Below are 112,062 nucleotides of genomic sequence, written 5' to 3'. Positions count from 1 at the left end.
TTTCGCTATCGCGTTGGTTTGCCTTGCCGTACTTCTGTACTGCCTGCGGCTTACCGCCTGGTATCGAAAGTCAATTTGGCCTGCTATAACAAAGGCTACCTGAAAAATGAAAATCCGGTTTCAGGTAGCCTTTATCATGCAGGCTTATTCGGGCTTGGCTTTCACCGCCATCAACGTGTGCAGGCGGCGGTTGTCGGCACGGGCCACGGTGAATTGCAAGGGGCCGATAACGGCTTTTTCGCCGCGCACGGGCAAATGGCCGAGCTCTTTAATCACCAGCCCGCCGATGGTGTCCACTTCTTCGTCGCTGTAGTCCGTGCCGAAAAATTCGTTCACGTCTTCGATTTCGGTAACGGCGTTGATGCGCCAGCGGTCGGGGGAAACAGCGAAGATATTGTCTGCGCTGTCGTCTTCGTCGAATTCGTCTTCGATGTCGCCCAAAATCTGCTCGATTACGTCTTCCAGCGTTACCAGACCGCTGATGCTGCCGTATTCGTCCACCACCACGGCCAAGTGGTTGTGCATATCGCGAAACTCTTTAAGCAACACGTTCAACGGCTTGCCCTCGGGCACGAACACGGCCGGGCGCAGCACGTTTTCGAGCTTGAACTGTTCGGGATTGAGGGTGTATTTGAGCAGGTCTTTGGCGTGCAGGATGCCGAGCACGTTATCTTTGTCGTCGGCAATCACGGGGAAGCGGGAGTGGGTGGTGCCCACCACATAGGCGATGATGCGGCTGATGCTGTCGCCGGCCTTCACCACGTCCATTTGGGCGCGGCTGATCATGGCATCGCGCACTTCCAGCCCGCGGAAATCAATGATTTTTTCCAGCCATTGCTGGGTGTCTTCATCGAAGATTTTCTGTTCGCGCGCTTGGCGCAGCAGGGCGAGTATGTCTTCGGGGGAATCAGGGCTGTCGCCGGCGAGGCGGCCGAACAGCCGTTCAAAAAATCCGGGCTTGGCCGGGTGGTCGTCCATTTCAGTCTGCATCCTGTGCGTAGGGGTTGGGGTATCCTAACTGATTCATCAGGCGGATTTCAAGTGTTTCCATGGCTTCGGCTTCATCGGGCTCGATGTGGTCGTACCCCATCAGGTGCAGCACGCCGTGCAGGGTGAGGTGGGCGAAGAGTGCTTCTAAGGTTTTGCCTTGTTCGGCAGCCTCGCGCGCCACCACCTGCGGGCAGATAACCAGGTCGCCGCGCAAAACGGGCAGGCTACCTGAAAGCCCGGCCAAAGCGGCCTGCTCGCCTTCATCCAGCGCAAAGCTGAGCACGTTGGTGGCGTAGTCTTTTTGGCGGTAGTCGCGGTTGTAGGCGCGGGCGGTTTTTTCATCGAGCAGCAGCAGGCCGATTTCGGCACGGCGGTACTGCGATTTCACGGCCTGCCACGCCCAGCGGCGGAATTGCACCTCGCTCGGGCAGCCGGGCAGCCGGGCTTGGTCGGCAAAATACAGTTGCAGGCGTTGGCGCAACAGAGCGGGAAAGGGATAACGTTTGGCGGTTTTCATGGTTTGATTTGAATCGGAAAACGGGCGCTATTATAGCGGGAAAGGCTACCTGAAAACCCGGGAATGCGTTTTTCAGGTAGCCTCTATTTTATGCCAAACCGCACACTAGCATTCTTCCTTTGCCGCTGCCGCCGCCCGCTTTAATTCGGCAGCCAGCTTGCTTTTCTCTTCCTTGTTCAAGCCTGCTACCGCCAGCAGCTTTCTATCCAGCGCCACCGGCACGCCGCCGCCATTGGGCACGAAAGCCAGCAGGTAGTGCTGCCCGCCGGGGGTTTGAAACGTCCAGGCACGGTTTTCCTGTTTGCCGAAGCTGAGGCCGATTTTGTGGGTTTTGCCATCGATTTCAGCTTGATATACCGCGTCTTTACCCGCATTGCCGGTACTCAGGCAGGGCACGGCGGCCAGCTGCCAAGGCTGGGCTTCGGGTCGGTTGATGGCAGCCAAAATCCAGCGGTAGCGCGGCACACGCACCAGCGCAACATAAAACGCGGCGCCAATCATCAACAGCCCCAGCCCGCCAAGCAGCAGCACACCCAGGCTGCGGTTACCCACTTTCTCCACCGCCACATCCAGCGTCAGGCGCGAGGGATCGTTGGCGTCGGCCACTGCGCGGGCATAAATATCGCCGCCAGTACCGAAAAAGCTAAAGGATTTTTTCACCGTATGACCGCGGTATGTGATGGTAGTTTTGCAGCTGGTGAAGATGGATTTGCGAGTGCTGCATTCACCATCGATCCGCGCATTTACCGGCACAGCGTGTTGGCCGATTTGGTAGTCTTGATAGATTTCGGCGGCAACATGACTCTGCCACGCAACAAATATCGCGCCCACCGGCAGCATCAACAACAGCGCCACCAAAGCCATCATAATCGGCCGATGCGGCCCGATGCCGCGCATTTTGAAGGGCTTAACCGGCATGGAAAAAGGCAGAATGTGCATAAATGGTTCTCCTCGAAAAATAAATGGCACTATAGCTGAAGCAGATTTCTCCATACAAGGTGGTTAAAGCTGTATGACAGAAATATTTAAGCTATACTGAAATACTTATTTCTTCCTACTGCGTTGGCTCGCCTTGCCGTACTAGCTGTACTGTCTGCGGTTCGCTGCCTGGTATGAAGAAATAATTATTTCAGCTATATATTAATTTTTAGGTAGCCTTTAAACAGGAAGCGTGATGCGCAAAGGCTACCTGAAAATCACAAAACACGCAGATAGCCTATCGACATAGCAACGCCCATCGAGCACGCAAAAAAGCTGCCGGGATACCGGCAGCTTATGCATTGCAATCAGGCAAAGTAATTAATACATGCCTTCGCGCTCTTCGCGGGTGGAAATGTAGATGTTTTTCACCTGGGTGTAGGCTTCGAGCATCATTTTGTGGGTTTCGCGGCCGATGCCGGAAGTTTTGTAGCCGCCGAAGGGGGCGCCAGCGGGCAGGCGGTTGTAGCAGTTCACCCACACGCGGCCGGTTTCCAGGGCGCGGGATACGCGCAGGGCGCGGTTGATGTCGCGCGTCCACACGCCGCCGCCGAGGCCGTATTCGCTGTCGTTGGCCAGCTGGATAACTTCTTCTTCGGTTTTGAATTTAATCACGGTAGCCACCGGGCCGAAGATTTCTTCTTGGGCGATGCGGCTGTTGTTGCTGTCGGCAGCAATCAGGGTGGGCTCAACAAATTCGCCTTTGCCCAATTCGCCTTCTACTTTTTTACCGCCGGTAATGATGCGGCAGCCTTCTTGTTCGCCGATTTGCACATACTTCAGGATCGTGTTGAGCTGACCGGCGTTCACTTGTGCGCCCATCTGGGTGTCGTCTTCCCAAGGCAGGCCGACTTTCACTTTCTTGAACTCTTCGGCCAGTGCGGCTACGAATTTGTCGTAAATGCCTTCCTGCACGAAAATGCGCGAACCGGCACAGCACACTTGGCCTTGGTTGAACAAAATGCCTTTTTGCGCGCCTTCCAAGGCTTTGTCGAAAGGCATGTCGTCGAAGAAGATGTTGGCAGATTTGCCGCCCAATTCCAGAGTGGAAGGAATCAGCAGCTCGGCAGCGGCGATGCCCACGCGGCGGCCCACTTCGGTAGAGCCGGTGAAGGCGAGCTTGTTGAAGCCTTTGTGGTGCAGCATGTATTCGCCGGATTTGCTGCCTTTACCGGTAATCACGTTGAGTACGCCTTTGGGCAGCAGGTGGTTTACTTTTTGGGCAAAGGAGAGCAGGCTCAGTGAGGTGCTGGAAGAGGGGTGGATAACGATGGTGCAGCCAGCGGCCAGCGCGGGAGCAATTTTCCAGGCAGCCATGAGGAAGGGGAAGTTCCACGGAATGATTTGGCCAACCACGCCGATGGGCTCGCGCAATACGATGGAGAGATCTTCTTCATCCAGTTGGTTGGCGCTGCCTTCTTCGCCGCGGATCACGCTGGCGAAATAGCGGAAGTGGTCGGAGGCCAATGGAATGTCGGCGGCGCGGGTTTCGCGGATGGGTTTGCCGTTATCGAGCGTTTCCTGCAGGGCGAAGAGTTCGGCATTCTCATCAATCACATCGGCGATTCGGTTCAGAATAGCAGCGCGCTCGGCGGCGGTGGTTTTGCGCCAGGTTTTAAACGCAGCCTGTGCAGCGGCCACTGCGGCATCCACATCGGCGTCGGTGGCGTCGGTGAATTTAGCCAAAAGCTCGCCGTTGGCTGGGTTGTGCGATTCCAGCAGGTTGCCGGGCTTTGTCCACTCGCTGTTGATGAGCAGACCGTATTCGCGGTCGAAAACGTTCAGATTTTTAGCCATTTCGTTGGTTCTCCTAAACAATAGTATGAGGCTGGCCGCCCCATTTCCGATAACATAGACAGCATCCTGTGATGCTGTGCGTGCAGCATATTCTTTTTTTTTAAGCCTTTCAAGGATACATCTTGCCAAAGTAGGTTTGTTTACAGATTAAAGGCTACCTGAAAGTGCAGCTTCAACGAGGTTAAAACCGTCACTTGCTACCACTTTCAACGCAGGGTTTGCATCGGTTGCCGTCTGGGATGAAAATCGCGGTATAATAAAGATATAACAAGCCTGCCGCCAAGGCAGTGAGTAGGCGAACATATCAGGTTGGAACCAGTTTTTTGTTGCCGCAGAAGCGGAGGAGGATAAACAATGCAAACGATTAAAAAAATTGATGCTGCAGCCCTACGTGCGTTCACCGAGGCCGCCTTTAAGGCTTACGGCTTCGTGCCGGAAGAAGCGGCGCAGATTACCGATGTGCTGATAGCCGCCGACCTCTGCGGTGTGGACACGCACGGTTCGCAGCGGCTGGAAATGTACCGTCAGCACATCAATGGTGGCTTCGTACACATTGGCGCCAAACCGGAAACTGTGTTTGAAACGCCCGTATCGGCAGTAGTGGACGGCCACGCTGCAATGGGGCAGCTTGTGTCGCGCTATGCCATGCTGCTGGCCATCGATAAAGCCAAACAAAGCGGCATCGGCATGGTGTCGGTGCGCAATTCCAACCACTACGGCATCGCCGCCTACTACAGCAGCATGGCTGCCAGCCAAGGCCTGGTGGGCATTTCCATGACCAATTCCTTCCCCATTGTAGTGCCCACCTACGGACGCACCCCGATGATGGGCACCAACCCCATCGCCGTGGCCATTCCCGCCAGCCCGACCGATTTCAGCCTCGATGCCGCCACCTCCGTGGTTGCCTTCGGCAAGCCTGAGGTATACCTCAAAAAAGGCCTGACCGCCCCACTGGGCTGGGCGATTAACAGCCAGGGCGTGGACGAAACCGACCCGCAGATTATCGTGGAATGCGTACGCCAAGGCTTGGGCGGCGGCATGTATCCCTTGGGCGGCAGCAGCGAGCTGTTCGGCAGCCACAAAGGCTACGGCTACGCCGTGCTGGTGGAATTTTTCTCCGCCTGCCTCTCGCAAGGCACCACGTCCAACCACACCATGAAAAACGGCCATGCCGGCATCTGCCACTATTTCGCTGCCTTCAACCCGGAAATCTTCGGCGATGCCCAAGCCATCCGCAGCCATTTCAGCGCCTACCTGCAAGAGCTGCGCGAATCGGCGAAAGCCGCCGGCCAAGAGCGGATTTACATCCACGGCGAAAAAGAAGCCGAATGCTGCCGCGAACGCAAACAAAGCGGCATCCCCATCCTGCCCAAAACGCTGGACGAAATGCGCCGCTTGGCCGAAGAACTTGGACTGCCGTTTGAGTGGTAGGGCTTCGATACGGCAGTAATAAAGGCTACCTGAAAACTTTCAGGTAGCCTTTTAGCGTTTGCCTGCTGGACTGGTTGGCCAAATCTTTTTCAATCTTATCCAGCAGCGTGGTGCAGCAGGCGGTGAGGATGCGGCAGGTTTCGTTGAAGTTGCCGGTGTACCACGGGTCGGGAACGTGGCTGTAGCCGCTATCGGGCAGAAGGTCGGTAATCTTGAAGATTTTGCCGGGGTGGCAGCCGAAGCGTTGTTCCAGTTCGGCTAGGTTGTCGTCGTCCATGGCCAGCAGGTAGTCGAAACCGGCCAAATCCTGCGTGCGCACGCGGCGACTCACAAAGCCGCTGCTATCGATACCCTCGTCGGAGAGGATTTCTAGGCTGCCGCAATGCATGCCTTCGCCGTCGTGCCAGCCGGATGTGCCCGCACTGGCGGTGTGCACCGGCAGGCCGCGGGCGGCCGCCATGCTGCGGCAGAGATATTCGGCCATCGGCGAGCGGCAAATGTTGCCCAAGCAAACGAACAAAACCTTAACGGGGCGTTCCATAAGGCTACCTGAAAATCAAATGGCGGCAATAAACAAAGCCACGATGCACAGCAGGTTCACACCGAACATGGCCGAGCGCAGCGTGGCTTTATCGTTGATGTAGCAATAGATAAAGGCGATGCGGCTGGCCACGAAGAGCAGCGCCCAGAAATTGATGGTGAACTGGGCGGCGTTGCCGGTGGCGTGGGCGATGATCACGGCGGCGGCAAACGGAGGGAAGATTTCGTAGCTGTTTTGCTGTGCCGCATCGGCGCGCGCGGCCTTGCCTTGGGCGCGGGCTAGGAAGGCGCGCGGGTTGTGGTTGTCGGCCGGGGAAAATCCGGCGCGGTATTTGGCATAGGCGGCGCAGAAAATGGGCAGGAAAATGGCGAAGAAGATGCACCAGTAGGCTAAGGTCATGATGTGTTTGCTCTTAAATATAGCTAAAGCGCTTATTTCCCCTGCCTGTACTGCCTGCGGCTCGTTGCTCGGTATGAGAAAATCATTGCTTCAGCCGTAATTGGTTGGAAAGATTGGTTTTGTGATAGGCAGGATTATACACTGGAGAAGGATAGACAGGCTGTTTCAGGCAGTATGCCACAGAATCGGTTGCTGCAATGATTGCAGGCTACCTGAAACTTAAGCTGCGCAGAAACTGCGCGGTGTTTTGACTGCGGTGAAGTTTCGCTTTCAGGCAGCCTCTTTCACATCGGGAAACACCAGCCGCGCTTCCACGCCGTTTTCGCGGTGGGTGAGCATCAGGCGGCCGTGGTGCAGGCGCATGATTTCGGTGGTGAAGCTCAAGCCCAGCCCGCTGCTACAGCTGCCGTCGGCGCGGGGGAGCGAGTAGAAGCGTTGGGGGATTTTGGCCAGCGCGTAATCGGGAACGGGGCTGCCTTGGTTGTAAACAGCCAGTTCGGTGCGGTTTCGGCAAAGTCGATGGCATTGTAAAGCAGGTTGTCGATGGTTTGGCGCAGCAGCAGCGGGTCGCCTTGGACGGTGTGGTGCGGGCAGTTGAGGGCGATGTGCAGCTGTTTGGCTTGTAGGGCGGCACGGCTTTCTTGGGCGGCCAGGTTGGCCAAATCGACGGTTTGGGTATCGTTCAGGCTGTCGCGGTTTTCCAGGCGGGCTAGTTCGAGCAGGCGGGTGATGAGTTGCTTTTGTTTTTGGGTGTTGCGGCGGATGCGGTCGAGCAGCAGCTGCTGCTGGTTGGGGCTGAGGGGGCTGTCTTGCAGCAGCTCGAGGGCGGCTTGTTGGGCTGTGAGCGGGGTTTTGAGTTCGTGGGTGAGGCCTAATACATAATTTTCAATGTGCTGGCGGTGGTCGAGTTCGTCACGCAGGTGGGCGACGGCATTGACGAGGCGGTAGAGGTAGCTGTCGCCGAATTGGGGTTGTGCGGCGGGGCGGTTGGCGGCCATGGCTTCGGCATAACGGCGGATGCTGCGGGCAAGCCACCAGGCAAGCGCGCCGAGCACAAGCAGGCTGGCGGTGAGCAGGAGCAGGATGCCGAGCAGGACGAAGAAAAGACGGATGCTGAGGTGTTTGAAATATTTAAGCATGGGATTGGCTGAATGGATATGGTTGCGCGGCCTGATATTGAGCCGGGCGGTGTTTCAATTTCTTTGCGGTTTCGCTTTCAGGTAGCCTGAAAAGTGTGCGTGATTAAGTCGGGCTGGTTTTCGCGCTTGGAGGCCGTCTGAAAAGGAGGTTAGCGATAACTGATGACTATCCTTGAGCTTGCCGGATTTTCAGGTAGCCTCTTTATCATACATTTCCTGCAACACCTCCGTCAGCCAGTCGAACACCTTTAACACGCGCCCGGAAGTTACTGTACGTTGCGGGCGGTAGATGTAGAGTTGCCATGGGCGGCGCGGGATTTCGGGAAAGAGTTCTAGCAGTTCGCCGTTTTGCAGGTGGATTCGGCACAGATGTTCCGGGATATAGGCGGCAACGCTGCCTGTCAGCGCAGCGGCGAGTTCGTTGGCAGGGTCGTCTGTGATGAAACGGATGTTTTTTGGGAAAACGTGCATTTCTGCGTTGAGCGGCCAGCCCCACGGGCGGTTGGTGTTGGCGTTAATGAGTGACGATGCAGGAAAACGGCCGGTTAATTCGTCTAGGCTTTGCGGCATGCCGTGGCGGGCGAGATAGGCGGGAGAGGCGACGATTTTGTCGGTGATGTCGCAGATTTTGCGGACAATCATCAAATCTTCCGCCTGTGTCCCGATGCGGATGCCGATGTCGAGTTGGTTTTCCACCGCGTTAAGTTTGGCGTCGTTGCTGCGCCAATCGATATAAAGTTCGGGGTAGTCGGCGCATTTTTCCAGCAGGCGGGCGAGTATGCGGCAGTTATCGCTCCACTGCGGTACGGTAATGCGGACGATGCCGCGTATCTCGTCTTTTTCTTTGGCGGCAGAAAACAGGTTTTCGCTGTCGGCAAGGAGCTGCTGGGCGCGCGGCAGGAAGGCTGCGCCAAACTCGGTCAGGTGGATATTGCGTGTGTTGCGGGTAAAAAGCTGTTCGCCGAGGTGTTGTTCCAATTCGGCAATCACGCGCGGTACCACTTGCGGCGAAACGGGCAGGCGCAGCGCGGTTTCGCGGAATTGCAGGGTCTCGGCGGCGGAGCAGAAGTATTTTAGGGCGTTGAGTTTGTCCATTTTGATTTTCAAGGGATTGGTTCGGGTCGTCTGAAAACCTTTTCAGGCAGCCTGCACTTTAATTGTTCCATATTTTAGAATTAACAATTCAGATTTTATTCATTGTTTGCCAAGCAGTCCATCCCTATAATGCACTCATTCGATAAGCAAATAACGGAGCAACCACATGAAAAATCAAGATAAAAAATCATTCCTGAGAACTGCTGCCGCAGCCGCCGTTGCATTGACTTTGTCCGCCCCTGCGCTGGCAGACGTATCCATTACCCCGATGAAAGGAGTTCAAACCATGCAGCTTACCCAAGAATGGGACAAAATCTTCCCTCAGTCCAATAAAGTGGAACACCACAAAGTAACATTCAAAAACCGCTATGGCATCACATTGGTTGGCGATTTGTATGTGCCGAAAAATATCCGTTCAGGCCAGAAATTGCCCGCAATTGCGGTAGCCGGCGCGTTCGGTGCGGTGAAGGAGCAATCCAGCGGCCTATATGCCCAAGAGATGGCAGAACGCGGTTTTGTAACCTTGGCATTTGACCCGTCCTACCTCGGTGAATCCGGCGGCGAACCGCGTAATATGGCGTCGCCCGACATCAACACTGAAGACTTTTCCGCCGCCGTTGATTTTCTTGGCCTGCAAAACTTCGTGAACCGCGAACAAATAGGCATCTTGGGCATTTGCGGTTGGGGCGGCATGGCGTTGAACGCCGCTGTGGGCGATACCCGCATCAAAGCCGTCGCCACCAGCACCATGTACGACATGACCCGTGTGATGGCCAACGGCTACGAAATCAACATGAAGCAGAACGCACAAGGCGGCTACGACCGCGCCCAGCCGCAAATGAATGCCGAAGCGCGCTACCAATTGAAAGTACAACTGAACAATGGCCGCTGGGAAGCCGCGCAAAACGGTTACGCCACTCTTGCGCCCGCCGGCAACCTTGACCCCAAAGACATTACCGCCGACACGCCGAAATTTATGGCCGAATACGCCAATTTCTACCGTGCCAAACGCGGCTTCCATCCCCGCGCGGTAAACTCCGATCCGAAAGGTTCTTGGGCGACCACCGTGCCGCTGGCGTTCATCAATATGCCCATCCTGCAACGTGCCGGCGAATTGCGCACCCCCGCTTTAATCGTACACGGTGAAAAAGCACACTCACGCTATTTCAGCGAAGACGCGTTCAAATCTCTGGGCAGCAAAAACAAAGAGCTGTACATCGTGCCGGGTGCGAACCACACGGATTTGTATGACAACACCCGAGGCAAGATTCCGTTTGATAAGTTTGAGCAGTTCTTTAAGGCAAATCTGCATTAAGGTCGTCTGAAAGGCTACCTGAAAATGTAGGGAATCCTGTAAATTGACAGCCTGCACTTTTTTGTAACGAGTGCAGGCTGCTTTTTATTTTTCAGGTAGCCTTTTCACGTTTGAGGCTACCTGAAAACGTTACATCAGCTTTCCGCAAAACTATACCCCAGCCCGTGATGGGTGCGGATGGGTTCGTCGGCGATGCCGGCTGCGCGCAGTTTGTGGCGCAGGGCGCGGATGTGGGTGTTGATGGTGTGCGGGTCGGAAGGGCGGTTGCCGCCGAACATGGCGGTGAGCAGTTCTTCGCGGCCGAACACGCGGCCTGGGCGGTGCAGCAGGGTGCGCAGCAGGCGGTATTCGCCATGCGTGAGCGGCAGTTCGCGCCCTTGGTGGCGGATGCAGCAGGCGGGCGCGTAGTCATGCCACATGGGGGCGGCATAAAGGCTACCTGGAAACCGCATCAACAGTTTTCAGGTAGCCTTTATGCCGCAGCCGACTTAGCGGGCGATGTTGCCGCGCATCACCACGCGGGCGTGGAAAGTGCCCACTTCACAGTCATACTGCCCGCCGTGCAGCACTTGGCGGTTGTAGTAGCTGTGGAAGTTGCTCACGCGGCTGCCACCACGGGCTTGGGCGGTTTGCTGGAATTTATGGGCGGCGTTGATAAAGGCACGTTCGCAGGCGGCTTCGTCTGATTTGTTGGAAGCATTGGCTGCCTGACGGGTGGATAAATTAGCCTGAATCACGCGGCCGCCGCCGCCGAAGCTCACCGGCACATTGGGATTGAGCAGACTTTTGGCTTCTTCGGAAGCCAGCACGGCGCGGCCGGAGCAGCGGTACACTACTTTGCGGCCGCTGCGGTTGGGGTCGTCGTCTTGTAGCAGGCGGCACACGCGGCCGGTGGTTTGGCTGGTGGCATGGGCCCCGTTGCGGCCGCCTTGGCCACTTGTGTTGTCCGGCGTACGGTTGTTTTGGCAGCCGGCCAGGCCGAAAGCGGCTACAATCGCAGCCGCCAGCATGATTTGGCGAGATTTCATATTTGCTCCCTTTTAAGCTGGGTTGGAAAACTGGAAATTCACGGCCAATCAACCGCGATTTCACAAAGTTTAAAGTATATTAAAAAACCTTGCCTATGCCTACCCGCCTGCCGCCGCAACACACCATCCGCCTCTATCTGGCCGCGCCCGACTGCGCCGCGCGCTACCCCGCCGGGCTGCTGGATGAGGCCGACTGCGCCCATCTCTCTCGCCACCTTGCCCGTGTGGCGCAAACCGGCTGGCAGGTGAGCCGCTTTCTCAAGCAGCAGGCGGCGGCAGACGGTTTTTCAGGTAGCCTCAGCCACAGCGGCGGCCATGCCGTGCTGGCGGTGCCGTCTGCCGATTTTCCCGTTGGCGTGGATTTGGAACGGCTGCGCCCGCGCCGTTTCGATGCCTGGCCGGACTGGGTGCTGCATGCAGACGAAGCACGCTGGCTGCAACAGCATGCCGAATTGGCCGATTATTATGCGTTGTGGACGCTGAAAGAGGCCTTGCTCAAGGCCACGGGGCAGGGGCTGGCGGATATGCCGCAAACCGGATTGCGGCCAAACGGGGACGGCTGGCGGCTCTGCGCAGGCGGCCGGTTTTGGCAGGGCGCGGTATTTCTACTGGATGGAGCTTGGTTGTGCAGTGTGGTGTGGCCGCAGGAAGTAGCAGCGGAATGGGCTTGGCACGGCTTCGGCGAATGGCAGGCGGTGGAAAAACAGCTGCTTTATCGTTTTGTTTAGGCGCTTTGGTTCTTTCAGGTAGCCTCAAATTCACGGGCAGCCAATGTGGAAACCTCAGAAATCAAGGCTACCTGAAACTTTTCTTTTCGCAGAAACGCTGTTCACATTTTTCAGCCCGCTCGTAAGATGCCCGAGTGCCGCATTCTTGTTATAATGCACCATCTTAACTGTCCTTAACAGGCTGCCTATTTTGAAAAAGGCTACCTGAAAGCGAAGCTTCAACGAAGTTAAAACATGACCGCCGATTTCCGTCTCAGCTTTTCCATCCAAAGCTGGCACGCCGCCTCCACCCGCCTGCACACGGGCGAAGACTGGGCGGCGTGGGTATCCGGCCGCTTAAACGCCGCCGATTTGCCCGACACGCCGCCGAAGGTGGATTTCCTGCCCGCCATGCAGCGGCGGCGGCTCGGCCTCTCGGCACGGCTGCTGTTTGCGGCCGCGCATCCGCTCTTGGCGGAAAGTGAGCCCTGCCCGCTGGTGCTCGCCTCGCACGACGGCGAAATCAACCGCAGCTTCGGCTTGTGGGTTACGCTGTTGCGCGACAACGAAGTCTCCCCCACTTCCTTCGGCCTGTCCGTGCACAACGCCCTAGCCGGGCAGTGGTCGATGCTGCGCGGCGACATGAGCGAATACACCGCGCTTTCCGTGCGGCAGAGCGGTTTGGAAACCGCCGTGCTCGAAGCCGCCGGCCTGCTGGCCGATGGCGCGGAGCGCGTGTTGGCGGTGGTGGTGGACGAACCCTTGCAGGCGCAATACCCCGCCGCACCGGTCGAACGCGCACCCTTCGCCCACGCGCTGGCGCTGCTGCTCACCGCCGGTGAAGAATGGGAACTTTCCCCCGCCGCACCCGATGACGGCAGCACGGCAAACTGCGGCTATTGGGGCGCGATCGAATGGCTGCGGCAACAGCATTCTGGCAGCCGCCGTTGGATAAACCATTACGCAGACAAGGCTTGGCAATGGCAGCGGCTTACCCCCTAAGCGCCCGCTTAAACCGCCTGTGGCGATTGCTGGCCACCGGGCTGGGCTTTGTGTTTTTCGGCGTGTTCGGCGTGCTGCTGCAAATCGTGCTGCTGCCCTGGCTGCTGCACCGCTCGCCCGATTTGGCGCAGCAAAAGCAGGCGCGGCGCGTGGTTACGCGCACCTGGCTGTGGTTTAGCTATTATTTGATGCGCTCCGGCATTTTGAGCGCGGAATTTGAAGGCTTCGAGCGGCTCGGCCGCCCCGGCCAACTGATTTTGGCCAACCATCCCTCGCTGCTGGATGTGGTGTTCCTACTCGGCCGCGTGCCCGAAGCCAACTGCATCGTAAAAGCCGATTTGCAGCGCAATCCCACCATGGCCGGGCAAATCCGCGCCTGTGGCTACCTGCCCAATCAGGAAGATTTGGATTTTGTGGAAGCCGTACACCAAGTTTTGCAGCAGCAATGCCTGTTGGTATTCCCCGAAGGCACGCGCACCGGCTGGGACGGTGTGGTGAAATTTCATCGCGGCGCAGTGTCCATCGGCCTCAGAAGCGCGCAGGTCATCACCCCCGTGGTGATTAAAATGCAGCCGCCGAACTTCAAAAAAGGCCAGCCGTGGTACAAAATCCCGCTGCAAAAACCGGCCTACCGCTTTATCGTCGGCGACGACATCAACCCGCAGGACTGGTTAAACAAGCACCCCCTGCCCATCGCCGCCCGCCGCCTCAACGACCACCTGCAACAATACTTCAACGAAAGAATCCAAGAAAATGACTGATTTGAAACAAGAAATCAAACAACTGATTATCGACAGCCTCGGTTTGGAAGACCTTACTCCCGCCGACATCGGCGACGAAGAAACCCTGTTCGGCGACAGCGGCCTCGGCCTTGATTCCGTAGACGCACTCGAACTCGGCCTGGCCGTGCAAAAACACTTCGGCTTCCAGCTCGACGGCGAAAGCCAGGAACTGCGCGACAGCTTCGCCAATGTGTCCACGCTGGCCGCCTTCGTGCAGAAACAACGCGGCTAGCCGAAGCAGTTTGATCAAAGCTACCTGAAACATAGGTCGGGCATGCCTGCTCGGCCGCCACCCATCATTTAAGGAACACCCATGACCGAAACCGAAATCCGCGCCTTCCTGTTCGACATACTGGAAAACATGTTTGAAATCGACACCAGCAACGTAACCGGCAGCACCAACCTCTACGAAGACCTTGAAATCGACAGTATCGACGCCATCGACCTGCTCGACCAAATCAAACGCCAAACCGGCTACAAACTTCAAGCCGATGATTTCCGCAACGTCCGCACCATCGACGACGTAGTTGCCGCTGTGTCCAAGCTCTACCAAGAAGCCAAGCCCGAAGCGTGAAAGCCGCCGCCAAAATCCTGCTCGGTATCTTGAGCGTACTCTACCCCCTGCTCTGGTATTACGGCCGCGAGCAGGGCTGGTTTTATCCGCTAGCCGGTTTCATGCTCCTGCTCTGGCTCGCCCGCGCCGCCATGCAACGCGATCCCGACCAGCGGCGCGTTTCCCTCCTCGTGGCCGCCTTCTTCGCCGCCATTCTCCTTTTGAAGCGGCCCGGCAGCATGTATTGGTATCCCGTGTGGGTAAACGGCCTGCTGCTGCTGCTGTTCGGCCTCAGCCTCACGCAAAAACAAAGCCTGATCGAACGCCTCGCCCGCCTGCAACACCCCGACCTCCCGCCCGAAGGCGTGGCCTACACCCGCCGCGTTACCCAAATCTGGTGCGGCTTTTTCGCCCTCAACGGCAGCCTCGCCGCCCTGCTCGTGCTGCTCGAACAATACCGCTGGTGGGCGCTCTACACCGGTATCATCGCCTACATCCTGATGGGCATCCTGATGGGCGGCGAATTTGCCTACCGCAAGTGGGTGTTGAAGTTGTGAATTGAACAAAGGCTACCTGAAACTTTCAGGTAGCCTTTTGGTTTGCTCACGCCTGGTTCAATCAGGCGGCTGGTGCTTAACGCCTTCTGCCGTTGCTGCGGCGGGCGGCGGGTTTGCCGGCCTGCGGCATGCCGACCACGGTGGTGTGCAGGCCGGTTACGCGGCGCTGCCAGGCGGCTTTCACCTCTTCGGCGCTCAGACGGGAAACGGCTGCTGGGTAGCGGCTGAGGTAGTCGTCGGGCAGGTTGTAGAGGCCGATGAGTTTCAGGTAGCCCAACAGTTCGGCATTGGTGTCGAAGCGCAGGGGGAAACTGCCCACAAGATTAGCTTTGGCCTGTGCCAGTTCGGCTTCGGTAGGGCCGTTGGCGGCGAACTCCTGCAACACTTTCTGCGTGTCGGCTAGGGCGGCGGCGGCACGGGATTTTTCGGTGGCGAAGGAGATGGTGAGCGGGCCTTGGGCGCGCAGGGGGGTGAGGCGGGAGGAGGCGCCGTAGGTGTAGCCGTGTTGGTCGCGCAATACTTTCATCAGCCGGCTGTCGAAACTGCCGCCGCCGAGGATGTAGTTGCCCACGGCCAGGGCGTAGTAGTCGGGGTCGTTCGGGGTAAGGAGGGGCATGCCCAACACGATGTGCGCCTGGGTGCCGCTGTGCGGCAGGGTTTGGGTTTTAGCCGCGCCATGGGTGGCTTCGGGCAGGGGCGGCAGGGCTTGACCGGCGGGCAGGTCGCCGGTGAGTTTGCTCACGATTGCTTCGGCCTGGCTGCGGCTGACATCGCCCACAATCGCCACCACGGCGTTGCGGCGGGTGAAATATTGCTGATGGAAGCGGTGCAGGTCGGCAGGGGTGATGCGGCGGATGGTTTGCTCGCTGGTGCGGGCGGAATAGCCGTAGGGATGGGTGGGGTACACCTGCCGGGTGTTGGCCACGGAAGCGAGGAAATCGGGCTGGGTGTGGTTTTGCTTGAGGGTTTCCACCGCGCGGTCTTGCTCGCGTTTGAGCACGGCGGGGTCGAAACGGGGCTCAACCAATACGTCGCGCATCAGGCCGAGGGCAGGATTGAGGATATCCGGCTTGGAGAGGCTGCGCAGGCGCACGCCGGAGGTGTCGGCGGTGTTGTAGCTGGAGAGGCTCACGGCCAAATCGGCCACGCGCTGGAGCAGGGCTTCTTCGCCTAGGCTTTTGGTGCCGGTGTCGGTTAAGCCGGCGGCGAAATCGGCCACGCCGATTTTGTTGGCGCTGTCGCGGCTGCTGCCGGCATCGAAGGCCACGTCGATATCGACAATCGGGTTTTCATGCCGCTCCACCAGCAGCACTTTGGTGCCCTCGGCGGTTTGCCAGCGCTGAATCGGGATATTCTCGGCCAACGCGGCGGCGGGCAGCAGGCAGGCCAGCAGCAGGGTGCGGAACAGGGGTTTCATGGGGATTCACTCCTAAAATTGGATACGGTTTGGGCTGCGCTGAAGCGGGCGCTTTCAGGTAACCTGTTTAATTTAGAACCGGAAGGCTACCTGAAAAATATTCCTACGTTTTCAGGTAGCCTTTGCCGCTTACTTGGATTCGGGATACAGCACCACAGTGGTGTGTTTCTGCGCCAAGAGCCAGCGGGCAGCCTCGCGCACTTCTTCGGCGCTCACGGCCAAGCGGCGGCGGCGGATTTCGTCTTCATCCGTGTAGGAGAAGCCGGCCGATTCCAGCGAGCCGATGTTGGTGGCCTGGGTTTCCATCGAATCTTTGCCAAACTCGCGCGCGGCCAGGCTGCGGTTGCGCACGCGTGCCAATTCTTCTTCGCTCACGCCGTGTTCGGCAATCTGGCGAACTTCGTTCAAAAACGCTGCCGTGAGCTGCTCGGGCTTCACATTCGGCGCGGGCGTGCCGCTAAACAGCAGCACATCCGGCGAGCGGGTGAGCATATCGTAGCCCAGCGAGGCTTCCACGGCGACTTTGCGGCCGCGCACCAGATTGCGCTCGATGCGGGCAGACATGCTGCCGTCGAGCACGTCGGCCAACATATTCAGCGCATAGGGCAGCTTGTCGTCTACCTTGCGCAGGGCAGGCACTTGGATGGCCAAACCCACTACCGGCGAGCTTACCGGCGCGGTAGAACGAGCAGAGCGGTTGGCCGTTTGCGGCGGCTCGGTTAAATCGTTGCGCGCGGGTAGCGGGTGGTCGGGCAGGCGGCCGAACAATTTTTCCACGTTATTCAGCACTTTGCCCGCCTTCACGTCGCCCACAATCACCAGCGTGGCGTTGTGCGGCGCATACCAGGCGCGGTACCACTGGCGCAAATCTTCCGGCTTGAGCGTGTGCAAATCCGCCTCATAGCCGATAACCGGCGCGCGGTTTTCCGGCTTGGCATAGGCATTCAGATTAATCTGCTCCCACATTTTGCCGTCGGGGTCGTTATCCGTGGTGAGGCGGCGCTCTTCGCGGATTACCTTCATTTCGTTTTCAAAATCGGCATCGCTGAAATTCAGGTTCACCATGCGGTCGGCCTCCAGCTCCAGCACTTGCGGCAGGCTGCCCACGGCAAACTCTTGGTGATACACGGTTTCGTTGCGCGAAGTGAAGGCATTGTCGCTGCCGCCCAGCGCGGAAATGCGGCGGCTGAATTCGCCGGCGGGCACGGTGGGCGTGCCTTTAAACATCATGTGCTCCAAGGCGTGGCTCAGGCCGGTTTTGCCTGCGTGCTCGTCGGCACTGCCCACCTTAAACCACAGCTGCGTAACCGCCACCGGCGCACGGTGGTCTTCGCGCACAATCACTTTCATACCATTGGCCAGCACACGCGACTGCGTTTCTGCCGCCGCCGGCACCACAGAAGCCGCCAACACGGCAGCCACAAGCAATGAACGGAACATAAGTTTTCCTAAAAACGGGAAGAGGCTGCATGATACCGAAATTTTCGGCATACGGCACTTGGAGTGGTCTGAATAAAGATAAAGGCTACCTGAAACTTTCAGGTAGCCTCTGCCGTTATCGCGTCAGATTACTGTGCAGCCGGAGCCGTGCTCGGCAACTGGCCGATAAAGTTGATGAAGCGCAGCGGCCGGCGGCCGGTGTTTTTCAGCGCATGCGACTGACCGGGGCGGGCGATGGTGATGTCACCGGCAGACACGGGCACTTCCTTACCGTCTGTACCCATAAACGTGCCGCGGCCTTCCACAATCAGGTACACGTCTTCATTGTTGGTGTGCTTGTGCAGGCCGATAGACGCACCCGGCGGCAGCGTGAGCCAGCCGATTTCGCGGATAGCATCTTGCTCGCCAGTTTGGTGGCGGGTGTAGGCAAAACGTCCCAGCAGCCTGCCTTCGCCGCCGCCGGCTTTTTCGCGGTCCCACTGCTGCAAGTTGGACATTCTGTACACCTGCACGCTGCGGTCTACCGGCGTTTTGCTCGGTTCGTTCGTGCCCTGCACACCATGCGCCCAAGTGCCGGCGCTGGCAAACAGAGCGGAAGCGACAACGGACAACATCACTTTTTTCATCGGGTATCTCCTGTGGTTGGAATGAAGAGGAAACAAAGGATTTGGTGCAGAATAGGTGGTGGAACGGGAGTGGTCAAGATAGCTCATAAATGGAAACCAGTTTATTTGCTGTTTGTTTGATGTATGCTAAAAATTATGTTTACCAATGCTGCTTGAAAACTTGCCGAAGTGCTTTTCAGGTAGCCTTTCGCCTTCACACTTGGTGCAGCAACACCTGCAACACAAACTTGCTGCCCACAGAAATGCTCAGCAGCACAAAACCCGCCAGCATGCTTTGAAACATCAGCTTTTCCAGGCCCAACAGCGGTGGCAAAACGACATTAGCGGCGAAATGCGGTGACTGCGCAGGCGGCGGTTCAGCAGCAAAACCAACGGCGCAAGCAACGCGGCAATATCGAACAGGCCGTACGATAACACCGATGTGCCCATAGAGAAAGGGCATATTGCCCACCGCATAATCCGCGCCCAGCGCCGGCCACTGCGCGGCAGCTGGCATGGAAAGCGCGGCAAAAGGGTAGAGCAGTTGCAAACCCCTCAGCGAATAAAAGAAACTGCCGCGCCAACACAACAGCAGCATCAACTAGGTAACCAGACACAGGGCATAGCCGATGCCGTTGGGGAAGCGGCTGAGTAGCAGCGGCTGACACACTACCGCCGCGTGCACGGGCAGCTGCGCCACCAGCAACAGCAGCTCACCTTTGAGCGGGCATGGCTGCCGGTCATCCTGCCTCCCGAACCACTAGGCAAACACGCCCATGCCGCCGTAGAGCAACGCAAGCAAAATAAACAATTCCGGCCATGCTTCTTTATAGTGTAAAATACTACGATTTTAGCAAACTTTGCGGCCTGTCAGGGGCTGTCTGAAAGCGATGTTTTGGTGAAGCTGAAGTTGGATTTCTCAAAACCGAAAAGCTTGGAAAGGCTACCTGAAAAACCCAGCTTCAACAAAGTTTAAAAAAGCTGTTATCCCTATCCCTATCCTGAATAAACCATCCATTTGTCGGTCGGGTGAAACCACCCTAAAACAAGACAAGCCAACGCAGCATCTTGGCAGCTTCACCTGGCATAAGGAACAATATGTTAGATAATCTATCCGGCCGCCTCAGCCAGTGGGCCAAAAAAATGCGCGGCCAAGCGCGCCTCTCCGAAGACAACATCAAAGAAGCCCTGCGCGAAGTGCGCATGGCGCTGTTGGAAGCCGACGTGGCGTTGCCGGTGGTGAAAGACTTTATGGCCAATGTGAAAGAACGCGCCGTTGGCCACGAAGTGATCGGCAGCCTCACGCCCGGCCAGGCCTTTATCGGCGTGGTAAACCAGGCGCTTACCGAGCTGATGGGCACGCAAAACAGCAGCCTCAATCTGGCCGCCGTGCCGCCTGCCGTGGTGCTGATGGCCGGCCTGCAGGGGGCGGGTAAAACCACCACCGCCGGCAAGCTCGCCCGCCTGCTCAAAGAAGAGCAGCGCAAGAAAGTGCTGCTGGTGTCGGCCGACATATACCGCCCCGCCGCCATCGAGCAGCTGCGCCTATTGGCCAAACAAGTGGGCGCGGATTTCTTCCCCTCCGACGTTTCCCAACAGCCCGTGGCCATCGCCCAAGCCGCGCTGGATTACGCCAAAAAGCATTTCTACGATGTGCTGATGGTCGATACCGCCGGCCGATTGGCGGTGGACGAAGTCATGATGGCCGAAATCAAGGCGCTGCATGAAGCCGTAAATCCGGTGGAAACCCTGTTTGTGGTGGATGCCATGCTCGGCCAAGATGCCGTGAACACCGCCCAGGCCTTCAACGAAGTCCTGCCGCTCACCGGCGTTATCCTTACCAAAATGGACGGCGATGCACGCGGCGGCGCGGCACTTTCCGTGCGCCACGTTACTGGCAAGCCGATTAAATTCATCGGCACCGGCGAAAAAATCGGCGGCCTCGAGCCTTTCTACCCCGACCGCATCGCCGGCCGCATTCTCGGTATGGGCGACGTGCTCAGCCTGATTGAAGACGTGCAAAAAGGCATCGATCAGGAAGTGGCCGAGCGCATGGCCAAAAAGCTGCATAAAGGCAAAGGCTTCGACCTGAACGATTTCAAAGCCCAAATCCAGCAGATGCGCAATATGGGCGGCATCGAATCGCTGATGTCCAAACTGCCCGGCGAGATGGGGCAGCTTTCCGCACAAATCCCGGAAGGTACGGCGGAAAAAGCCATGAGCAAAGTGGAAGCCATCATCAATTCCATGACCCCGAAAGAGCGCGCCAATCCGGCCCTGCTCAAAGCCAGCCGCAAACGCCGCATCGCCGCCGGCGCCGGCACCACCGTGCAGGAAGTGAACAAAATGCTCAAGCAGTTCGAGCAGTCGCAAAAAATGATGAAAATGTTCGGCGGCAAAGGCATGGGCAAACTCATGCGCATGGCGCAAGGCATGAAAGGCATGTTCCCCGGGCATTAAAATCAGCCTAGCACAAAATAAAATACCGAAAGGCTACCTGAAACTGATGTTTCAGCTTAGCTAAACGAACGTAGGGAATTTTTACAAAGCTAAAATTCCCGTCAAACCATATAACCGCCGCCCCTCCAATGCAAAACTTAAGGCTATAATGCCGCCGCAAAGCTGCTGCGCGCGGCATGCCATCCCTTTTCACCAAAGGAATTTCAAATGACCAGTCTCACCCTCCGCCTCGGTACTGCCGCCGTCCTGTGCGCCGCCGCGCTGGCCTCGCCCGCCGCCGCTGCCGAAACCACCTTCCCTAAAAGCGCCGAGCTGCACTATATCGGCCCCTACGGCGTGCCCGCCGTGATGACCTTCAACCAAAACGGCGGCCGCTACAACGTAAACGCCGACATCAACGTGCCGCTCTACAAAATGCGCTTTTCTTCCAGCGGCAGCATCAGCGGCAACCGCCTGCAGCCCGCCCGCTACAGCGACACCCGCAAAGGCCGCGCCTATGCCGGCGCCACCTTCGATTACGGCAGCAAAACCATCACCTACGGCAAAGCCGGTCACACCGAAAGCCAGCCGCTTGCCGGCCCCACTTTCGACCTCTTCACCCTGGCCTGGCAGCTTGCGCTCAACAACGGCCAACTGCCTGCCAACCTGCACATTACCAACGGCAAACGTGTTTATCCCGTGCGCGGCATGACCCGCCTGCCTTCCGCCCGCTACAACATCAACGGCGCCAGCATTGCGGTAAACCGCTTCCGTGTACAGCGCGGCGGCGACACCATCGAATATTCCTTCGCCCCCGATTTTGCCAACATCCCCGCCCTCATCAAATACACCGACGACGGCAAAACCTACGAGCTCAAACTGCGCAGCGGCAAAATCGACGGTACACCCCTGCAGCCGCCCAAGTAAGCAGCAACACAGGCTACCTGAACTACCAAACCTAACAGACAAGCCGCACCGCAGCCTGTCTGTTTCTTATCTGCCCATTTTCAGGTAGCCTTCCCCCTTCCCAGGCTACCTGAAACCACCACTCCGAAATGACCCCCGCCCAACTCCTCCACACTTCCACCCTGCTCGGCCAAGTGCTCGGCTTCGAGCAGCCCGCTGACGCCCTCGTTTCCACCTATTTCCGCAGCCATAAAAAACTCGGCCGCCAAGACCGGCACGAAATTGCCGAAACCGTGTTCGCCGCCCTGCGCCATTTGCAGAAAATCCAAAGCGTGCTGCCCGAGCCCGTGCGCCAATCCCGCCGTGCCGCGCTGGCTGCCCTGGTATTGGGGCGCGGCATCAGCATTTCCGCCTTGGCTGATTGTGCCAATGCAGAAGAGACTGAGTTTCTAGGCTACCTGAAAACCAAAAAACCCGAGTTTGCCGCGCAGCTGAACACCGCCGCCGAACTGCCTGAATGGCTCATCGCCCAACTGCGCGCCCAAGGTTGGAGCGACGAACACATCCTCGCCTTCGGCCGCAGCACCGCCACTCCTGCCCCGCTCGATTTGCGCGTGAACACCCTCCAAGCCAAACGAGACAAAGTGCTTGCTCAACTGCAAGATGAAGGCATCCGCTGCGAAGCCACGCCTTATTCGCCGTGGGGCATCCGCCTGTACGACAAATCCGCCCTCATGCGCCACCCGCTGTTTTTGGAAGGCGCCATCGAAGTACAAGACGAAGGCAGCCAGTTGCTTGCCCGCCTCACTGGCGCACGGCGCGGCGAAATTATCGTCGATTTCTGCGCCGGCGCAGGCGGCAAAACCCTCGCCTTGGGCGCCGCCATGAACAACAGTGGCCGCCTCTACGCCTTCGATGTGGCTGAAAAACGGCTGGCCAAACTCAAGCCGCGCATGGTGCGCGCCGGCCTCACCAACATCAGTCCGCAGCGCATCGGCAGCGAAACCGACCCGCGCCTCGAACGCCTCATCGGCAAAGCCGACCGCGTGCTGGTGGATGCGCCCTGCTCCGGGATGGGCACCCTGCGCCGCAACCCCGATTTGAAATACCGCCAATCGCCCGAACGCATTGCCGAATTGGAAAAGCAACAGGCCGCCATCCTCGAAGCTGCCGCCCGCCTGGTGCGCCCCGGCGGCCGTTTGGTGTATGCCACCTGCAGCGTGCTCGCCGCTGAAAACGAACACCAAGCTGAACGCTTCAGTGCCGCTCATCCCGATTGGCAGCTGGCAAACGCCACCGGACTCCTGCCCGATTGCCCCGAACTGTTTTCAGGTAGCCCCTATCTGCAACTCGCTACGGCCACCCATCACACCGATGGTTTCTTTGCCGCCGTATGGATACGCCCCGGATAGTCGTCAGATCGGTTATAGTGCATCAACTTCGCTTCCGCTTCTTGTATCGAAAGCAGATTTAATCCGCTATAATGACTGCCGTTTCGCATCCGCATTTTTATCCATATTTGATCCATAAGAAGAAACACTATGAGCATCCAAGAAGAAATCAGACAATTCATAAACAGCAACCGCATAGTGCTGTTTATGAAAGGCACCAAACAATTCCCGCAATGCGGCTTCTCCTCCCGCGCCGTGCAAATCCTGCAAGCCGCAGGCTGCAATGATTTCGTTACGGTAAACGTATTGGAAAACCCCGAAATCCGCCAAGGCATCAAAGAATACGCCAACTGGCCCACCATCCCGCAGCTGTATGTAAACGGCGAATTCGTGGGTGGCTCCGACATTTTGATGGAAATGTATGAAGCCGGCGAATTACAGGATTTGCTGAAAGCCGAAGCCTGATTTACCATAACGAAACTGAGCCGGTTTGGCGCGTATCTGTGCCAAACCGGCAATTTATTTCTGGCATAAGGAACCGAAATACCCTTATAATCAACCCCGAAATAAATTTTAACAACCTTCACAAAGGAAACATCATGGCAGCACGTGAGACTCTAGACCAACTCTTGGAACAGAAGAAAACCTTGGAAGACCGAATCCAACGCCGTTTGGTTTCCGAGCGTAAAAAGAAAGTTAATCAAATTCTGGCCATTATGCGAGACTTTGAAATCAGCATTGCCGATATCGAAGCAGGCCTGAAAGAAAAACAAAGCCGCCCGCAATACCGCAATCCGAAAACCGGCGCAGTGTGGGGCGGCGTGGGTAAACGGCCGAAATGGATTGTAGAAGCCCAAGAAAAAGGCATCGACATCAAGAAATTCTTGGTATAACCGTTGCCTACAATAAAAAAGGCTACCTGAAAACTCAAAATCTGTGTTTTCAGGTAGCCTTTTCCATGTTGGGCGGCAGGGAAATGTGCCAATTGGAAAAGCATTTTGAGATTACCATTATGAATTGATATAAGCCGATTTCGGCAGATGCAAAATATCCATTTTATTAACGATAACGGAAGCTTTGTTTTTTGTTCCTGCCACAGGATCAATCTACACGCCACCCTATTATTTTAACTTCATTGACGCTCATGTTTTTAAGTAGCCTCTACCAATTACATTCCTCCATAAGGATAGCCCATATGGAACAGTTAAACACTCTGTTTCTGATTATGGTCTTGTTTCTGTTTGTCAGTGTGGTGACCACCCGTATATCGGAGCGACTCGGTATGCCTCTGCTGTTGGTTTTCCTCGTTGTGGGCATGCTGGCGGGCGAATAATCCGCGCCGCTGAGAAACTGTTGGGTGCAGCTGCTTTCCGGTTTGGTGAAGAGTTTAGCGGATGTACTTTCTTCGATGATGTTTCCTTGACCCATAAAGATAATCCGGTCGGCCACCTTAGTGGCGAATTCCATTTCGTGGGTAACGATGAGTATGCTCATGCCTTCGCGCGCCAGCTCCAGCACCACATCCAACACCTCGCGCACCATTTCCAGGTCGAGCGCGGCGGTGATTTCATCCAGCAGGATCACTTCCGGGTTCATGCACAGCGCGCGCACGATGGCGATACGCTGCTTCTGCCCGCCGGAAAACTCACGCGGGAAGGCGGTTTTGCGGTTAAGCAAGCCCACGCGGGCCAGCAGCTTGTCGGCCTGTGCCTCCACTTCTTCGCGGTGGCGCCCTTGTGCCTTCAGCGGGCCGAGCAGGATGTTATCGATCACGTTCATGTGGGCAAACAATTCATAGCTTTGAAACACCATGCCCACTTTCTGGCGGGCGGTTTCCCACGGCACGTCTTTGCCGAATTCGCCCACGCCTTCCATTTCGATGCTGCCACCCTGGTGCGGCTCCAAGCCGTTGATGCAGCGCAGCAGGGAACTTTTGCCGCTGCCCGACGGGCCCAAAATCACCACCACCTCGCCCTTCTCCAGGCTCAAATCCAAATCCTGCAGCACCACGGTATCGCCGTAGCCCTTGCGCAGGTGGCGCACGTTTAGCAAAGCCATATCAGCTCTCCCAATTTCTTTCCCAAATAGCCCGCCAGCAACGAAAGCGGCCGGCAGCACAAGAAATACAGTATGAAAATCAGGCCATGCACCCAAAACGAAGCGTTCGGCATGGTAAGTAGGGAATTCTCGATAATCTGTTGCCCCCCCTCCACCACTTCCACTACGCCGGTCAAGGTGGCCAGCGAGCTGGTTTTCACCATACGCGTGAATAAGTTAATTGCCCCCGGCAGCGCCCGCTGCACGCTCTGCGGCAGCTCGATATACCAAAACACCTGCCGCTGGTTCAGCCCCAGCGCCTTGGCCGATTCCACCTGATGCTTTTCAATCGATTCCAGCGCGCCGCGCACCAAATCACCCATCTCGCCGGTGCCCCAAACCACAAACACCCAAATGCACACCCACACGCCGCTCAGATGGATATCCGTCCAGGCCGATAGCCCGAAATACAGTACAAACAACTACATCAGAATCGGCACGATCCGTACCACTTCCAAATACAGTGCACCCACAAACCACGCCAGCGGATGATGCACCCGCATCAGCAGCCCGAACAGCGTGTCCAACACACAGGGAAGCGTTATCGAAATCAACGAAATCTTTACCGTGAGCCACAAGCCTTGCGCCAAGCGCGCCGCATTATGGCCGGCAAACAGCCACTCAAGCACCATATTTCTCCTCCTGCAGCCTTTTTTCTACATCGCTAAAAGGAGGTACTAATGTAGATTAAGAAGCACAAGTGGGGAGACTACCTAACAATATTAAGAAGAGCAGGTAGAATAAAATGTTGGCGTAGTAGCGCTGCTGTTTTACTATTGCATTGTGGTTTACGCTTTCAGTGAGGCACAAATATCGGGCATAAATGCTCAAGTTACGGCAGCATACAATATTTAAGAGGCTACCTGAAATTTTCAGGTAGCCTCTCCCTACACCTTGTCTGCCGCGCCGCCTGTTTTATCTTCCAGCGCCTCCGGCTCTTCGCTGCCGGCTTGTTCCACCAGTTGCGCGTCGAGCCGTTTGCCGGCTTTCACGCCCATTTGGCGCAGTTTTTCCACGCGGCCGACTAAGTTGCCGCGGCCGCTGTGGAGCTGTTTGTGGGCGGCTTGGTAGCTTTCTTGCGCCTGCTGGAGGTTTTTGCCCACTTTTTCCAGCGTTTCCACGAAGCCGACGAATTTGTCGTAGAGTTTGCCGCCTTCATCGGCAATCTGCAGGGCGTGGCGGTTTTGGTATTCGTGCCGCCAGATGTTGGCCACAGTGCGCAGGGTGGCCAGCAGCGTGCTGGGGCCGACCAGGATGATGCGTTGGTCGAAACAGGTTTGGAAGAGCTCGGGGTCTTGCTGCAGGGCGAGCAGGTAGGCGGGCTCCACGGGCACGAACATGAAGACGAAATCGAGCGATACCAGGCCTTCGATGTCGCTGTAGCGTTTGGCGGCGAGCTCTTTGATGTGCTGGTGTACGGAGGCGAGGTGGGCGGCGAGCTCGGCTTCGGCGGCTTCGGGGCTTTCGGCGCGGGTGTAGCGCACGTAGGCGGTGAGCGATACTTTGGAATCGACGATGATTTGTTTGTTGTCGGGCAGGTTGATGAGCACGTCGGGCTGGAGGTAGCGGCTTTCGCCGTCGCTGCCGGTTTGGCGGCCGCCGCTTTGCACGAAGTATTCTCGCCCTTTCACCAGGCCGGAGTTTTCCAGCACTTTTTCCAGAATCATCTCGCCCCAGTTGCCCTGGCTTTTGTTGCGGCTGCCGGTGAGGGCTTGGGTAAGGGCTTGGGCGTCTTGGTGCAGCCGGGCGTTGAGCTGTTGTAGGCGTTTGAGTTCGTTTTCCAGCGTGAGCCGCTCTTTGGCTTCTTTTTCGTAGGTGTTTTGCACGAGCTGGCTGAAGCCTTGCAGTTTCTCGCTCAAGGGATTGAGCAGTTGGTCGAGCTCTTGGCGGTTTTGCTCGGAAAAACGGCGGCTTTTTTCTTCGAGGATTTGGTTGGCGAGGTTTTGGAATTGTTCGCCTAGGTTTTGGCGGGCTTGGTTGAGCAGGGCGATTTGTTCGGCGTGGGCTTGCTGCTGCTGTTCGATTTGGGTTTGTACGCGCTCGTGCTGCAGGCGGCTGGCGGCCAGCTCTTGGCGGGCGGTTTCGTAGCGCTGTTGGAGTTGCTGTTGCTGTTCGGCGGCTTCGGCCAGGCGGTTGGTGAAATGTTGCACCGATTGCTCGGCGGCGGCGGCGCGGGTTTGGTAATCCTGTGCGGCTTGGCGGGCGGCGGAAAGCTGCTGCTGGCTGTCGGCCAGGTTTTGGGCGGTGTGGCCGAGTTGCTGTTCGTTTTGCTGCCAGGCTTGCTGTTGCAGGGCGAGCTGGTGTTGCAGGCGGTCGGCTTCCTGCTGGTGGCGGTGTTGCGCGGCTTGGTTGCGGGCGTTTTGCCATAGCCAGACGATGAGTGTGCAGAGTAGGGCGGCGGCAAAGCAGGCGGCAAGCAGGACGGGAAGGGTGAAGGTCATAAAAGGCTACCTGAAAAACGATGTTTGGGTGAAGCTAAAGCGTAAGCTTCAACGAAGTTTAAATGGGGAACGGTTGGCGGTTTAATCCGCTATCGAAATCCGCACGATTTTATTCTCTTGCGGGTTGCCATGCCAATAATTGCGGTATAGCTCCAGGCAGTCGGCAATATCGGCAAACAGTTTGGGCTGGCGTTGCTTGAGGTCGGCCAGGCCGCAAAAGGCGATGTGGATTTCGCGTTGCGGCAGCCAACCCAAGTCGCGCATGCAGCCGTTGAGCGAATCGAGGCCGCCGCTGAAACAGGCGGGCAGTTCGAAGGCTTCTTGCATGCGCTGCATCAGGCTGTGCGGGGTTTTGATGCGGGATAAATCTACGCTGATGGCGAGGATGTCCGGGCTGGGTAGGGTTTGGCGGATAAAGCGGCTCATAGAAGTGTATTGGTAGCTATCTGAGAGTAAACGAATTTTGTGAGGTATACATTGGGTTTCGGCAGCTTACCAAATTTCAGGTAGCCTTCGCCATTTCCTGCCTACTCGCCTTTGCGCCTCATGCCGGCGCGGACACTTCCTTTTCTTTGCTTCGCCAAAGAAAAGAAAGCAAAAGAAAGGCGACTGCGGGCACAGGTTTGGCTTCGCCAAACTTCCCTCACTCCGCGCGGTTTTTCGGGCACAAAGAGAAATTGGATTAGCTGTAACTTGCGGCTGCGCTGCTTCGGGCATGCAAGCCCTTGTTCCCCGAAAAACCGCACTTCGTTCGGCTGCGCCAGCAGAGAGGGCGTTGCGGCAACCGTTCGTACCCCCCCCCCATCTTCCGTGTTTGGTTATCGGGAAAGGTCATCAATCTACGAATTATGAATTCTACCGCTTTCAGGTAGCCTTCTCGCTTTTCGGGTAGAATACCGCCGTTTTGTTGGCCTTTTTTCATAGGAAACCACATGTCTGCCCTGCTTGCCCTTTCCCCGCTCGACGGCCGCTATGCCGCCGCTGTTGAAGCCCTGCGCCCCGTTTTTTCCGAATACGGCCTGATCCGCGCCCGCGTGCGCGTGGAGCTGGAATGGCTCAAATCGCTGGCTGCCGCGCCCGAAATTAGCGAAGTGCCTCCTTTTCCCGCCGCCACCTTGGCCGAAATCGATGCCGTGATTGCCGGCTTTTCGCCCGAACACGCTGCCGAAGTGAAAGCCATCGAAGCCACCACCAACCACGACGTGAAAGCCGTGGAATACTGGCTCAAACAGCGCTTCGAGAGGCTACCTGAAATCCAAAAGGCAAACGAATTTATCCACTTTGCCTGCACCAGTGAAGACATCAACAACCTTTCCCACGCCCTGATGCTGCGCGAAGCCCGCGATAGCGTGCTGCTGCCCAAGCTGGCCGAAATCGCTGCCAAACTGCGCCAAATGGCACACAGCCTAGCCGCCCAACCCATGATGAGCCGCACCCATGGCCAGCCCGCCACGCCCACCACCCTGGGCAAAGAAATCGCCAACGTGCTCGCCCGTTTGCAGCGCCAAACCGCCCAGCTGGAGAAACAGGAATTCCTCAGCAAAATCAACGGCGCCGTGGGCAACTACAACGCCCATCTCTCCGCCTACCCCGATATGGATTGGGAAGCGCATTGCCGCCGCTTTGTCGAACAATCGCTCGGGCTCACCTTCAACCCCTACACCATCCAAATCGAGCCGCACGACTACATGGCCGAGTTCTTCCAAACCCTCAGCCGCATCAACACCATCCTCATCGACTTCAACCGCGACGTGTGGGGCTACATTTCGCTCGGCTATTTCAAACAAAAAGTGAAGGCCGGCGAAGTAGGCTCCTCCACCATGCCGCACAAAGTGAACCCCATCGACTTTGAAAACTCCGAAGGCAACCTCGGCACCGCCAATGCCATCCTCGGCTTCATGGCCGAGAAACTGCCCGTCTCCCGCTGGCAGCGCGACCTGACCGACAGTACCGTGCTGCGCAATATGGGCGTGGGCGCCGGCTACACCCTGCTCGGCTGGGCCGCCCACCTGTGCGGCCTGAACAAACTCGAAGCCAACCCCGCCGCCATGCAGGCCGACCTCGACGCTACCTGGGAGCTCCTAGCCGAGCCCATCCAAACCGTGATGCGCCGCCACGCCGTGCCGCGGGCCTACGAACAACTCAAAGCCCTCACCCGCGGCCAAGACGGCATCACGCCTGCCACCCTCCAGTCCTTCATTCGCGGCCTTGCCATCCCCGAAGAAGCCAAAGCGCGCCTGCTCGCGCTCACTCCCGCGCTGTATGTAGGCAAAGCGGAGGAGCTGGCCAAGCGAATTTAACGCCGATTGCTTGCCTGTAAACAACAAAAAGCTACCTAAGAATTTCAGGTAGCCTTTCATCTTTAGCCATACAGCCGATTAATAAACCGGAGACTGCCCCGCCGGTAGCACGCGGGTTATGCCATTGGCGCTTCGCAGCACGCGCACGCGCTGGCCGGGCTGGAATTGGATGTCGCTTTTTTGCACCACGGAAATTGCATCGTGCGAGCCTTCGAGCTGCACCACGATTTCATAGCCGCGCTGGCTGTCGAGTCCGCGTGTGAGCGACTGCGTGCCCAAGCCACCTACAATCGCGCCCAAAATTGCGCTCACCGCTTTACCCCGGCCTTCGCCGAAATTGCTGCCGCCGATGCCGCCCAGCAGAGAGCCGGCAGTGGTGAGCAGCGGGTTGTCTTCGCCACGTATGGTGGTGGGTGTTACCGACAGCACTTCACCGTAGTAAACCTGTGCTGTGTTTTGTGCTTGGGAGGTGGTGTATTGCAAGGCGGAACTGTTGGCGCAGCCGCCCAGGTTCAGCAGCAGGGCGGCGGATACGGCAGCGGCAAGCATACGTGAAGCAGACATGGCGTTTCCTGAAAGTATGATTAAACAAAATTATATAGTGGATAACATTATAGTGGGTTAAATTTAAACTAGTGCAGCGTTGGCTCGTCTTGTTGTACTACTTGTACTATCTGCGGCTTGCCGCCTCGCTCTGATTTTTGCTGAACCACTATATTTTTCGATATGGAGGAATGCCTGCTTTCCCTGTCGTATGAGGCTACCTGGAATCCGCGTGTTTTGAGTTCGGCTTTGAATAATTGTTCCAGCCACTGGCGTTTTACTCTGTCGCGGAATTTTCACGCCCGCTTTCAGCTTGCCGTGTATTCCACGCGGCCGATGTTGGCCAAAGGGCGGTGTTCCGAGTTGATGCTGGGATAGTTGATGCTGGCGGAAACGGAATGTGTGCCGAGCACTTGGCTGTTGTCGTCCCGCAATTAATAGCTGCGGAAACCGTGCAGCACACCGATGAGGCGTATACTGCTTCCAGTATACGGGAAACAGGCCGATGGCGTTGTTGCTGCCACCCACACAGGCCATGGCCACGTTGGGTTGCCGCCCAATCGCTTCCTGCATCTGTGCTTTGACTTCGGTGTCATGTCGTCCATGCGGGTGGTTCATTCTAGCATGGCTTCGTTCATCGTGTCTTTGAGCGTACGGCTGCCACTATTCCACGCTTTCCAAAGCCCGTTTTCTTGCCGCACCCCATTCCGAAGCCGCAATCCCTGCCGCCACCAAGATTAAGGCCGTGAGCACATAGCCGCCCAGCCGCTCGTCTGGAAAGGCCGCCGCGCCTACCAACGCGCCGAACACCGGCAGTAGATTCATCGTGAGCGCCGCACGCCCCGCGCCAATCGCAATCACGCTCTCCATATAAAACAGCTTGGACAAAATCGCGATAAACACAGAAACATAAAGCAGCAGCAGCCAAGCCTGCCACGGCGGTATTCGGAAGCCTTTCTCCACCCCTTCCCACACATAAAACGGTGCACTCACCACCACCGCCGCCACGCACATCGCCCACAGCAGGCTTGCCCAATGCACCTTCGGCGCAGCGCGCAACGCCAGCGAATAACCCGCATAAATCAAAGAAGTTACCAGCGCCAGCGCATCCCCTTGTGACAAACCTGTTTCCAGCAGCGCGGCCGGATTGCCCTGGCCTACCACCCATACCACGCCCGCAAACGACAGCCCCACCCCCAGCCATTGCAGCCAATGCGCCCGCGTGCGCCAAAACAGCACTTCCGCAAGCAACACCATCACCGGAATCAGCGCCGTGATAATCGACACATTCACCACTGCCGCCCTGCGCGCGAACGCGCTATAGAGCACAATATTAAACAGCGCAAACCCGCTGCCGCCCACCAGCAACAGCCACAACGCACGCGGCTTGAGCACAGGCAGATCCGCCCGAATCCGCGCGCGGAACAGCCACGAAAGCAGCAAGGCCGCCAGCACCCAGCGCCAAAACGTAAACTCATAAGGCGAAAGCCAAGCCTTGCCCAGCTTGCCCGCCACATTGCTCGTGACCCAAAACGCCGGTGCCAAAAACAGCATCACATAAGGGTGCGGCAGGCCGTTTGCCTGCCAAATACGGAAACGCATGGTTTAATCCTCTTGCAACAGCCCGCCGCCGGCGGAAGGCTACCTGAAAAATATTTACTGCGAAAACACAGTTGCTTACGGGCGAAGATTGCATGCCATGCTCAGGACAACAGTCAACAAAAAACGCCCTGATAAATCGGAGCGCATCATCACGTTGCCGCGGCAGAATCCGCTCTGCCGCCTGCGGCCAATCAAACCGGGCAGCATCCCACCTAAACCGGCCACGAGTTCCCTCCGCCGGCATTAACCGGTTCAGGTGCAACGGGTATGTTCTCAGCCGCGCAAGGCAGCACCCCGACTCAAGGTGGCGGATTATAGTGGAATTCCTAATCCGCTGCTATGGAGTAGTGCGCCTGGCTGTATTGTTCATGCTGTCTGCGTTTGGCCGCCTTGCATCAGTACAGTGAATGAAGAATTTCACGATATGGTTTTCTGCGGCATGGTTGAGAGGGGTGGGGTTGTACGCAGCCATTTGAAGTGCCGAATCTTTCAAATTTTCAGGTAGCCTTAAGCCACTTTGTAAAGGCTACCTGAAAACTACACCAATCCCACCATCTCGAAAAACGCCCGATATGCCGCTGCTTTTTTCTGCAAACTCAGCGGATACGCCCGCGAGGTGGAAGGCAGGCGGGTGAGGGTGAGATTCCGATTGGCCAAAGTGAAGGGCAGCGTTTCGCCTGTTTTCGGTATTTTCGGCGTATCGGGCAGTAGGGAGAGCAGCACTTCGGTGGCCTTGCCGCCGGTGGTGCATATATGGCGGCAACGTGGCAGCTGGGTGAGTACGGCGGGCAAATCCACGGTTTCCACCACGCGCAGGAATTTGTCGGAGGCATTATCTTGTTCACGCACGGCTTTGAGCACGGTGGGGCAGGAAGCGATGCCGCGCTCGCGCAGGAAGGCTTTGATTTTTTCCGCGTCAAACGCTTTTTCGCCCGCTTTTTGGAAATGCGCGGCATCGTTGAAGAATACGAGCCCGTATACGCGCCACATATCGTTGATGAAATTGGGATAATGAAACAGCATGGCGTGTTTGTCGGCCTTGGGCGGGAAGGTGCCCATCATCATCACGGTGGCATCCGGCGGCAGTAGGGCGGGGAAGGGGTGGCTTTCGATTTCGGGCATGGTGGCAGTGCAATAATTTAGAGGGTTTCATTATAAAGCGAATAAAAGCAGGAGCCGTTCGATTTTTCCCGCCGGCTATGATAAAGTACAGTCAAGATAAAAAGTTTGTTCAACCCTTGCCCACTCGAAAGCGAGAAAACAATGTTCCCCGAATACCGCGACCTCATCAGCCAGCTCAAACAATCCGACAAGCGCTTTGCCCGCCTGTTTGACGAACACAACGAGCTGGACGAAAAAATCGCCAATATGGTTAAAAACCCGGTTACCGGCAATTTGGACGAAGTGGAAGTGCTGAAAAAACAGAAGCTGCATTTGAAAGACCAGCTCTATCAAATTCTGAGACAGCACGACAAGAAATAAATACTTGCCTGGCAAAGGGCACAGAAGGCTACCTGGAAGTTTAGCTTCGCAGAAACTTAGCTGCGCTGCGTTTCAGGTAGCCTTTACTGCTTTAAATACGGTCAAAGCTGCCGCTTAACAAACTCTGCCGTTTCCATACAGATAAATACAAAAACTGGACATTTCCCCCACTATCGCCGAAAATAAACATCTTGCCCGCCAGCGGCAAACTGCGTTTTCAGGCGCAATTATTCATTTCAACCGAATTTAAACTGCCCTCCAGCATGAAACCCGCCATCCTCGTTATGCACGGCCCCAACCTCAATCTTTTGGGGCAGCGCGAACCGGAAATCTACGGCCGCACCACCCTTGCCGACATCAATGCCGGTCTGCAGGCGCGCGCCGAAGCTGCCGGTTATGCCTTTGAAGCCGTGCAGAGCAATGCCGAAGCCGTGCTGGTGGAGCGTGCCCAGGCGGCCATGGCCGACCATACCGCCTTTATCATCATCAACCCGGCAGCCTACACCCACACCAGTGTCGCCCTGCGCGATGCGCTTGCCGCCGCCGGCAAACCCTTTATCGAAGTCCACCTCTCCAACGTGCACGCCCGCGAGCCCTTCCGCCGCCATTCCTATTTTTCCGATTTGGCGCAGGGCGTGATTTGCGGGCTGGGCGCACAAGGCTACTCCGCCGCGCTGGATTTCGCCATTGAATACTTGCAACAAAAACAGGCCGGCTAAAGCCCGGCTCCGAATCCCTTAAAAGGACCTCTCATTATGGATTTACGCAAACTCAAAAAACTCATCGACTTGGTGGAAGAATCCGGCATTGCCGAGATTGAAGTAACCGAAGGCGAAGAAAAAGTGCGCATTACCCGCTCGCTGGCCGCGCCGCAGCCCGTGTATGCCGCCGCGCCTGCCGTGGCCGCCGCTCCGGCTCCCGCCGTGGCCGCTGCCGCGCCCGTTGCAGCCGCAGGCGCGCCTGCCGCACCCGCCCGCGATTTGAGCAAAGCGCAAACCTCGCCCATGGTGGGCACTTTCTACCGCGCCCCCGGCCCGAACGCGCCGGTGTTTGTGGAAGTTGGCCAGAGTGTGAACGCCGGCGACACCTTGTGCATCATCGAAGCCATGAAGCTGATGAACGAAATCGAAGCCGAACGCAGCGGCGTGGTGAAAGAAATTCTGGTGGAAAACGGCCAGCCGGTGGAGTTTGGCGAGCCGCTGTTTATCATCGAATAATTTTTCAGGTAGCCTCCTGCTGCGGCATAAAGGCTACCTGAAAACCATAAGGCAAAGATTATGCTGAAAAAAGTCCTCATCGCCAACCGTGGCGAAATCGCCCTGCGCGTATTGCGCGCCTGCCGCGAAATGGGCATCGCCACCGTGGCCGTGCATTCCACTGCCGACAACGACAGCCTGCACGTTAAGCTGGCCGACGAATCCGTCTGCATCGGCCCCGCCCCCTCTGCGCAGAGCTATCTGCACATTCCCTCCATCATCGCCGCCGCCGAAGTAACCGGCGCCGACGCCGTCCACCCTGGCTACGGATTCCTGGCTGAAAACGACCGCTTTGCCGAGCAGGTGGAAGAATCCGGCTTCATCTTCATCGGCCCGCGTGCCGATACCATCCGCCTGATGGGCGACAAAGTGTCTGCCAAAAAAGCCATGCTCGAATCCGGCGTGCCCTGCGTGCCTGGCTCGGATGGCGCACTTTCCGACGACCCCGACGAAATCCTCAAAACCGCCGAGCGCGTGGGCTACCCCGTGATCATCAAAGCTTCTGGCGGCGGCGGCGGGCGCGGCATGCGTGTGGTAGAAAAACGCGAAGACCTGATTAAGGCCGTGGAAATGACCAAGGCCGAAGCTGAAGCCGCTTTCGGCAATCCGATGGTGTATATGGAACGCTTCCTGCAACGCCCGCGCCACGTGGAAGTGCAGGTGCTGGCCGACGAGCACGGCAACGCCATTTATCTGGGCGAGCGCGACTGCTCCATGCAGCGCCGCCACCAAAAGGTGATCGAAGAAGCCCCTGCGCCTGGCATCACCGCCAAAGAGCGCGAGAAAATCGGCAAAGCCTGCGTGGCTGCCTGCAAACGCATTGGTTACCGCGGTGCTGGCACATTTGAATTTCTGTACGAGGACGGAGAATTCTTCTTCATCGAAATGAACACCCGCGTGCAGGTAGAACACCCCGTAACCGAGCTGATTACTGGCATCGACATCGTGCAGGAGCAGCTGCGCATCGCCGCCGGGCTGCCGCTGCAATACAAGCAGAAAGACGTGGTGATCCAAGGACATGCCTTCGAATGCCGCATCAACGCCGAAGACCCCTACAGCTTCATCCCCAGCCCGGGCTGCATCACCAGCTGCCATCTGCCCGGCGGCTTCGGCGTGCGCGTGGACAGCCACATTTATCAGGGCTACCGCATTCCGCCGAACTACGACAGCCTCATCGGCAAAATCTGCGTGTATGGCAACGATCGCGAGCAGGCCATCGCCAAAATGCACGTTGCCCTCTCCGAGCTTACCGTGAGCGGCATCAAAACCAATGCCCTGCTGCACGACGACCTATTCCGCGACCCTGGCTTCACCAAAGGCGGCGTGAGCATCCACTATCTGGAGCACTGGCTGGAAGAGCGCAAAGCCCAGCTGCAAGCTGAAAAGCAGGCTGAAAAATAGTTTGTTGTCAGATGAATAAAAGGCTACCTGAAAAGTGTTTCTGCTTTTCAGGTAGCTTTTGTTTTCAGGTAGTCAGTGGGTTAGCCGGCCCTAGACATCTTTGGTAGGCAACCATAAGGGCTACTTGAAACCGCTGCCGCTGCCGCGTGTTACAATAGTCACCCTTTCCCGTCGAAATCAGGCGCATACCGTTTTCAGGTATGCCCTTCCGGCATTCCACATCATTCCAAGAAAGTTACCCGCCATGAAACACATCATTCGCCGCAATAGCGAGCCGAACAGTGGCAACTGGGAGCGCGACACCCTGGAAAAACTCCTGCTCGAAGCTTACCGCGAGCAACGCCGTGCCCGCATTTGGAAGCTCATTTTCCGCCTGTTGCTCATCGCCTTCCTGGCTCTCTATCTGTTTGCCATTTTCGGCAATATAGGCAGCCTCAATCCCGCCGCTGCCGGGCCGCATACCGCAGTGATCCGCTTGGAAGGCGCGATTACCGCCGGCGAAAACCAGGCCGGCAAACTGCGCCAAGGCCTTGAAGCCGCCTATAAAAACAAACAGGTACGCGGCATCATCATCCGCGCCAACAGCCCTGGCGGCTCGCCCGTGGTATCTGGCGTAGCCTACCGCGAAATCCGACGCCTGCGCGCCGAGCATCCCAACATCCCCGTGTATATGGTGGCCGAAGACATGTGCGCCTCTGGCTGTTACTACATCGCCGCCGCCGCCGATAAAATCTATGCCGACCCCTCCAGCATCGTCGGCAGCATCGGCGTGATCGGCAGTAGCTTCGACCTCACCGGCCTGATGCACAATATGGGCATCCAACGCCGCCTGCGCACTGCTGGCAGCAACAAAGGCATGGGTGACCCCTTCAGCCCGGAAACCCCCGAGCAAACCGCCATTTGGCAAGGCATGCTGGACGACATCCACCAGCAATTCATCAAAGCCGTGCGCGACGGGCGCGGCAAACGCCTGCACGAAGCCGACCATCCCGACCTGTTCAGCGGCCGCGTATACACCGGCAACGAAGCCCTCAGAACCGGCCTCATCGATGGCCTGGGCGATATCTACAGCGTATCGCGCGACATCATCAAAGCCCCCGAGCTGGTGGACTACACCCCTGCCGATGACATCAGTCGCCTGTTCAGCAAAGGAGTAGGCACCAGCGTGCGCCAAAGCTTGCAGGAAGCCGTGCAGGAACAGCCGTGGTAGGAACTTAGTTTGTTGCTTTGGTTAAATAGGAAAGGCTACCTGAAAACGAGCTCCGCGAGTTTCTGCGAAGCTAAAATTCAGGTAGCCTTTATCTTGAAAAGCCGGCCGTTTGCCTGATATGTATGCCATCTAATCACACCATAAGAGGAAAACCAACCATGATCGGTACCATCATCATCGGCTTCATCATCGGTGTTTTGGCCAAATTCCTGTATCCGGGCGGGCAACGCTTGGGTATCATCATGACTACGTTACTCGGCATCGGTGGCTCGGTGCTGGCCAGCTGGGTTGGGCAGATGATGGGCTGGTATGCCATCGGGCAGCCAGCAGGCTGGGTTGCATCCACGCTGGGCGCCGTGGCTATTTTGGCTATTTTCGCGAACCTGCGGAAATAATGTCCCCCTGCTGACAACCGAAAGCAGCCTCAACCGATAGCGGTTGATGGCTGCTTTTTTATGTTCTAGCGTTGTACGGTAAATCTATTTGCATCCAGGATAACGTTGGCCGGGTTTGCTGTACTTAACTACACTTTTGCGGCTAGCTGCTTTGTCCTAATTTAAATTTGATTTATATATTTGCTCAATAAAGGCTACCTGAAAAATATTGCTCATTTTCAGGTAGCCTTTCGTTTATTTACGGCTTTAGCCTTTCAGGGCGGGCGGTTCGATTTGCTCTTTCCAGCCGCACTCTTTCTGTGGGCAGACTTTTTCCACACCCCAGCGTTTGGTGGTTTTGATGGTGAGCACTGGCCAGTGGCATTTCGGGCATTCTTCGGCCACGGGCGGGTTCCAAGTGGCGTAGTCGCAGTCGGGGTAGGTGTTGCAGCTGTAGAACAGCTTGCCGTAGCGCGATTTGCGCTCGATCAGGCTGCCTTTGCCGCATTTGGGGCAGGCCACACCGGTGTCTTTGGGTTTTTCCAAGGGTTCGATGTGTTTGCACTTGGGGTAGTTGGCACAGCCGATGAATTTTCCGAAACGGCCTTTTTTATACACAAGCTGACCGCCGCATTTAGGACATTCGCGCCCTTCTACGATGGTGGGCTCTTCAGCGGCTTTGGCAGCTTCGTCGGCGGTTTCGTTGAGATTGCGGGTGTAGTCGCAATCGGGGTAGCCGGAGCAGGCGATGAAGCGGCCGCGTTTGCCGAATTTGATTTGCAGCTTGTGTTGGCCGCATTTGGGGCAGGTTTCGTCCAGCTCTTCGGTGGTGATTTTGGCGCGCTCGATGCCGGCTTTTTCCTCAATCTGTTTGTGGAAGCCTTTCCAGAATTTGTCCATCACGGGAATCCACTGCCGCTTGCCGTTGGCAATGTCGTCGAGCTGGTCTTCTAGCTTGGCGGTAAAGTCGTAATCCACGTATTGGGTGAAGTGTTCGGTGAGGAATTTGTTCACGATTTCGCCGGTGTCGGTGGGCAGGAAACGGCGCTGGTCGATAGTTACGTATTCGCGGTCTTTCAGGGTTTTGATGATGCTGGCGTAGGTGGAGGGGCGGCCGATACCGAACTCCTCTAAGGCTTTTACCAGCGTGGCTTCGTTGAAGCGGGGCGGTGGCTGGGTGAAATGCTGCTCGCCGTAGAGTTTGTTCACAGGCAGAGCGTCGCCCACGGCCAATTCGGGCAGTTTTTTGTTGTCTTCATCCTCGTCGTCATCATCGTGGCCCTCCTGATACACGCTCAGGAAGCCGGCAAATACGAGCACTTGGCCGGTAGCGCGGAATACGCCTTCGCCCACGCCGATGTCCACGGTGGTGGCATCGAATTTGGCTTCCACCATCTGGCAGGCCATGGTGCGCTGCCAAATCATTTGGTAGAGCTTGAACTGGTCGGCGGACAGGAAGGGCTTCACGCTTTCGGGCGTGCGGTACACCGAAGTGGGGCGGATGGCTTCGTGCGCTTCTTGGGCGTTTTTGGATTTGGTGCGGTACATGCGCGGCGATTTGGGCAGGAAATCGGCGCCGATTTTGTTATCGATGTAGTGGCGGATTTCGGCTATCGCGTCTTGCGACAGGGTTACGCTGTCGGTACGCATGTAAGTAATCAGGCCGACCGAGCCTTGGCCGACGTCCACGCCTTCAAACAGCTGTTGGGCGGTGCGCATAGTGCGGTCGGTGGTGAAGCTGAGCTTGCGTACGGCGTCTTGCTGCATGGTGGAGGTGGTGTAGGGCGCGGCAGGCTTGTGGGTGGCTTTTTTCTTCACCACATCGAGCACTTGCGCCGGTTTGCCCTGCATGGCGGCCAGCACGGCGGCTTGGGCGGCTTCATTGGGTAGGGAGAACTGCTCCAGTTTGCTGCCCTGCCATTGGGTGAGCTTGGCGGCAAATTTTTGGCGGCCTTTGTGGCTGTCGAGGTGCACGCTCCAGTATTCCTGCGTTTCAAAGGCGCGGATTTCGTTTTCGCGTTCGCAAATCAGGCGCAGGGCGGGGCTTTGCACGCGGCCGGCGCTCAGGCCGCGCCGGATTTTTTTCCACAACAGCGGGGAGAGGTTGAAGCCGACCAGGTAATCCAAGGCACGGCGTGCCTGTTGCGCGTCCACCAAGCCCATATCGAGCTTGCGCGGCTGCTTGAGGGCTTCCTGCACGCCTTTTTTAGTAACCTCGTGGAACACCACACGCAGGGTGCGCTCGTCCAGATTTTTGATGCCGCGTTTGGTTTTGAGGATTTCGTAGATATGCCAGGAAATGGCTTCGCCTTCGCGGTCCGGGTCGGTGGCCAGATAGAGGGTATTGGCTTCTTTGGCGGCCGCCACGATGGCATCGATGTACTTTTTACTCTTGGCCGGCACTTCGTATTTCATGGTGAAATCGTGCTCGGGATCGACGGCGCCGTTTTTCGGCACCAAATCGCGTACATGGCCGAAGGAGGCCAATACTTCAAAATCGCTGCCCAGGTATTTTTTAATAGATTTGATTTTGTTGGGAGATTCCACAATCAGCAGGTTTTTCGACATAGTTTCCTCGCAAAATACTTTTGTTTTTAGCCACGCTGTAGCTAAGGAAATATAGTGCTTTAGCCAATAAAAGCAAGGTATCAGGTAGCCTTAATCCATCTTGGTGCAAGAGCGCCGTATTCAATCAAAGGCTACCTGAAAACCTTCATTTTTCAGGTAGCCTTTTTAATAAAGAGCAGCGGCCTTTTTCAATTCATCACCGCCTGACCATGCAGCAGGGCATTAACCAAATCATCGCTGATGAGCATCGGCAGCTCAGATTTGTCTGCCCACAACACCAAGAGCGACAGCACTTTCACGTGTGCATCGGTGAGCGGCTCGTCTGCTTTGGCCGAAAGGTGCATCAGCGCAAGCAGCACAAATTCCCGCTGTTCCACGGAGAGCGCGCCATTTTGCACCAAAAAGTGCAGCAAACCCAAAGCCTCGGGCGGCAAAGCGGCAAGCTCTTCGGGCAGATACACGCGCATCGCCTGCTCTTCGCGGAAATTGCGGTGTAGCGAGCGGCTGCGTTCTTGGAGCACGTTCATAAATAATAGCGTATCACGAATTTCCTCATCCTGGAAACCCACCTGCTCCAAGAGGTTGCCCAAGGCCTCGCTGGGAGGGCAGGTGTCGAAGTCTTGGAAGTTGTTTATCAAAAAGGCAATTACGTCAATCATTTGGTATTCCTATTTGGAGCAATACGTTGGTAACGGCCGCCAGAGAGCGGGGCAATTTGGCCGTTGATTTCTAATAAAGTCAGTTCGGCATACACATCGGCAGCGGGCAGTTTGAGCCGCTCGGCCAGGCTGTCGGGGTGTACTGCGTCGTAGCCCATGGCTTGCAGCAGCGGCGAGGTTTCCGTTTCGGCCGGCTCTGACGCGGTATCGGCCAAGATGGGCTGTTCGCTTGGAAGCGATTCAGTTTCGCGATGCTCGCCAGCTTCATTTTTGTTTCGCAGAAACTCACTACGCTCGTTTTCAGGTAGCCTTTTGGCTTGGGCTGCCGTTTGGCGGTTAGGCGATGCGGTTTGCGGCAGCTGCGGGCATTCTTCCAGAATATCGGCCAGCGTTTCGGTGAGCTTCGCGCCTTGCTTAATCAACGCGTGGCAGCCTTTGCTGTGCGGGTTGTCGATGGAGCCGGGCACGGCGAACACTTCGCGCCCCATGTCTGCCGCCAGCCGCGCGGTAATCAGCGAGCCGGATTCCAAAGCGGCTTCCACCACCAGCACGGCAGAGGAGAGGGCGGCAATCAGGCGGTTGCGTCGCGGGAAGTTGCCGGCCAGCGGGCGCGTGCCCAAGGGGAATTCGGAGAGCACGCAGCCTTCTTCGGCAATGCGGTGCGCCAGCGCTTTGTTGGCCACGGGATACACGCGGTCGATGCCCGTGCCCCACACCGCCACTGTGCCGCCCTGCTTGCGCAACGCGCCTTCGTGGGCGGCGCTGTCGATGCCGGCGGCCATGCCGGATACGGTTACGATGCCGGCAGCGGCCAATGCTTCGCCAAATTCACCGGCAATCCGCATCGCCTGCGGCGTGGCATGCCGGCTGCCCACGATGGCCACCGAAGGCCGATGCAGCCATTCAGTATTGCCGCGGGCAAACAATAAGGGCGGTGCGGTGATGCCTTCGCCCAATTGCGGCGGAAAATCTGCGTCGCAAGCCAACAATAAACGGCAGTTTTCCTGATGCTCCCATGCCAGCGCGGCTTCGGCTGCGGCCTCAGCCTCGTGGCGGCGGCTGCGCCAGGCTTCTTGCGCCGGGCGGCTGGGCAGAATGGCGCCCACTTCCTGCTCGGCAGCCCACACGGCGCCGGCCGAGCCGTAGTGGCGGCACAATTCGTAAAACGTTTCCGCGCCGATATACGGCATCAGCGCAAGCTGTATCCAAGCCAAACGTTCTGCGGAGTTTTCCATGTGTTTTACGTGTGCGGGGAAAGGGAGTTAGGGAAGTAGGTCGGCGTCTGCCGAGCGGTATCGAACAAACTTCAAGCAAGTTTCGAGCCAAGAATGGCAGATAATAAATAATATATTGGTTTAAATTGATAATCTGTATTTTTGTACGCTACATACGTGCTTGGCGGTGGGGCGGTTTGGCGTTTCGCTATATAATGCACACTTTGCATTGCCAAGGCCGTTTGTATGTCGCTCAAAACCGTGAAGAAATCCCTGCTCGTGCCGCATTCTGCCGAGCAGATGTTCGAGCTGGTGGACAAAGCGGAGGATTATCCGCAGTTTCTGCCGTGGTACAGCCGCACCGAAATCATCGAGCGCAGCGGCAACGAATTGAAAGCACGGCTGTTTATGGACTATATGGGCGTGCGCCAATCGTTTGCCACGCACAACCGCAACATCCCCGGCCGCGAAATCCGCATGGTGCTGCTGGAAGGCCCGTTTAAAAGCCTGAACGGAATCTGGCGTTTCCAACCCCTGGGCGACGATGCCTGCAAAGTGGAATTCGAGCTGCACTACGAATTTTCCAGCCGCATGCTCTCCGCGCTCATCAGCCCCGTGTTCGGCCACATCAGCGGCACGCTGGTGGACGCTTTCGTGAAAGAGGCAGGCCGCCGCTATGCCTGATTCCGCCCCGCTCAATATCGAAGCGGCCTATGCCGAGCCGGGCAAACAACGCCTGCTGGCTTTTCAGGTAGCCCCCGGCACCACCGCGCGGCAGGCCGTGCTGCAATCCGCCTTGCCAACCGAATTTCCGCACGTTGATTTTGCCGCCGCGCCCATCGGCATCTTCGGCAAAAAAGTGAAAGACAGCACCCCGCTGCGCGTAGGCGACCGCGTGGAAGTGTACCGCGCCCTGCTCATCGATCCGAAAGAAAACCGCCGCCGCAAAGCCGCCGCCAAACAGAAAAAAGAGGCTACCTGAAAACCCAAGTAGCCTTATCTACTTTCCATGTCCACATCATCCTTCCAACTCAACCCCCAGCAGCTCGAAGCCGTGCATTATCTCGGCGGCCCCCTGTTTGTGCTGGCCGGTGCCGGCAGCGGCAAAACCCGCGTGATCACCGAAAAAATCGCCCACCTCATCCGTGAAGTGGGCTACGCCCCGCACAACATCGCCGCCATCACCTTCACCAACAAAGCCGCCGCCGAAATGCAGGAGCGCACCGCCGCCATGCTCGGCAGCCGCCAAACCCGCTGGCTTACCGTCTGCACCTTCCACTCGCTGGGCATGCGCCTCTTGCGCGAAGAAGCCCAGCACATCGGCTACAAAAAAAACTTCTCCGTGTTTGATGGCTCCGACAGCGGCAAAATCATCGCCGAGCTGCTCGGCAGCAGCGGCCGCGACGCCGTCTTCCGCGCCCAGCACAAGATTTCCCTGTGGAAAAACGACCTGCTCACCCCCGAACAAGCCTTTCAGGTAGCCTCCAACCAGTGGGAGCGCCAAACCGCCCAGCTCTACGCTGGCTATCAGGAAACCCTACACAGCTACCAAGCCGTCGATTTCGACGACCTCATCCTCCTGCCCACCCGCCTGCTGCAAAACGAAGCTGGTATCCGAATCAAATGGCAGATGCGCCTGCTGCACCTTTTGGTGGACGAATGCCAAGACACCAACACCTGCCAATACACCCTCATGAAGCTGCTCACCGGCGCCGAAGGCCGCTTCACCGCCGTGGGCGACGACGACCAAAGCATCTACGCCTGGCGCGGCGCCAACATGGAAAACCTCCGCCTGCTCCAGCAAGACTACCCCGCCCTCAAAATCATCAAGCTCGAGCAAAACTACCGCTCCTCCGCCCGCATCCTGCGCGTGGCCAACCAAGTTATCGCCAACAACCCCAAACTCTTCCCCAAAACCCTCTGGAGCCAATACGGCGAAGGCGAGCCCGTGCGCATCATAGCCTGCCAAAACGAACAACACGAAGCCGAATACGCCGCCGGCAACATCATCTGCCGGCGCAACCAAAGCGGCGGCAGCCTCAACTACGCCGACTTCGCCATCCTCTACCGCAGCAACCACCAAGCCAGCTTGTTTGAAGAAGCCCTGCGCAGCGCCCACATCCCCTACCGCGTTTCCGGCGGCCAAAGCTTCTTTGAAAAAGCCGAAATCAAAAACATCCTCGCCTACCTGCGCCTGCTCGCCAACCCCGACGACGACCCCGCCTTCCTGCGCGCCGCCACCACCCCCAAACGCGGCATCGGCGACGCCACCCTCAGCAGCCTCAACCGCTACGCCGCCGCAGCCTCCTGCAGCCTCTACGCCGTCGCCAACACCGCCGAAGCCCTAGCCCAGCTCCCCGCCGCCGGCCGCGAAGCCCTGCGCCAATTCACCGCCCTCATGCAAAGCTACCAAAGCCGCGCCCAAAGCGAGCCCGCCGGCAGCCTTATCCAAGAGCTCCTGGCCGACATCCGCTACGAAACCTACCTGCTCGAACACGAAGAAGGCAAAAGCGGCGAAATCAAATGGCGCAATGTGCAAGATTTATGCGCCTGGCTGGCCAGAAAAGGCGAGCAAGACGGCAAAACCCTGATCGAACTTTCCCAAACCATCGCCCTGATGAACCTGCTCGACAGCCGCAGCAAAGAAGAAACCGACACCGTAACCCTCTCCACCCTGCACGCCTCCAAAGGTCTCGAATACCCCCACGTCATCCTCGCCGGCTGCGAAGAAGGCCTCTTCCCCCATGCCGACAGCGTAGAAGAAGGCAACCTCGACGAAGAACGCCGCCTCATGTATGTCGGCATCACCCGCGCCAAACACAGCCTCACCCTCACCCACTGCGTCAAACGCCGCCGCCAGGGCGGCTGGCAATTTCCCGAGCCCAGCCGCTTTATCGGCGAAATGCCCCAAGCCGACCTCAAAATCCTCGGCCGCAAAGGCGGCGAACCCATCGTGAGCCACGAAGAAGGCAAAGCCAACCTGCGCAGCATGCTCGATATGCTCAACGCCAAAATGGGGCAGAAAAAATAAGGGGCTGACGTAGATTAGCCTTAAATTCCACACTATCCCTGCAGGATTTTAAGCTACCGGGATGGTGTATCGAAGTTAAATCGAAATTCGCACCTTATTCAAGAATAGTGGGAAATATTTGCAGTCGATTCCGTTGTATTTATGTAAGACGTGCTTTGCCTGATTACAAAAATTTTCGATGCCGTTGATGCAGTTCCCGCAGTCTGTAAACCGGCTCGTACGGTCAGCCCGGCATGTTGCCAACGGCCCTCCGCCTAGTAAGGCTACCTGAAAGCATCAGCTTCAGCGACGTGAAAACCAAGCTGCGGTTTGCCACCCGTTCCCCTGTTAGCCCACATCGGACGGGGAATGGTTTTCAGGTAGCCTTTTCGTATTCCAGCTGCAAAGTTTATTCCACCACAATCTGCGGGAAACGGTTGCTGAAGTCTTTGCCTTTGGCGGCCACGGCCAGGGCGGTTTGCCAGGCGGCTTCGGTGTAGATTTGGGCGATGGCGGGGTGGGCGGCCTGCATTTGGGCGGCGCTGCCGCTATCCATGGCTTCGCGCACGGGCAGGCTCAGGGGCAGCTGGCCAAGCAGCGGCACACCGAGGCGTTCGGCCAGCGCTTTGCCGCCGTCTTGGCCGAAAATGGGCTCGTGGTGGCCGCAGTGGCTGCAGATGTGCACCGACATGTTTTCCAGCACGCCGAAAATGGGGATGTTTACTTTGCCGAACATGTCCACGGCTTTGCGCGCGTCGATGAGGGCGATGTCTTGCGGGGTGGTTACCACGATAGAGCCAGTAACGGGGATTTTCTGTGACAGGGTGAGCTGGATGTCGCCGGTGCCGGGCGGCAGATCGACAAACAGGTAGTCTACATTGTCCCATTCGCTTTGAAACAGCAGCTGCTGCAGGGCTCGGCTCACCATGGGGCCGCGCCACACCACGGCTTGGTCGGTGTCCACCAGAAAGCCGATAGACATCACTTGGATGCCTTCGGTCGAGCGCACGGGGATGAAGTGCTTGTTTTCCTGCTGCGGTTTGCCGGCGGGCACGCCGAGCATGGTGGGCTGGCTGGGGCCGTAGAGGTCGGCATCAAGAATGCCCACGCGCGCGCCCATGTTGTGCAGTGCCACGGCAAGGTTGGCGGCGGTGGTGGATTTGCCCACGCCGCCTTTGCCGGAAGCCACAGCGATGATGTTTTTCACGCCGTTGATGGTGCGCACGCCAGGCTGGACTTTGCGGGCAGTGATTTCGCTGCGGATATTGGTTTGCACGTTTGTGGTAACCCCAGCTTGGGCCAGCGCGGCGGCGATGTTTTGCTTGAGCTGGTCGGCAATGTGGCCAACGGGAAAGCCGAAGCAAAGTTCGATTTGCAGGCCGCCGGCGGTTTGCACGATGATTTTCAGGGCATGGCTGCTGCCGATGGTGAGGCTGCTGCGGGGAATGGCGACCGCTTCGACGGCGGCGCGCAGGGCGTTATCGTTATGCATGATGTTTTTCCTTGAGGTGTGTGTGGATTGGGGAAACAGGCTACCTGAAAACGGGAAATGCCATTTCAGGTAGCCTGTTTGGTTGGCCGGGTGTTTTAGCGGGTTGGCTACGAGAACAGCCGTTTGGCCAGTTCGCTGCCGGGCTCGATGCCCACCCGTTTCATTTCGTCTTGCCGCGCCACCACATAGCTGCGGATTTCTTTCAGCCATTGGGTGGAAAGCTCTTCGAGTTTGTCGTTTACCAAATCCAGGCCGAGCATGCTGGAAAGCTTAACCGCGATATCCATGAAGCGGTTGAAGTTTTTCTCGCCGTCGGGGATGTGCGGGGCATCAAACAGCATGCTGATGCCGCGGTAGTTTTGGGTGGAGAGCAGGGTGGCGGTGAAGGCGCTGTTGTCGAGGGTGGAGATGGCAAACAGCGGCTCGCCTTTGGCGTCGTTCAGGTAGAACATGCCGTCGTGGGAAAGCTCGAAGCCTTGGCGCTCTACGGCATTGCGCAATTCCACGCCACTCACGTTGTTGCGGGACACCAAATGAATGGCGATGGTTTGATCCACGCGGGCGCACAGATCGTCCAGCGGGCGGGCGATGGAGAGGAAGGTGTCGATGTCGGTGAGCAGCAGGCCGCCGTCCATTTTCTCGGCAAAGGCGTTGGCCTGTTCGCCGAATTGTTCCAAATCGGCAATGCTGGCCAAGCCGTTGCGGCTGATGGCTTGCAGACCGATCACGAAGCCTTGGTAGTACACGCTGGGAATCGGCTCAGCAATTTGGAAACGGTCGTCCATGGTGCAGCCGGCGATATGGAAGCGGTGGCGGCTGGAAAGGCGCGGCATGGCGTGCAATTCCTGCGGCTCTTTCAGGGAGATGTAGCAGAGGTAGTCGAAGCGGCTGTCGAACCAGGACAGTTGCTGTTTGGCCAAATCCTGCAAATCGAGCAGCAGCTTGCGTTTGGCGGGCTCTTGGGTTTGCGAGGGCGCGGCGGCTGGTATGGGTTGGAAGTTGAAAGCAGGGGCTTTAACGGCGGGCTCGGCCTGCAATATGGGCTCGGCCGGGGTGTTGTCGGGTTCGGCAGGCGTTTCGGCAACGGGGATTTCGTCGGCCTGTTTGCCCGAGCGGCTGAATTTGATGAAGGCTGGCTGCAGGCGCGGGGCAGCCTCTGTTTCGGCGGCGAGGGCTTGCTGCTGGCCGTCGCGCACGGAATGGGTGTAGCTTTCCATCAGCGCGTCTTTATCGGCATGGCCGAACTGGGCGCGGATGGAATCGCGGTATTTCTTTTCCTGATAGGTGTTGTACAGCAATACGCCGAACACGGGGGCGAAAATGAGGATGGCGATAATTAGAATGGTGTTGGTGCTCATTGATACTTCCGAATGGGGTGCTGTCGAAACAGCGGAATTATATAGCGAAAAGACTTTCTTTCCCATAGACGGCCATTTCAAATAAAGCCATATTGTGTTGGCTTGGTTTGATTTGAAACGATTATTGGAGCGCGGGAGGAGTAAGGCTACCTGAAAGATACGTGCTATACAACGGCAACGGCTTCCTGTTTATTTGTCCTCATCCTGCCCGTGCTCTTTTCCTTCGCGTTCTTTTTCTTCCTGCTTCTGCTGCTTGGCGGTGAGCTCAGGCAGCTCAAAGTGGATGTTCAGGCCGTTGGGCTGCACGTTGGCGGCACTGATGCGGCCGTGGTGTTTGCCGATAACGTGGCGGGCAATGGCCAAACCGAGGCCAGTGCCGGGTTTGTGTGCGCCGCTGTCGGCGCGGTAGAAGGCGGTGAAGATGTGCGGCAGCTGGCGTTCGTCCACACCGGGGCCGTTGTCGGCAATGTCGATGTGCCAATGGTGTTTGTGGCCGGAGAGGCGGATGTGGATTTTGCTGCCTTCGGGGCTGTAGGCCATAGCATTGCGCAAGACGTTGTCGAAAGCGCGGTAGAGGTAGCCCTCATTGGCGGAAACGGTGGCGTCGGTATCGGCGGGGTCGTAATGGAAATCGATTTGCTGATTGTTTTGGCAGGCGATGGCGCGACAGTCTTCTACCAGGTTTTCCAAAAAGGGCACGAGCTTGAGCGGGTCTTTTTCCATTTCCACGTTGGCAGTTTCCAAACGGGAGAGGGTGAGCAACTCGCCCACGAGTTTGTCCATGCGGGTGAGCTCGGATTCGAGGCGCTTGATGTTTTGCTCCTGTTTGTGCGGCTGCACTTGCAGCAGGGCAAGCAGCGCCTGCATACGCGCCAGCGGGGAGCGCATTTCGTGTGAAACGTGGTGCAGCAGATGGCGTTCGCGTTCCACCAGTTTTTGCAGGCGGCTGGCCATGTGGTCGAACTGGACGGCGAGTTTGGCCAGCTCGTCGCGCCGACCGAGCAGCTGGTGGGAAATGCGGGTTTCAAGGTCGCCTTCGGCCAGACGGCTCATGCCGCGTTCCAGCGTGCGGATGGGTTGAGAGATATTGCGGGCGAGGATGTAGGCTAAGAGCAGGCCGACGATGATGATGAAGCTGAGGATGATGAGCTCGTGCCACACGGGCGCCATTTCCATGCCGGGAATCATCAGCGGGGAAGGCGGGCGGGTAGGCTGCTGTTTGTCCCAGTCGGCCAACATGAAGATATATTCTTCGCCCAAGGGGTCGTAGGCCACGCGCACTGCGCGGGAGTTGGGATATTCAGAGGCGAATTTGCGTGCGGCGAGGATGCGCGAGGGCTCAATCTGACGCTGAAAAATATCGGTTTTGCTGTCGCCGGAAATTACTAGGATATTGTCGAAGGTGGGGGTATTGTTCCAGTCTTGCAGGGTTTCGCGTACACCGGAGAGGCCGCGGGTTTGGAACACGGTTACAGTGCTGTTGAGCAGGCCGGTTTCAAAGGCGCGCTGCTGTTTGAAACGGCTTTCGGCCATTTTGTCTTGCACCAGCCAGAAGGAGAAGCTGGCCACGAAAATGGCGGCGATGATGACGAAAAAAAAGGTGAGGAAAATCCGCTGGAACAGTTTCATGAATATGCTTTGGCGGGAAGGTTTGGCAGGCCACAAAACAATGCCGCCATCAGTCGGTTTGGGCTTGGCGGCGGCCGTTGGGTGAATGGCGCAAATGAAGAAGCGGTATTTCAAGTAGCCTTTATCTCGTTCGATGGAGGCTACTTGAAAGCGTAAGCTTCAACACAAGTTAAAATCAAAACATCAGTTTTTCACAAACAAATAACCTAGGCCGCGCACGGTTTGGATGAGTGAGGCATCGCCCAGTTTATGGCGGATGCTGGAAATATGCACGTCGATGCTGCGGTCGAACTTGGCTAGCTTGCGGTCGAGTGCTTCGAGAGAGAGGGTTTCTTTGTTTACCACCTGGCCGGCGTGACGCATCAGCACTTCCAGCAGGTTGAACTCGGTGCTGGTAAGTTCCAGCGGGGCTTCGTTAATGGTGGCTTGGCGTTTGGCTGGGTAGAGGGTTACACCGCTCACGGAAATCACATTGGGCGTGCTGTTGTCCGGCTCGGCCAGGCGGGTGCGGCGCAGAATAGCATTGATGCGCGCCAAGAGTTCGCGCGGCTGGCAGGGTTTGGGCACATAGTCGTCTGCGCCCATTTCCAGGCCGATGATGCGATCGATGTCATCACCTTTGGCAGTGAGCATGATGATGGGGATTTTGCTCTGCTGGCGCACGGTTTTGAGCACATCCAGCCCGCTGAGCTTGGGCATCATGGAATCCAGCACCACCACGTTGTAGTTGCCGGTGAGGATTTCGGTTACGCCGGCTTCGCCGTCCGGCACGCTGCTGACTTCCAGCCCTTCGGCGCTCAGGTATTCGGTTAAGAGCTCGGTGAGCAGGGCGTCATCGTCTACCAATAAAACACGGTTCATACTTACTCCTTATTTTAAGTGCCGTTGCAGCACGGAATTTTGCCGCCGGGGCAAACCCGGCAATATGACCAACTAACGTGATTTTTCAATCTCAGCAGCCGGAATTAGGCTGGTTGACTGTTGAATTTCAAGCGTCTTAACACTTTGCCTGATACAGGCGAACAAGCCAAATTCTTTTGCGAATCTTTGCGTAAGCCGGGCGGGATATCACGGATGTTATGCTTATTTAAGCCCGGCAGGGGATTGAGCTTTATTTTAGCTTCACAGAAACTCAGCCTTGGCTGTGCCAAGACATCGTTTGAACTACATTGAAGCTGACACTTTCAGGTAGCCTTGCCTTCTGTCTCCATCACTGCTTCAATTAAAGCTGTTCCGTTTTCAATTCGAAACGCCACTTCCCAATCTTCCACTGCCATCTTATATACACGCTGCGGCGTATCCTGATAAGCCGGGCGCGGGTCTTGAGCGATGCTTTGTTCAAGCAACAGGCGGATAGTTGATGGCAAGGCGGCAGCTGTTTCCTCATCTAGCCAAGCTACTTCGAGCGGCACGGGCGGAGCGGTGGCGAAGCCTGAAGCAGCATCGGGCTGCGCTTCCACAAAGGGCAGGTAGGGCTTGATGTCTAACACCGGCGTGCCATCGAGCAAATCCGCTCCGCCACACCATAGCCGTACTCCACCATCGGTTTCAATGTGCTCCAACTTGAGCAGGGAAAGCCCCAACGGGTTGGGGCGGAATGGGCTGCGCGTGGCAAATACGCCCATTTTCCGGTTACCGCCCAAACGCGGCGGCCGCACCAAAGGCTGCCAGCCTGCCCCGGCCACGCCGTGAAACACAAACTGCACCCAAATATGGCTGAAGCTTTCTAACCCGCGCACGCAATCGGCAGAAAACTCGGGCAGGAATTCGATGCATACCCGGGCGGAAGGCACCAAGCCGGGCTGGCGCGGCACACCGAATTTCTGTTTATAAGGAGAGCGAACGTAGGCGATGGCTTGCAGGATATGGGTGGCTGGCATGGCTTGGAGCAATCAATATGAGCATAGAGTGAGATAAAAGGCTACCTGAAAACGCCAACTTCAGCAAAGCTGGAGCTGAGTTTCTGCGAAGCTGAAATTAAGTTTTGGCAAAGCAGCAAGGTGATGGCATCACAGCGCCGCCTTACTGCGTCCTCCATTTTCTGCCCCCCAATGAAAACCGGCAACCTCGGAATTCTCGGGCTGCCGGCCTGATTTCACTAATGCGGCGTTGAATTTAAATCAGCTTACTGCTGGCGTTGGCAAGCGGTTTCTACACGGTTGCCATAGGGGTCTTTGAAGCTGAACGCAGCTTCGTTGCCCTTGCGATGCCACTCGGCGCCGCTGCCGAACAGGCCGCGGTTGCTGGTGTAGCGCTCGCCGGAGCCGGAAGTAGCGCGGTTGAGCACAGCGCTCTTGTCGTCAAGCTGCAGGCTCACGCGGTCGGTACCTTGCTGGCGCACAGTTACAGACAGGCCATTTTCACAGCTGAAACGCTCGGCACCGTGTGCGCGGCGCTCGCCACGACGCTCGTGGCGCGGAGCCGGCTCGTTGCCCGGGTCTTGCATGCTGTTTTCATGGCGTTGGTGATGGTGATGACGATGGCCGTCGTCTTGCGGGGCAGGCGCCACGCAGGCGGTCAGCAACAAAGCCAAAGAGGCCGGTACAGCCCAAGTACGTACTTTCATTGTGTATTTCCTATAAAATGAGAAAATACCGCCATAGCCGGCGGCGAGAACATCTTAGCCCAAAGTGTGCGGCATAAAAAGGGGGGTTAACCAAGATTTACGGCAATATCCCCTTATTCTGGCGAAAAGGCTACCTGAAAGTGTTTGGCCGCTTTCAGGTAGCCTTTGTTTTGGCAAGCCTAAGCTTTGGTTTTCGTGTTTTTCAGGTAGCCTCTTTAATAAGACAGGCTGTATGTATCGATTGCCTTGCCGCCTGTGGGTTTTAATCCCGCAAAAACGGATTGTGTTGTTTTTCGTGGCCGATGGTGGTGCTGCGGCCGTGGCCGGGCAGCACTATGGTGTCTTCGGGTAACACCAGCAGTTTCCTGCGGATATTGTGTAGCAAGTCGGCATGGTTGCTGCGTTCGAAGTCAGTACGGCCGATGGATTCGTAAAACAGCACGTCGCCGGCAATCAGGAGGTTTTGTTCGGCACAGTAAAACACCACATGTCCGGGAGTGTGGCCGGGGATGTGCAGCACTTGGAAGCGGTACGCGCCCACGCTTAACTCTTCGCCCTCCTCCAGCCAACGGCTCGGGCTCACCGGCGGAGACACGGGAAAACCGAAGCCGGTGGTGATTTCGGGCAAGTTGTCAAGCAGCCATTGGTCGTCGCGGTGTGGGCCGATAACGGGCAGTGGGGTGTGCGCAATCATCTCGGCCACGCCGCCGGCATGGTCGAGGTGGCCGTGGGTGAGCCAGATTGCCCTAGGCTGCACGCCGAGCTTGGCAGCTTCTTCCAACAGCCACGGCACATCGCCGCCCACGTCTATCCACGCGGCTTCTTTGCTTTCTTCATCCCACAAAAGTGAGCAATTTTGGCGGAAGGGGGTAACGGCGAACACGGTAAGGTTGAGCGGCATGAGTGGCTTTCTTTATAGGAATTTTCAGGTAGTCCGCATTGTGCCGCCGCGCGCGCCAAAGGTAAACCTTTTTAAGGTTTGGCGTATCCGCTACAATGCACTATTTATCCCCTTTGCGAGCAAGTCCATGCACACGCCCAAACCCAACCCCGCCAACCTCTGCTGGCTCGATATGGAAATGACCGGCCTCAACCCCGAGCACGACCGCATTATCGAAGCCGCCGTGGTGGTTACCGATGCCGATTTAAACATCCTCGCCCAATCCGAATCCTACGCCATCCACCAAAGCGACGAACTGCTCAACGGCATGGATGCATGGAATACCAGCACCCACGAGCGCACCGGCCTCACCCGGCGCGTGAAAGATTCCACGCTATCCGAAGCCGAAGTGGAGCAACGCCTGCTCGATTTCGTGGCGCAATGGATTCCGCAGGGCGCCAGCCCCTTGTGCGGCAACACCGTGCACCAAGACCGCCGCTTCATGCAGCGATACATGCCCAAGCTGGAAGCCTGGTTCCACTACCGCAACCTCGACGTATCCACCCTCAAAGAGCTCGCCCGCCGCTGGCATCCCGCCGCCTACAAAAGCTTCAGCAAAAAAGGCTCGCACCGCGCGCTGGACGACATCTTGGAGAGCATCGAAGAGTTGCGCCACTACCGCCAAACCTTCCTGCGCCTGCCCGAGGCCAACGGAACAAACCAAGAGGCTGCTTCAAAGTGAAGCTGCAACGCAGTTTCTGCGGAGTTGAGGCGCCAGCCTCATGAAACAAACAACAGGCTGAAACTTTGGCAAACCAGGATTCAGCCAACCATAGTAGCGGATTTCACACCCCCACTGCCCGCAACCAGGCCAACGGCGGATATGAAATCCGCCGCTACGAAACAACGAAATATTGCCCGGGCTTCAGGCTACCTGAAAATTTTCAGGTAGCCTCTCCGCCAAACCAATCCGCCCAAGGAAACCCATGAACCGCAAACCCCTCGCCGCCTTCGCCTGCGCCGCCCTGCTGCTGGCCGCCTGCGCCGCCAAGCCTTCGTTTGAACCGGCCAGGCTCGTCCACGCCGTGCAACCAGTTTACCCGCCGCAGCTGGAAGAAGAGGGCATCGAAGGCCGCGCCATCGTGCGGATGCGTATCAACACCCGGGGCAGCGTGAGCGACACGCAGGTGCTCTCCGCCACCCACCCCTTATTCGCCCGCTCTGCCGTGCGTGCCGTCAGCCAATATCGTTTCACTCCGGCAAAACAAAACGGACGGCCGGTGGAATCCGCCTTCACCCAAACATTTAGATTCCGAGTGTCGGAAGAAAAGCCCGACCCTTCAGAAACCGCCCAACCGCCCCGCCCACCCCTTCCCACACACTAAACCCACCATGCTCCCCACCGCCCTCCCCGCCTGGCAAGCCCTGGCCGAACACCGCCGCGCCACCGCGCATTTGCACCTGCGCGAGCGCTTCGCCGCCGAGCCAAACCGTTTCGAACGCATGAACACCGAACTCAAAGGTCTCTTGCTCGACTACAGCAAAAACCTCATCGGCGAAGACACCCTCGATCTGCTCTGCCGCCTGGCCGACGAATCCGGCGCGGCCGAACTGCGCCGCCAAATGTATGCCGGCGGAAAAATCAATCTGAGCGAACACCGCGCCGTGCTGCACTCCGCCCTGAGGCTACCTGAAAACGCCGCGCCCGTGTATGTGGACGACATCAATATCGTGCCGCAGGTACACGCCGAACTAAACCGCGCCCTCGATTTCGCCGAACGCCTGCAAAACGGCACGCACACGGGCTGCACCGGATTGCCCATCCGCGACATAGTGAACATCGGCATCGGCGGCTCGGATTTGGGCCCGCGCATGGTGGCGCAAGCCCTCGCCCCCTACCGGCAAAACCTGAACGTGCACTTCGCCGCCAATCTCGACAGCGCCGATTTAGACGGCATCCTGCGCCGCGTAGCGCCCGAAACCACGCTGTTTATCGTGGCCAGCAAATCCTTCCGCACCCCCGAAACCCTGCTCAACGCCCAAGCCGCGCGCCGCTGGTTTCTGCAATCCGGCCGCAGCGAAGCCGACATCGCGCAGCACTTCGCCGCCGTATCGGCCAATGTGGCCGCCGCCGCCGAATTCGGCATCGCCCCGCAAAACGTGTTCGGCATGTTCGACTGGGTGGGCGGGCGCTATTCCGTGTGGTCGGCCATCGGCCTGCCCGTGATGTGCGCCATCGGCCGCGAACATTTCCGCGAATTCCTGCGCGGCGGGCACGATATGGACGAGCACTTCCTGCACGCCCCGTGGCGGCACAACATCCCCGCCCTGCTCGCCCTCATCGGCATCTGGCAGCAAAACTTCTGCGGCAGCACCAGCCATATCGTCATCCCCTACAGCCACGGCCTGCGCCGCCTGCCCGCCCACCTCCAGCAGCTCGATATGGAAAGCAACGGCAAAAGCCATAACCGTCACGGCAAGCCCGTGGATTTCGCCACCGGCGCCGCCATCTGGGGCGAAGCCGGCGTCAACTGCCAGCACGCCTTCTTCCAGCTCATCCACCAAGGCACGCAGGTGATTCCCGTCGATTTCATCGTCCCCCTCAGCGGCGAAGGGGCAGACGACGGCCGCCACCTCCGGCTCGTGGCCAACGCCTTCGCCCAAGCCGAAGCCCTCATGCGCGGCAAAAGCGAAGCCGAAGCCCGCGCCGAAACAGTCGGGAAAGGGCTACCTGAAAGCGAACAAGCCGCCCTCGCCAGCCAGCGCAGCTTCCCCGGCAACCGCCCCAGCAACACCATCCTCGTCGAACGCATCACGCCCTACACCCTCGGCCTGATTCTCGCCATGTACGAACACAAAGTCTTCATGCAGGGCGCCGTGTGGGGCATCAATTCCTTCGACCAATGGGGCGTGGAATACGGCAAAGAACTCGCCCAAACCATCCTGCCCGAACTGCAAGGCGCCGCCCCTGCCGGGCACGACCCCTCCACCGCCGCCCTAATCCGACGCTACCGGCAACAGATGGGCAACAAACAGCCATAACGGCCAAAGAGAAGGCTACCTGAAAGCCAAGCGGGCATTTTCAGGTAGCCTTTTTCTTTTATAGTGGATTAGATTTAAATCAGGACAAGGCGGCGAGCCGCAGACAGTACACACGTTACGGCAAGGCGAGCCAACGCTGTACTGGTTTTTGTTAATTCACTAAACTGCGTGCGAATACTTCTCTCGGTTGTATTTGCGGCCAATCAAAATATTGCAGGCTGGCGAACCGAATGCCGTTCACACATATAACAAGGCGAGCCACCGCCATATCGGACATTCAGTCAATCGCCATACCTGCACATACCAACACATTTTTCAGGTAGCCTGCCCCGCCAACCCGCTATAATCCCCTTCTCCCCCTTCGGAACCTCATCATGACCACAAATTGGCACAACGGCTGGTGGCAGGGCGCGGTGCATTGCCCTTCGCCCAACTTCTCGCCCCGCCCCACCGGCGAAACCGTTTCGCTGGCGGTGCTGCACAATATCTCCCTGCCGCCCTTCGAATACGGCGGCAGCGCCATCCGCGATTTGTTCACCAACCGCATCAACCCGCAGGCACACCCCTTCTTCCCGCAGCTGGTGGATTTGCGCGTGTCCAGTCATTTTTTGATTGAACGCAGCGGGCAGGTGGTGCAGTTTGTATCGGGCAACGACGCGGCACACCACGCCGGCGTGTCACAATATCGCGGCCGCAACGGCTGCAACGCTTTTTCCCTCGGCATCGAGCTGGAAGGCTGCGATTTCGAACCTTTCACCGAGGCGCAATACCAAGCCCTGATTCCGCTGCTGCACAGCATGGCGGCACACTACCCCATCGAAGCCGTAACCGGCCACCAACACATCGCACCCGGCCGCAAAAGCGACCCCGGCCACTTCTTCGACTGGCCGCGCCTGGCTGCCGCAGGCGTGGTGCTGGCGGAAGGGGTAATAGATAGACAAAACGCCTTGGCCGCCGCAACACAGGCTACCTGAAAATCCGCATAGCTTTTCAGGTAGCCTTTGGTTTAATCTTCCCAATCTTCCAAGGCCAGCGGCCCGTTTTCCTTCACTTCCTCCATCACCACATAACTGCGGCTTTCCACGGCAGAGGGCAGTTGCAGCAGGATTTTGCCGAGCATGTCGCGGTAGGCGGACATGTCTTGCAGGCGCACTTTGATCAGGTAGTCGTACTCGCCGGACACGAGGTGGCATTCGAGGATTTGCGGGATTTTCAGCACTTCGCGGCGGAACTCTTCAAAAATATCGCCGGATTTGGAATGCAGCTTGATTTCCACAAACACCAAGAGGCTGTAGTCCAATCGGGCGGGGTTGAGGCGGGCGTGGTAGCCGCTGATGTAGCCGTCGCGCTCCAAGCGGCGTACGCGTTCGGTTACGGGGGTGGCGGACAGGCCGACGCGTTCGGCCAGCTCGGTCATGCTCAGGCGGGCATTTTCCTGCAAGAGCTTGAGGATGTGGTGGTCGATGCTGTCGGCTTCTTTGAAGGTGGGGCGGTTGGGCATGGGCTTCTTCTCCTAATAGTTAAAGCACTTCTCTTCCTGCTGCATTGGTTTTCTTGGCTGGGAAATAATTGCTTCAGCTGTATTCATTGTAGTTTCAAATAAAGGCTACCTGAAACTTTTTCAGGTAGCCTTTGCTTTCCCTTGGGCCTATCGACATTTAATTTTCCAAATGGATTTTGGTTCACAGGGAGGCAGATTTCCAACGCAGAAGATGCTGCCTTGGGAGCAAGAAAGACACGGAAACTATTGAATGCCGACAGACCCTGGGCAGCCTGCGCTTATTGCTCGCGGGTTTGATCCAGCAGGGCTTTCATGGAAAGGCGAACGCGGCCGCGGTCGTCCACTTCTAGCGCTTTCACGCGCACGTTTTGGCCGACTCTGAGGTAGTCGTTCACGTCTTTCACGCGCTCGTGGGCGATTTGACTGATGTGCACCAGGCCGTCTTTGCCGGGCATCACGGATACGATGGCGCCGACGTTGTTGTCCAAAATCTTAATCACCACGCCGTTATACACCTGGCCAACTTCCACTTCGGCAGTGATTTCTTCGATGCGTTTGCGGGCGGCTTCCACGGCTTCCACATTCACGGCGGCGATGGTGATGGTGCCGTCGTCTTCAATGTTGATTTCGGTGCCGGTTTCGGCGGTGAGGGCGCGGATGGTTTCGCCGCCTTTGCCGATAACGTCGCGGATTTTGTCTTGGTTAATCTTCATGGTGAAGAGGCGCGGCGCGTGCTGCGAGAGCTCCTGCGGGTCGGCCACGGCGGCTTGCATCTGCTCAAGGATGTGCAGGCGGGCTTCTTTGGCCTGTGCCAGGGCAATCTGCATGATTTCTTTGGTGATGCCTTGGATTTTGATGTCCATCTGCAGGGCGGTAACGCCTTCGGTGGTACCGGCCACTTTGAAGTCCATGTCGCCGAGGTGGTCTTCGTCGCCCAAGATGTCGGTGAGCACGGCGAATTTGTTGCCTGCCAAAATCAGGCCCATGGCAATGCCGGCCACATGGGCTTTGAGCGGCACACCGGCGGAGAGCAGGCTCAAGCAGCCGCCGCACACGGAAGCCATGGAAGAAGAGCCGTTGGACTCGGTAATTTCAGATACCACACGCATGGTGTAGCTGAATTCTTCGGGTGAGGGCAGCACGCCGAGCAGGGCACGTTTGGCCAGGCGGCCGTGGCCAATTTCGCGGCGTTTGGGCGCGCCCATGCGGCCGCATTCGCCGGTGGAATAGGGCGGGAAGTTGTAGTGCAGCATGAAGCGGTCGGTGTATTCGCCGCTTAAGGCGTCAATGATTTGCTCGTCGCGCTGGGTGCCGAGGGTGGCCACGGCCAGGGCTTGGGTTTCGCCGCGCGTGAAGAGGGCGGAGCCGTGGGTGCGCGGCAGCACGCCGGTTTGGATGTTAATGGGGCGCACGGTGCGGGTGTCGCGGCCGTCGATGCGCGGCTGGCCGGCCAGAATCTGGCTGCGCACCACGTTGGCTTCCAAATGCTTGAAGATGCCTTTGATTTGGTTGGCGGCCAGGGTGTCGGTGTCTTCCGTGATCAGCGCAGCTTCCACAGCAGCCCAGGCTTCGTCCAGCTTGGCGGTGCGCGCCTGTTTTTGGCGGATTTTGAAGGCTTCGGCCACGGTTTGCCCGGCAATTTCCTGCACTTTAGCCACCAAGGCGGCATCGGTTTCGGGCGCTTTCCAGTCCCACACTTCGGGGTTGACCGCATCGGCCAGCTCGTTGATGGCGCGGATAACGGCCTGCATCTGCTCATGGCCGTACACCACGGCGCCGAGCATCACGTCTTCGGGCAGGATTTGGGCTTCGGATTCCACCATCAGCACGGCTTGTGCAGTACCGGCCACCACCAAATCCAGCTGCGATTTGGCCAGCTGGGTTTTGGTCGGGTTCAGCACGTATTTGCCGTTCAGGTAGCCCACGCGGGCGGCGCCGATGGGGCCGGCGAAAGGCACGCCGCTCAACACCAGCGCGGCGGAAGCGCCGATCATGGCGGGGATGTCGGAATCGATTTCCGGGTCAACCGATACCACCGTGGCCACTATTTGGATATCGTGGAAGAAGCCTTCGGGGAACAGCGGGCGGATGGGGCGGTCGATCAGGCGGCTGGTGAGGATTTCTTTTTCGCTCTGTTTGCCTTCGCGCTTGAAGAAGCCGCCGGGGATTTTGCCTGCGGCATAGGTGCGCTCCAGATAATCCACGGTGAGCGGGAAGAAATCCTGCCCGGCTTTCACTTCTTTATTGGCGGTAACGGCCACCAGCACCACGGTTTCGCCCATGGATACTTTCACCGCGCCAGCAGCCTGGCGGGCGATTTCGCCGGTTTCGATGGTGACGGTGTGCTGGCCGTATTGGAAGGATTTGACGTGTTTGTTAAACATGAAGATTCCTTTAGATGAAGGCCGCTGCCGCTAAAACACTAAGTATAAGCCCGCACGGGCGCAGGCGCATGGTTAGGGTTTCAGACAGGCAGGGCAGGTTGGAAATAAAACAAAGGTTTGAGGCTACCTGAAAGCGCAGCCCGAAACCGGCGCGCATTCTAACACGCTGCAGGAATGATTGCACTGTATAACAAGAATAACAAGATAATCTTTCGTTTTCAGGTAGCCCCATTGTTCATGCTAAAGGCTACCTGAAAACCCTGCACTGCAGCCGAAAGTGTAGCCCGTATCATGCTGCGCTCGTCTGCGCTAAAATACCGCCCTTCCCCACTTATCCTTTATTTATCCACCATGCTCCTCATCCCCTCCCGGCTCAAATGGTTTTCCGCGCGGGTGCTGGCCGCGCTGCCGATGCTGGTTAGCATGTGCATGGCCGTGCTGGCCGTGTGGTATTGGCAGAAGCCGCTAGTATGTATGCCGCTGGTGCTCGGCGTGATTGCCGGCGGCCTGGTGGATTTGGACAACCGCCTCACCGGCCGCATCCAAAACCTGCTCTTCACCATTGCCGCCTTCAGCGTTTCATCGCTCACCGTGCAGTTTACTTTCGGCCGGCCGCTGCTGTTTCTGCCCGCGATGACGCTGCTCACTTTCGTGTTTACCCTGTCCGGCGCCATCAGCCTGCGCTACCGCACCATCTCCTTCGGCACGCTGGTGGTGGCGCTCTACACCATCCTCACCATCAATCACAGCATGGTTTGGTATGCCAACACCCTATTGATTTTGTGCGGCACGCTGCTCTACAGCGGCAACACCCTGCTGCTGCACCTCATTTTGCCGCACCGCCCCGTGCAAGACAGCATGGCCGCTGCCTATACCGAGCTCGCGGGCTATCTAGACATCAAAGCCCAATTCTTCGACCCCGACGACACCGACCAGCTCGAGCAGCGGCAAATCGCGCTGGCCATGCAAAACGGCAAAGTGATTGCCGCCTTCAACCAAGTACGCAGCGCCTTGTTTTACCGCATGCGCGGCCAGCACCGCCACCCGCGCACCGCCCGCATGCTGCACTACTACTTTGCCGCGCAAGACATCCACGAGCGCGCCAGCTCCAGCTACATCGGCGAATACCGCCGTTTTGTGGCCGAGCTCAGCCACAGCGACCTCATCTTCCGCATCCAGCGGCTGATCGAATGGCAGGCACAGGCCTGCCGCGATGTGGCGCACAGCCTGCAACGCGGCAGCGCGGCGCCGGACAATGCCAAGCTGGACAAACTGGCCGCAGGCATCCGCCGCTCACTCCAGCACCACCAATCCACCCAAGCCGATAAGAGCCCGCGCAGCCTGCGCCGCCTCATCGACAACCTCTACGGCATCAACTACCAGCTCACCCACTTGGCCGGCGAGCAAGCGGACTACACCGAAGCCAGCGAGCAAACCCGCATTGTGCGCGAAGATACCGGCAGCTGGCGCAGCCATCTCAATATCCTGCGCCGCCACCTCAGCTTCGAATCCGGCGTATTCCGCCACGCCGTGCGGCTTTCCATTGTCGTGTTCCTCTGCATCGCCTTAGTGGAAAGTCTCAAGCTGCCCATGGGCTACTGGGTGCTGCTCACCGCTGTATTCGTGTGCCAGCCCAACTATTCCGCCACCAAAAGCCGCCTTATCCAGCGCGTGGTCGGCACGATGGCCGGCGTGGCCGCCGGTTCGCTGCTGCCTTATTTCACTCCCTCGCTTGCCACCCAATTGGCCGTGGTGGCCGCTTCCGGCACCCTGTTTTTCTTCTTCCGCACCAACAAATACAGCTACTCCACCTTCTTCATCACCATCCAAGCCGTCACCAACCTCAACATCGCCGGCCTGCACGGCATCGACGCCCTGCCTTGGCGGCTGCTCGACACCATCGTCGGCTGCGTGATGGCCTGGTGGGCCGTATCCAGGCTCTGGCCCGACTGGCGCTATCTTTCCCTTGCCCGCACCGCCCAACGCGCCCTCGCCGGCAACGCAGGCTACCTGAAAAGCATCACCGACCAGCTCCAACACGGCGGCCATTGCGACGATGCCGCCTACCGCATCGAACGCCGCCGCGCCCACGAACGCGCCGCCCAGCTGAGCAGCACCCTTTCCGACATGTCTGGCGAGCCGAAAAAATACGCCGCGCACCTGCCCGGCGGCTTTACTCTGCTCAAAACCGTTTACGCCATCAACGGCTATATCTCCGCTCTCGGCGCCTACCGCAGCCGCCTCACCTCCGGCCAAATCGAGCCTGATTTCAGCGCCGCTTTTGCCCGGGCTGCTAACGAAACCGCCCGCTTGCTCGAACAGCTGCCCGGCCTGACCGAAGCCGAATTTCAGGTAGCCTACAGCGCCCTGCGCCAACAACTCACCGCCCTGCGTCCCGATAGCAGCGCCAGCCTCCACGCCCACACCCTCTGGCAGCAGCTCTCCCTGATCGCTAAACTCCTGTTCCCCGCCTACCAAGCCTTGCAAGACGCGGATGATACCCAAACCGAAACGCAGGAGGCGGCTGCAGCGGACACCAGCGGTTAGGCAATGCTTCGCGCCTCAAAGGCTACCTGAAAGCGATGTCTTGGCATAGCCAAGGCTGAGTTTCTGCGAAGCTAAAGCGTAAGCTTCAAGGGAGTTAAAACGAAGCGAAGCGGAGTTTCTGCACAGCCAAAACGGAGTGCTGCGTAGTTTCTACGAAACCAAAAACGCAGCAGATTTTCCGCATGGCGAAGGGCCGCTGCCACGCAGTTAAAACGCGGCTTCCATCGGAAGCCGCATTGCTATATAGGGTTTTCAGGTAGCCTGCACAGGCAGCCTAGCCATGCGGTTCTGCATCATGCAGCTACTCAAACAAGCGCCCAAGCAAAAGGCTACCTGAATTTTCAGGTAGCCTTTTATGCAGTTAAACCCCGGCGGAAACCTTCTCCCACGCTTCCAAAATCAATTCGGGGCGGTTGCTTTGCAGCAGGCTGGCATCGGAGAGCATCTGCCGCCACACCCGGGCATGGTTGCGGCCGTGCAGCAGGCCGAGGTAGTGGCGCAACATGTGGCGGACGGTGAGGCCCGGGTCGGCAGCGAGCGAGCGCTGCATATAACGGTAGAGCGCGTGAATCAGGGTGTCGAAATCGGTTTCAGGTAGCCTTTCGCCGTAAAACAGCCGGTCCCACGATTGCATCAGCATGGGGTTGTGGTAGGCCTCGCGGCCAATCATCACACCATCGACGTGTTGCAGGTGTTCGGCAATTTCGGCATTGGTTTTGATACCGCCGTTGATGATGATTTCCAGCTGGGGAAAATCCTGCTTGAGGCGGTAAACATAGTCGTATTTCAAGGGCGGCACGTCGCGGTTTTCTTTGGGAGAAAGGCCTTCCAGCCAGGCATTGCGGGCGTGGACGATATAGGTGCGGCAGGCGGTTTTGTCGGCGAGCGTGCCCACGAAGTCGCATACGGCTTGGTATTCGGTTTGGCGGTCGATGCCGATGCGGTGTTTCACGGTTACGGCGCAATCGGGCGCGGCTTCCTGCATGGCGTTGAGGCAATCGGCCACCAAATCCACTTCGTTCATCAAGCAGGCGCCGAACGCGCCTTTTTGCACGCGCGGGCTGGGGCAGCCGCAGTTGAGGTTGATTTCGTCATAGCCCCAGCCTGCCGCGATGGTGGCGGCCTTGGCCAAATCGGCCGGGTTGCTGCCGCCCAGCTGCAGGGCAACCGGGTTTTCGCTTTCGTTTTTGCCTAAAAAACGCTCGGCCTGGCCATGGATGATGGCGCCGGCATGAATCATTTCGGTGTAGAGCCAGGCATGGCGGCTGATTTGGCGTGCCATGTAGCGATAATGCCGGTCTGTCCAGTCCAGCATCGGAGCAACAGATAAACGGCGGGCGGGTAGGGTTTGGCAAACGGGCATGATGGGCAGGGGATAAAGAAAAAGCCTAAACGGGATGTTTAGGCTTTTTAAAATTTGGTGGGTCGTGAGCGATTCGAACGCTCGACCAACGGATTAAAAGTCCGCTGCTCTACCGACTGAGCTAACGACCCTTTGGCTCCCCGAGCTGGGCTCGAACCAGCGACCTGCGGATTAACAGTCCGTCGCTCTACCGACTGAGCTATCGGGGAAAGGAAGCGCGCATTGTAGAGATGAAGCGGGAAATTGTCAATAAAAATTTTGCAGTAGGCGGTAAAAAAGCAAGGAAAATCTAATTGATTGAAATAAAAGATGGATTCTTGGAGGAAAGTGGTTGACTTTAGGCTTATAATTTGTTCTGCAACAATTTTAGACTGTTTCATCCGGATGGTCGGCAGATGATGCCGACTGCACGCTAACTTTATAATTTGGAGAAAAAAAGAGATGCTTACCAAACCCCACTATGCCAAGGCCGAAACCATTGAAGAATTGGCCGCCAATTTTGCCGAGATTGAAAACAGAATCCGTGCCGCCTGCCACCGCGCGGGCAGGCCGGAGCAGTCGGTGCGGCTGCTGCCGGTAACCAAAACGGTGGACGAGCGGCGGCTGCGCATGGCGTACGAACTGGGCTACCGCCATTTCGGCGAAAATAAGGTACAGGAGGCGTGGGGCAAGGCGGAGGCGATGGCGGATTTGCCGATAGAATGGTCGGTAATCGGCCATCTGCAAACCAACAAAATCAAATACGTTGCCCGCTTTGCCGCCGAGTTTCAGGCTTTGGACAGCCTGCGGGTGGCCGAGCAGCTCGACAACCGCCTGCAGCAGGAAGGGCGGGAGTTGGACGTGCTGGTTCAGGTAAACACGTCGGGCGAGGAAAGCAAATACGGCTTGCCGCCGCAGGAAGTGGTGCCGTTTGTGCAGCAGCTGGTGCCGTTCACGTGCCTGAAAATCAAAGGGTTAATGACTCTTGCCCTGCTTTCCAGCGAACGCGGCAAGGTGCGCGACTGCTTCGTGCTGCTGCGCACCTTGCGGGACGAACTGCGCCGCAAGCTGCCGGCGGGAATGAGTATGGACGAATTGTCGATGGGCATGTCGGGCGATTTTGAAATCGCGATTGAGGAAGGGGCGACGGTCGTGCGCGTGGGGCAGGCGATTTTCGGCGCACGCGCCCTGCCGGACAGCCACTACTGGCCGGAAGGGGAAAGGCCGGATTGATTGCCGGCATTTGTATCGGAATCGGTTTATCCGCCCGAACAGGCTACCTGAAACTTCCAATCGAACGGAAATTTTCAGGTAGCCTTTTTGCCTGTGCCTTCTTCTGCGGCCAAGCGCAAATATAGCGGGGCGAGCAGCGCTAAAACGAGGCAGGCGAACAGGGGGCTGTTAATCGGTTCGTCTTCATCGCGGCCGTACACTTGGGCGACTTCTGGATCTTGGTTTTGGCCGGGGTAGTCGCGGCTGTCGCGGTATTTGCCGCGGGCGGCGGCGAGGGCTTTTTCAGGTAGCCTTGGGGCGGCGAGGTCTTCGGCGGTGCAGGCTTTGGCGGCGGCCAAGCTGGTGCGGGGGAAGAAGGGCAGCGGCTGTTGTTGGCCGAGCAGGTAGTAGCTGAGCCAGCGGGCAAGCTGCTCGGCAGCTTCCGCTTGCGGCAGCGGCGGCAGGGTTTGCGGGTTGCCGGGGGAGACAAGGTGGGTGGCTTGCGCTTGGGGGTGAACGGCGCAATACACCAGGTGTTGCAGCCACAGGCCGATTTCGGCGGGGGCTTTGAGTTCGGCGGCGAGGTAGAAGATTTGGCCGTGTTGGTGCAGGTGGGTGAGGCTGCCGATAAGGGTGTAGCCGCCGTGCTCGAAACGGAAGGGGAAGTCGGGCTCGCGCGGGCTGGCGAGCAGTTCGGAATCGAGCTGCTTGGCGGCGGTGCGCTCGGGCTCTTGCAGGATTTCGCCGAGCAGGCTGGCGGGCAGGAGGCTGTCGGCCTGCAGTTTGGCTTCGGTTTGGGCAAAGTCTTCGCAGTGGCGGCGGGCGTCGAGGTAGCGCTGTTTCACTTCGTCGGAGTGCTCGATGGCGTAGGGTTCGGCGGAATCGGCGGGGCGGTCGGCATAGGGGCGTTGCCATTGCAGGGCGCGGCGCAGCCAATGGCGCACGGGGTTGCTCCAGAAGTTTAGGAAACTGTCGAGCGATACGGCGGGCTCGGCTGCGGCTTCGGGCAGGGTATCGCTGATAAAGGGTACAGCTTCGGCGGCGGGCTGGTTGAGGGCTTGGGCGTAGTCTTGGCGGAGGCCGGCTAGGCTACCTGAAAGCCCGTTTTTGCTGAGGCCGACTGAATTTTCCCCATCTACTTGCGGGGCAAAGTAGCGGGTGGAAAAGGCTTGCAGGGGATGTTGGCGCACATGGGCGGCGGCGAAATCGGTGCTGCTCTGGCCGGCCATTTGTGCCAGCGTGTCGATGAGTTCGCTCAGTAGCGGCGAGGGGGCTTGGGCTTCGTCTTTGAGGTGGTCGCGGCCGATGTAGGACAGATAGAGGTGGCTGCGCGCGCTGAGCAGGGATTCGAGGAACAGGTAGCGGTCGTCGTCGCGGCGGGAGCGGTCGCCGGATTGGGGGTGGCGGGCGATGAGGTCGAAGGCGGGGGCGGGGGTTTGGCGCGGGTATTTGCCGTCGTTCAGGCCGAGCAGGCACACAGTGTCGAACGGCAGGCTGCGCATGGGCACCATGCTGCAGAAGGTGATGCCGCCGCGCAAAAAGGCGGCTTCGCTGCTTTGGCCGAAGAAGCGGCACAGGTGCTGGCAGGCGGTGTCGGGCGGCAGGGCCGCAGCATAACCTGCCAGCGCGGCTTCTTCCTGCCATGCGGCCAAGGCCTGGCTGATTTGCTGCCAGGCGGCTTGGTCGGCTTCGGCGGGGGTATCGCCCGCGGCATCGGTCAAGAGGGCGCGGAAACGTTCGATCCAGCCTTCGATGGATGTGGGGCTTTGCCAGCGGCGGTGGTGCTCGCGCAGTTTGCCCAGCAATACGAACCAAGCGGCTTGAGCAGGCTGGCGGGCAAAATCGGCCGGCCAGGGGTGTACGCCCTGCCACAGCGTATCTTCGCCTTCAGGTAGCAGCCAGCCCAGCACGCTGCGTTCGGCGGCCTGCTGCCAAGTGAAGGCTTTGCCGCTGCCGCCGTGCTCAGCGCGCATTTCGGCATCCGCGCCCCAATGTACGTTGAGTTCGGCCACGCTGCGGCGCAGGAATTCGGCATCGGTTTCATCAATCTGCCAATGGCGGCGCACCGCTTGGGCATCGAGTAGGGGCAGCAGGCGTTCGGTTTCAAAGCGGCTTTGCATCAGGGCGATGAGCTGCTCGGCCAGCAGCATCAAGGGCTGGCTGCGGCTGAGGCGCACGTCGGCCACGGAATACGGTAGGGCGCGGCTGCCGGGCGCGGCTTCGCCGAATACGGCGTGGATGAAGGGCAGGTAGTCTTCCACGGCGGGGGTGAGCACGGCGATGTGGTGCGGCTGCAGCTCGGGCTTGTCCGCCAAACGGCGCAACAGGTGTTCTTTGAGGATTTGCAGCTCGCGCAGGGGGCTGTGGGCGGCTTGGATCACGATGCTGCCGTCCATCTGCGCGCTGCCTTTTTCAGGTAGCCTCAACAGCTGGATATCGGCCTGCAGGCGTTGCAGCAGGCTGGGCGATTCGGGCGGCGCAGGGAAGAGTTCCACCTGCTCCATAGGCCGGGTGCTCACGGCCAGGCGGTCGAAAAAGTCGCGCCCCCGCTTGCCCAATGAGGAGAGCAGCGGGTGGCCGGCTTCTTCGGCTGCGGGTTCGGCCTGCGCGGCCAGCCGTTTCGGGCTTTGGATGTCGCCCCAGTATTGCTGGCTGGGGTTGACCGCAAACAGGTGCACATCGGTATGTTCGGCCAGGGCCTGCAACAAATCCAGATACACCGGTGCCAGCGTGGAAATGCCGAACGCCAAGTAACGCTGCGGCAGGCGCGCCGGATTCAGCGCGGCCAGCAACCGTTCGTGCTGCGCGGCGCGGTGGGCGGCAGGGGTGTCGGTGGCGAGCGTGCGCCACAACGCGGCCTGCCAGGCTTCGTCTGCGCCCAAATTGTTGAGCTTGCCCTGCTCCCATTGCGCGAGCCAATGCGGGCGGTACACCAAATATTGGTCGAACACGTCCGCCAGCCGCCCCGCCAAATGATAAGCCGCCGCCGTGCTGCTTTTCAGGCAGCCTTGTAATACTGCGGGCAGGGCCGAGTCGGCACTTTCCAGCAGCGGCAGCAGCCGCCAGCGCAACACTTCCGGCGCAAACGGGTTCAGCCGCGGCGCATCCGGCAGGAAGCGGCGCGTGAGCTGCCAGCTCAGTGCCGCCGGCAGGCTGAAATTCAAATTGGCCGCAATGCCGCTGCGCTCGGCCAAATAGTGGTTGAGATAACGGCGCATCCCCTGGCTCTGCACCACGATTTCCTCCGGCGCAAACACCGCTTCCGGCGGCGCGGCCTGCATCAGCGCAACGGCGGTTTCGGCAAGGAATTCGAGGCGGTTGGAAGAATAAAGGTGGAGCATGGCGCGGGCGGGAATAAGCAATAAGAAAGAATCGGCATTATATAGCGAACGGCCGGGTTTGGCGGTGCGGCGGAAGGCTACCTGAAATGGCAACGGCGGGCTTGGCGGGAAGACATGTCGGCGTGGCCAAGTTAGCTTTTGGGTTACCACCCGTTTCAGGTAGCCTCATCTAGGTTGGCAGGATAAAACTGTTCCGACGAGATGACTTGCAGCCCGCCATCTTACAGACTACCTGAAACCCCATAGGAATAAGCTTGATACCTGCCCGCCGCCCTAACAAGGGCTACCTGAAATTGGCACGGCATGGCTTGCCCAACACTTGCAGCTTGCTTACTGCTGCGCTGCAATACCATCCGCCCGCCGCGCCGTTCTTTCGGTTTGCCGCGCCCACTGTTACAATTGCGACTGTTTGCAGGTTGGCGGCGAGGCTGTTTAATTCGGCCGGAACGGGTGTTTTAGCAAAACCTGCTGTACTTAATTTCAGGTAGCCCAGGGTCTGCCATTGAACAGATTGAAAGGAAAGAATGATGGGTATTTCAAGCGGCTGGCATTGGCTGGTGATTTTGATTGTGGTGGTGCTGATTTTCGGCACGAAGAAGCTGCGCGATGTAGGCAAAGACCTCGGCGGGGCAATTCACGATTTTAAAAAGGGCTTAAACGAAGGCAGCGGGGGCGAAAACGAAACGGCTGCGCCCAAGCAGGTTATTGAGCATAAAGAAGAGAAGCCGGGCGAATAGGCGATGTTTGATTTCGCGTTCAGCGAGATGCTGCTGGCGGCGCTGGCGGCGCTGGTGGTGCTGGGGCCGGAGCGGTTGCCGCAGGCGGCGCGTTCGATGGGCCGGGCGGTGGGCAAGCTCCAACGCTTGGCCGGCAGCCTGAAGGCGGAGCTGGCGCAGCATGCGGATATGGCGGATTTGCGCCGGATGCAGGAAACGCTGGCGGATACGGCTAACGAGTTGCGCCAGGAAATGCAGCATCTGCGTTCTTCGGCCGCGCCGGATGTGCCGGCCTGGGAGCATTTGCCGCCGCCGCGCACGCCGGCAGATTTCGGCCTGGATGAAGACGGCCTGCCCACCTTGCGGGATACGCCGGCTACCTTGGGCTTCCACACGCCTTCGCTGGGGCAGCGTTCGCGCGCGTGCCGGCGCAAACTGCAGCCGCGCGTGCGGGTGCGGCCGCGTTTGCGGGTGCGCAAACAGACGGGAGGTGGCAGATGAACGCGCAGCCTTTGGTGGAACATTTGAAGGAATTGCGCCGCCGCCTGATGTGGGTGGCGGCGGTGTTGCTGCTGTGCCTGTTTGCGGCGGTGCCGTTTGCCAACCGGCTGTATGCACTGGTGGCCAAACCCCTGATGGCGAGCCTGCCGCCGGGGGCGCATATGCAGGCGATTGATGTGATTGCGCCGGTGTTTGTGCCGCTGAAGGTGGCGCTGATGGCGGCGTTTTTGGTGTCGCTGCCGCATACGCTCTACCAGCTTTGGGCGTTTGTGGCACCGGCGCTCTACCGGCATGAGAAACGGCTGGTGCTGCCGCTGCTACTCTCGAGCGTGGGGCTGTTTTTTGCGGGGATGGCGTTTTGCTATTTTTTGGTGTTCCCGCTGGTGTTTAAAGTGTTTGCCTCGGCCACGCCGGAAGGGGTGAGCATGATGACGGACATCGACCGCTACCTTTCCTTCGTATTGGGGATGTTTGTGGCTTTCGGTATGGCGTTTGAGCTGCCGGTGTTGGTGGTGTTGCTGTATCGGATGGGGGCGGTATCGCTCGCGGCGCTGAAAACGGCGCGGCCTTATGTGGTGGTGGCGGCATTTGTGGTGGCGGGGATTGTGACACCGCCGGATGTGATTTCGCAGTTTCTGCTGGCGGTGCCGCTGATTGCGCTGTATGAGGCTAGCTTGCTGATGTGCCGGCTGTTTAAGCCGAATGCGGAGGTGGAGGAAACTGTGGAAGCAGATGAGGCTGCCTGAAAACATCGGCTTTAGCGAAGCTAAGCTTCATTTGCATTTTCAGGTAGCCTTTCCATTGCAGCAGGCGGGTGTAAAACCTGCCTTTACTGGTTTCAGGCAGCTTCTTTATTGATTCAATCCAATTCTTTTTTAATTCGAACAAGCAATGCCGATTTCGCCATCTTTTGCCTACCGCGCGGCTGTGTGCAGCCTGTTTGCGCTGATTTTCCTTTCCTTGGCTTGGGAGCTGTGGCTGGCGCCGCTGCGCCCGGGCGGCTCTTGGCTGGCTTTGAAGGCGCTGCCTTTGTGCCTGCTGCTGCCGGGGGTGTTGCGGCGCAACAGGCAAACTTTCCTGCTGGGTGGGATGTTGGTGCTGTTTTATGCGGCGGAGGCGGTGGTGCGGTTGTTTGACGCGCAGCCGGCGAGCCGGGTTTGTGTGGCGGCGGCTTTGGCCTCGGCTGTGTTGTTTTTTGTATCGGCGCTGAGTTTTCTGCGCCCAGGCAAACGGGAGCGGGCATGATGTGGGAACGGTTAAAAGAAAGCTGGGTGGTGTGGCTGGGCATGGCGCTGATGGCGGTGGTGCCGTTTTTGTCGTCTTGGCGCACGGGGCCGCAGGGGGGCTGGTTTATTGAGAGCGGCTCGCTGCTGTTTGCCGCTTTGTTTGCATTGCTCACGCTGTGGCGCAATCCGGCGCGCGCGCGGCTGCCGGGGGCGATGGTGTTTTTTGTGCTGCTGGCGGGGTTTTGGCTGGTGCAGGCGCGGATTTTGCGGCTGCCGTATCCGGAAATGTCGGATTTGACGGCGGCGGTGTTTTGCGTGATGGCGCTGCTGGCCTGGGCTTGCCGGCTTCAGGTAGCCCGGCTGGGGCAAGACAGGGTGGTGGAAATTTTTGCCTGGGCGCTGCTTTGCGGGGCGGTGTTGCAGGGCTTGGTGTGCGTGTTTCAGTTTATCGGCCACACGTCTTGGCTGCCGGGGATGATGCGTGCGCCGCAGAAGTATTTTGTGTTCGGCCAGGTGGGGCAGCGTAACCATTTGGGGCACTACATGATGTGGGGCGTGCTCGCGCTGGCCTACCTGTGGAGCAGGCGGCGGCTGCCGGGGCTGATTGCGTTGGCGCTTGCGGTGTTTTTGCTGCAGGTGATCGGGGTGATTACTTCGCGCACGATTATGGTGTATGTGGGGGCGTTGCTGCTGCTGGTGCCGCTGTTGTATATGCTGGGCGGCCGCCCGCTGCGCCGCTGGTGCGCGCTGACGGGGCTGTTGGTGCTGGGCGTGCTGGCGGCGCAGTTGATTATGCCTTGGCTGGTGGATACGTGGCTGGCTCCTGATGTGCAGTCTTCGGGCGTGGTGCGTTTGGTGTTGGGCGATGCGGCCAGCCCGGGGCGTGCTTCGGAATGGGCGAAGGCGTGGACGGTGTTTACCGAGCATCCGTGGCTGGGCGTGGGCTGGCAGGGCTATGCGCACGAGAGTTTCGCGCTGGCCATGCGCGGTTCGGAGTTTCGCAATTATGACGTGGGGGTGTTGTTCACCCACAGTCACAACAGTATGCTGGAAATCTTGGCCGAGATGGGCGTGGCGGGTGCCATCTTGGTGTTCGGCGGCTGGCTGGCGGTGGCCAAGGGCTACCTGAAAAAGGGATTGGGCGCGTCTTCGGCGCTGATGCTGGCCTTGATGGCCGTGTCGCTGTGCCACAGCCTGCTGGAGTACCCGCTGTGGTATGTGTATTTCCTCACGCCGTTTGCCGTGATGATGAGCCTCACGCCGGCTAAAGCGCCCGGCTGGTATATCGTGCAGGCCGGCAAATGGCCGCAACGTTTCGGCATGGCCTTTGCCGCGCTGGCCGCCGCCATCATTGTGCAATACGGCTTTGCCTACCACCGCCTGGTGTTCGCCTATGCCAACCCCACCGAAAACTATCCGCAATACAAACAAGTGGATACCCTGCGCGAGCTGGAAGGCAAACACTATTTCCTCAAATACTATGCACAGATGGGCTTAATCCGCAAAGTGGATTGGCTGCGCCCGTTGCCTGAGTGGGGGCGCGATGCCGCCCTGCGTGCCAGCCTGTTCCGCCCCTATGCCAACACCGCCGTGCGCGCCTTCTATTTGGAGCAAGACGGCCGCCAGCGCGAAGCCGCCGATTGGCTCGTGAACATGGGCCGCTACTACCCCAAACAAATGCCCGGCCTGCTCGGCACCGCCGCCGCCTTCCGCGCTGCGCCCGAAATGGTGCAGCCCCTGCGCGAGCAGTGCCAACGCTATGTGCAAACCATGCCCCAAGCTGCCGGCAACCTCACCTGCGGCAATGCCTCTGCCGCTGCCGCCCCTAGCGGCAGCGGGGTGTGATGCAGGGAGGGATGCTACCTGAAAATGAGCGAGACGGGTTGCGCCAAAACGATGTTTCAGCAAGGCCGAAGCTGAGTTTCTGTGAAGCTAATCCCCCTTCTGCCAAACGGCGGCATAACAATGCCGCCTTACCTTCATTTATACCGTAGGGCGGTGCGGTCACGCCGTCGAATACGGATGAATATAGTAAAAATGCCAAAAACCGCTGTTCAACATAGCAGCCAACATAAATTGGCAGCCCATGAAACCCATAAAACGGCAATCTGTGCGAAATAGCGGGCCAAAAACTGACGATAAATGTCAGTTTTGCAGATTCGCCAGTTGCGCAGAACAACCGAATAGGCCGGCCGCTTAAATTTAAAATAAATAAAAAATAATTTAAGAACATATTCTTATGAAATAAATGAAACTGTTTTTTTATTTTTTGGCACAGCCGTTGCTTTATGTTTCTCGTGGTGACGGCAAACAAGCCTAGCCGAAAACGAAGTTTTTTAGTTGTCTCCTTCTTTTGGTTGAAGTTCCCGGGTCGAAAGATTCGGTTTTATTAAGTTCCATTTTTTAAAAGGAAAATGTCATGTTGAAAAAAGTACAAAAAGGTTTCACCCTGATCGAGTTGATGATTGTAATCGCCATTATCGGTATCTTGGCTGCTATCGCCCTGCCGGCTTACCAGGACTACGTTGCCCGTTCCCAGGTTACTGAAGGTTTTAAAGCTACTGCCGGTGTTCAGTCTGATATCGCTTCTATTTACGCTGACACCAACACTCTGCCGAATGGTACTGACGAGCCCCTGAAATCTTCTTTGGAAGAGTTGACTGGTAAATACTTCGGTAAAGGCACTGTGACTGTAGCTGCTGGTGTGATTACTGTTCCGTTTAATGCTGGTGCCAACAGCGGCAAGAGCTTGGTACTGACTCCGACTGCCAATGCTAACAACGGCCAAATTACTAAATGGACCTGCAGCAGTACTGATATCAAACTTTCTCGTCTGCCTTCTTCTTGCCAGTAATAGAGAAGCATAGCTAAAAAGGCCCTGCTAAGCGCAGGGCTTTTTTAACAAGCCTTCGTATGCAAGGAATACCAAGAGCAGTTTAGATTTGGAGAACAGCATAATGAACCAAGAAATGAATAATCGTGGTTTTACGCTTATTGAGTTGATGATTGTAATCGCCATTATTGGTATCTTAGCCGCTATTGCGCTGCCTGCGTACCAAGATTACATTGGTCGGTCGCAGGCAATGGAAGCTGTTAAATCGGTGGAAGGGATTAAAATTGATGTTGGCACATATTATTGGCAGGAGGGCGTGTTTCCTCGTGCGGGTAATATCATCATGGACAGTGCCCAGCAAATGAAAGGAAAGTATTTTTCTGCTGGTGGGGTAGTCGTGCAGCCTAATACAGGGATCATTACCACTACCTTTGACAAAGGAGCGAATTCCGGGAAGACTGTAACAATGGTGCCGACCCCAAATCCTAACAACCATCAAATTATCACTTGGCACTGTGGTGGTACTGTGAGTAAGGCGCGCCTGCCAAGTTCTTGCCAATAAGCATGCTTAGTTTGAGTCACGAGTAGATAGAGGATTGGTTGAAAAGCAATGAAATTCAGAGCTAAAGTAGCAGGTATTCATTTGATGGTTTCCGGAGTAGTAGCTCTGTGTGGCCTTTATTTGGTATTTGGCATTTGGCACCCCAATCCTATGCAAACAGCAGTAGGGGTAACACAAATCTTTCTGATGTTGTTAGCAATTGATGTGATCGTCGGGCCATTGCTTAGTTTGATTGTGGCTAGCAGCAAAGAGAAAAAAACGTTGAAGTTTGATTTGAGTGTGATTGCTGTGGTGCAGCTGGCAGCTTATTTATATGGTATGCACAGTATCGCTGTCAGTCGGCCGGTGTATTTGGCTTTTGATACATTACGGTTTGAGGTGGTGCAGGCAGATTCGGTAGTGCGTGTTGCAGATAAAACGATTTTATCGGAATATCAATCCAATCCTTTATTTTATCCGAAATGGGTATCCGTGCGGCCGTATCAGGATGCGGCTGAGCAAAGTCGGCGCACTTTCCTAGAGTTGCAGGAAGGGATTTCCCCCTCTATGCAGGCAGATCTCTACCAGCCAATCAATGAAGGCTGGGGCGGAATGCTGGAGCGTAAACATGGGCTGGAAGAGTTGAAGCGGTATAACTCGGCAGAGCAGGTGGCTAAAGAGTTGGCTGCTTATCCGCAGGCAGATAGTTTTCTGCCAATGAAAGCCCCGGCTGTTGATATGGCTGTGCTGCTGGATAGCAAGCATAAACAAGTGCTAGGCATTGTGGATTTGAGGCCTTGGAAATAATTGTTGAATGAAAAGATTTAGGCTGTTTGGAGTAGACCAAACAGCCTGTTTTTTATTGATACAAAAGGTTTTATTTCATACGAAGCAAGGTAGTGTCACCAGAAATGTTTGGCATATAATATGGTCCAGCCTTTCAGGTTAGCTCTTTGCGAGGAAAAGGGCAAAGGCTTGTATCGAATAGTTATAATATATGGCTGCTTATTTTTCGGCTCAGGAGGGAAATAATGAATCCAGAACTCATCTGCTACAAAACCTTGCCGGTATGGGATAAAGCCACGATTCCGGCAGCAGTTTTGTCACAACACAACACACAAGCCGGCACATACGGCAAGCTGCGCGTATTACGCGGGCGGCTGAAGTTTTATGAATTGCAGGAAGATGGCGCGGTGCTCGCAGAACATGTGTTGCAGCCGGAAAGCGGGGTGTGGACTATTTACCCGCAGGCTTGGCACAAAGTGGAGCCTTTGGATGATGATTTTGCCATGCAGCTGGAATTTCATTGTGAAAAAGCTGATTATTTCCATAAAAAATACGGCATGACCGCCACACATTCCGCTATCCGCGAAGCGGTGCAATCCGTGCCGCCGTGCAAGACGCTGGATTTAGGCTGCGGGCAGGGGCGTAATGCACTGTTTTTAAGCTTGGCCGGATATGATGTGCACGCTGTAGACCATAGCCCGGCAGCAGTGGACTCGGTGCTGGATATGGCTGCACGCGAACAGCTGCCGCTGCGGGCGGATGCTTACGATATTAACGTTGCTGCCTTGGGCGAAGATTATGATTTTATCTTCTCCACCGTAGTGTTTATGTTCCTCCAGGTCGGCCGTGTGTCGGATATTATTGCCGATATGCAGGCGCACACTCGTGCCGGCGGTTATAACTTGATTGTGTCGGCGATGGATACGGCAGACCATCCCTGCCATATGCCGTTTTCGTTCACATTTAAAGAGGACGAATTGCGGCAGTATTACGCCGGCTGGGAATTGCTGAAGTACGAAGAAGCCGTGGGCTCGCTGCACGCCACCGATGCACAAGGGCGGCCGATTCAGTTGAAGTTTGTTACGATGTTGGCGAAAAAGCCCGGTAAATAATTTTGTATTCTGCATTAAGAGGAAGGCTACCTGAGAGTTTCAGGTAGCCTTTTGTATTCATATGGCCAAGGCAATTATTTCATGCAAGACATATGGTAAGACGATCTAATGCAACAGGAGGTGAAGAGCTTTGGCAGCCGGTGAAGGCTACCTGAAATTTTATAGTGAATTAAAATTAAGAATACTACAGCGTTGGCTCGCCTAACCGTACTACCTGCACTGTCTGCGGCTCGCCGCCTTGCATCATTCTCATTTTAATCCACTATAGTTTCACTGGAACTTACGAAGCTCGTTTTAACTTTGATGAAACCTCGCTTTCAGGTAGCCTGAATGGTTTGTTATTGCAGGTATCCCTTATCTGGAATGCTGCATATTATATTGCTGATCCGCCGCTCCACATCTATCGGCCTCCTAACTCCGTTCTGTGCCCAGCCTTCTGTTTCTGCTATGATAACAATCTCTTGGGCCATACTTGCGTACCAAGCGGGCGGCCATATTTTTCAGGTAGCCGCAACCATACAGGCTACTTGAAAACATCAGCCCTCCCGGTTAAAACTAAAACCTGAATTCCCACTTTAAATATTAAAGCACCGCACCATGTTCAACCGCTTATTCTCCTGGTTTGAAAACCGCGTCGACCCCTATCCCGCCGGCGAGCCGAAAACCCCGCGCAACGGCCTGCTTGGCTTTATTTGGAGCAATCTCGAAGGCGTGCGCGGCTGGCTCGTGCTGCTGGCGCTGCTCTCCGGCGGCATCGGCATCGGCGAAGCCTTGCTGTTTCAATTTATCGGCAAAATCGTTGATTGGCTCGGCCGCTATACGCCTGAGACGCTGTTTGCCGAAAAAGGCTTGGCGCTCGTTGGCATGGGCGTGCTGATGGTGGTGCTGGTGATTTGGACGTTTTTTACTTCCGCCATCCGCCTGCAGGTATTGCAGGGCGTGTTCCCCATGCGCCTGCGTTGGAATTTCCACCGCCTGATGCTCGGCCAATCGCTCAGCTTTTATCAAGACGAATTTGCCGGGCGCGTGTCGGCCAAAGTGATGCAAACCGCGCTGGCCGTGCGCGATACGGTGATGACCATCGCCGATATGGTGATGTATGTGCTGGTGTATTTCATCACTTCCGGCGTGATTTTGGTGGCGCTGGATAGCTGGCTGCTGCTGCCTTTCGTGGGCTGGCTCATCGGCTTCAGCCTGGTGATGCGCTTTCTGATTCCCAGGCTCGGCCAAACCGCCGCCCGCCAGGCCGATGCCCGCTCGCTGATGACCGGCCGCGTTACCGATGCCTACGCCAACATCGCCACCGTGAAACTCTTCTCCCACGGCGCGCGCGAAGCCGATTATGCCCGCCGCTCGATGGAAGAATTTATGGTAACCGTGCACGCCCAAATGCGGCTGGCCACGCTGCTTTACAGCGCCAGCGCCGCAGTAAACACCACGCTCACCCTTTCCACCGCCGTGCTCGGCATCTGGCTGTGGCACAACGGCCAGGTGGGCGTGGGCGCCGTGGCCACCGCCACCGCCATGGCACTGCGCGTGAACGGGCTCTCGCAATACATCATGTGGGAATCTGCCCGACTGTTTGAAAATATCGGCACCGTGGCCGACGGCATGGGCACGCTTTCCAAGCCGCAAACCATCCTCGACAAGCCCGATGCCAAGCCGCTGTTGGTGAACAAAGGCGAAATCTGCTTCAACCACATCGATTTCTCCTACGAGCCCGGCAAGCCCCTGCTCAATGGTTTCAGCCTGCACATCCGCCCCGGCGAAAAAGTCGGCCTTATCGGCCGCAGCGGTGCGGGCAAATCCACCATTGTGAACCTGCTGTTGCGCTTCTACGAGCCGCAAAGCGGCCAAATCTGCATCGACGGGCAAAACATTGAAAACGTTACCCAAGAAAGCCTGCGCGCGCAAATCGGCCTGGTCACGCAAGACACCAGCCTGCTGCACCGCTCGGTGCGCGACAATATCGTCTACGGCCGCCCCGACGCCACCGAGGAAGACATGCTGCAAGCCGCCCGGCATGCCGAAGCCGCAGAATTCATCCCCCAGCTTTCCGACGCCAAGGGCCGTAAAGGCTACGATGCCCACGTGGGCGAGCGCGGCGTGAAGCTCTCCGGCGGCCAGCGCCAGCGCATCGCCATCGCCCGCGTGATGCTCAAAGACGCACCGATCCTGCTTTTGGACGAAGCCACCAGCGCGCTCGATTCCGAAGTGGAGGCCGCCATCCAGGAAAGCCTCGACACCATGATGGAAGGCAAAACCGTTATCGCCATCGCCCACCGCCTCTCCACCATCGCCGCCATGGACCGCCTCATCGTGCTCGACAAAGGCCGTATCGTGGAAGAAGGCAACCACACCGAGCTCTTAGCCAAAGGCGGCCTCTACGCCAGCCTGTGGGCACATCAAAGCGGAGGCTTTCTCAACGTAAAAGAGCCGGAGGCTGGGCAGATGCTTGAGAAGGAGTAAAGCCTGCTGGCTGTCGAAAAACATGAAGGAAGGCTACCTGAAAATTTTCAGGTAGCCTTTTGCCGTATTTTGCTTTAATTCGCGTTCATATTGATGTTGTCTTTAAATTGTGCGTTTGATACTTGCACCATCAGTGGATCGGCTGAGCCGATGGCTTTGAGATCGTGATGTGCTCTTTACGCCGTGTTGAAAATGAAAGTTATCCTTTTAATTATTAAGGACAATTTACATTATGGCGGGCTGCCTGAAAAGCGAATTCGCCCTTTATCATTCACGCTAATCTAATCGTTTCAAACATGCATGAGGGTAAGGCGGCAATCTATGCTGCCAGGAGAGCCGACGCGCATCCTATTTGGAACGACTATATAGCTGAAGCACTTATTTTCATACAAGGCAAACTAACACTGTATGAGGAGATAAGTGTTTTATCTATCACAACGCCAATAACAAAACAAGCCCGAACCTTGTGGATTCGGGCTGTTGCTATTTTCTGCTACACTTTAAAGCTTGGCGGTACCATTGATTTTCCGATTAATCAGCCACTGTTGCGCCATACTCAAGAGGTTGTTCACCACATAGTAGAGCACCAGGCCGGCGGGAAAGAAGAAGAACATCACGGAAAAAGCCAGCGGCATGATTTTCATCATTTTGGCCTGCATCGGGTCGCTCGGTGGTGGGCTGAGTTTGGTTTGGATATACATGGTCAGCGCCATCAGAATTGGCAGGATGTAGAGTGGGTCGGGGCGAGCCAAGTCAGCCACCCAGCCCCACGGGGCCTGGCGCAGCTCAACAGAGGCGAGCAGCACCCAATACAGACCGATAAACACGGGGAACTGCAACAGCATGGGTAGGCAGCCGCCCAGAGGGTTGATTTTCTCGTCTTTATACATCTTCATCATGGCCTGTTGCAGCGCTGCACGGTCGTCACCGTGCTGTTTTTTCAGCATTTCCAGCTTAGGTGCAACGGCACGCATCTTGGCCATGGAGCGGTAGGATGCGTTGGTGAGCGGCAGCAGCAGGGTTTTAACGATGATGGTCAGCAAAACAATAGACCAACCCCAGTTGCCGATGAGGCCGTGCAGCCAGTTGAGCAAGCCGAATAGAGGGGCGGCCACCACATGGGTGCGGCCATAGTCTTTCACCAATTCCAAGCGGTCAGCCACCTTGCTGATCACCGCATATTCCTGAGGGCCGGCATACAATTCGGCAGGCACGCTCAGTTTCTGGCCGGCAGCAATCGCGGGCAGTGGCACGCGCACCCCAGCAGAGTAAAGGTTGTCGCTGCGGCGTTTGATGTCGAGCAGGCAGTTACCGTTTTGGCAGATACTGTTGCCATCTTTGGGCTGCAGCACCCACACGGTGGTGAAGTAGTGTTGAGTAAAACCAACCCAGCCGCTGGTGGCGGTACGCTGGTAGTCGGCGCGGTCGCGTTTGCTCTCGAAATCGTCGTCCAGGTCTTTAAACGGCACCTTCCGGAAATTGCCATTGGGGGTGTAGGCTACTGGGCCGACGTAGGTTTGGTTGAAATAGCCGCTGCCCTCGGGTGTACTGCTGTCGCGCAATACGCGATACACACCGTCCAGTTTCAGCGGAGCATCAGTATGGTTGGTGATATCGAAGCGTACATCGATGAGGTAGCTGCCTTTACGGAAGGTGTACACCTTATCCACTTGAACGCCGTTGGTTTCCGGCGCGCTCAGGCGCACTTCCAGCGTATCACCGTTAAGGGTGTAGCTGTTTTGTGCGGCTTTGAAGTTGCTGTCTTGTAACAGGTAGTTACCTTTTTGGTCGATCAGCAGCGATTGCACCAAATATTTGTGTTCGCTGTTGTCGGAAAGCAGGGTGAAGGTTTTGCTGGCATCGCCAGCGGAGTTGTGTTTGAGTAAATCCAACCTGCGCAAATCGCCACTGTTTTCATCGATCACGGCTTGGAGCGTGTCGGTACTTACGGTAATCGGTTTGGTGGGCGGCAAATCGTTCCCGGCCACGGGGGGGGGGGCTTGCTGCTCCGTCTGCGCGGCGGCCTGTTCAGGCTGCTGCGGTTGGGGATTGAAATAATTCCAAACCATCAGGGTCAGGATAGCGATAATGGCAAAAACTGCCGTCCGCTTCAATTCATTGTTGGATTCCATAATCGGGTTCCGTTTGAAAACAGGAGAAAACGGCAGTCTGAATTTAATGCAGGCTACCTGAAGATTTCGTCGCCATGCAGCACGGATGCCGCATGGCAGGTTTAAGGCACAGGGTCGTAGCCGCTGCCTCCCCACGGATGGCAACGGCCGATGCGCTTGGCTGCCAGCCAGCCGCCTTTGAGTGCACCGTATTTGCTCACCGCCTCAATGGCGTATTGCGAACAAGTGGGCTGATAACGGCAGCGCGGCGGCAGCAGCGGGCTGATTGCGTATTGGTAAAACCGGATCAGCCCCAGCAGGATTTTGGCTAGCATGGTTTTTTCGGTACAATCTGTTCCAACTGTGCCAACACCTGCTGCCACTCTGCCTTGCCGAACGGACGGCGCACACGAATCACCAAATCGCTGCTGTCTAAATGGTGCCGATTGAGACGGAACCATTCGCGCAGCGTGCGTTTCATATAATTGCGGCGGTTGGCACGTCGGGCAGTTTTCTTGGCCACCACCAAACCCAGCCGCGGATGTCCCAGCCCGTTGGGCTTGTGCCACAGTTGGATATCCGGCCGCGATTTCAGCCGGCGTAAAGCAAAAACGGATGAGAAATCATCCGTTTTCAGTAAGCGGTATGGTTTGCCGAAACAGTAATCCACTGTTACACGGCCAAACGTTTACGGCCTTTGGCGCGACGAGCAGCCAGCACGGCACGGCCGCCGCGTGTTTTGGAGCGGACCAAGAAACCATGGGTACGTTTGCGGCGGATAACGGAGGGTTGATAAGTGCGTTTCATGATGTTTCCCGTAGAATAATCTCAAATCAGAAAGCAATGTATTACACCTGATTTTGCTGAAATTGTCAAACTGTTCGTGCTGTGGGCCGCTTTTCCTCCTGTTTTGGTTCGCCTCCTGAATTTTAGGTATAATCTACCAGTACGCACCGTACCCAAGATACGGTGGTGCCCCGCACACCTTTTGCCGCTTCCCTTGTATTCTTTTCAGAATAGCCACCATGACGCTCGACCAATTCTGGCCACACTGTCTGCATCATTTGCGCCACACTCTGCCCGCCAAACAGTATCAAAGCTGGATTGCGCCCTTGGGCGTGGGCGAAGGGGCGGGTGGCGAATGGGTGGTGTACGCACCCAGCCGCTTTGTATTAAATATGTTGCGCTCTCGCTATGCTGCCAAAATCGGCAAGCTGCTGGCGGAAAGGCTACCTGAAAACACACCCACACTGCTGTTCGAGCAAGGGGAAGGCAAACACTATGCTCCGGCAGGCAATCCACCGCCGGCGTATGCTGCCAAAGCTGTTGCGCCAACCGAGCAAGTTAGTAAATCAGCCGCCTCGCAACATGCCGATAAACGCAGCGCCCTAGAAATCGTGCAATTCCGCTTAGAGAGTTTGGGCATCAACCCGCAGGTCGAGCCGGCTGAGCAATCCGTACCGACCAAACTAGAAGCCAAGTCCGCCCGAGCCAAACCCATTGCCAAACGCGAAGAGCGGCAGCGGCAACACTATGCGCAAACCAATTTGTCGCCAGAATATACCTTCGACACCTTGGTGGAAGGTAAAGGCAACCGCTTAGCAGTGGCCGCTGCCCGTTCCATTGCCGAAAATCCTGGCAAAAATTACAACCCCTTCTTTTTATACGGCAGTACCGGCCTGGGCAAAACCCATCTGGCGCAGGCCGTAGGCAACGAGCTTTTGCGCCTCAAACCTGAAGCCAAGGTCTGCTATATGCATGCTGAAGATTTCGTGCGCGGCATGATTCAGGCTTTCCGCAACCATGCCCACGATGCCTTCCGCCAGCAATACAAGCCCTACGATTTCCTCATTATCGACGACATCCAGTTCATCAAAGGCAAAGACCGCAGCATGGAAGAGTTTTTCCACCTGTATAACCATTGCCACCACCACAAAAAACAGATTATCCTTACCTGCGATGTGTTGCCCACCAAAATCGACGACATGGATGACCGCCTGAAATCCCGTTTTTCATGGGGTTTGACGCTGGAGTTGGAACCGCCGGAATTGGAAATGCGGGTGGAGATTTTGCAGAAAAAAGCCGATTCCGTGGGCGTGGAATTAAAAGAAGAAGCCGCCTTTTTTATCGCCACCCACATCCGTTCCAACGTGCGCGAACTGGAAGGCGCGTTTAAGCGGGTGGAAGCGCGCAGCCGCTTCGAACACAAACCGATTGATGTGGAGCTGGCCACAGAAGCCCTGCAAGATATCGTGGCCGGCAACTTCAAACCGATTAACCTGCCGTTGATTATGGACGCAGTGGCCAAATATTACGGCATCCGTACTGCCGACCTTATCGGCAAAAAGCGCGCGCAAAGCATCGTCCGTCCGCGCCACCTGGCCATCAAACTTGCCCGCGAGCTGACCACCCACAGCTACGAAGATATCGGCAAAGCCTTCGGCGGCCGCGACCACAGCACAGTGCTCAACTCCGTGAAAAAGGCCGACGAATTGCGGCAGGAAGATGCCGAAATTGCCCAAGATTACGAAAAACTATTGATTATAATCAAAAATTAAACCTAAGGAATCTGTATGTTGATTTTAGAAGCCGAGCGCGACACCCTGCTCAAACCGCTGCAAGCCGTTACCGGCATTGTGGAGCGCAAGCACACCCTGCCGATTCTCTCCAACGTGCTGATTGAGCGCACCGGCGGGCAAACCAATATTTTGGCCACCGATTTGGAAATCCAAATCCACACCCATGGCCCGCACACCGATGCCGAAGACTTCCGCATCACCACCAATGCCAAGAAACTGCAAGACATCCTGCGCGCCCTGCCCGAAGGCGCGATTGTGGCGCTGGATTGGGCACAAAACCGCCTCACCCTCAAGGCCGGCAAATCCCGCTTTGCCCTGCAAACCCTGCCGGCCGAAGATTTCCCGCTGATGAGCATCGGCGAAGAAGTGGTTTCCGCCTTCACCCTGCCGCAGGAAACCTTCCGCAATATGCTCTCGCAAGTGCAATACGCCATGGCCATGCAAGACATCCGCTATTATCTCAACGGCTTGTTGATGCAGGTGGAAGGCAGCAATCTGCGCCTAGTAGCCACCGACGGGCACCGCCTGGCCTACTCCGCCGCCGTGATTGATGCCGACTTGCCCAAAGCCGAAGTGATCCTGCCGCGCAAAACCGTGCTCGAACTGTTCAAGCTGCTCAACCGCCCCGAAGAACCCGTTACCGTGGAACTCTTAAACAACCAAGTGCGCTTCCGCTGCAACGACACCGTGGTGGTGAGCAAAGTGGTGGACGGCAAATTCCCCGATTTCAACCGCGTGATTCCGCAAGATAACGATAAAATCTTCCTGCTCGGTCGCCAACCGTTCTTGGGCGCGCTGGAACGCGCCGCCATTTTGGCCAACGAAAAATTCCGCGGCGTGCGCCTGCAGCTGCGCCCCGGCCTACTGAGCGTGTTGTGCAGCAACAGTGAGCAAGAAGAAGCGCGTGAAGAGCTGGAAATCGCTTATCAGGGTGCCGAGCTGGAAGTGGGCTTCAACATCAATTATCTGATGGACGTGTTACGCAACGTGCATGCCGAAGACATCCAACTGGCCTTCGGCGATGCCAACCGCTCCACCCTGTTTACCATCCCCGACAACGCTGATTTCAAATACATCGTGATGCCGATGCGCATTTAAGCTGTGTCGCTTGATACCGGCAGAGGCTACCTGAAAGCGAAACTTCAACGAAGTTCAAACCGCAAGATGGTGGTAAAAATTTTATTTAAATAAATGCGAAAAGAGCGCCCATGGGAATTTCATTTTTTACGACGCTTGAGCCTAGCTTAGTGGGCGCTTGGATACCCTCATTTGCGATGGTGCTGATACAATTCGTGTATATGTTTATCTATAAAGAGGTCGGCAGGCGTGCCACAGATACCTCGTGGTACGGCGCCGAAGATAGACGAAATGCGATCATAAGCACGCTACTACAAGTGGTGTTGCTTATTTTGTCGGTGTTCGTGCCGCTTAAAGCAGGCACCGTGTGGTTTTGGATCGGAGCGGTGATCTATGTAGCGGCTTTTGCGGGCTTCATCAAGGCATTTTACGATTATGCGGCGGCATCTGTGGACAAAGCCGCACAAGGCGGCATCTACCGCCTGTCGCGCAATCCGATGTATCTCTTTTTCTTCCTCGGTATGGCGGGCGTTTGCATTGCTTCGGTATCGCTGTGGTTATTGATAGTGCTAGTGCCGTTTGTTTTGTATAACCACCTCTTAGTCCTAAGCGAGGAGCGCTACTGCGAGCAAATTTATGGGCAGGAGTATTTGGAGTATAAGCACAAGACGCCGAGATATTTTTTATTTAAATAAGGGGTGAATAAACCCCTAGGGCACACCGCAGTGCCGCAACCCTAAATGTTTTATAAGATTTCAATACTAAAGTAAAGAGTATCTTCGTAAAGAAAATTTGGCACTCGACGGCACTTTGTTTCTAACGCTGTGTCTAAAAGCCACCGCAAATGAACCGAAGACGATTAAAGATATGCGCGGAAACATTATCGAGCTGCCGGAGCAAGTAAGTAAAGTAGCCCCGCTTTGAACACAAACAATCAAACCATCCTCGCTAAAAGCTTGACTTTTGGTAAGCAGTCCGTGATTGCGTTATAAACTCCGCCCTTCGCGGTTTAGCTTTCATTGAAGTCCTGCTTTCAGGTAGCCTCGCCACCGCATACCCATTCTAAGGAACCACCATGTCTTCACGGCATTCCCGTATCCGCGCCCTCGCTCTCGCCACCCTACTGCTGCCGTTGACGGCCCAAGCCGCGCCCGCACCGCGCAAACCCGGTTCGCAAACCCCGCTTACCCACCGCCAAATCATCGACCGCGCCAACAATCTGATGACGGCCTTCTCCTCCGAGATTGCCCTCCAGCAAGGTAAAGGCAGTGACGCCCTCGCTGCCTATATGCGCTTGTTCCGTCGCACCAACGACCCGGCCATGGCCGAGCGCGCCGTAGACATCGCCCTTGCCACTGATGTCCGCCTGGCCGAGCAAGTGCTTGAACACTGGCAGGCAGTTGAGCCCAAACCTTCCACCGAGCAAAAACGTATGCGCTGGGTTGTGGCTACGGCCAAAGGCGATATCGCCACGGTGCGAGCCGGCCTGCCAGAAATCCTCACCCAAACCGACCGCCACCGCATGCGCAACATCTTTCTGCGCATGTCCCAGCTTGCCCTCTATCATCCTGAAGCCGCTGATGCGCAAACCGCCCGCCTCGTGCACCAAGCCGCCGGCCGCTTCCCCGGCCTGGCTGAGGCCGCCATTACCGATGCCATTTATTCCGCCCACGCCAACCGCACGGCCAACGCCAACGCCGCCCTGCGCCGCCTCTCCCGCCTCGACAGCGACATCCGCCCCATCACCAGCATCACCCTGCGCCTGATTGCCCAGCGCCAGCCTGAAGTACTCGAATACTTCTTCCGCCACGCTGACAGCCGCCACCTCTCCCTCATGTGGCAAAACCTGCAAGTAGAATCCCTCATCGCCGCCAAACGCGAAGAAGAAGCCTACCGACTGCTGCAAAATATGCTGGCCAAAACTCCCGATGCCGACCTCTATATTCAAGCCGGCATCCTCTCTGTGCGTCGCAAAGAGCCCGTGGCTACTACCGTAAACTACTTTGAAAAAGCCTACCTGCACGGCACCCAGCAGCAGAAAAGCCGCGCCGCCTTGCTTGCCGCCATGCGCCTGATTGAAGACAAAAACATAGCCGAAAGCCGCAACTGGCTCAACCGCGCCAGCGCCCCCGAAGCCCAGTTCGACAAACACATCCTAGAAGCGCGCATTGCCGAGGCCGAGAAAAACTGGCCGGCAGCCGAAGATGCCCTGCTGCGTGCCGAATCCATCGTATCGGCCGGCCGCAGCAATGCCATCTTCAATGCCGACGACCTCCTCGTTGCCCACCTGCGCATCGCCCGCGAGCAGCCGCCTGCCGAAGCCCTCAACAGCATACGTAGCCTCTATCGCCGCTACAGCGACAACTCCGCCCCGCCCGGCATGATCGCCATCATCCTCGAGCAGCGCGCCATCCTGTATGCCGACCGCCTGCAACAGCCCGAAAAAGCCGTGGCCGACCTCAAACAGGCACAAGAACTCGTGCCCAAAAACCCCGACATCCTCAATTCCCTCGGCTACACCATGCTCTCCCTGCCCAATCCTGACCTAGAGCAGGCGCGCCGCTACATCGAGCAAGCCCTGCACCGCCGCCCAAATTCACCCGAAATCCAAGACAGCATGGGTTGGGTGCTGTTCAAGCAAGGCCAGCCCCAAGCCGCCCTACCATATTTGCAGCGCGCCCACACTAAACTACCCGAAGCTGATGTTGCCGCCCACCTCGGCGAAGTGCTGTGGACACTCGGCCGTAAAAACGAAGCCATTGCCATCTGGCAAGCCGCCCAGCGCAAAGGCGGCGACAAACCCGTATTGCAGGAAACCCTGCAACGCCTCAACGTAACCCTCCCGCCTTCAAGCGGGAAAACCGGCAGCGAAGGCAACAACAGCAGCCAATAAACCAAAGGCTACCTGAAAACAGGTTTCCCTTTTTCAGGTAGCCTTTTGTCGTTTTAGTCCTAGGCCAAAAGTGTTACGGCAACTCCATCCTCTCCATCCTTAATTGTTCCGTTACCGTGCGCGGTATGGCGAAGCAGCAGGTTTTGTTGGGTCGACCACTTGGCAAATCTGCAAATCGCCGGCGATGCTTTGCAGGGTGATGGCTTGGTTGGTGTCGAGCCCGCCGTGGGCGGTGAGTAGGCCGGTGGCCATTAGGGTGGCGGTTTCGGCGGCTTGGTCCAAATCGGGGCTGGAGGCGATGGTGTACAGCAGTCGGTGGTAACAGCTAGTGGCAGGGGATAGAGGGGGCTTTTGATGACGCTCACTTCCACTTCCATCACACCTTTGATTTCCAAGCCAGAGATGCCCACCTCGCCGCCGCTCATGCCAGCATGTAAATAGCCCATGGCCAGCAGTGCGCCGGGCACATTTATCGGCAAGAGGAATGTGATGCCTTCGGTGATGGTTTCGGTCCCCATATTGCCGCCGTGTGCATAGGGCGTGCCACAGTTGATTGTGCGGTACCGATAATAACGCCGATCATCGGGTTGGGCGGCAGGTGCACTTTAGCCAAACAAGACAATGTGGCCGTCTTCCGCCGGCACGATGTTGATGCGTCCGCGTTCCAGCCGATTGCCGGCTATGCCTGTACCGGTAGGGTGCCTCCCGGCTCGGCGCTTTCCACAAACAGGAGTCTGGTGGCGGGATTAATGCGGTTCCAGTTGAGAGGGTCAAAGGTGTCGGCGGTGGTTTGGATTTGGTCGGTAAAGTAGTCGCAGGTTTCGAAACGCACTCGGCCGCTGGATGGATGCCGTTTGCTCACATCGGGGCGGCTTATTTCAGGAAGTTCACGAAGCCCGATAAAATCAGCGCGTTGATGATGTCCACGAAGAACGCGCCCACCAGCGGCACAATCAGGAAGGCCTTGTGTGAAGGGCCGAAGCGTTCGGTGATGGATTGCATATTGGCCACGGCCGTGGGGGTGGCGCCGAGGCCGAAGCCGCAGTGGCCGGCGGCCAGTACGGCGGCATCGTAGTCGCGGCCCATGAATACGTGGGTGACATAGGTGGCATACAGAATCATCACTATGGTTTGAATCAGCAGGATAATGGTTACTTTCACTGCCAAATCAGTCAGCTGCCACAGTTGCAGGTTCAGCAGAGCCATGGCTAGGAAGAGCGAGAGCGAGGCGTTGCCGAATACGTCGATAGCGCGGTCGAACATATTGAATTTAAACGCACTTACCAATACGTTGCGCAACACCACGCCGCCAAACAGCGCCCACACGAATTTTGGCAGGTCGAACAGGTATTGTTTGTCGATGCCGTCCAGAATTTCGGCAAACGAGAGGCAGGCGGCAAACATGGCCAAGGTTTCGATGGCCGAGGTGGCGGTAATCAGGCGGGTTTGCTCGGCGCGTTCAAACATATTGTCGGTGTTGTTGTCCGGATCGTCGTCGGCACAGCGCAGGTGTTCAGCCTGTACGGTTTCGGAATCCAAGGGTTTATGCCCCATTTTGTTGATGAGGCGGCGGGCAACTGGGCCGCCGATTAAGCCGCCGGCTACTAGGCCGAAGGTGGCCGAAGCCAAGCCCAGCTCGGCTGCGGCAGGTACGCCGTATTTGACTAAATCGGGCGCCCAGCCAGCTGCCGTGCCGTGGCCGCCAGTGAGGGTGATGGAGCCGGTAATCAGGCCGGTCATCGGGTGTAGGCCGAAGGCACTGGCCAAGCCCACGCCGATAGCGTTTTGAATAAAGATAAATGCGCCCACGATGGCGGTAAACACCACCAATGGAATGCCGCCGGCTTTCAGACGGGAGAAGTCCGCGCTCAGGCCGATGGAGGTGAAGAAAATCAGCATAAACGCATCTTGCAGTGGTTTTTGGAACTGGAAACCGATGCCTGTAAATTTATGCAGACTAAACAGGCAGATGGCTGCCACCAAGCCGCCCGCCACCGGTTCGGGAATGTTAAAATCCCGCAGAAATTTGATTTTGCTAACCATCAGTTTGCCTAATAGCAGCACCAAAGTGGCCGCAATCAGGGTGTAGTAGCTGTTCACTTCTATCATGGCTTATCCCCATTGAAAATAAAGAAACAATTAAATACAGGCCTGTTGTTCGCCAGCAGGCCTCGGACAAATATTAGGATAGCAGTTAAAAATTGTCAAAGACTATGGATTGTTTTTTGCAATAGAAGAAGGCTACCTGAAAAGTTTAGGTAGCCTTTCAGCATGGCATGGCCGGGCATGAAAGCTTGTTACCGATCCCGCCGTTTCAATCGATGTAATACACTTTGCAGCGTACGTTTGTTTGGTGCAGCAGCAGGCTAATGGGATATTCGCTCGTGGTCGTGGCGGCAGCCTGTTCCAGTACGGCACGTTTGTCTGCGCCCTGAATCGACAAAAACAGCTGCGGTACGGCGGCGAGCGTGTTTAGGCTCATGCCGATACGTTCGTGTGCAGCGGTAACCGGGCTGGTGTGTACCAGTTTGGTGCGGCAGTCGGGCGACACGGCTGCGGCCAGCTGCGGGGCTTGCGGGAACAGCGAGGCGGTGTGGCCGTCCGTGCCCATACCGAGCACGGCGATGTCGGGCATGGGAAAGCCGGCCTCGGTTTCGGCCAGGGCGGCGGCGGGGTCGGACACATCGGTTTGTTCGCTCACCAGCGGCAGGAAGCGGGCGGCTGTAGCGGCGTGTTGCAGCAGGTGGCGGCGCACCAGCGCGGCGTTGCTATCGGTGTGCTGTGGCGGCACGAGCCGCTCGTCCACCAGGGTGATGGTGACGTTCGGCCAATCCAGTTTTTGTTGCGCCAGGGCTTCAAAAAACGCTATGGGCGAGCGGCCGCCGGATACGGCCAGTACGACATGGCCTTGTGTGTGCAGGCAATCGCGCAGGCAGTTGGCTACGGCTTCGGACAGTGCGGCAGCTTGGGCGGTGGGAGTGGGGAAGGTGTGCCAAGTGAGGGATGGAGGCATAAAAGATTTTCCGGGGGTTAAGTGCAAAATTTCAGGTAGCCTAAGGCTACCTGAAAGGGGGATACGGCTTGATTTAGGTCTCGTTAAGAGGCAATAAAAAGCAAGATAAAGATACAAACATACAACGCGACGATGCCGAGGATACCGAACAATATGGGCTTGCCCCATGAGCGACGTGGATAGTTTGAGCCATATCGTTCTTTCACTAAGGCCACTTGCTTGCGCCCTACGGCGCCGTACCAGGCACCGAGTGCAGCAATACCGACAAAGTTGGCTTTTATTCCGGAGAAAATAGCGAGGAGGATCGCGATCACCAGTACGGCCAGCGTGCCCCACATAAAGCCCTTATTCAGCTTTTCCAGTTCGGCATCGCCCATGGCGCGGGCGTTGAACATATGCAGCGCGGCACCGAAAATAGGGGAAAACAGCAGTGACCAGCAGGCAGCTGCGTTCGGGTTCCATAAGGCAGGGGCTTCTTGGCCGGTACGTGAGCCAAGGTCTTCACTTTGCGGGGGGAGGTAGCGTTCGTCAGAACTCATGGCAGTTCTCCTTGTTAGGTTAAGTATATAAATTAGTTAAATTATATCTGGATATGAGGGTGTTTACTATAGGGGGCTACCTGAAAATTTAGGTAGCTTTTGTTGTGCCTACCGTTTCAAGCTTCGGTTACAAGGCTGCGGTCGTAGGTTTTTTCGCAGTAGTGGCATTTGAGTCGGGTTTGGTTGCCTAGGCGGCGTACGTAGAAGCGGCTGGCAACGGGTTCGCTGTGGCTGGCGCAGTTGGGGTTGGGGCAGCGGAAGACTTCGCTGATGGTTTCGGGCAGCCTGAGCAACATTTTTTGTTCGACTTTGAAGTTGGTGATGAGGTTTACCGTGGCTTCGGGGGCGAACAGGGCGAGGCGGTTGGCGGCGGCTTCGTTGAGTTTGATGCCGTTGATTTTGATGATGTCTTTGCGGCCGTGTCGTTTGCTGGGCAGGTTGAAGCCGACGGTTACGGCGCAGCCTTCGTGCAGTAGCTTGAATTGGCGCAGGATGGTGAGGGCAAGGCCGGCTGGGATGTGGTCGATAACGGTGCCGTTTTCGATGGCTTCGACGCTGAGTCTTTTCTTGTCCATTTGGATTTCCGATGGGGATTGGATGGAATACAGGCTACCTGAAATTTCAGGTAGCCTGCAAGAGCTGGTTAGTTTTTCTGATACAGCCGCACGTAGTCGATCAAGGTGGTTTGGATGCGGAAGTTATCGGTGGGGCGTGGTGGCTTGAGCTTGTCTTCCCATTCCGCGTAGTCATTCAGAATGAAATACCAAGGGCCTTTGGTTCTAAATATCTGATCCAGCATTTGGCGGTTGACGTTGAGTTTTGCAAAGTCTTCATCAGGCATGGTGGAAGGGTAGCCGCCTGATTCGTCGGTGCGGCTGCGGTCGATAACGTCCACTGTGGTGTTGTCGTCCACCGTGTAGTGGGACACGGGGATGAGCTTGCCGTCTAGATAGTAGCGCACTTTCTGGCCGTCAAACTCGATTGCCCATACATGCCACCCGCCATCTAACGGTGTGGCTTGCCGATTGATGTGCTGCTCCAAACGGTGTGCGAAAACGCGCGTGCGCCAAGTGCCTCTTTTGTGGCTATAGAAACAGCTGGCGTGTGTTGAGGACCAAGCATATGCCCGTGCAGAGGAATACCACTCGAGAATATCGAGCTCACCATAGGGGTCGTTGGCAGCAGGGTTGCTGCCGCAATTTTGCAAGGTTTCGCTATTGCGCATCCATAGCGCCGTGCGCATGCCTCTTGAGCCGTTCCAGTTGATTAGGGCGCGGATTTCGGCGCGGAAGGGTTTGCTGGCATCAACTATGGGTTTGGATTCCAATCTGCCGCTTGAGTATTTGGTTTTCTCACCGGCCTGGCAGGGTGTTTCCCTAGTGTTGCTGTCGGTTAGGGCTTCGCTGTCGTTCCGCACGCAATGGCGGCGTGTGGTAATTCTGGCGAAATCATTATTTACGAATCCAATATTTCCGGGAAGATAAGAGAGGTGGCTGCCTAAATGGTTGAGTATGGTTTTTGCCTCCCAATCATTTGGCACATTATTATCTTTAAACTCATAACACTTGAGGCTGCGCCATTGTCCTGACGCATCAGTCGCATTTTCGCAACCGTTGGAAGGAGGTTGCGGAGGTTGCGGTTGCGGAGGTTGCGGTTGCGGAGGTTGCGGTTGCGGAGGTTGCGGTTGCGGAGGCTGCGGTTGCGGAGGCTGCGGTTGCGGAGGCTGCGGTTGCGGATGTGGCTGATTTTGAGGCTGCTCTTGATTCTGTCTCTGTTGCTTCATAGGGACGGACATTGTCAATGATTGCCCTGAACTGCCACTGCCGTTGGCAAATCGTATCGACTGTACTGATTGTCCATCTCTGCTTTTGCCGTCACCGCAGCCGGCCAGTACGCCCAGGCACATAACGGCTAACATGTTTTTTACGTGCATTATTCAATTTCCTTTGCTAGACAGAATTTAGTCATTCAAGCAAGTCGATGATGTTCGCCAACACCGCAAATCAGGCCGGTTTGCAGCCTTTATATTACTTTTGTTAGGGGATCGGCTTTTAGGCAATCTGCCTAGATACCGGGGTTAGATTATTTCGTTTAACACTAATGACAGCATGGCCATGCGTGCGAATACACCGTTTTTTGCTTGTTCAAAATAGTAAGCATAAACCGTGCCATCTACGTTGGGATGGATTTCGTCGACGCGGGGTAGGGGGTGCAGCACGCGCAGGTTGGGTTTGGCCTGGGCGAGGGTGGCGGCTTCGAGGTTGAATTTGCCTTGGATTTTGGCGAATTCTTGTTCGTCGAAGCGTTCGCGCTGCACGCGGGTCATGTAGAGGATGTCGGCGTGGCGGGCGGCTTCTTCGAGGCTGGGCAGGATTTGGTAGCGGCAGCCAGCTTCGTCGAGCTCTTCGGTGATGTAGTCGGGCATGGCGAGGCTGGGCGGGGAGATGAAGATGAATTCAGCTTGGTGCCGTTTCATGGCTTGGGCGAGGGAATGGACGGTGCGGCCGTATTTGAGGTCGCCGGCCATGGCGATAACGAGCTTATCCAGCCGGCCTTGGGTTTCTTGGATGGTAACTAGGTCGAGCAGGGTTTGGCTGGGGTGCTGGTTGGTGCCGTCGCCGGCGTTGATGACGGGCACGGCGGAGAATTCGGCCAGCACGCGGGCGGCGCCGTCTTTGGGGTGGCGGATGATGATGGCGTCGGTGTAGCTGGAGATGATGCGGGCGGTATCGGCCAGGGTTTCGCCTTTTTTGGCGCTGGTGTTGGCGCCGTCGGAAAAGCCGATAACTTTGCCGCCGAGCTGCTGTACGGCGGTTTCGAAGGAGAGGCGGGTGCGGGTGGAGGGCTCGAAGAAGCAGGAGCCGATGAGCCGGCCTTCAAGCAGGTTGCGGCGCGGTTCGCGCTTGAGGCGCAGGGCGGTATCCAGCAGGCATTCGAGCTGTTCATTGCTCAGGTCGGGAATGGAGATGAGGTGCTGGCCGTAGAGTGGGTTGGGCATGGGTGGCTCCGGGCGGGTTGGCAAACGGGCGTATTATGCGCTGTTTGCCGGGAAGAGGCTACCTGAAAAATAGTGTTCAAGGCGGAGTGCTGTTTTTCAGGTAGCCTGTGGGATACTAGGAGGAAGGCTGGCTGAAACCACGTCTGCCCGCCGCCAAACAAATTCCCCGCCCGAGCCTCTAATTCCGTTACAATACCGCCCGTTATCAATTCCAGTTGGAGAAGCGCAATGGCTGAATTCCACATTGCCAAAACCGTGGCCGAAGGCCGCGATTTATTCTTGCTCGGCCAGATGGCCAACCGCCACGGCCTGATTGCCGGGGCTACCGGCACGGGCAAAACCGTTACCCTGCGCAAAATGGCCGAAGGCTTCAGCGCGCAAGGCATCCCCGTGTTTATGAGCGACGTGAAGGGCGACCTCTCCGGCATCGCCAACCCGGGCGACGGGCAGGGCAAAGTGGGCGAGCGCATGGCCCAATTCGGGTTGGATGCGGAAGGCTACCTGAAAGGCTGCCCGGTGCGCTTTTGGGATGTATACGGCGAAACCGGCATTCCCGTGCGCGTAACCATTTCCGAAATGGGCCCCCTGCTGCTCTCCCGCCTGATGGGGTTGAACGACACGCAGGAAGGCCTGCTCAACCTGGTATTCAAAGCCGCCGACGACAAAGGCTGGCATCTGATCGATTTGAAAGACCTGCGCGGCATGCTGCAATACGTGGCTGAGCACGCCAAGGAATACCGCACCCAATACGGCAATGTTTCCGCCGCCAGTGTCGGCGCCATCCAGCGCCAGCTGTTGCAGCTGGAAAGCGAGGGCGGCGATGTGTTTTTCGGCGAGCCGGAGCTTAATCTGCAAGACTGGCTGCAAACCGAAGGCGGGCAGGGCGTAATCAATATCCTGAATGCCGAAAAACTGATGCGCTCGCCGCGCCTCTATAGCGCGTTCTTACTGTGGTTTTTGGCCGAACTGTTTGAAACCCTGCCCGAAGCCGGCGATTTGGACAAACCCAAATTCGTCATGTTCTTCGATGAGGCTCATTTGCTGTTCGACAATGCCGCCGATACCCTGCTCAAGCAAGTTGAGCAAGTGGTGCGCCTGATCCGTTCCAAAGGCGTGGGCGTATATTTTGTTACCCAAAACCCGCTCGATTTGCCCGACTCCGTGCTCGGACAGCTCGGCAACCGCGTGCAGCACGCCCTGCGCGCCTTTACCCCGCGCGATCAAAAAGCCGTGCGTGCCGCTGCCGAAACCTTCCGCAGCAATCCCAATCTCGATGTGGCGCAGGCGATTACCGAACTGGGCGTGGGCGAGGCGCTGGTGTCTTTCCTTGATGAAAAAGGCATGCCCGGAATCGTGGAGCGCGCCTTCATCTTGCCGCCGCAATCCCAGCTTGCCCCGCTTTCCGCCGCCGAACGCGACAGCCGTTTCCAAAACGACATCCTTTACCGCCACTACAAAGATGCGGTGGACAACTTCTCCGCCTACGAAGCCTTGCAGCAGCTGGAACAGGAACAGGCCGCCGTCGCTCAGGCTGAGGCCGAAGCCAAAGCGCAAAATGCCGCAGCCGCGTCTGCCCAAAAAGCCGAAAGCAACAAAGGCGGCGTGCTGGACGGCTTCCTCGGCGGCCTGTTCGGCAGCCGCAAGCGCGCCAACCAAGGCTTGGGCTACGATTTGGCCGATTCGCTCGGCAGCCAGGTGAACAAGCAGATCACCCGCAGCATTACCCGCAGCATTATGGGAGTGATCCGCAGCGCGATAAGGTAAAGGCTACCTGAAAGCTGTGACTGGGTCTTGCTGCTAGAGGCAGGGGGTTTGGTAAAGCTAAAAGCGGATGCTCAATATATAGCCATAAGCGGCTACCTGAAAACACGGTGAAGTGGTGTTCTCGCGAAGCTAAAATTCCAGTAACGGTTCTCAGGTGGCTTCTTACATATATTTTCCACATGGGTGCGTTGTATAAAAAGCTAGGGCAACAGATGCGACAAGGAGTTTTCCTGCTATTTAGGGTTGCCTGAAAACAGGCTGGGACAGTTTCAGGTAGCCTCGTTGTTTGGCTGGCTGATGGGAGGGGCTTCTTTTCTTCTGTGCAGAAAACAACAGACCCGTCCGTAAACCACGAGAAGCTAAGGTATATTCCGCTGCTGCCATTGACCCGCTGCTTGCAAAAGAACTATAATTCCGCTCTTGCCGGCATGGTGTCGGCAAATATTTAACTCAACAGGACGAGAAAATATGCCAACTATTAACCAGTTAGTACGCAAGGGCCGCAAAAAGCCCGAGTACGTAAACAAGGTGCCCGCACTGGAAGCCTGCCCGCAAAAACGCGGCGTATGCACCCGTGTGTACACCACTACTCCGAAAAAACCGAACTCCGCTTTGCGTAAAGTGTGCAAAGTGCGCCTAACCAACGGATTTGAAGTGATTTCATATATCGGCGGTGAAGGCCATAACTTGCAAGAGCACAGCGTGGTGCTGATCCGCGGCGGTCGTGTAAAAGACTTGCCGGGTGTGCGCTACCACACTGTTCGTGGTTCTTTGGATACTGCCGGCGTGAAAGACCGCAAACAGGCACGCTCCAAATACGGTGCCAAACGCCCGAAATAATTTTTTAATACAGGCACGTCGGCCGTTATTGCTGATATAAGCCGGCCGAGTAAGTGAATGCTCCCCAATGGACATTCGCGGGAATCATCCCAGCTGAATAGATTAAAGGAAATTGAAATGCCAAGACGTAGAGAAGTCCCCAAGCGCGACGTATTGCCGGATCCGAAGTTCGGCAGCGTTGAACTGACCAAGTTTATGAATGTCTTGATGGTTGACGGTAAAAAATCGGTTGCCGAGCGCATCGTGTACGGTGCTCTGGAACAAATTGCCAAGAAAGTACAGGGCAAAGAAGCAATCGAAGTGTTTAACGAAGCCATCGACAATGCCAAACCCATCGTGGAAGTGAAAAGCCGCCGTGTTGGTGGTGCCAACTACCAGGTTCCTGTTGAGGTTCGTCCTTCCCGCCGTTTGGCCTTGGCAATGCGCTGGGTGCGCGACGCAGCCCGCAAACGTGGCGAAAAATCCATGGATTTGCGCCTGGCCGGTGAGTTGATTGATGCCGCAGAAGGCCGTGGCGGTGCCATGAAAAAACGTGAAGAAGTACACCGCATGGCTGAAGCCAACAAAGCCTTCTCTCACTTCCGCTTCTAATTTTGAAAGGCGATTGAAATGGCTCGTAAAACCCCGATTAATTTGTACCGTAATATCGGTATTTCTGCCCACATCGATGCGGGTAAAACCACAACTACCGAACGTATTTTGTTCTACACCGGCCTAACCCACAAGTTGGGCGAAGTGCATGACGGTGCGGCTACTACCGACTACATGGAACAAGAGCAAGAGCGTGGTATTACCATTACCTCTGCTGCCGTAACTTCCTATTGGTCTGGTATGGCGAAGCAGTTCCCTGAGCATCGCTTCAACATCATTGATACCCCCGGACACGTTGACTTCACCGTAGAGGTGGAGCGTTCTATGCGTGTATTGGACGGCGCGGTAATGGTTTACTGTGCGGTAGGTGGTGTTCAGCCTCAGTCTGAAACCGTGTGGCGCCAAGCCAACAAATACCAAGTTCCGCGTTTGGCATTCGTAAACAAAATGGACCGTCAAGGTGCCAACTTCTTCCGCGTGGTTGAGCAGATGAAAACCCGTCTGCGCGCCAATCCCGTGCCGATCGTGATTCCGGTGGGTGCCGAGGATAAATTCGAAGGCGTGGTGGACTTGCTGAAGATGAGAGCCATTATTTGGAATGAGGCCGACAAAGGCGTAACTTTCGAATATGCCGATATCCCGGCGGATTTGGTTCCGACTGCCGAAGAGTGGCGTCAGAATATGATTGAAGCCGCAGCTGAAGCCAGCGAAGAACTGATGGACAAATACTTGGGCGGTGAAGAGCTGTCTGAAGAAGAAATCGTTGGTGCGCTGCGTCAGCGTACGTTGGCCGGTGAGATCCAGCCGATGCTGTGCGGTTCTGCATTTAAAAACAAAGGTGTTCAGCGTATGTTGGATGCTGTGGTGGAACTGTTGCCCGCTCCGACCGACATTCCTCCGGTTCAAGGTGTTAACCCTGATACCGGAGAAGCCGACAGCCGCCAAGCCAGCGACGACGAGAAATTCTCCGCTTTGGCTTTCAAGATGCTGAATGACAAATATGTTGGTCAGCTGACCTTTATCCGTGTTTACTCTGGTGTGGTGAAATCTGGCGACACTGTACTGAACTCTGTTAAAGGCACTCGCGAGCGTATCGGCCGTTTGGTGCAGATGACTGCCGCTGATCGTACTGAGATTGAAGAAGTGCGTGCTGGTGACATCGCTGCTGCTATTGGTTTGAAAGACGTAACCACTGGTGAAACTCTGTGTGCAGAAAATGCCCCGATTATCTTGGAACGCATGGAATTCCCCGAGCCGGTAATCCACATTGCCGTTGAGCCGAAAACTAAGGCCGACCAAGAGAAAATGGGTATCGCCCTGAACCGTTTGGCTAAAGAAGACCCGTCTTTCCGTGTGCGCACTGATGAAGAATCTGGCCAAACCATTATTTCCGGCATGGGCGAGCTGCACTTGGAAATTATCGTGGACCGCATGAAGCGTGAGTTTGGTGTGGAAGCTAATGTGGGTGCACCGCAGGTAGCCTACCGCGAAACCATCCGCAAAGAAGTGGAATCCGAAGCTAAGCACGTTAAACAGTCTGGCGGTAAAGGTCAGTATGGTCACGTTGTGATCAAAATGGAACCGATGGAGCCGGGCGGCGCAGGCTACGAATTTGTCGATGAAATCAAAGGTGGTGTGATTCCTCGCGAATTCATTCCGTCTGTCGATAAAGGTATCCGTGATACGCTGCAAAACGGTATCGTGGCCGGTTATCCGGTGGTGGACGTCCGCGTTCGTCTGACTTTCGGTTCTTACCACGATGTGGACTCTTCGCAAATCGCGTTTGAATTGGCCGCTTCTATGGCATTCAAAGACGGTATGCGTAAGGCCGCTCCGGTTCTGCTGGAGCCGATTATGGCTGTAGAAGTGGAAACCCCGGAAGAATACATGGGCGATGTGATGGGCGACTTGAACCGTCGCCGCGGCATCGTACTGGGTATGGACGACGACGGTATTGGCGGTAAGAAAGTTCGTGCCGAAGTACCGTTGGCTGAAATGTTCGGTTACTCAACCGACCTGCGTTCAGCTACCCAGGGTCGTGCCACCTACACCATGGAGTTCAAGAAATATGCAGAAGCTCCGGCTCATGTAGCAGAGAAAGTTGTAGCAGACCGCAAAGGTTAACTTTGCAATCTAGGCTGTCCGTTGAGATGGGCAGCCGTTTACAGGCTACCTGAAAACCATTTCAGGTGATGAAGCCGATTTTCAGGTAGCTTTTGTTCTTTATAATCGATCTTTATATGAAAAGGAATTAGCTCATGGCTAAGGAAAAATTCGAACGTAGCAAACCGCACGTAAACGTTGGTACCATTGGTCACGTTGACCATGGTAAGACCACACTGACAGCAGCATTGACCACCATTTTGGCCGAAAAATTCGGTGGTCAGGCCAAGGCTTATGACCAGATTGACAACGCCCCGGAAGAAAAAGCCCGCGGTATTACCATTAACACTGCTCACGTAGAATATGAAACCGAGACCCGTCACTATGCTCACGTAGATTGTCCTGGTCACGCCGACTATGTAAAAAACATGATTACCGGTGCTGCCCAGATGGACGGCGCTATCCTGGTGGTGTCCGCTGCCGATGGTCCCATGCCGCAGACCCGCGAACACATCCTGCTTGCCCGTCAGGTAGGCGTACCCTACATTCTCGTATTTATGAACAAATGCGATATGGTAGATGATGCCGAACTGCTCGAACTGGTTGAGATGGAAGTCCGCGATCTGCTCTCCAGCTATGATTTCCCCGGCGACGACTGCCCGATCGTACAAGGTTCCGCCCTCAAAGCCCTCGAGGGCGATGCTGGCTACAAAGAAAAAATCTTCGAACTGGCCGCCGCCCTAGATAGCTACATCCCCACTCCCCAGCGCGCCGTAGACAAACCTTTCCTGTTGCCGATTGAAGACGTATTCTCTATCTCTGGTCGCGGTACCGTGGTAACCGGTCGTGTAGAGCGCGGTATTATCAAGGTGGGTGAAGAGATCGAAATCGTTGGTCTGAAACCCACCCAGCAAACTACCTGTACCGGTGTGGAAATGTTCCGTAAGTTGTTGGACGAAGGCCGGGCAGGCGATAACGTAGGAGTACTGCTGCGTGGTACCAAACGCGAAGAAGTGGAGCGCGGGCAAGTGTTGGCCAAACCCGGCACTATTACCCCGCATACCAAATTCAAAGCCGAAGTATATGTGCTGAGCAAAGAAGAAGGAGGTCGTCACACCCCGTTCTTTGCCAACTACCGCCCCCAATTCTACTTCCGTACCACTGACGTAACCGGTGCCGTAGAGCTGGAGCCTGGTGTGGAAATGGTCATGCCCGGTGAGAACGTAACAATCATCGTAGAGTTGATTGCTCCGATTGCTATGGAAGAAGGCCTGCGCTTTGCAATTCGCGAAGGTGGTCGTACGGTAGGTGCCGGTGTGGTGGCTTCCGTGATTGCTTAAAGAAGGATATCGAGTAAATGGCAAATCAAAAAATCCGTATCCGTCTGAAAGCTTATGATTACAGCCTGATTGACCGTTCTGCTCAGGAAATCGTTGAAACCGCCAAGCGCACTGGTGCTGTAGTAAAAGGTCCGATCCCGCTACCGACCAAAATCGAGCGTTTCAATATCCTACGTTCTCCGCACGTGAACAAAACCTCACGTGAGCAGTTGGAGATCCGTACTCATCTGCGTTTGATGGATATTGTAGATTGGACTGATAAAACTACCGATGCATTGATGAAGCTGGATTTGCCGGCCGGGGTGGATGTGGAAATCAAGGTTCAGTAATCTACTTGCAGATAATATCGAAGCCGAACGGAGTCTCTGTTCGGCTTTTTGTGGTTAAGAGTTTTACTTGACAAGGTAAAGTAAATTGACACTATATGAAAAAGTGAATGTTTAGCTGTATCATTAAAAATAACCAGCTATGGATTATACGTATTCTTTGTGGAATAGATATGCAAAAACACAACATGCACAACAAACACAAAAATCAAATCCGCATCATTGGCGGTGAGCAGCGTGGGCGGAAAATCCGATTTGCAGATGCAGAAGGTCTACGTCCAACCGCCGATAGCGTGCGTGAACGTTTATTCAACTGGTTGAGACACGAGTTAACAGGCCGAACGGTGCTGGACTTATTTGCCGGTAGCGGGGCGCTGGGCTTTGAGGCTATTTCGAGAGGGGTGAAACGGGTTGTGCTGGTAGAAAATAATCGGCGGACTGCAGCAAGTTTACAACAGCAAATACAAGAATTGAGACTATCCGAAAAGATGGAAGTCCGAACACTTGATGCTTTTGAATATTTGTCAAAAACACATGAGCAGTTTGATGTGGTGTTTTTAGATCCGCCATTTACTTGGCGAGAATGGGCTAAACTGTTTATGCGCTTGCAGCGGCATTTGCATAGTGGTGCATATATATATGTTGAAGCAGGAGATTTGCCTGTTTGGCCTGATTATTTGTTGGAATTGAACGTAGGACGATCGGGCCTGAGTAAGTATGCACTGCTCAAGAAGGAGTGAGAATAAGTGGCTTTAATAATTGTTATCAAAGAAGAAAATTTTATGCCTTGCTAAGGGTGTAGGCTGCCTGAAGGAGGGCTTATGCTATAATTTTACCTTTTAATTTTGGATAATTTTAGAAGAATAAATATTAAGAGGAAAGCATGTCTCTTGTTATTACCGATGAGTGTATCAATTGTGATGTGTGTGAACCGGAGTGCCCAAATGATGCCATTTCACAGGGTGAGGAAATTTACGAGATTGATTCGAATCTGTGCACGCAGTGTATTGGACATTACGATGAGCCACAATGCCAGCAGGTGTGTCCGGTGGACTGTATTTTGATTGATGAAGAGCATCCAGAAACTGAAGAACAGCTGCGTGCTAAGTATGAAAAGATTATTTTGTTGAAAGGGGGATAAGCTAGAATTCCAATTAAAAATACTGATTTGCAGTTAATTTTAGAAAGACGGGCAAATTTTGCTTGACGAGCGGTTGGGGAAACCGCTATATTGATTCTCTCTTTTGGTGGGATTCCCGAGCGGTCAAAGGGGGCAGACTGTAAATCTGTTGCGAGAGCTTCGAAGGTTCGAATCCTTCTCCCACCACCAATTATTATTGCTATTGCTTGGGGCATTAAGGGCGGGTGTAGCTCAATGGTAGAGCAGAAGCCTTCCAAGCTTACAGTGAGGGTTCGATTCCCTTCGCCCGCTCCAATAAATTTTTAAAGCCCATGTAGCTCAGGGGTAGAGCACTCCCTTGGTAAGGGAGAGGTCGGCAGTTCAAATCTGCCCATGGGCACCACCTCATTTTTTACTTGTTTAACTACATAGGAAATTGCCATGGCTAAGGAAAAATTCGAACGTAGCAAACCGCACGTAAACGTTGGTACCATTGGTCACGTTGACCATGGTAAGACCACACTGACAGCAGCATTGACCACCATTTTGGCCGAAAAATTCGGTGGTCAGGCCAAGGCTTATGACCAGATTGACAACGCCCCGGAAGAAAAAGCCCGCGGTATTACCATTAACACTGCTCACGTAGAATATGAAACCGAGACCCGTCACTATGCTCACGTAGATTGTCCTGGTCACGCCGACTATGTAAAAAACATGATTACCGGTGCTGCCCAGATGGACGGCGCTATCCTGGTGGTGTCCGCTGCCGATGGTCCCATGCCGCAGACCCGCGAACACATCCTGCTTGCCCGTCAGGTAGGCGTACCCTACATTCTCGTATTTATGAACAAATGCGATATGGTAGATGATGCCGAACTGCTCGAACTGGTTGAGATGGAAGTCCGCGATCTGCTCTCCAGCTATGATTTCCCCGGCGACGACTGCCCGATCGTACAAGGTTCCGCCCTCAAAGCCCTCGAGGGCGATGCTGGCTACAAAGAAAAAATCTTCGAACTGGCCGCCGCCCTAGATAGCTACATCCCCACTCCCCAGCGCGCCGTAGACAAACCTTTCCTGTTGCCGATTGAAGACGTATTCTCTATCTCTGGTCGCGGTACCGTGGTAACCGGTCGTGTAGAGCGCGGTATTATCAAGGTGGGTGAAGAGATCGAAATCGTTGGTCTGAAACCCACCCAGCAAACTACCTGTACCGGTGTGGAAATGTTCCGTAAGTTGTTGGACGAAGGCCGGGCAGGCGATAACGTAGGAGTACTGCTGCGTGGTACCAAACGCGAAGAAGTGGAGCGCGGGCAAGTGTTGGCCAAACCCGGCACTATTACCCCGCATACCAAATTCAAAGCCGAAGTATATGTGCTGAGCAAAGAAGAAGGAGGTCGTCACACCCCGTTCTTTGCCAACTACCGCCCCCAATTCTACTTCCGTACCACTGACGTAACCGGTGCCGTAGAGCTGGAGCCTGGTGTGGAAATGGTCATGCCCGGTGAGAACGTAACAATCATCGTAGAGTTGATTGCTCCGATTGCTATGGAAGAAGGCCTGCGCTTTGCAATTCGCGAAGGTGGTCGTACGGTAGGTGCCGGTGTGGTGGCTTCCGTGATTGCTTAAAGGGTAGAGGCCAGTAGCTCAATTGGTAGAGTATCGGTCTCCAAAACCGAGGGTTGGGGGTTCGAGACCCTCCTGGCCTGCCAAAAGAAAGACTAACCGGCCAACCGGTTAGTCTTTTGTTTTATATTAAATAGAAAAATATGAAATTTAGGGTGGTTGCAAATGAGTGATCGTAAGCAGAAGGTAAAAGAGATGGCGGTAGCCTCGCTGAAACAGTCTCGCCAAGAGTTGCGTGATCGAAGGCGGGGTGTTCAGCGAAAGACTGGAAGAGAAAATGTCGCTAAATTATGTTTGGCAGCCGCCTTAGTTGCCGGGGGGGCGATTGGCTTTTCATTTTTGTCCCAACAGCCGCTGTATGTGCGAGGCGTTATTTTAGGAGTTCCGTTGTTGCTGTCTGGATTAATTGTTCTCTTTTGGTGTGATGCCAGTCCTAGTTTAATTCGATATATCAAAGATTCTGTTGTAGAAATTAAGAAAGTTGTTTGGCCGCCTAAAAATGAGGCTTGGCGGAATACATTTTTTGTTTTAGTGTTCACGGCTGTGCTGACTTTATTCTTGTGGCTGGTAGATTCTTTTTTAGTGTGGTTATTTACGCAAAGTACGTAATTTGCAGGGGGTGTCGAGAAAATGGCTAAAGATTGGTATGTTATCCAAGCATATTCTGGATTTGAAAAGAATGTTCAGAAAACTTTAAAGGAGCGGATTGCGAGAGAGGGGATGGAGGGGCTTTTTGGTCAGATTCTGGTGCCAGTTGAGGAAGTTGTTGGTATTAAGAATGGCCGGAAGACGGTTAGTGAGCGTAAATTTTTTCCAGGTTATGTGTTAATAGAGATGGAAATGACGGATGAGTCATGGCACTTGGTTAAGAGTACGCCCAGGGTTAATGGGTTTATTGGAGGTACGGCTAATAGGCCCTTGCCAATTTCTCAGCGAGAAGTTGATGCGATCATGTCCCAAGTGTCGGATGTTGCTGGTTCTGAGAAAAGGCCTAGGCCGCGAGTTGAGTTTGTGGTGGGACAGCAGATTAGGGTAAGTGAAGGCCCATTTTCTGATTTTAACGGGTTGGTTGATGTTGTGGATTATGAACGTAATAAGTTGCGAGTTCTGGTTCAAATTTTTGGGCGAGAAACACCCGTTGAGTTAGATTTTAGTCAGGTGGAGAAAATTTAGCCTGATTGCTTGGCAATAAGCAAGATTTTATTTATAATGCACGGCTTATCTTGGGGAGCAGAATTTCTGCGTATTACCCGTTATTTAGGAGCTAAATGTGGCAAAGAAAATTGTAGGTTATATCAAGTTGCAGATTCCTGCAGGGAAGGCTAATCCTTCTCCTCCAGTTGGTCCGGCACTGGGCCAGCGTGGTTTAAATATTATGGAATTTTGTAAGGCATTTAATGCGGCTACACAAAATGTGGAGCCTGGGTTGCCTATTCCTGTAGTAATTACTGCGTTTGCGGATAAGTCTTTTACGTTTGTAATGAAGACTCCTCCGGCCAGTATTTTGCTGAAGAAGGCTGCTGGTTTGCAGAAAGGTAGTTCAAATCCGCTGACCAGTAAGGTGGGTAAAGTTACCCGTGCTCAGTTGGAAGAAATTGCCAAGACTAAAGAGCCTGATTTGACTGCAGCTGATTTGGATGCAGCAGTTCGTACTATCGCTGGTTCTGCCCGTTCCATGGGCTTGGATGTGGAGGGTGTGTAATGGCTAAGTTATCTAAACGTTTCCAAGGTTTACGCTCTTCTATTGACTCAAATGTACATTACTCAATTGATGAAGCAATTGAGTTGGTAAAGAAGACTGCTACAGCCAAATTTGATGAGTCTGTTGATGTTGCTATCAATTTGGGCGTGGATTCGCGTAAATCTGATCAAGTAATCCGTGGGTCTGTTGTGTTGCCCAAAGGTACTGGTAAGACTGTTCATGTGGCAGTATTTACTCAAGGTGCCAATGTTGAGGCAGCAAAAGAAGCGGGGGCTGATGTGGTTGGGTTTGAGGATCTGGCCGCAGAAGTAAAAGCAGGAAATTTAGATTTTGATGTTGTTATTGCCTCTCCTGATGCGATGCGTATCGTTGGTCAGTTAGGTACTATCTTGGGGCCGCGCGGTTTAATGCCAAATCCGAAGGTGGGCACGGTTACGCCAAATGTGGCAGAGGCTGTGCGTAATGCAAAAGCTGGTCAGGTTCAGTATCGCACTGATAAGGCTGGTGTGGTGCATGCCACAATTGGTCGTGCTTCTTTTGCGGCGGCTGATTTGCGCGAAAACTTTAATACTTTGTTGGATGCGGTAGTAAAGGCGAAGCCCGCTGCTACCAAAGGCCAATATCTGAAGAAAATCGCATTATCTAGCACTATGGGACCTGGTGTCCGTGTAGATGTTGGTAGCGTGTCTAGTTAAAAGAAATTTTCAGGTAGCCTTTGCGGGTTGCTGAGGCTACCTGAAATATGGACTGCTTATGCTTGATTGTAAGTAGAGTCCAAGACCGTAGGGATCGTAAGATTTAATATTTTACCCTACGTAGACGGTGGTCCTGAGATTATGAGCAAGCAATTGCTTGCAAAATGTCTTTTCAGGTTGCCGAACTGGTGGATGTCATTAGACATTCTTTGATAAACAGTAGGAGGTAGACCTTGAGTCTTAGTATTGAAACTAAAAAAGCAGTTGTGGAAGAGATTGTTGCCGGTATCGGCAATGCTCAGACCATGGTGCTTGCCGAATACCGCGGTATCAGCGTTGCTAGCATGACCGAATTGCGTGCCAATGCACGTAAGGAAGGTGTGTACTTGCGTGTTTTGAAAAACACGTTGGCTCGTCGTGCGGTAGAAGGCACCCCTTTTGCAGGGTTAGCCGAACATATGGTTGGCCCGTTGGTATATGCAGCATCTGAAGATGCTGTAGCTGCTGCAAAAGTGTTGCACCAATTCTCTGAAAAAGATGAGAAGCTGATCATTAAAGCAGGCTCTTATGACGGTGCGGTGATGGATGCCGCTCAGGTGGGTCAGCTGGCTGCAATTCCGAGTCGTGAAGAATTGCTGTCCAAATTGCTGTTCCTCATGCAGGCTCCATTGTCTGGCATGGCTCGCGGCTTGGCTGCTCTGGCTGAGAAAAAAGCTGCTGAAGAAGCATCTGCTTAACCATTATTTATATTTTACTTATTCATTAAATTTAGGAGTTTGATAGCATGGCTATTACTAAAGAAGACATTTTGGAAGCAATTGGCGGTTTGACTGTAATGGAGTTGAACGACTTGGTAAAAGAATTTGAAACCAAGTTTGGCGTTTCTGCCGCTGCCGTTGCTATTGCTGCTGGCTCTGGTGCTGCTGGTGGTGAAGCTGAAGCTAAGTCTGAGGTAGACGTAATTTTGGCTGCTGCTGGTGATCAGAAAGTAGGCGTGATTAAAGTGGTTCGTGCCATTACTGGCTTGGGCTTGAAAGAAGCCAAAGATATGGTTGACGGTGCTCCGAAAACCATCAAAGAAGGCGTTACTCCTGCTGAAGCTGAAGAAATCAAGAAACAGCTGGAAGAAGCTGGTGCCAAAGTGGAAATCAAATAAGTATTTTCTTGCTAACAGGCTGGCAGGTTTCTGCCAGCCTTGTTTTGCTTGGAGATTGGGAATAAATAATAATTTGCATATATTTACCGTATACCGCCACTCAAATGGCAAATATATGCAAATTTCAGGTGGCGGCGGATATTGCTGCTGTTCAAGTTGGAGTCAACCTTTCTCATTATCTGGAGTGTTCAACAATGAGTTATTCAGTTACCGAAAAAAAGCGTATCCGAAAGAGTTTTGCCAAACGCGATAGCGTGTTGGAAGTGCCGTATTTGTTGGCTACCCAGCTGGGGTCTTACCACAAATTTCTCCAGCAGGAAACTGCTTTCGATAAGCGCTTGGATGAAGGCTTGCAGGCCGCATTTAATTCTATTTTCCCGATTGTGAGCCACAATGGATATTCTCGGTTGGAATTTACTCATTACATCTTAGGTGAACCTTTATTTGATATTGCTGAATGCCAACTGCGTGGCATTACTTATGCCGCCCCTTTACGAGCCCGAATTCGCTTGGTGATTTTAGATAAAGAATCTTCCAAGCCTAATGTGGTGAAAGAAGTGCGCGAGAATGAAGTTTATATGGGCGAAATCCCGCTGATGACTCCTTATGGTTCATTCATTATTAACGGCACTGAGCGTGTCATTGTGTCTCAGCTGCACCGCTCTCCGGGCGTGTTTTTCGAGCATGACCGGGGTAAAACCCATTCTTCAGGCAAGCTGCTGTTTTCTGCCCGCATCATCCCCTATCGCGGCTCATGGCTAGATTTGGAGTTTGACCCGAAAGACTTGCTCTATTTCCGTATCGACCGCCGTCGCAAAATGCCAGTAACCATTTTGCTGAAAGCATTGGGATACAGCGCTGAGCAGATCTTGGATACCTTCTATGACAAAGAAACATTTTACCTAAGCAAAGATGGTGTGGAGACCGAGCTGGTTTTGTCGCGTTTAAAGGGTGAAACCGTGAAAACCGATATTTACGATGCGGACGGCAAGGTGCTGGTTGCCGCGGGCAAGCGAGTTACCGCCAAAGGGTTGCGTGATATTGAGAAAGCTGGCTTGAAGCGCTTACGGGTGGATGCCGAGGCTTTGATCGGCAAAATGCTGGCTAAAGACGTTATCGTACCCGATACCGGTGAAATTCTGGCACCAGCCAATAGCGAAATTACCGAAGAATTGCTGGCACAGTTGGAAATTCAGGGTGTGAGTGAAATCCAAACCTTATATATCAGCGAGTTGGGGTATGGAGGCTATATTTCCTCTACGTTGCAAATAGATGAAACTACTGACCAAATGGCCGCACGTATTGCCATTTACCGCATGATGCGCCCTGGCGAACCGCCCACCGAAGAAGCAGTAGAAATGCTGTTTGATCGCCTGTTCTTTAATGAGGCCAGCTATGACCTGTCGCGCGTTGGCCGCATGAAATTCAATACCCGCACCTATGAGCAAAAACTGTCTGAAGACCAGCAGCGGTCTTGGTATGGCCGTCTGTTAAACGAAACCCTGGCCGGTGCAGCTGAAAAAGGCGGGTTTATTCTTAGCACGGAAGACATTGTTGCCTCCATTGCCACGCTGGTTGAGTTGCGCAACGGCCATGGCGAAGTGGATGATATCGACCACCTGGGTAACCGCCGCGTGCGTTCCGTGGGCGAATTGACCGAAAACCAGTTCCGCTCCGGTTTAGCCCGTGTAGAACGTGCGGTAAAAGAGCGCCTGAATCAGGCGGAGGCCGACAACCTGATGCCGACCGATTTGATCAACGCCAAACCGGTATCGGCTGCGATTAAAGAATTTTTCGGCTCCAGCCAACTATCACAGTTTATGGATCAGACCAATCCGCTGTCGGAAGTAACCCATAAACGCCGTGTATCTGCACTCGGCCCGGGCGGCCTGACCCGTGAACGTGCTGGGTTCGAAGTGCGCGACGTACACCCGACCCACTATGGCCGCGTGTGCCCGATTGAAACGCCTGAAGGCCCGAACATCGGCTTGATTAACTCATTATCGGTTTATGCCCGCACCAACGATTACGGCTTCTTGGAAACTCCGTACCGCCGCGTGGTGGATGGTAAAGTTACCGATGAAATCGACTATCTGTCTGCCATCGAAGAAGGCCGTTATGTGATTGCGCAGGCCAACGCCGAAGTGGATAAGAAAGGCTACCTGAAAGGCGATTTGATTACCTGCCGCGAAAAAGGCGAAACCATCATGGCCAGCGCCGACCGCGTGCAGTATATGGACGTAGCCACCGGCCAAGTGGTATCCGTTGCCGCCTCGCTGATTCCCTTCTTGGAGCACGATGACGCCAACCGCGCCTTGATGGGTGCCAACATGCAACGTCAGGCCGTGCCCTGCCTGCGTGCCGAAAAACCGTTGGTCGGCACCGGCATCGAGCGCTCCGTGGCTGTGGACTCTGCCACCGCTATCGTGGCCCGCCGCGGCGGCGTGGTGGAATACGTGGATGCCAACCGTATCGTGGTCCGCGTACACGACGAAGAAACCGTAGCGGGCGAAGTGGGTGTGGATATCTACAACCTGGTGAAATTCACCCGCTCCAACCAATCCACCAACATTAACCAGCGCCCGGCAGTGAAAGCCGGCGATGTGTTGCAGCGCGGCGATTTGATTGCCGACGGCGCTTCTACCGACTTGGGCGAACTTGCGCTTGGCCAGAACATGACCATCGCCTTCATGCCTTGGAACGGCTACAACTACGAAGACTCGATTTTGATTTCCGAGAAAGTGGCTGCCGCCGACCGCTACACCTCCATCCACATCGAAGAGCTCAATGTGGTGGCGCGTGACACCAAGCTGGGTGCGGAAGAAATCACCCGCGATATTCCCAACCTGTCTGAACGCATGCAAAACCGTTTGGACGAAAGCGGCATCGTATATATCGGCGCCGAAGTGGAAGCAGGCGACGTATTGGTGGGCAAAGTAACGCCCAAAGGCGAAACCCAGCTCACGCCGGAGGAAAAACTGCTGCGCGCCATCTTTGGTGAAAAAGCCTCCGACGTGAAAGATACCTCGCTGCGCATGCCCACCGGCATGAGCGGCACGGTAATCGACGTACAAGTGTTCACCCGCGAAGGCATCCAGCGCGACAAACGTGCCCAATCCATTATTGATGCCGAGTTGAAACGCTACCGCCTGGATTTGAACGACCAACTGCGTATTTTCGACAACGATGCCTTCGACCGTATCGAGCGCATGATTGTCGGCCAAAAAGCCAATGGCGGCCCGATGAAACTGGGCAAAGGCAAAGAAATTACTGCCGAATACCTGGCTTCCCTGCCGAGCAAGCACGACTGGTTCGACATCCGTCTGTCAGACGAAGAGCTGGCCAAACAGCTTGAATTGATTAAGCTCAGCCTGCAGCAGAAACGCGAAGAGGCCGACGAGCAATACGAAATTAAGAAGAAAAAAATGACCCAGGGCGACGAGCTGCCGCCCGGTGTGCAGAAAATGGTCAAAGTGTTCATCGCCATCAAACGCCGCCTGCAAGCCGGTGACAAAATGGCCGGCCGCCACGGTAACAAAGGCGTGGTATCGCGCATTCTGCCGGTGGAAGACATGCCCTACATGGCCGACGGCCGCACCGTAGATATCGTGCTCAATCCGCTGGGCGTACCTTCGCGTATGAACATCGGCCAGATTCTGGAAGTGCATTTGGGCTGGGCCGCCAAAGGTATCGGCCAGCGCATTGAGAAAATGCTGGCCGAACAGCGCAAAGTGAAAGAAATCCGCTCCTTCCTGGAAAAACTCTATAACGGCAGCGGTAAAAAAGAGAACCTGAAATCGCTCAGCGACGAAGAAATCCTCACTTTGGCCGAAAACCTCAAGGGCGGTGCCACGTTTGCCTCGCCGGTGTTCGACGGTGCCAAAGAGCAGGAAATCTACGACATGCTCGAATTGGCCTACCCGAGCGACGACCCCGAAGTGCAGAAACTGGGCTTCAACGACACCAAGACCCAAATCACCCTGTACGACGGCCGTTCCGGCGAACCGTTCGACCGCAAGGTAACCGTGGGTGTGATGCACTATCTGAAGCTGCACCACTTGGTGGACGAAAAAATGCACGCCCGTTCAACCGGTCCGTACTCGCTCGTTACCCAGCAGCCGCTCGGCGGTAAAGCCCAGTTCGGTGGCCAGCGTTTCGGTGAGATGGAGGTGTGGGCTCTGGAAGCCTATGGCGCCGCCTACACGCTGCAGGAAATGCTGACCGTGAAATCGGACGACGTAACCGGCCGTACGAAGATGTACGAAAACATCGTCAAAGGCGAACACAAAATCGAAGCCGGCATGCCCGAATCGTTTAACGTGTTGGTAAAAGAAATCCGTTCGCTGGGCTTGGATATCGATATGGAGCGGTATTAAACGGGGCTTTTCAGGTAGCCTCTGAGGCTACCTGAAAATAGAAACGGCCATTGTGCCGGCGCAATATATCCGCCGAGCCGCCGTTTGCCGCCGGGCAAGAATCCGGCCAAGCCACCCGCCCATATTTTTCAGGTAGCCTCAAAGGCTGTCTGAAGTAGAGTGAGCAAAATACAAAATCCTGATTGGGAGCAAAAATGAATCTGTCGAACCTGTTTAACCCCCTGCAAGCTGCCGGCATGGAAGAAGAATTCGATGCCATCAAAATCGGCATTGCCTCGCCCGAAACCATCCGCTCTTGGTCTTACGGTGAAGTGAAGAAGCCGGAAACCATCAACTACCGTACCTTCAAACCCGAGCGCGACGGCCTATTCTGCGCCAAAATCTTCGGCCCGGTAAAAGACTACGAATGCTTGTGTGGAAAATATAAGCGATTGAAGTTCAAAGGTGTAACCTGCGAAAAATGCGGTGTGGAAGTTACCCTTTCTAAAGTGCGTCGCGAGCGCATGGGGCATATTGAGCTGGCTGCACCTGTTGCCCATATTTGGTTCTTGA

General features: G+C 56.1%; 108 protein-coding genes, 6 tRNA genes, 4 pseudogenes and 1 riboswitch (1 of these 119 only partly in view). Of the genes and pseudogenes, 65 read left to right on the top strand and 53 right to left on the bottom strand.

Going from position 1 to position 112,062, the window contains the following annotated elements:
- Positions 1-144 precede the first annotated feature (144 nt).
- The 4 genes from A7P97_RS01055 to A7P97_RS01040 form a co-directional block, all read right to left on the bottom strand.
- Positions 145-978, bottom strand: coding sequence for an HlyC/CorC family transporter (locus A7P97_RS01055; protein ID WP_067529962.1), 834 nt, complete (start codon positions 976-978; stop codon positions 145-147).
- A 1-nt stretch (position 979) separates the two neighbouring features.
- Positions 980-1,507: an rRNA maturation RNase YbeY gene (ybeY, locus tag A7P97_RS01050; RefSeq protein ID WP_067529961.1), complete on the bottom strand. Its 528-nt coding sequence runs from the start codon at positions 1,505-1,507 to the stop codon at positions 980-982.
- 105 nt (positions 1,508-1,612) lie between these two features.
- A complete protein-coding gene (locus tag A7P97_RS01045) occupies positions 1,613-2,446 on the bottom strand; it encodes a hypothetical protein (protein WP_067529960.1) in 834 nt (277 codons plus the stop codon).
- A gap of 360 nt (positions 2,447-2,806) precedes the next feature.
- On the bottom strand, positions 2,807-4,282 hold the full coding sequence (locus tag A7P97_RS01040) for an aldehyde dehydrogenase family protein (protein WP_067529959.1): 1,476 nt from the start codon (positions 4,280-4,282) through the stop codon (positions 2,807-2,809).
- A 354-nt stretch (positions 4,283-4,636) separates the two neighbouring features.
- Here A7P97_RS01040 and A7P97_RS01035 point away from each other — a divergent pair, with 354 nt between their 5' ends.
- Positions 4,637-5,713 carry an Ldh family oxidoreductase gene (locus tag A7P97_RS01035; protein ID WP_067529958.1) on the top strand — a complete coding sequence of 359 codons (1,077 nt, stop codon included), beginning with the start codon at positions 4,637-4,639 and terminating at the stop codon, positions 5,711-5,713.
- Between the two features lie 25 nt (positions 5,714-5,738).
- Here the strand turns inward: A7P97_RS01035 and A7P97_RS01030 are convergent, their stop codons facing one another.
- The 4 genes from A7P97_RS01030 to A7P97_RS01015 all read right to left on the bottom strand — a co-directional run bounded on the left by A7P97_RS01030 (position 5,739) and on the right by A7P97_RS01015 (position 8,899).
- Positions 5,739-6,254, bottom strand: a complete 516-nt coding sequence (locus A7P97_RS01030) for a low molecular weight protein-tyrosine-phosphatase (protein WP_067529957.1) — start codon at positions 6,252-6,254, stop codon at positions 5,739-5,741.
- A gap of 15 nt (positions 6,255-6,269) precedes the next feature.
- Positions 6,270-6,653: an MAPEG family protein gene (locus A7P97_RS01025; protein ID WP_067527989.1), complete on the bottom strand. Its 384-nt coding sequence runs from the start codon at positions 6,651-6,653 to the stop codon at positions 6,270-6,272.
- A gap of 380 nt (positions 6,654-7,033) precedes the next feature.
- Positions 7,034-7,792 (bottom strand): histidine kinase dimerization/phospho-acceptor domain-containing protein, encoded by a 759-nt coding sequence (locus tag A7P97_RS01020; RefSeq protein WP_231865617.1) that lies wholly within the window; start codon positions 7,790-7,792, stop codon positions 7,034-7,036.
- Between the two features lie 189 nt (positions 7,793-7,981).
- Entirely contained in the window at positions 7,982-8,899 is a 918-nt protein-coding gene (locus A7P97_RS01015) for a LysR family transcriptional regulator (protein WP_231865616.1), read from the bottom strand.
- Positions 8,900-9,053: 154 nt separating this feature from the next.
- Here A7P97_RS01015 and A7P97_RS01010 point away from each other — a divergent pair, with 154 nt between their 5' ends.
- Complete coding sequence (locus tag A7P97_RS01010) at positions 9,054-10,202, top strand: alpha/beta hydrolase (protein WP_067529956.1); 1,149 nt, start codon at positions 9,054-9,056, stop codon at positions 10,200-10,202.
- 134 nt (positions 10,203-10,336) lie between these two features.
- On the opposite strand, the gene A7P97_RS01005 is transcribed toward A7P97_RS01010, so the two are convergent.
- Both A7P97_RS01005 and A7P97_RS01000 read right to left on the bottom strand, forming a co-directional pair.
- The gene (locus A7P97_RS01005; protein ID WP_231865615.1) at positions 10,337-10,654 is read right to left on the bottom strand and encodes a winged helix-turn-helix domain-containing protein; all 318 of its coding nucleotides are present in this window, start codon (positions 10,652-10,654) and stop codon (positions 10,337-10,339) included.
- A 36-nt stretch (positions 10,655-10,690) separates the two neighbouring features.
- The gene (locus A7P97_RS01000) at positions 10,691-11,230 is read right to left on the bottom strand and encodes a hypothetical protein (protein ID WP_067529955.1); all 540 of its coding nucleotides are present in this window, start codon (positions 11,228-11,230) and stop codon (positions 10,691-10,693) included.
- A 95-nt stretch (positions 11,231-11,325) separates the two neighbouring features.
- On the opposite strand from A7P97_RS01000, the gene A7P97_RS00995 reads away from it, so the two are divergent.
- From A7P97_RS00995 to A7P97_RS00970, 6 genes are all read left to right on the top strand, one after another.
- On the top strand, positions 11,326-11,958 hold the full coding sequence (locus A7P97_RS00995) for a 4'-phosphopantetheinyl transferase superfamily protein (RefSeq protein ID WP_067529954.1): 633 nt from the start codon (positions 11,326-11,328) through the stop codon (positions 11,956-11,958).
- A 234-nt stretch (positions 11,959-12,192) separates the two neighbouring features.
- Positions 12,193-12,939, top strand: coding sequence for a beta-ketoacyl synthase chain length factor (locus tag A7P97_RS00990; RefSeq protein WP_067529953.1), 747 nt, complete (start codon positions 12,193-12,195; stop codon positions 12,937-12,939).
- Entirely contained in the window at positions 12,918-13,700 is a 783-nt protein-coding gene (locus A7P97_RS00985) for a 1-acyl-sn-glycerol-3-phosphate acyltransferase (protein ID WP_067529952.1), read from the top strand. Before A7P97_RS00990 ends, A7P97_RS00985 begins: the two co-directional genes overlap by 22 nt.
- Entirely contained in the window at positions 13,693-13,953 is a 261-nt protein-coding gene (locus A7P97_RS00980) for a phosphopantetheine-binding protein (protein ID WP_067529951.1), read from the top strand. The genes A7P97_RS00985 and A7P97_RS00980 overlap by 8 nt, the downstream gene beginning before the upstream one ends.
- Before the next feature lie 81 nt (positions 13,954-14,034).
- Positions 14,035-14,295: an acyl carrier protein gene (locus A7P97_RS00975; protein WP_067448862.1), complete on the top strand. Its 261-nt coding sequence runs from the start codon at positions 14,035-14,037 to the stop codon at positions 14,293-14,295.
- On the top strand, positions 14,292-14,831 hold the full coding sequence (locus tag A7P97_RS00970) for a hypothetical protein (RefSeq protein WP_067529950.1): 540 nt from the start codon (positions 14,292-14,294) through the stop codon (positions 14,829-14,831). The genes A7P97_RS00975 and A7P97_RS00970 overlap by 4 nt, the downstream gene beginning before the upstream one ends.
- A 76-nt stretch (positions 14,832-14,907) precedes the next feature.
- Here the strand turns inward: A7P97_RS00970 and A7P97_RS00965 are convergent, their stop codons facing one another.
- The 4 genes from A7P97_RS00965 to A7P97_RS00950 form a co-directional block, all read right to left on the bottom strand.
- Positions 14,908-16,248: a pitrilysin family protein gene (locus A7P97_RS00965; RefSeq protein ID WP_067529949.1), complete on the bottom strand. Its 1,341-nt coding sequence runs from the start codon at positions 16,246-16,248 to the stop codon at positions 14,908-14,910.
- A 129-nt stretch (positions 16,249-16,377) separates the two neighbouring features.
- Positions 16,378-17,688: a pitrilysin family protein gene (locus A7P97_RS00960; RefSeq protein ID WP_067529948.1), complete on the bottom strand. Its 1,311-nt coding sequence runs from the start codon at positions 17,686-17,688 to the stop codon at positions 16,378-16,380.
- Between the two features lie 128 nt (positions 17,689-17,816).
- Positions 17,817-18,314, bottom strand: coding sequence for a cupin domain-containing protein (locus A7P97_RS00955; RefSeq protein WP_067529947.1), 498 nt, complete (start codon positions 18,312-18,314; stop codon positions 17,817-17,819).
- 193 nt (positions 18,315-18,507) lie between these two features.
- Entirely contained in the window at positions 18,508-18,843 is a 336-nt protein-coding gene (locus A7P97_RS00950) for a hypothetical protein (RefSeq protein WP_156497459.1), read from the bottom strand.
- Between the two features lie 548 nt (positions 18,844-19,391).
- On the opposite strand from A7P97_RS00950, the gene ffh reads away from it, so the two are divergent.
- The 5 genes from ffh (at position 19,392) to A7P97_RS00925 (ending at position 23,922) form a co-directional block, all read left to right on the top strand.
- Entirely contained in the window at positions 19,392-20,753 is a 1,362-nt protein-coding gene (gene ffh, locus A7P97_RS00945) for a signal recognition particle protein (RefSeq protein WP_067529945.1), read from the top strand.
- A gap of 207 nt (positions 20,754-20,960) precedes the next feature.
- On the top strand, positions 20,961-21,659 hold the full coding sequence (locus tag A7P97_RS00940; RefSeq protein ID WP_067529944.1) for a DUF3108 domain-containing protein: 699 nt from the start codon (positions 20,961-20,963) through the stop codon (positions 21,657-21,659).
- A 128-nt stretch (positions 21,660-21,787) separates the two neighbouring features.
- Positions 21,788-23,050, top strand: coding sequence for an RsmB/NOP family class I SAM-dependent RNA methyltransferase (locus A7P97_RS00935; protein ID WP_067529943.1), 1,263 nt, complete (start codon positions 21,788-21,790; stop codon positions 23,048-23,050).
- A 129-nt stretch (positions 23,051-23,179) separates the two neighbouring features.
- Positions 23,180-23,494 carry a Grx4 family monothiol glutaredoxin gene (grxD, locus tag A7P97_RS00930; RefSeq protein ID WP_067448881.1) on the top strand — a complete coding sequence of 105 codons (315 nt, stop codon included), beginning with the start codon at positions 23,180-23,182 and terminating at the stop codon, positions 23,492-23,494.
- Positions 23,495-23,628: 134 nt separating this feature from the next.
- Positions 23,629-23,922: an H-NS family nucleoid-associated regulatory protein gene (locus tag A7P97_RS00925; RefSeq protein ID WP_067439840.1), complete on the top strand. Its 294-nt coding sequence runs from the start codon at positions 23,629-23,631 to the stop codon at positions 23,920-23,922.
- 436 nt (positions 23,923-24,358) lie between these two features.
- Here the strand turns inward: A7P97_RS00925 and A7P97_RS00920 are convergent.
- From A7P97_RS00920 to A7P97_RS00905, 4 genes and pseudogenes are all read right to left on the bottom strand, one after another.
- Positions 24,359-25,087 (bottom strand): annotated as a pseudogene (locus tag A7P97_RS00920) (amino acid ABC transporter ATP-binding protein); the annotation flags it as partial.
- A 1-nt stretch (position 25,088) separates the two neighbouring features.
- Positions 25,089-25,758 (bottom strand): annotated as a pseudogene (locus A7P97_RS00915) (amino acid ABC transporter permease).
- A gap of 255 nt (positions 25,759-26,013) precedes the next feature.
- The gene (gene rmuC / locus A7P97_RS00910; protein WP_067529942.1) at positions 26,014-27,567 is read right to left on the bottom strand and encodes a DNA recombination protein RmuC; all 1,554 of its coding nucleotides are present in this window, start codon (positions 27,565-27,567) and stop codon (positions 26,014-26,016) included.
- Between the two features lie 81 nt (positions 27,568-27,648).
- Positions 27,649-27,993, bottom strand: a complete 345-nt coding sequence (locus A7P97_RS00905; protein WP_067529941.1) for a barstar family protein — start codon at positions 27,991-27,993, stop codon at positions 27,649-27,651.
- Between the two features lie 506 nt (positions 27,994-28,499).
- Here A7P97_RS00905 and purB point away from each other — a divergent pair.
- The gene (gene purB, locus A7P97_RS00895; protein WP_067529939.1) at positions 28,500-29,867 is read left to right on the top strand and encodes an adenylosuccinate lyase; all 1,368 of its coding nucleotides are present in this window, start codon (positions 28,500-28,502) and stop codon (positions 29,865-29,867) included.
- A 78-nt stretch (positions 29,868-29,945) separates the two neighbouring features.
- Here purB and A7P97_RS00890 read toward each other — a convergent pair whose 3' ends face one another.
- From A7P97_RS00890 to A7P97_RS00880, 4 genes and pseudogenes are all read right to left on the bottom strand, one after another.
- Complete coding sequence (locus A7P97_RS00890; RefSeq protein WP_067529938.1) at positions 29,946-30,431, bottom strand: hypothetical protein; 486 nt, start codon at positions 30,429-30,431, stop codon at positions 29,946-29,948.
- A 290-nt stretch (positions 30,432-30,721) separates the two neighbouring features.
- Positions 30,722-31,078, bottom strand: a pseudogene (locus tag A7P97_RS10535) (tryptophan synthase subunit beta); the annotation flags it as partial.
- Positions 31,074-32,012 (bottom strand): DMT family transporter, encoded by a 939-nt coding sequence (locus tag A7P97_RS00885; RefSeq protein ID WP_067529937.1) that lies wholly within the window; start codon positions 32,010-32,012, stop codon positions 31,074-31,076. The gene A7P97_RS00885 and the pseudogene A7P97_RS10535, both read right to left, overlap by 5 nt.
- 212 nt (positions 32,013-32,224) lie before the next feature.
- A riboswitch (TPP riboswitch) is annotated at positions 32,225-32,319 on the bottom strand.
- A gap of 230 nt (positions 32,320-32,549) precedes the next feature.
- The gene (locus A7P97_RS00880) at positions 32,550-33,134 is read right to left on the bottom strand and encodes a uracil-DNA glycosylase family protein (RefSeq protein ID WP_067529936.1); all 585 of its coding nucleotides are present in this window, start codon (positions 33,132-33,134) and stop codon (positions 32,550-32,552) included.
- A 141-nt stretch (positions 33,135-33,275) separates the two neighbouring features.
- On the opposite strand from A7P97_RS00880, the gene A7P97_RS00875 reads away from it, so the two are divergent.
- The 6 genes from A7P97_RS00875 to A7P97_RS00850 all read left to right on the top strand — a co-directional run bounded on the left by A7P97_RS00875 (position 33,276) and on the right by A7P97_RS00850 (position 37,756).
- The gene (locus A7P97_RS00875) at positions 33,276-33,494 is read left to right on the top strand and encodes a YdcH family protein (protein ID WP_067439820.1); all 219 of its coding nucleotides are present in this window, start codon (positions 33,276-33,278) and stop codon (positions 33,492-33,494) included.
- A 263-nt stretch (positions 33,495-33,757) separates the two neighbouring features.
- Positions 33,758-34,213: a type II 3-dehydroquinate dehydratase gene (gene aroQ / locus A7P97_RS00870; protein WP_067530077.1), complete on the top strand. Its 456-nt coding sequence runs from the start codon at positions 33,758-33,760 to the stop codon at positions 34,211-34,213.
- Positions 34,214-34,249: 36 nt separating this feature from the next.
- Entirely contained in the window at positions 34,250-34,711 is a 462-nt protein-coding gene (gene accB, locus A7P97_RS00865) for an acetyl-CoA carboxylase biotin carboxyl carrier protein (RefSeq protein WP_067439817.1), read from the top strand.
- Between the two features lie 60 nt (positions 34,712-34,771).
- Positions 34,772-36,151: an acetyl-CoA carboxylase biotin carboxylase subunit gene (accC, locus tag A7P97_RS00860; protein ID WP_067529935.1), complete on the top strand. Its 1,380-nt coding sequence runs from the start codon at positions 34,772-34,774 to the stop codon at positions 36,149-36,151.
- Between the two features lie 244 nt (positions 36,152-36,395).
- Positions 36,396-37,361 (top strand): S49 family peptidase, encoded by a 966-nt coding sequence (locus A7P97_RS00855; protein WP_067529934.1) that lies wholly within the window; start codon positions 36,396-36,398, stop codon positions 37,359-37,361.
- Positions 37,362-37,519: 158 nt separating this feature from the next.
- Entirely contained in the window at positions 37,520-37,756 is a 237-nt protein-coding gene (locus tag A7P97_RS00850; RefSeq protein ID WP_067439810.1) for a GlsB/YeaQ/YmgE family stress response membrane protein, read from the top strand.
- A gap of 246 nt (positions 37,757-38,002) precedes the next feature.
- On the opposite strand, the gene topA is transcribed toward A7P97_RS00850, so the two are convergent.
- The 3 genes from topA to dprA form a co-directional block, all read right to left on the bottom strand.
- Positions 38,003-40,303, bottom strand: coding sequence for a type I DNA topoisomerase (topA, locus tag A7P97_RS00845; RefSeq protein WP_067529933.1), 2,301 nt, complete (start codon positions 40,301-40,303; stop codon positions 38,003-38,005).
- 188 nt (positions 40,304-40,491) lie between these two features.
- Positions 40,492-40,962, bottom strand: a complete 471-nt coding sequence (locus A7P97_RS00840) for a DUF494 family protein (RefSeq protein WP_067529932.1) — start codon at positions 40,960-40,962, stop codon at positions 40,492-40,494.
- Positions 40,959-42,197 carry a DNA-processing protein DprA gene (gene dprA / locus A7P97_RS00835; RefSeq protein ID WP_067529931.1) on the bottom strand — a complete coding sequence of 413 codons (1,239 nt, stop codon included), beginning with the start codon at positions 42,195-42,197 and terminating at the stop codon, positions 40,959-40,961. The genes A7P97_RS00840 and dprA overlap by 4 nt, the downstream gene beginning before the upstream one ends.
- Before the next feature lie 225 nt (positions 42,198-42,422).
- On the opposite strand from dprA, the gene A7P97_RS00830 reads away from it, so the two are divergent.
- From A7P97_RS00830 to A7P97_RS00820, 3 genes are read left to right on the top strand one after another with little or no spacing between them, the layout of a single operon-like run.
- A complete protein-coding gene (locus A7P97_RS00830) occupies positions 42,423-42,860 on the top strand; it encodes a type II toxin-antitoxin system RatA family toxin (protein WP_067529930.1) in 438 nt (145 codons plus the stop codon).
- Positions 42,853-43,158, top strand: coding sequence for an RnfH family protein (locus A7P97_RS00825; protein WP_067596290.1), 306 nt, complete (start codon positions 42,853-42,855; stop codon positions 43,156-43,158). The genes A7P97_RS00830 and A7P97_RS00825 overlap by 8 nt, the downstream gene beginning before the upstream one ends.
- Positions 43,159-43,185: 27 nt before the next feature.
- Positions 43,186-45,207 carry a UvrD-helicase domain-containing protein gene (locus A7P97_RS00820; RefSeq protein ID WP_067529928.1) on the top strand — a complete coding sequence of 674 codons (2,022 nt, stop codon included), beginning with the start codon at positions 43,186-43,188 and terminating at the stop codon, positions 45,205-45,207.
- Between the two features lie 56 nt (positions 45,208-45,263).
- Here A7P97_RS00820 and A7P97_RS09930 read toward each other — a convergent pair.
- The 8 genes and pseudogenes from A7P97_RS09930 to A7P97_RS00785 form a co-directional block, all read right to left on the bottom strand.
- Positions 45,264-45,405 (bottom strand): annotated as a pseudogene (locus A7P97_RS09930) (IS1595 family transposase); the annotation flags it as partial.
- Between the two features lie 190 nt (positions 45,406-45,595).
- Positions 45,596-46,678: an iron-sulfur cluster carrier protein ApbC gene (apbC, locus tag A7P97_RS00815; RefSeq protein ID WP_067524540.1), complete on the bottom strand. Its 1,083-nt coding sequence runs from the start codon at positions 46,676-46,678 to the stop codon at positions 45,596-45,598.
- Positions 46,679-46,785: 107 nt separating this feature from the next.
- Positions 46,786-48,036 carry a cell division protein ZipA C-terminal FtsZ-binding domain-containing protein gene (locus tag A7P97_RS00810; RefSeq protein WP_067529927.1) on the bottom strand — a complete coding sequence of 417 codons (1,251 nt, stop codon included), beginning with the start codon at positions 48,034-48,036 and terminating at the stop codon, positions 46,786-46,788.
- Between the two features lie 189 nt (positions 48,037-48,225).
- On the bottom strand, positions 48,226-49,665 hold the full coding sequence (locus A7P97_RS00805; protein WP_067524570.1) for a cell wall metabolism sensor histidine kinase WalK: 1,440 nt from the start codon (positions 49,663-49,665) through the stop codon (positions 48,226-48,228).
- Between the two features lie 183 nt (positions 49,666-49,848).
- Positions 49,849-50,526 (bottom strand): response regulator transcription factor, encoded by a 678-nt coding sequence (locus A7P97_RS00800; RefSeq protein WP_067439781.1) that lies wholly within the window; start codon positions 50,524-50,526, stop codon positions 49,849-49,851.
- Between the two features lie 323 nt (positions 50,527-50,849).
- The gene (gene tsaA / locus A7P97_RS00795; RefSeq protein WP_067530076.1) at positions 50,850-51,545 is read right to left on the bottom strand and encodes a tRNA (N6-threonylcarbamoyladenosine(37)-N6)-methyltransferase TrmO; all 696 of its coding nucleotides are present in this window, start codon (positions 51,543-51,545) and stop codon (positions 50,850-50,852) included.
- Positions 51,546-51,790: 245 nt separating this feature from the next.
- Positions 51,791-52,231, bottom strand: coding sequence for an MliC family protein (locus tag A7P97_RS00790; protein WP_067448921.1), 441 nt, complete (start codon positions 52,229-52,231; stop codon positions 51,791-51,793).
- Positions 52,232-52,493: 262 nt separating this feature from the next.
- Complete coding sequence (locus tag A7P97_RS00785) at positions 52,494-53,132, bottom strand: MBL fold metallo-hydrolase (protein WP_067529926.1); 639 nt, start codon at positions 53,130-53,132, stop codon at positions 52,494-52,496.
- A 127-nt stretch (positions 53,133-53,259) separates the two neighbouring features.
- Here A7P97_RS00785 and orn point away from each other — a divergent pair, with 127 nt between their 5' ends.
- From orn to ampD, 5 genes are all read left to right on the top strand, one after another.
- Positions 53,260-53,853 (top strand): oligoribonuclease, encoded by a 594-nt coding sequence (orn, locus tag A7P97_RS00780; RefSeq protein ID WP_067529925.1) that lies wholly within the window; start codon positions 53,260-53,262, stop codon positions 53,851-53,853.
- Between the two features lie 65 nt (positions 53,854-53,918).
- A complete protein-coding gene (locus tag A7P97_RS09925) occupies positions 53,919-54,101 on the top strand; it encodes a hypothetical protein (RefSeq protein WP_125080518.1) in 183 nt (60 codons plus the stop codon).
- Positions 54,098-54,496: an energy transducer TonB gene (locus A7P97_RS00775; protein ID WP_067529924.1), complete on the top strand. Its 399-nt coding sequence runs from the start codon at positions 54,098-54,100 to the stop codon at positions 54,494-54,496. The genes A7P97_RS09925 and A7P97_RS00775 overlap by 4 nt, the downstream gene beginning before the upstream one ends.
- Positions 54,497-54,503: 7 nt before the next feature.
- On the top strand, positions 54,504-56,153 hold the full coding sequence (gene pgi / locus A7P97_RS00770) for a glucose-6-phosphate isomerase (RefSeq protein WP_067529923.1): 1,650 nt from the start codon (positions 54,504-54,506) through the stop codon (positions 56,151-56,153).
- A gap of 374 nt (positions 56,154-56,527) precedes the next feature.
- Positions 56,528-57,127, top strand: coding sequence for a 1,6-anhydro-N-acetylmuramyl-L-alanine amidase AmpD (ampD, locus tag A7P97_RS00765; RefSeq protein ID WP_067529922.1), 600 nt, complete (start codon positions 56,528-56,530; stop codon positions 57,125-57,127).
- Between the two features lie 32 nt (positions 57,128-57,159).
- Here the strand turns inward: ampD and A7P97_RS00760 are convergent, their stop codons facing one another.
- Together A7P97_RS00760 and pnp are read right to left on the bottom strand one after the other, a co-directional pair.
- On the bottom strand, positions 57,160-57,654 hold the full coding sequence (locus A7P97_RS00760; RefSeq protein ID WP_067529921.1) for an Lrp/AsnC ligand binding domain-containing protein: 495 nt from the start codon (positions 57,652-57,654) through the stop codon (positions 57,160-57,162).
- Positions 57,655-57,932: 278 nt separating this feature from the next.
- Positions 57,933-60,038, bottom strand: coding sequence for a polyribonucleotide nucleotidyltransferase (gene pnp / locus A7P97_RS00755; RefSeq protein ID WP_067529920.1), 2,106 nt, complete (start codon positions 60,036-60,038; stop codon positions 57,933-57,935).
- Positions 60,039-60,389: 351 nt separating this feature from the next.
- Between pnp and yccS the strand changes: the two genes are divergently transcribed.
- Positions 60,390-62,585 (top strand): YccS family putative transporter, encoded by a 2,196-nt coding sequence (yccS, locus tag A7P97_RS00750; RefSeq protein WP_067530075.1) that lies wholly within the window; start codon positions 60,390-60,392, stop codon positions 62,583-62,585.
- Positions 62,586-62,946: 361 nt separating this feature from the next.
- Here yccS and dusA read toward each other — a convergent pair whose 3' ends face one another.
- The 3 genes from dusA to A7P97_RS00735 all read right to left on the bottom strand — a co-directional run bounded on the left by dusA (position 62,947) and on the right by A7P97_RS00735 (position 64,157).
- A complete protein-coding gene (gene dusA, locus A7P97_RS00745; protein ID WP_067596289.1) occupies positions 62,947-63,948 on the bottom strand; it encodes a tRNA dihydrouridine(20/20a) synthase DusA in 1,002 nt (333 codons plus the stop codon).
- 55 nt (positions 63,949-64,003) lie between these two features.
- Positions 64,004-64,079, bottom strand: a tRNA-Lys gene (locus tag A7P97_RS00740).
- Between the two features lie 2 nt (positions 64,080-64,081).
- Positions 64,082-64,157: transfer RNA gene (locus A7P97_RS00735), tRNA-Asn, on the bottom strand.
- Positions 64,158-64,389: 232 nt separating this feature from the next.
- Here A7P97_RS00735 and A7P97_RS00730 point away from each other — a divergent pair.
- A complete protein-coding gene (locus A7P97_RS00730) occupies positions 64,390-65,160 on the top strand; it encodes a YggS family pyridoxal phosphate-dependent enzyme (protein WP_067529918.1) in 771 nt (256 codons plus the stop codon).
- Positions 65,161-65,234: 74 nt separating this feature from the next.
- On the opposite strand, the gene recC is transcribed toward A7P97_RS00730, so the two are convergent.
- Complete coding sequence (gene recC / locus A7P97_RS00725; protein WP_067530074.1) at positions 65,235-68,480, bottom strand: exodeoxyribonuclease V subunit gamma; 3,246 nt, start codon at positions 68,478-68,480, stop codon at positions 65,235-65,237.
- Positions 68,481-69,007: 527 nt separating this feature from the next.
- On the opposite strand from recC, the gene tatA reads away from it, so the two are divergent.
- From tatA to A7P97_RS00700, 5 genes are all read left to right on the top strand, one after another.
- Positions 69,008-69,217 carry a Sec-independent protein translocase subunit TatA gene (gene tatA, locus A7P97_RS00720; RefSeq protein WP_067529917.1) on the top strand — a complete coding sequence of 70 codons (210 nt, stop codon included), beginning with the start codon at positions 69,008-69,010 and terminating at the stop codon, positions 69,215-69,217.
- A gap of 54 nt (positions 69,218-69,271) precedes the next feature.
- Positions 69,272-69,697 (top strand): twin-arginine translocase TatA/TatE family subunit, encoded by a 426-nt coding sequence (locus tag A7P97_RS00715; RefSeq protein ID WP_231865614.1) that lies wholly within the window; start codon positions 69,272-69,274, stop codon positions 69,695-69,697.
- Entirely contained in the window at positions 69,694-70,443 is a 750-nt protein-coding gene (gene tatC / locus A7P97_RS00710) for a twin-arginine translocase subunit TatC (protein ID WP_067529915.1), read from the top strand. Before A7P97_RS00715 ends, tatC begins: the two co-directional genes overlap by 4 nt.
- 151 nt (positions 70,444-70,594) lie before the next feature.
- Positions 70,595-70,942, top strand: coding sequence for a DUF2069 domain-containing protein (locus A7P97_RS00705; protein WP_369799512.1), 348 nt, complete (start codon positions 70,595-70,597; stop codon positions 70,940-70,942).
- On the top strand, positions 70,939-72,768 hold the full coding sequence (locus A7P97_RS00700; RefSeq protein WP_067529913.1) for a PglL family O-oligosaccharyltransferase: 1,830 nt from the start codon (positions 70,939-70,941) through the stop codon (positions 72,766-72,768). Before A7P97_RS00705 ends, A7P97_RS00700 begins: the two co-directional genes overlap by 4 nt.
- On the opposite strand, the gene A7P97_RS09920 is transcribed toward A7P97_RS00700, so the two are convergent.
- Entirely contained in the window at positions 72,749-73,237 is a 489-nt protein-coding gene (locus tag A7P97_RS09920; RefSeq protein WP_125080513.1) for a hypothetical protein, read from the bottom strand. The two genes, A7P97_RS00700 and A7P97_RS09920, sit on opposite strands and share 20 nt — an antisense overlap.
- 105 nt (positions 73,238-73,342) lie before the next feature.
- Here A7P97_RS09920 and A7P97_RS10525 point away from each other — a divergent pair, with 105 nt between their 5' ends.
- The 5 genes from A7P97_RS10525 (at position 73,343) to A7P97_RS00675 (ending at position 78,664) form a co-directional block, all read left to right on the top strand.
- Positions 73,343-73,777: a pilin gene (locus A7P97_RS10525; protein ID WP_067529912.1), complete on the top strand. Its 435-nt coding sequence runs from the start codon at positions 73,343-73,345 to the stop codon at positions 73,775-73,777.
- 115 nt (positions 73,778-73,892) lie between these two features.
- Positions 73,893-74,318: a pilin gene (locus A7P97_RS00690; RefSeq protein ID WP_082887561.1), complete on the top strand. Its 426-nt coding sequence runs from the start codon at positions 73,893-73,895 to the stop codon at positions 74,316-74,318.
- A 48-nt stretch (positions 74,319-74,366) separates the two neighbouring features.
- Positions 74,367-75,104, top strand: coding sequence for a TfpX/TfpZ family type IV pilin accessory protein (gene tfpZ, locus A7P97_RS00685; RefSeq protein ID WP_067529910.1), 738 nt, complete (start codon positions 74,367-74,369; stop codon positions 75,102-75,104).
- 224 nt (positions 75,105-75,328) lie between these two features.
- The gene (gene tehB, locus A7P97_RS00680; RefSeq protein WP_067529909.1) at positions 75,329-76,195 is read left to right on the top strand and encodes a tellurite resistance methyltransferase TehB; all 867 of its coding nucleotides are present in this window, start codon (positions 75,329-75,331) and stop codon (positions 76,193-76,195) included.
- Between the two features lie 597 nt (positions 76,196-76,792).
- The gene (locus tag A7P97_RS00675; protein WP_067529908.1) at positions 76,793-78,664 is read left to right on the top strand and encodes an ABC transporter ATP-binding protein; all 1,872 of its coding nucleotides are present in this window, start codon (positions 76,793-76,795) and stop codon (positions 78,662-78,664) included.
- A gap of 500 nt (positions 78,665-79,164) precedes the next feature.
- Here the strand turns inward: A7P97_RS00675 and yidC are convergent, their stop codons facing one another.
- From yidC to rpmH, 4 genes are all read right to left on the bottom strand, one after another.
- On the bottom strand, positions 79,165-80,796 hold the full coding sequence (gene yidC / locus A7P97_RS00670; RefSeq protein ID WP_067529907.1) for a membrane protein insertase YidC: 1,632 nt from the start codon (positions 80,794-80,796) through the stop codon (positions 79,165-79,167).
- 101 nt (positions 80,797-80,897) lie between these two features.
- A complete protein-coding gene (gene yidD, locus A7P97_RS00665; protein WP_067448313.1) occupies positions 80,898-81,110 on the bottom strand; it encodes a membrane protein insertion efficiency factor YidD in 213 nt (70 codons plus the stop codon).
- Positions 81,104-81,445: a ribonuclease P protein component gene (gene rnpA / locus A7P97_RS00660; protein ID WP_067529906.1), complete on the bottom strand. Its 342-nt coding sequence runs from the start codon at positions 81,443-81,445 to the stop codon at positions 81,104-81,106. The genes yidD and rnpA overlap by 7 nt, the downstream gene beginning before the upstream one ends.
- 2 nt (positions 81,446-81,447) lie before the next feature.
- Positions 81,448-81,582, bottom strand: a complete 135-nt coding sequence (rpmH, locus tag A7P97_RS00655) for a 50S ribosomal protein L34 (RefSeq protein WP_003824630.1) — start codon at positions 81,580-81,582, stop codon at positions 81,448-81,450.
- Positions 81,583-81,800: 218 nt separating this feature from the next.
- Here rpmH and dnaA point away from each other — a divergent pair, with 218 nt between their 5' ends.
- The 4 genes from dnaA to A7P97_RS00635 all read left to right on the top strand — a co-directional run bounded on the left by dnaA (position 81,801) and on the right by A7P97_RS00635 (position 87,324).
- Positions 81,801-83,333, top strand: a complete 1,533-nt coding sequence (gene dnaA / locus A7P97_RS00650) for a chromosomal replication initiator protein DnaA (RefSeq protein WP_067529905.1) — start codon at positions 81,801-81,803, stop codon at positions 83,331-83,333.
- A 15-nt stretch (positions 83,334-83,348) separates the two neighbouring features.
- Positions 83,349-84,452 carry a DNA polymerase III subunit beta gene (gene dnaN / locus A7P97_RS00645; RefSeq protein ID WP_067529904.1) on the top strand — a complete coding sequence of 368 codons (1,104 nt, stop codon included), beginning with the start codon at positions 83,349-83,351 and terminating at the stop codon, positions 84,450-84,452.
- 110 nt (positions 84,453-84,562) lie between these two features.
- Positions 84,563-85,126 (top strand): isoprenylcysteine carboxylmethyltransferase family protein, encoded by a 564-nt coding sequence (locus tag A7P97_RS00640; protein WP_067529903.1) that lies wholly within the window; start codon positions 84,563-84,565, stop codon positions 85,124-85,126.
- A gap of 380 nt (positions 85,127-85,506) precedes the next feature.
- Positions 85,507-87,324 carry a tetratricopeptide repeat protein gene (locus A7P97_RS00635; RefSeq protein ID WP_067529902.1) on the top strand — a complete coding sequence of 606 codons (1,818 nt, stop codon included), beginning with the start codon at positions 85,507-85,509 and terminating at the stop codon, positions 87,322-87,324.
- 111 nt (positions 87,325-87,435) lie between these two features.
- On the opposite strand, the gene A7P97_RS10320 is transcribed toward A7P97_RS00635, so the two are convergent.
- From A7P97_RS10320 to pyrB, 9 genes are all read right to left on the bottom strand, one after another.
- Positions 87,436-87,576 (bottom strand): hypothetical protein, encoded by a 141-nt coding sequence (locus A7P97_RS10320; protein WP_197484494.1) that lies wholly within the window; start codon positions 87,574-87,576, stop codon positions 87,436-87,438.
- The gene (locus tag A7P97_RS10315) at positions 87,576-87,842 is read right to left on the bottom strand and encodes an acetamidase/formamidase family protein (protein ID WP_197474152.1); all 267 of its coding nucleotides are present in this window, start codon (positions 87,840-87,842) and stop codon (positions 87,576-87,578) included. Before A7P97_RS10315 ends, A7P97_RS10320 begins: the two co-directional genes overlap by 1 nt.
- Before the next feature lie 161 nt (positions 87,843-88,003).
- Entirely contained in the window at positions 88,004-88,186 is a 183-nt protein-coding gene (locus tag A7P97_RS10310; protein WP_197474151.1) for a hypothetical protein, read from the bottom strand.
- An 11-nt stretch (positions 88,187-88,197) separates the two neighbouring features.
- Positions 88,198-89,433, bottom strand: coding sequence for a sodium/glutamate symporter (gene gltS / locus A7P97_RS00625; RefSeq protein ID WP_067529901.1), 1,236 nt, complete (start codon positions 89,431-89,433; stop codon positions 88,198-88,200).
- A gap of 205 nt (positions 89,434-89,638) precedes the next feature.
- On the bottom strand, positions 89,639-90,337 hold the full coding sequence (gene pgl / locus A7P97_RS00620; RefSeq protein ID WP_067529900.1) for a 6-phosphogluconolactonase: 699 nt from the start codon (positions 90,335-90,337) through the stop codon (positions 89,639-89,641).
- 83 nt (positions 90,338-90,420) lie between these two features.
- Positions 90,421-90,876: a hypothetical protein gene (locus A7P97_RS00615; RefSeq protein ID WP_067529899.1), complete on the bottom strand. Its 456-nt coding sequence runs from the start codon at positions 90,874-90,876 to the stop codon at positions 90,421-90,423.
- Between the two features lie 116 nt (positions 90,877-90,992).
- Entirely contained in the window at positions 90,993-91,451 is a 459-nt protein-coding gene (gene pyrI, locus A7P97_RS00610) for an aspartate carbamoyltransferase regulatory subunit (protein WP_067529898.1), read from the bottom strand.
- A gap of 68 nt (positions 91,452-91,519) precedes the next feature.
- Positions 91,520-92,293 (bottom strand): family 16 glycosylhydrolase, encoded by a 774-nt coding sequence (locus A7P97_RS00605; protein WP_185737537.1) that lies wholly within the window; start codon positions 92,291-92,293, stop codon positions 91,520-91,522.
- Between the two features lie 660 nt (positions 92,294-92,953).
- Positions 92,954-93,874: an aspartate carbamoyltransferase gene (gene pyrB / locus A7P97_RS00600; RefSeq protein ID WP_067529896.1), complete on the bottom strand. Its 921-nt coding sequence runs from the start codon at positions 93,872-93,874 to the stop codon at positions 92,954-92,956.
- A 228-nt stretch (positions 93,875-94,102) separates the two neighbouring features.
- On the opposite strand from pyrB, the gene A7P97_RS00595 reads away from it, so the two are divergent.
- The 21 genes from A7P97_RS00595 to rpoC all read left to right on the top strand — a co-directional run.
- Positions 94,103-95,638 (top strand): helicase HerA-like domain-containing protein, encoded by a 1,536-nt coding sequence (locus A7P97_RS00595; RefSeq protein WP_067529895.1) that lies wholly within the window; start codon positions 94,103-94,105, stop codon positions 95,636-95,638.
- Between the two features lie 468 nt (positions 95,639-96,106).
- Entirely contained in the window at positions 96,107-96,478 is a 372-nt protein-coding gene (gene rpsL / locus A7P97_RS00590; RefSeq protein WP_003824684.1) for a 30S ribosomal protein S12, read from the top strand.
- Between the two features lie 117 nt (positions 96,479-96,595).
- Complete coding sequence (gene rpsG, locus A7P97_RS00585) at positions 96,596-97,069, top strand: 30S ribosomal protein S7 (RefSeq protein WP_023887596.1); 474 nt, start codon at positions 96,596-96,598, stop codon at positions 97,067-97,069.
- Between the two features lie 18 nt (positions 97,070-97,087).
- Positions 97,088-99,193: an elongation factor G gene (gene fusA / locus A7P97_RS00580; RefSeq protein ID WP_067529894.1), complete on the top strand. Its 2,106-nt coding sequence runs from the start codon at positions 97,088-97,090 to the stop codon at positions 99,191-99,193.
- Between the two features lie 134 nt (positions 99,194-99,327).
- Positions 99,328-100,512 (top strand): elongation factor Tu, encoded by a 1,185-nt coding sequence (gene tuf, locus A7P97_RS00575; RefSeq protein ID WP_067596288.1) that lies wholly within the window; start codon positions 99,328-99,330, stop codon positions 100,510-100,512.
- A gap of 17 nt (positions 100,513-100,529) precedes the next feature.
- Positions 100,530-100,841 carry a 30S ribosomal protein S10 gene (gene rpsJ, locus A7P97_RS00570; protein WP_002642322.1) on the top strand — a complete coding sequence of 104 codons (312 nt, stop codon included), beginning with the start codon at positions 100,530-100,532 and terminating at the stop codon, positions 100,839-100,841.
- 170 nt (positions 100,842-101,011) lie between these two features.
- Positions 101,012-101,578, top strand: a complete 567-nt coding sequence (gene rsmD / locus A7P97_RS00565; RefSeq protein ID WP_067530073.1) for a 16S rRNA (guanine(966)-N(2))-methyltransferase RsmD — start codon at positions 101,012-101,014, stop codon at positions 101,576-101,578.
- A 143-nt stretch (positions 101,579-101,721) separates the two neighbouring features.
- Complete coding sequence (locus A7P97_RS00560) at positions 101,722-101,979, top strand: YfhL family 4Fe-4S dicluster ferredoxin (protein ID WP_067442337.1); 258 nt, start codon at positions 101,722-101,724, stop codon at positions 101,977-101,979.
- A 105-nt stretch (positions 101,980-102,084) separates the two neighbouring features.
- Positions 102,085-102,168, top strand: a tRNA-Tyr gene (locus A7P97_RS00555).
- A gap of 31 nt (positions 102,169-102,199) precedes the next feature.
- Positions 102,200-102,273 (top strand) — tRNA-Gly (locus A7P97_RS00550).
- 13 nt (positions 102,274-102,286) lie between these two features.
- A tRNA-Thr gene (locus A7P97_RS00545) sits at positions 102,287-102,361 on the top strand.
- A gap of 38 nt (positions 102,362-102,399) precedes the next feature.
- Positions 102,400-103,584 carry an elongation factor Tu gene (tuf, locus tag A7P97_RS00540; RefSeq protein ID WP_067596288.1) on the top strand — a complete coding sequence of 395 codons (1,185 nt, stop codon included), beginning with the start codon at positions 102,400-102,402 and terminating at the stop codon, positions 103,582-103,584.
- A 7-nt stretch (positions 103,585-103,591) separates the two neighbouring features.
- Positions 103,592-103,667, top strand: a tRNA-Trp gene (locus A7P97_RS00535).
- A gap of 79 nt (positions 103,668-103,746) precedes the next feature.
- Positions 103,747-104,190: a preprotein translocase subunit SecE gene (gene secE, locus A7P97_RS00530; RefSeq protein ID WP_082887549.1), complete on the top strand. Its 444-nt coding sequence runs from the start codon at positions 103,747-103,749 to the stop codon at positions 104,188-104,190.
- Positions 104,191-104,211: 21 nt separating this feature from the next.
- Complete coding sequence (nusG, locus tag A7P97_RS00525; protein ID WP_067529891.1) at positions 104,212-104,754, top strand: transcription termination/antitermination protein NusG; 543 nt, start codon at positions 104,212-104,214, stop codon at positions 104,752-104,754.
- A gap of 97 nt (positions 104,755-104,851) precedes the next feature.
- Positions 104,852-105,283, top strand: a complete 432-nt coding sequence (gene rplK, locus A7P97_RS00520) for a 50S ribosomal protein L11 (protein WP_035573849.1) — start codon at positions 104,852-104,854, stop codon at positions 105,281-105,283.
- Positions 105,283-105,978, top strand: coding sequence for a 50S ribosomal protein L1 (gene rplA, locus A7P97_RS00515; protein ID WP_067529890.1), 696 nt, complete (start codon positions 105,283-105,285; stop codon positions 105,976-105,978). The genes rplK and rplA overlap by 1 nt, the downstream gene beginning before the upstream one ends.
- 233 nt (positions 105,979-106,211) lie before the next feature.
- Positions 106,212-106,715: a 50S ribosomal protein L10 gene (gene rplJ / locus A7P97_RS00510; RefSeq protein ID WP_067529889.1), complete on the top strand. Its 504-nt coding sequence runs from the start codon at positions 106,212-106,214 to the stop codon at positions 106,713-106,715.
- Positions 106,716-106,762: 47 nt separating this feature from the next.
- Complete coding sequence (gene rplL / locus A7P97_RS00505; RefSeq protein ID WP_067529888.1) at positions 106,763-107,134, top strand: 50S ribosomal protein L7/L12; 372 nt, start codon at positions 106,763-106,765, stop codon at positions 107,132-107,134.
- A gap of 194 nt (positions 107,135-107,328) precedes the next feature.
- Complete coding sequence (rpoB, locus tag A7P97_RS00500) at positions 107,329-111,510, top strand: DNA-directed RNA polymerase subunit beta (protein ID WP_067529887.1); 4,182 nt, start codon at positions 107,329-107,331, stop codon at positions 111,508-111,510.
- 194 nt (positions 111,511-111,704) lie between these two features.
- Positions 111,705-112,062: the 5' portion of a DNA-directed RNA polymerase subunit beta' gene (gene rpoC / locus A7P97_RS00495; protein ID WP_067529886.1), read on the top strand. The gene runs 3,818 nt beyond the window's last position; only the first 358 of its 4,176 coding nucleotides appear in the window; its start codon is at positions 111,705-111,707; its stop codon lies beyond the right edge, outside the window.

It is taken from the genome of Eikenella sp. NML070372 (assembly GCF_001648415.1).
GTDB lineage: Bacteria > Pseudomonadota > Gammaproteobacteria > Burkholderiales > Neisseriaceae > Eikenella > Eikenella exigua.
Note: the sequence above shows the minus strand (reverse complement) of the source record. Positions and strands in the feature narration are given on the sequence as shown.

What these genes read in the sequence shown, in the direction of transcription:
- tfpZ (WP_067529910.1), top strand. Translation starts at nt 74,367, where the DNA reads ATGAAATTCAGAGCTAAAGTAGCAGGTATTCATTTGATGGTTTCCGGA.
- ampD (WP_067529922.1), top strand. Translation starts at nt 56,528, where the DNA reads ATGACCACAAATTGGCACAACGGCTGGTGGCAGGGCGCGGTGCATTGC.
- rpoB (WP_067529887.1), top strand. Translation starts at nt 107,329, where the DNA reads ATGAGTTATTCAGTTACCGAAAAAAAGCGTATCCGAAAGAGTTTTGCC.
- pgi (WP_067529923.1), top strand. Translation starts at nt 54,504, where the DNA reads ATGCTCCCCACCGCCCTCCCCGCCTGGCAAGCCCTGGCCGAACACCGC.
- A7P97_RS01045 (WP_067529960.1), bottom strand. Translation starts at nt 2,446, where the DNA reads ATGCACATTCTGCCTTTTTCCATGCCGGTTAAGCCCTTCAAAATGCGC.
- dprA (WP_067529931.1), bottom strand. Translation starts at nt 42,197, where the DNA reads ATGGAAAACTCCGCAGAACGTTTGGCTTGGATACAGCTTGCGCTGATG.
- A7P97_RS01035 (WP_067529958.1), top strand. Translation starts at nt 4,637, where the DNA reads ATGCAAACGATTAAAAAAATTGATGCTGCAGCCCTACGTGCGTTCACC.
- pyrI (WP_067529898.1), bottom strand. Translation starts at nt 91,451, where the DNA reads ATGGACAAGAAAAGACTCAGCGTCGAAGCCATCGAAAACGGCACCGTT.
- A7P97_RS00805 (WP_067524570.1), bottom strand. Translation starts at nt 49,665, where the DNA reads ATGAAACTGTTCCAGCGGATTTTCCTCACCTTTTTTTTCGTCATCATC.
- A7P97_RS00830 (WP_067529930.1), top strand. Translation starts at nt 42,423, where the DNA reads ATGTCGCTCAAAACCGTGAAGAAATCCCTGCTCGTGCCGCATTCTGCC.
- A7P97_RS00960 (WP_067529948.1), bottom strand. Translation starts at nt 17,688, where the DNA reads ATGTTCCGTTCATTGCTTGTGGCTGCCGTGTTGGCGGCTTCTGTGGTG.
- A7P97_RS00985 (WP_067529952.1), top strand. Translation starts at nt 12,918, where the DNA reads ATGGCAGCGGCTTACCCCCTAAGCGCCCGCTTAAACCGCCTGTGGCGA.
- A7P97_RS00615 (WP_067529899.1), bottom strand. Translation starts at nt 90,876, where the DNA reads ATGAGTTCTGACGAACGCTACCTCCCCCCGCAAAGTGAAGACCTTGGC.
- A7P97_RS00995 (WP_067529954.1), top strand. Translation starts at nt 11,326, where the DNA reads ATGCCTACCCGCCTGCCGCCGCAACACACCATCCGCCTCTATCTGGCC.
- tuf (WP_067596288.1), top strand. Translation starts at nt 102,400, where the DNA reads ATGGCTAAGGAAAAATTCGAACGTAGCAAACCGCACGTAAACGTTGGT.
- tatA (WP_067529917.1), top strand. Translation starts at nt 69,008, where the DNA reads ATGGGTATTTCAAGCGGCTGGCATTGGCTGGTGATTTTGATTGTGGTG.
- dnaA (WP_067529905.1), top strand. Translation starts at nt 81,801, where the DNA reads ATGACGCTCGACCAATTCTGGCCACACTGTCTGCATCATTTGCGCCAC.
- tuf (WP_067596288.1), top strand. Translation starts at nt 99,328, where the DNA reads ATGGCTAAGGAAAAATTCGAACGTAGCAAACCGCACGTAAACGTTGGT.
- A7P97_RS01040 (WP_067529959.1), bottom strand. Translation starts at nt 4,282, where the DNA reads ATGGCTAAAAATCTGAACGTTTTCGACCGCGAATACGGTCTGCTCATC.
- rmuC (WP_067529942.1), bottom strand. Translation starts at nt 27,567, where the DNA reads ATGACCTTCACCCTTCCCGTCCTGCTTGCCGCCTGCTTTGCCGCCGCC.
- A7P97_RS01055 (WP_067529962.1), bottom strand. Translation starts at nt 978, where the DNA reads ATGGACGACCACCCGGCCAAGCCCGGATTTTTTGAACGGCTGTTCGGC.
- A7P97_RS00560 (WP_067442337.1), top strand. Translation starts at nt 101,722, where the DNA reads ATGTCTCTTGTTATTACCGATGAGTGTATCAATTGTGATGTGTGTGAA.
- A7P97_RS00955 (WP_067529947.1), bottom strand. Translation starts at nt 18,314, where the DNA reads ATGAAAAAAGTGATGTTGTCCGTTGTCGCTTCCGCTCTGTTTGCCAGC.
- tatC (WP_067529915.1), top strand. Translation starts at nt 69,694, where the DNA reads ATGAACGCGCAGCCTTTGGTGGAACATTTGAAGGAATTGCGCCGCCGC.
- A7P97_RS00730 (WP_067529918.1), top strand. Translation starts at nt 64,390, where the DNA reads ATGCTTACCAAACCCCACTATGCCAAGGCCGAAACCATTGAAGAATTG.
- topA (WP_067529933.1), bottom strand. Translation starts at nt 40,303, where the DNA reads ATGTCGAAAAACCTGCTGATTGTGGAATCTCCCAACAAAATCAAATCT.
- A7P97_RS00940 (WP_067529944.1), top strand. Translation starts at nt 20,961, where the DNA reads ATGACCAGTCTCACCCTCCGCCTCGGTACTGCCGCCGTCCTGTGCGCC.
- accC (WP_067529935.1), top strand. Translation starts at nt 34,772, where the DNA reads ATGCTGAAAAAAGTCCTCATCGCCAACCGTGGCGAAATCGCCCTGCGC.
- rpsL (WP_003824684.1), top strand. Translation starts at nt 96,107, where the DNA reads ATGCCAACTATTAACCAGTTAGTACGCAAGGGCCGCAAAAAGCCCGAG.
- ffh (WP_067529945.1), top strand. Translation starts at nt 19,392, where the DNA reads ATGTTAGATAATCTATCCGGCCGCCTCAGCCAGTGGGCCAAAAAAATG.
- A7P97_RS00635 (WP_067529902.1), top strand. Translation starts at nt 85,507, where the DNA reads ATGTCTTCACGGCATTCCCGTATCCGCGCCCTCGCTCTCGCCACCCTA.
- A7P97_RS00975 (WP_067448862.1), top strand. Translation starts at nt 14,035, where the DNA reads ATGACCGAAACCGAAATCCGCGCCTTCCTGTTCGACATACTGGAAAAC.
- A7P97_RS00935 (WP_067529943.1), top strand. Translation starts at nt 21,788, where the DNA reads ATGACCCCCGCCCAACTCCTCCACACTTCCACCCTGCTCGGCCAAGTG.
- A7P97_RS01020 (WP_231865617.1), bottom strand. Translation starts at nt 7,792, where the DNA reads ATGCTTAAATATTTCAAACACCTCAGCATCCGTCTTTTCTTCGTCCTG.
- secE (WP_082887549.1), top strand. Translation starts at nt 103,747, where the DNA reads ATGAGTGATCGTAAGCAGAAGGTAAAAGAGATGGCGGTAGCCTCGCTG.
- gltS (WP_067529901.1), bottom strand. Translation starts at nt 89,433, where the DNA reads ATGATAGAAGTGAACAGCTACTACACCCTGATTGCGGCCACTTTGGTG.
- rpmH (WP_003824630.1), bottom strand. Translation starts at nt 81,582, where the DNA reads ATGAAACGCACTTATCAACCCTCCGTTATCCGCCGCAAACGTACCCAT.
- rpsG (WP_023887596.1), top strand. Translation starts at nt 96,596, where the DNA reads ATGCCAAGACGTAGAGAAGTCCCCAAGCGCGACGTATTGCCGGATCCG.
- A7P97_RS00760 (WP_067529921.1), bottom strand. Translation starts at nt 57,654, where the DNA reads ATGCCCAACCGCCCCACCTTCAAAGAAGCCGACAGCATCGACCACCAC.
- A7P97_RS00785 (WP_067529926.1), bottom strand. Translation starts at nt 53,132, where the DNA reads ATGCCGCTCAACCTTACCGTGTTCGCCGTTACCCCCTTCCGCCAAAAT.
- nusG (WP_067529891.1), top strand. Translation starts at nt 104,212, where the DNA reads ATGGCTAAAGATTGGTATGTTATCCAAGCATATTCTGGATTTGAAAAG.
- rplL (WP_067529888.1), top strand. Translation starts at nt 106,763, where the DNA reads ATGGCTATTACTAAAGAAGACATTTTGGAAGCAATTGGCGGTTTGACT.
- A7P97_RS00700 (WP_067529913.1), top strand. Translation starts at nt 70,939, where the DNA reads ATGATGTGGGAACGGTTAAAAGAAAGCTGGGTGGTGTGGCTGGGCATG.
- rplA (WP_067529890.1), top strand. Translation starts at nt 105,283, where the DNA reads ATGGCTAAGTTATCTAAACGTTTCCAAGGTTTACGCTCTTCTATTGAC.
- pgl (WP_067529900.1), bottom strand. Translation starts at nt 90,337, where the DNA reads ATGCCTCCATCCCTCACTTGGCACACCTTCCCCACTCCCACCGCCCAA.
- A7P97_RS00825 (WP_067596290.1), top strand. Translation starts at nt 42,853, where the DNA reads ATGCCTGATTCCGCCCCGCTCAATATCGAAGCGGCCTATGCCGAGCCG.
- A7P97_RS00675 (WP_067529908.1), top strand. Translation starts at nt 76,793, where the DNA reads ATGTTCAACCGCTTATTCTCCTGGTTTGAAAACCGCGTCGACCCCTAT.
- A7P97_RS10315 (WP_197474152.1), bottom strand. Translation starts at nt 87,842, where the DNA reads ATGGGGACCGAAACCATCACCGAAGGCATCACATTCCTCTTGCCGATA.
- A7P97_RS01025 (WP_067527989.1), bottom strand. Translation starts at nt 6,653, where the DNA reads ATGACCTTAGCCTACTGGTGCATCTTCTTCGCCATTTTCCTGCCCATT.
- orn (WP_067529925.1), top strand. Translation starts at nt 53,260, where the DNA reads ATGCACACGCCCAAACCCAACCCCGCCAACCTCTGCTGGCTCGATATG.
- A7P97_RS00980 (WP_067529951.1), top strand. Translation starts at nt 13,693, where the DNA reads ATGACTGATTTGAAACAAGAAATCAAACAACTGATTATCGACAGCCTC.
- A7P97_RS00820 (WP_067529928.1), top strand. Translation starts at nt 43,186, where the DNA reads ATGTCCACATCATCCTTCCAACTCAACCCCCAGCAGCTCGAAGCCGTG.
- A7P97_RS01000 (WP_067529955.1), bottom strand. Translation starts at nt 11,230, where the DNA reads ATGAAATCTCGCCAAATCATGCTGGCGGCTGCGATTGTAGCCGCTTTC.
- A7P97_RS00810 (WP_067529927.1), bottom strand. Translation starts at nt 48,036, where the DNA reads ATGAGCACCAACACCATTCTAATTATCGCCATCCTCATTTTCGCCCCC.
- A7P97_RS00905 (WP_067529941.1), bottom strand. Translation starts at nt 27,993, where the DNA reads ATGAGCCGCTTTATCCGCCAAACCCTACCCAGCCCGGACATCCTCGCC.
- A7P97_RS00880 (WP_067529936.1), bottom strand. Translation starts at nt 33,134, where the DNA reads ATGCCCGAAATCGAAAGCCACCCCTTCCCCGCCCTACTGCCGCCGGAT.
- A7P97_RS10320 (WP_197484494.1), bottom strand. Translation starts at nt 87,576, where the DNA reads ATGGCCACCGGCCTACTCACCGCCCACGGCGGGCTCGACACCAACCAA.
- A7P97_RS00990 (WP_067529953.1), top strand. Translation starts at nt 12,193, where the DNA reads ATGACCGCCGATTTCCGTCTCAGCTTTTCCATCCAAAGCTGGCACGCC.
- yidD (WP_067448313.1), bottom strand. Translation starts at nt 81,110, where the DNA reads ATGCTAGCCAAAATCCTGCTGGGGCTGATCCGGTTTTACCAATACGCA.
- A7P97_RS00790 (WP_067448921.1), bottom strand. Translation starts at nt 52,231, where the DNA reads ATGAAAGTACGTACTTGGGCTGTACCGGCCTCTTTGGCTTTGTTGCTG.
- yidC (WP_067529907.1), bottom strand. Translation starts at nt 80,796, where the DNA reads ATGGAATCCAACAATGAATTGAAGCGGACGGCAGTTTTTGCCATTATC.
- pyrB (WP_067529896.1), bottom strand. Translation starts at nt 93,874, where the DNA reads ATGCCCAACCCACTCTACGGCCAGCACCTCATCTCCATTCCCGACCTG.
- A7P97_RS00965 (WP_067529949.1), bottom strand. Translation starts at nt 16,248, where the DNA reads ATGAAACCCCTGTTCCGCACCCTGCTGCTGGCCTGCCTGCTGCCCGCC.
- pnp (WP_067529920.1), bottom strand. Translation starts at nt 60,038, where the DNA reads ATGTTTAACAAACACGTCAAATCCTTCCAATACGGCCAGCACACCGTC.
- rsmD (WP_067530073.1), top strand. Translation starts at nt 101,012, where the DNA reads ATGCAAAAACACAACATGCACAACAAACACAAAAATCAAATCCGCATC.
- A7P97_RS00850 (WP_067439810.1), top strand. Translation starts at nt 37,520, where the DNA reads ATGATCGGTACCATCATCATCGGCTTCATCATCGGTGTTTTGGCCAAA.
- apbC (WP_067524540.1), bottom strand. Translation starts at nt 46,678, where the DNA reads ATGCATAACGATAACGCCCTGCGCGCCGCCGTCGAAGCGGTCGCCATT.
- A7P97_RS00840 (WP_067529932.1), bottom strand. Translation starts at nt 40,962, where the DNA reads ATGATTGACGTAATTGCCTTTTTGATAAACAACTTCCAAGACTTCGAC.
- fusA (WP_067529894.1), top strand. Translation starts at nt 97,088, where the DNA reads ATGGCTCGTAAAACCCCGATTAATTTGTACCGTAATATCGGTATTTCT.
- A7P97_RS00875 (WP_067439820.1), top strand. Translation starts at nt 33,276, where the DNA reads ATGTTCCCCGAATACCGCGACCTCATCAGCCAGCTCAAACAATCCGAC.
- A7P97_RS01010 (WP_067529956.1), top strand. Translation starts at nt 9,054, where the DNA reads ATGAAAAATCAAGATAAAAAATCATTCCTGAGAACTGCTGCCGCAGCC.
- A7P97_RS00890 (WP_067529938.1), bottom strand. Translation starts at nt 30,431, where the DNA reads ATGTCTGCTTCACGTATGCTTGCCGCTGCCGTATCCGCCGCCCTGCTG.
- A7P97_RS00595 (WP_067529895.1), top strand. Translation starts at nt 94,103, where the DNA reads ATGGCTGAATTCCACATTGCCAAAACCGTGGCCGAAGGCCGCGATTTA.
- recC (WP_067530074.1), bottom strand. Translation starts at nt 68,480, where the DNA reads ATGCTCCACCTTTATTCTTCCAACCGCCTCGAATTCCTTGCCGAAACC.
- A7P97_RS00925 (WP_067439840.1), top strand. Translation starts at nt 23,629, where the DNA reads ATGGCAGCACGTGAGACTCTAGACCAACTCTTGGAACAGAAGAAAACC.
- purB (WP_067529939.1), top strand. Translation starts at nt 28,500, where the DNA reads ATGTCTGCCCTGCTTGCCCTTTCCCCGCTCGACGGCCGCTATGCCGCC.
- tsaA (WP_067530076.1), bottom strand. Translation starts at nt 51,545, where the DNA reads ATGCCAGCCACCCATATCCTGCAAGCCATCGCCTACGTTCGCTCTCCT.
- accB (WP_067439817.1), top strand. Translation starts at nt 34,250, where the DNA reads ATGGATTTACGCAAACTCAAAAAACTCATCGACTTGGTGGAAGAATCC.
- A7P97_RS00855 (WP_067529934.1), top strand. Translation starts at nt 36,396, where the DNA reads ATGAAACACATCATTCGCCGCAATAGCGAGCCGAACAGTGGCAACTGG.
- dusA (WP_067596289.1), bottom strand. Translation starts at nt 63,948, where the DNA reads ATGCCCGTTTGCCAAACCCTACCCGCCCGCCGTTTATCTGTTGCTCCG.
- A7P97_RS00885 (WP_067529937.1), bottom strand. Translation starts at nt 32,012, where the DNA reads ATGCGTTTCCGTATTTGGCAGGCAAACGGCCTGCCGCACCCTTATGTG.
- tehB (WP_067529909.1), top strand. Translation starts at nt 75,329, where the DNA reads ATGAATCCAGAACTCATCTGCTACAAAACCTTGCCGGTATGGGATAAA.
- A7P97_RS00800 (WP_067439781.1), bottom strand. Translation starts at nt 50,526, where the DNA reads ATGAACCGTGTTTTATTGGTAGACGATGACGCCCTGCTCACCGAGCTC.
- A7P97_RS00775 (WP_067529924.1), top strand. Translation starts at nt 54,098, where the DNA reads ATGAACCGCAAACCCCTCGCCGCCTTCGCCTGCGCCGCCCTGCTGCTG.
- ybeY (WP_067529961.1), bottom strand. Translation starts at nt 1,507, where the DNA reads ATGAAAACCGCCAAACGTTATCCCTTTCCCGCTCTGTTGCGCCAACGC.
- A7P97_RS10525 (WP_067529912.1), top strand. Translation starts at nt 73,343, where the DNA reads ATGTTGAAAAAAGTACAAAAAGGTTTCACCCTGATCGAGTTGATGATT.
- yccS (WP_067530075.1), top strand. Translation starts at nt 60,390, where the DNA reads ATGCTCCTCATCCCCTCCCGGCTCAAATGGTTTTCCGCGCGGGTGCTG.
- rpsJ (WP_002642322.1), top strand. Translation starts at nt 100,530, where the DNA reads ATGGCAAATCAAAAAATCCGTATCCGTCTGAAAGCTTATGATTACAGC.
- A7P97_RS00640 (WP_067529903.1), top strand. Translation starts at nt 84,563, where the DNA reads ATGGGAATTTCATTTTTTACGACGCTTGAGCCTAGCTTAGTGGGCGCT.
- dnaN (WP_067529904.1), top strand. Translation starts at nt 83,349, where the DNA reads ATGTTGATTTTAGAAGCCGAGCGCGACACCCTGCTCAAACCGCTGCAA.
- aroQ (WP_067530077.1), top strand. Translation starts at nt 33,758, where the DNA reads ATGAAACCCGCCATCCTCGTTATGCACGGCCCCAACCTCAATCTTTTG.
- A7P97_RS00690 (WP_082887561.1), top strand. Translation starts at nt 73,893, where the DNA reads ATGAATAATCGTGGTTTTACGCTTATTGAGTTGATGATTGTAATCGCC.
- A7P97_RS01005 (WP_231865615.1), bottom strand. Translation starts at nt 10,654, where the DNA reads ATGCGGTTTCCAGGTAGCCTTTATGCCGCCCCCATGTGGCATGACTAC.
- A7P97_RS01030 (WP_067529957.1), bottom strand. Translation starts at nt 6,254, where the DNA reads ATGGAACGCCCCGTTAAGGTTTTGTTCGTTTGCTTGGGCAACATTTGC.
- grxD (WP_067448881.1), top strand. Translation starts at nt 23,180, where the DNA reads ATGAGCATCCAAGAAGAAATCAGACAATTCATAAACAGCAACCGCATA.